The organism is Providencia sp. PROV114, from assembly GCF_032704305.1.
Classification (GTDB): Bacteria; Pseudomonadota; Gammaproteobacteria; order Enterobacterales; family Enterobacteriaceae; genus Providencia; species Providencia rettgeri.
The window spans coordinates 2,825,281-2,940,623 of record NZ_CP120528.1 but is presented as its reverse complement, the minus strand read 5'-3'; the positions used below and the strand labels follow the sequence as shown (position 1 = coordinate 2,940,623).

The window sequence follows — 115,343 nt, the reverse complement described above, 5'->3', positions numbered from 1 at the left end:
TAACCGTTTTGCTAGTGACATTGTTGAAGGTAATGCAATTTACCGCCTAACCCCTTTGGGGATTGGTATCAGCGATTATTATATTCGTCAGCGAGAGTTCTCAACATTAAGACTTTCCATGCAGCTTTCTATTGTTGCTGGAGAACTACAACGTGCCGCTGAGGCTGCTGAGGAAGGGGGCGATGAATTTTATTGGCATCGTTATGTGTTTGCTCCACTAAAATATTCAGTTGCTGAAATTTTTGACAGTATTGATTTATCGCAACGCATTATGGATGAACAACAAAATTCAGTAAAAGAAGATATTGCGGCATTATTAAATCAAGACTGGCAGGCAGCTATCGCTAACTGTGAGCAATTACTCTCAGAAACATCAGGTACATTGCGTGAGTTGCAAGACACATTGGAAGCTGCAGGGGATAAACTGCAAGCGAATTTATTACGTATTCAAGAAGCCAATATGAATGCGCCAGCGTTCTCGGATTTAGTGGATAGGCTGGTTTTTGACCTGCAAAATAAATTAGATCGTATCGTTAGCTGGGGTCAACAATCTATCGATTTATGGATTGGTTATGATCGTCATGTTCATAAGTTTATCCGTACGGCCATCGATATGGACAAAAATAGAATTTTTTCTCAGCGGTTACGTCAATCTGTTCAGCATTACCTTGATAGCCCTTGGGCACTCACTTACGCCAATGCGGATCGATTATTCGATATGCGTGATGAAGAGCTTGCGTTGCATGATGAAGAAGTCATGGGTGAATTACCCCCAGAGCTTGAATTTGAAGAGTTTAGTGAATTAAATGACAAGCTTGCAGAGCTAATGGAAATTGAGTTAGCCATTTATAAAACAGAGCAGCGGCCACTCGATGTGGGCCGTGTGTTGCATGACTACTTACTGCAATACCCACAAAAACGTCATTTTGATGTTGCTCGAATTATTATCGACCAAGCTGTTAAATTAGGTATCGCAGAGGCTGATTTGGCGGGATTACCGGCAGAATGGCAAGCTATTAATGATCACGGAGCCAAGGTACAGGCACATGTCATCGACAAATATTGAACAATTTATGCCAGTTAAGCTGGCTCAAGCATTAGCTAACCCGATTTTTCCAGAGCTAGACAGCCAATTGCGTTCAGGTCGCCATATTAGTGTTGATGACCTTGATAACCACGCATTTTTAATGGATTTTCAGGAAGCATTAGAACAATTTTATGCACGGTATAACGTAGAGCTAATTCGCGCCCCTGAAGGTTTCTTTTATTTACGTCCGCGCTCAACAACCTTAATACCTCGCTCCGTGTTATCTGAATTAGATATGATGGTTGGAAAAATTCTTTGTTATCTCTATCTCAGCCCTGAACGCTTGAGTAACCAAGGTATTTTTACCTCACAAGAGTTATTTGAAGAATTGTTATCATTAGCGGATGAAAGCAAATTACTTAAATTTGTTAATCAACGTTCGACAGGTTCTGACCTAGATAAACAAAAATTGCAGGAAAAATTAAGAACATCACTCAATCGCTTACGCCGTTTGGGAATGGTGCATTTTCTGCAAAATGATTCAAGTAAATTTATTATTAGTGAATCTGTATTTCGTTTTGGTGCCGATGTACGCAGTGGTGATAACCCACAAGATGCACAGTTAAGGATGATCCGTGATGGTGAAGCTATCTCTCTTGACGGTGAATTATCACTAAAAGATGGTGATGAAGAGGATGGCGAAGAGAGTCAAGAACCGGCAGAAAGTGATGAGGATGAAGAATAATGATTGAACGCGGAAAATTTCGCTCACTGACGCTGGTGAATTGGAACGGTTTTTTTGCCCGAACCTTTGACCTTGATGAATTAGTGACCACGTTATCGGGTGGTAATGGTGCGGGTAAATCAACCACAATGGCGGCGTTTATTACCGCAATGATCCCCGATTTAACCTTACTTCACTTCCGTAACACAACGGAAGCCGGTGCGACATCTGGTTCGCGGGATAAAGGCTTACACGGGAAATTACGCCCAGGTGTCTGCTACGCTATTTTGGATGTATTAAACTCGAAGCATCAGCGTGTCATGGTGGGTGTGCGTTTACAGCAAGTCGCTGGGCGCGATAAGAAAGTTGATATTAAGCCATTTATGGTACAAGGCATTCCATTGGCGACAGTTCCAACGGAAATATTGACGGAAGTTATCGATGGGCGACAAGCCAAAGTCATTCCACTCAATGAACTAAAAGAACGTCTTGAGGAACAGGAAGGCGTTTTATTTAAGCAGTTTAGCTCAATTACCGATTACCATTCGACCCTGTTTGAATTAGGGGTTTTACCTAAACGTTTACGCTCCGCGAGTGATCGAAGCAAATATTATCGACTGATTGAAGCGTCACTATATGGCGGTATTTCTAGCGCAATCACCCGCTCATTACGTGATTATTTATTGCCAGAAAACAGTGGGGTACGTAAAGCATTCCAAGATATGGAAGCGGCTTTGCGTGAAAACCGTTTAACATTAGAAGCCATTCGTGTCACTCAATCAGACCGCGACTTATTCAAACATTTAATTAGCCAGGCGACTGATTATGTTTCTGCGGATTATATGCGCCATTCCAATGAAAGACGCATTTACCTTGATGCAGCACTAGCTGCGCGCAATGAGCTATTAGCCAGCCGTAAACAATTGCGAATTGAACAAGTCCGCAGTGTCGAAATGGCGCGTGAGTTGAATGAGCAGAATGGGGCTTCTACAGAATTAGAAGCGGACTACCAAGCAGCCAGTGACCATTTAAATTTAGTGCAAGCCGCGCTGCGTCAACAAGAAAAAATCGATCGCTATCAAGCAGACATCGAAGAACTGACTTATCGTCTTGAAGAACAAAGTGAAGTTGTTGCTGAGGCGACTGAAACTCAAGAAGAATATGAAGCACGAGCTGAAGCCGCTGAAATTGAAGTTGACGAACTAAAAAATCAACTCGCCGATTACCAACAAGCTTTGGATGTACAACAAACACGCGCTATTCAGTACCAACAAGCGTTGCATGCTTTAACGCGTGCTCGTGAATTGTGTCAACTTCCTGAATTATCCATTGATAATGCAGATGAATGGTTAGATACCTTCGAAGCGCGTGAGCAACAAGCAACTCAAACGTTATTAGCGCTTGAGCAAAAAATAAGTGTAGCGGATGCTGCTCATAGCCAATTTGAACAAGCCTATCAATTAGTTAAAAATATGATAGGGGAAGTTAGCCGCAGTGATGCATACCAACAAGCGCGTACATTATTACGTGATTGGTCATCTCAACAGCATTTAGCGGAGCGAGTGCAACCGTTACGTATGCAACTCTCTGAATTACAACAGCGTTTGAATAGCCAGCAAAATGCAGAACGTATGTTGGCGGAATTTTGTAAACGTCATGGGCAAAGCTATGAGCCAGATGAGCTTGACGCATTAATGGCTGAACTGGAAGCACAACAAGAGGAACTTAGTGTTGGTGTGAATGAGAGTGGCGAAAGGCGGATGCAAATGCGCCAAGAATTGGAACAAATTCGCCTGCGTATTAGCCAACTTTCATCTAAAGCTCCCGCATGGATTATGGCTCAAGAAGCACTAACACAGCTTAATGAGCAATCTCATGAAACGTTTGAGTCAAGTACTGCAGTGACTGAATTTATGCAGCAACTCCTCGAACAAGAAAGGGAAATAACGGTTGAACGAGATGAAGTTGCTGCGCAACGTAAAGATCTCGAAAAGCAAATTGAGCGGCTAAGCCAGCCAAGCGGTGCGGAAGATGGCCGCATGTTAGCGTTGGCAGAGCGCTTTAATGGTGTTTTGTTATCTGAAATTTATGATGATATTACCATTGAAGATGCGGCTTATTTTTCTGCATTATATGGCCCTGCTCGTCATGGTATTGTGGTTCAAGACTTATCTGTGGTCCGTAGCCAGCTCGAAACATTACAAGATTGCCCTGATGATGTTTATTTTATCGAAGGGGATCCTCAATCGTTCGATGACAGCGTTTTTGATGCACAAGAATTTGAAAGTGCGGTATTAGTCCGTTCGTCTGAGCGTCAATGGCGTTACTCTCGTTATCCTGAATTGCCTTTGTTTGGTCGTGCTGCTCGTGAAAGTCATTTAGAGTCATTAACTGCTGAGCGTGATGAGCTGGCTGAGCGTTACGCGAACCTGTCATTTGACGTACAGAAAATTCAGCGTTCACACCAAGCATTCAGTCGGTTTATTGGTCAACATATTTCGGTGGCCTTTGAAGATGATCCTGAAGCTGAAATTCGTACGCTTAATCAGAAACGTTCGGAAATTGAACGTGCTTTGGTACAGTTTGAAGAGCAAACTCAGCAACAACATCAACAATTTGCACAAGGCAAAGAAAGCCTTGCGGCTCTTAATCGCTTATTACCTCAGATGGGGTTATTACTCGATGAAACATTGGTGGACAGAGTCGAAGAGATAAGCGAAGAGCTAACGGAAGCGGAAGAAGCCGCGCATTTTCTGAATAAGCATGGTCATGCGTTAGAAAAATTAGAACCGATTGTGACCGTGTTGCTCAGTGACCCTGAACAACATGAGCAATTACGTAAAGATTATGAGGCAGCAAAACACAGCCAACAAAATGCTAAACAACAAGCTTTTGCATTAGTCGAAGTCGTTCAGCGCCGTGCTCACTTTAGTTACAGTGATTCAACGGGGATGGTGAATGAAAATGCGGACTTGAATGAAAAACTACGCCAACGTTTAGAGCAGGCAGAAACTGAACGTACACGTGCTCGTGAACAATTGCGTCAGCACCAAGCACAAAGTGCACAGTTCCATCAAGTCCTTGCTTCGTTACGCAGTTCTTTCGATACCAAACAAGAGATGTTGAAAGAACTCGAAGTTGAAATGCAAGAGATTGGCGTAAAAGCAGATCCTGATGCTCAAGAACGTGCTCGCATTCGACGCGATGAATTGCACCAGCGGGTCATGGAAAATCGTAGTCGTATTAACCAGTTAGAAAAACAGCTGACATTATGTGAAGCTGAAATGGATAACTTACAGAAGCGTCTTCGTAAGTTAGAAAAAGACTACTATATGCTGCGTGAGCAGGTAGTGACGGCAAAAGCAGGTTGGTGTGCGGTCATGCGCTTGGTGAAAGACAATGGCGTTGAGCGTCGTCTACATCGCCGTGAGCTGGCCTATACTGACGGTGATAGCTTACGTTCGATGTCGGATAAAGCCTTGGGTGCGCTGCGTTTAGCGGTTGCGGATAACGAACATTTACGCGATGTATTGCGTTTATCTGAAGATCCAAAACACCCAGATCGGAAGATAAAATTCTTTATCGCGGTATACCAACACCTACGTGAACGTATTCGCCAAGATATTATTCGTACAGATGACCCGATTGATGCAATCGAGCAAATGGAGATTGAACTGGCGCGTTTAACAGAAGAGCTAACAGCGCGTGAGCAAAAATTGGCGATCAGTTCAAAAAGTGTGGCGAATATTATTCGCAAAACCATTCAGCGCGAGCAGAATCGTATTCGTATGCTAAACCAAGGGCTGCAAGCGGTGGCGTTTGGCCAGGTTAAAGGGGTTCGCCTCAATGTGAATATTCGTGAAAGCCATGCATTGTTACTTAGTGTGCTTTCTGAAGAAAGTGAAATGCATCAAGACTTGTTCACCAGCCAACGGTTAACATTCTCTGAAGCGATGGCGAAATTGTATCAACGCCTTAACCCACAAGTGGATGTTGGGCAGCGGTTGCCACAAACGATAGGTGAAGAACTACTTGATTACCGTAATTACTTAGAGTTAGACGTCGAGGTGAACAGAGGTTCAGATGGCTGGCTAAAAGCGGAAAGTGGTGCGTTATCAACGGGTGAAGCGATTGGTACTGGGATGTCGATCTTAGTGATGGTCGTACAGAGCTGGGAAGAAGAGTCTCGTCGTTTACGTGCGAAAGATATTATTCCTTGTCGTTTATTATTCTTAGATGAAGCTGCGCGATTAGATGCTAAATCTATTGCGACGTTATTTGAGCTGTGCGATAGGCTTGAAATGCAATTGATTATTGCCGCACCAGAAAATATTAGCCCAGAGAAAGGCACGACGTATAAATTAGTTCGTAAAGTGATTGGCACACATGAGCATGTGCATGTTGTTGGCCTAAAGGGATTCGGGCAAGAAAACCCGAATGTACAAGCACCCTCATTGCAATAATAGTCTTTGTGAATAAAATGAAAGCCGGTATTTAGGAATGAATATCGGTTTTTTTATATTTAACAAATAGCATAGAAGCAGTTTCACAGGATTATTAATTAATTTGAATAAAACCCGATTTTTAAAATATATTATCCCATGATAAAAACCACTTTTTTTATATGGAATTAAGTGGCAAAGAAAGCATTAGTTAAAGCTTTTAATTAAAATAAATCTCATCTATGTTTAAGGCACCAATAAATGTTTGAATTTATCTATGATGAAAATAATTCTTTTTCTCACTAATTGTTAACGTAACTGCATATAATCTGAAAAAAGGAAAATTAGTCTATTCCTATAACATTACTGCTAAAATCAAATACAATAAAATTGTAATTATAATAAAAATATTGTTATCCATGTAGTAAATTAAGGTGGATGTATGGCGAAGAGAAGAGTGCGAGCTCTGCAAGTCTCAGTAATATGCGGGTTGATGGCGTTACAATTTCCTGCATTTTCAAACGAAGAAAATACGCAGCAAAGTGTTTCTGAAGTTCAAACGATAGCTTCAGTTACACCAACAGAAAGTTTAGCCAAAATAACACAGTCGCTTCCTACGGATGTGAAACCCATTTTTTCTACGCAATTAGCAAAACTATATGCTGAAAGGCAAATGCAGCTATTGTGGCAAGATGAAACAGCAATTAGCCAATTTCAACAGCAATTGGCAGAATTATCTCTTGCTGGCGTTCAGCCGCAATTCGGGGAATGGTTGGCGATATTGGAAAATAACCAATTAAATGAGTTGGGCCGTGACGCTATTTTGTCTGATGCCATGCTTGGCTATTTACAGTATTTATCTTCGATAGAAGCGAGTGGGCAGTATTGGTTATACACGAATCGGCCATATAAAATTATTGCGCCCACGACGGCTCAAATGAAACCATGGCTAGATGCAGTTGAGTCTAATAACCTAAGTAGTTGGGTAAAATCACAGGCGCCAAATCATCCAATGTATTTGCCAATGCGCAAGGAAATGTTGAAATTATTGGCGATGCCTGAAGATAATTTGGAAATTGTGGGAACGAAAACATTAAAGCCAGGGCAGTCTAGCGATGATGTGGTTATGTTACGTCAAATCTTACAACGTGAAGGGTTACTTGAAGGTGGAAGTGTAACCGAAGAAATTGAACCTCCTGAGACAATGGCTCAAGTCGCAGAACAGGCGGTTGAACAAACAGTCGAACCATCAGAAACACCAGCGAGCGCTGTGTCGAAAGTCTATGACCAAGAACTCGTCGAGGCTGTAAAAAAATTTCAATTACAATATGGTTTAGAAGCAGATGGTGTGGTTGGAAAAGGTACGCGTGTTTGGCTAAATATGCAGCCTAAGCAGAAAGCGGGTTTAATGGCACTTAATATTCAGCGCTTGCGTATTATTCCTGCAAGTAGTGGTACCGGAATTTTAGTCAATATTCCTGGCTATTCTTTAGATTTCTATTTAAATGATGAAGTGATTTTAGATTCAAAAGTGATTGTTGGTCGTGCTGATCGCAAAACACCGATCATGAGTAGTGCACTAAATAACGTGGTTATTAATCCGCCTTGGAGCGTGCCAACCAGTATGGCTCGTAAAGATATCGCACCAAAAGGAAAGCAAGATCCAAGTTATTTTAGCCGTAAAGGGTATACAGTGTATTCAGGTTGGGGCTCCGATTCGTACGAAATTGATCCTTATGCGATAGATTGGGAAAATATCACCCCAGCGAATTTCCCATATCGCATTCGACAAGCCCCTGGCCCTACCAATTCATTAGGGCGCTACAAGTTTAATATGCCGAGTTCAGATGCGATTTATTTACACGATACACCAAACCATAGTTTATTTAATCGTAATGCACGTGCAATAAGCTCTGGATGTGTGCGAGTGAATAAAGCAAGCGAATTAGCCAGTATTTTGTTAGGTGATGCTGGTTGGGAACAAAAACGAATTGATGGTGCATTGAAAGAAGGCGCAACACGGTATGTGAATATACCCGATAGGATCCCAGTTTTTCTGTACTATCAAACTGCTTGGGTAGATAAAGACCAGCAACCACAATATCGAGCCGATATTTATCAGTATGATAATTCTATTAATAATGCAGATAAATATTTGCCAATTTTGAAAAAGATTTTACACTAATTGTTTATTTAAAAGGGGAGTTTTTCTCCCCTTAGATATTTAAATTAACTGTCTGAATATTCTTTGCTGTACATTTCCATTCAGCAAAATTCCACTAAAATCCGTTTTTATCCTGTTTATTCTATTGTTTTATGGCTATTCAGCCATTACCATTTTATTCACCTTTGAAAAAGGCAGCATAATTTGTGTTTTAAATTGCATGTTTCGAGCGGTTTGAGTGACAAAACTCTCTTTTTGACGAAAATTGCAATAAAATTTCTGTGAAGTATGCATATCTTTACATTATTATACATTAAAGCTAGGCATGATTTGCTAGACTCAATAGGTTGCCAAAATTTTATCGATTAATACTGAATTTATTAGAGTCTGAGCTATCACCTATGGATATAATTGATCAATCCCGCAGAAAATGGTTAGGTATTGGGGCCGCAACGATTGGCCTTAGTTTATTACCAAGCCATGTATTTGCTGCAATGACGACCCCTCGACCACGTATTTTACGTTTTCAAAATATTAATACAGGCGAATCGTTAAAAACTGAATTTTTTGATGGGCGCCGCTACAATAAGTCTGAACTAGCACGTTTAAATCATTTTTTCCGTGACTATCGTTGTGACAAAGTGAAAACCATCGACCCCAAACTGTTTGATCAAATCTATTTATTACAAATGATGATGGGAACAAATAAACCTGTGCAGCTTATTTCTGGTTATCGTTCTCTAGAGACTAATAATAAATTACGCAGTAAAAGCTCTGGTGTGGCGAAAAAAAGCTACCACACACGCGGGCAGGCAATGGATTTCCATATTGAAGGTTTACAGTTGAGCAATATCCGTAAAGCCGCATTGAAAATGAAAGCGGGTGGCGTTGGTTATTATCCTCGAAGCAATTTTATACATATCGATACAGGACCAGCAAGAACGTGGTAATCTGTGCATAGGTGACATAGATTACGGAGTAATTGCTCGATGAAATATACTATTATCCCAGTAACACCGTTTATGCAAAACTGCCAAGTTATTTGGGATGAAAATACGTTAGATGCAGTTGTTGTTGATCCCGGCGGAGAAGCGGAAAAATTAATTTCTGCTATTGAAAACCTTGGGTTGAAGTTAACTAAAATTCTGTTAACTCATGGTCATTCTGATCATATCGGTGCATCAGCTATCCTCTCTAAGCACTTTTCAGTGCCGATTTATGGCCCACAAAAAGAAGACGCTTTTTGGATTGAAAACCTCGCAGAGCAAAATGCGATGTTTTACATTGGCGAATGCCCTGATTTTACGCCAGATTACTGGTTAGAAGAAGGGGATAAAGTAACTTGTGGCAATATCACATTTGATGTGTTGCATTGTCCCGGTCATACCCCTGGTCATATTATTTTTGTGAATCACGCTGATAAATTAATTTCAATGGGTGATGTATTGTTTAAAGGGGGAGTCGGGCGAAGTGATTTTCCTCGCGGTAACCACCAAGACTTAATCTCCTCTATTAAAAATAAAGTATTACCTCTTGGTGATGATTTTCAATTTATACCAGGTCACGGGCCGATGTCTAATCTCGGTTTTGAACGAAAAACAAACCCTTTCTTGCAAGATGAACAACCAGTTTGGTAATTAAAAACTATTCATATTATCCATTGATGCCTCATTATTGAGGCATTTTTATTTTTATGAGTGTAGTTAAATTTACTCCTAATTTTATATTACTTATAGAATGAAAGTATTGGTTTTGCTATTTTTCTATTTTAAATAATAATTATGGATAATTACTAGATGAAAGAAAATGACCAAACTATTAATTTCATGCAATATAATTTATATAATTATATTAATGCTCCTAAAAACAAAACATTTTTTATCAATATGATGACTGAGTATGGTATCAATCATAGTCAATCACCAGGTTATTGTTATGGGTTGACAAATGAGTTTTTAATCTATGAAATAAACAATAAAGGTGCTGATTACATTCAGCAATTGAATTATTTATATGATATTATTAATTTTGATAGCGAGGGTTTATCTGCAATAGATAAAGTAAAGTATGATGCTTTGAAAATGCACGCCCAAGTTTTATTGAATGACTATATTTATGGTTTTATTAAAATTCAGGGAATTCATAATAACTCATTAAGGAATAAAACTTATTTTGATAGCCTAGCCTATGATGAAATTAATAATAGAGTTTTTCGTGATTATCTTAATGATATAATTGATAAAAATTTTAATAAAGCAGTAAATGAAAATAAAAAAGATAAAGTGTATTATCAGTATCTTTATGAATCTCAAAAAATAAAACTTAAAGAATATATCAATGCACTATATGTAGGAGAAGATTTCTTTAATACAAAGGAAGGAGAGATTATTAGTTCTGACCCTATATTTTTAAAATTAAAAGATAGATTTATTCGGGGTGGGGAGGTATTAGGAAATAAATACTCCGTCTCTGATGCAAATTTTTTTATTGATTCGATATCTGAAAGTGTTAATAGAGATAATTATTTAAAGTTAGAATTAATAAATAAAAAACGAGGTGTTCAAGGAAATAATATACATCAGAATTATTCATTCAATACATTAAAGGGAACGACAGTCAAGAGGTTTAAGGACGTCGTTATTGGCCATACAGCTAAAAATAAAACACCACTCTATTATCAATTGATTTTAGGTAACCACGTAGTTGTTGTTAGCGCAAAGTATAACAATAAAAATAAATCATGGGAATATAAATTCTTTGACCCTAATTATGGTGTTGCGATGATTAACAAACAGGTTGATTTTTTTTCTTATTTAGATAGTCATATTAAGAAAATTGCTAAAGAAAGCAAAACACCTATTTTTGAGAATGATTATAATATAGCTGTTAGTGAGTTTGTAAAAAATGGAAATAGTGGGATTGATTTTAAAAAAATAAATAATACCAGTTTAAAAATAACTGAAAATGTACTTTTAGCTGAGAGGGGAATCACTTATCAGAAGAAGGGGAGTAAGTGTAAAATAATATATAAAGAATTTAATCCGGAAAATTGTTTATTAAAAATTAAGGTTGTCACAGGGAGCACAGAGTTTATAGCATATACGGATATTTTAGATGGACAAGACCTTTATACACGGATAATTAATAATCCTGAAACTATAGCAAAAATTAAAAAAGATGTTTTTATCTCTCAAGATGGATATAAAATATATTCGATAAATAAAAATTTCGACATCAAGACCTTTGAAAATATCAATAAAAGCCATAATAACCAAAACATTGCAAGGGATTATATTCGTACCAACTTGCATTTAAAACCGTTATCCAGTAATGAACCTAAGGCTATTACAGGGATCCCAGAAAATCATCAACGAGCCATTACGCAAGTTGCTAATGACTATAATGTTATTATAGGTATGCGACCTATTGATTATAAATCGACAAGTTTAATCGCTTCTGGCTTATATGGCAGTAAAGGGCTCATGATTAAAGGTAAAAGTTCAGATTGGGGGCCTCATAGTGGCTTTATTCCTATTTTGCAGCAGTTTGCTAAAAAATCAGGCCGGGATGAGCAAGAAAAATATAATGGTTATATAACGCAGTCTATTGAGCAAGGGCATGCAAAGCCGGTAATACTTGAAGTAACTCATGAGCGTATGAATGAGCTACTTAAATATGGGGCTGTGACTTCATTGGAGGATATAGGCAGGGGGGACCATATAAGAAGAACAACTGCCAAAGTGGATAATGTACCACATAGTTTTATTCTGAATAATATAACACGAGGAGAAACTAAGTTATGGCAAGTCTTTTATCAGTCTGGTCATAAAACAGCTCCTTTCCTGGTAGTCGGTGACCCTAAAACAGGGAAAGCTATGACAGCAGATTATGATCTCTTTAGTGTTATCTATCCAGTTTCTGAGCTAGAGCATTACGTTAAAGTGTCAGAAATGCCTTCATGGCAAGAGTGGAAAGCGAGTGTTAACTATGATGAACTCACAAATGAACAGAAAAAGCTTTATCACAATGAAGCTGAATATAATAAAAGAGAGGGGAAAGATAATGGTATTACGAATGCAAAAATCAAGGAGATTAATCAAGAGTTAAATAAAAAATTAGAGCGCCCCATTGGATTAGAGTTAGTACATCATGGGGCTGATGATGCCAATCCTGGAAGTGTGATGAAAGATAACTTTCCGATTGCTTTTTTCTTACCGGATAAATTAAAAGGAAAAAATAAATTATCAGGAACACGTCAGTCGATAGGTACATATTTCCAAATGAATTCATCGGGTGCGGTTATTATTAATGATGTTGAAAGCCTTTCAAATTTTCAACAGTTATTAATCAATGAGGGATATCGTGCTCCTCTTAATGCTAACTGGCGTGAAGGGGAATATGCTGAATACTTTAATCCAAAAAGAAAAATATCGGATAGCTATATTAATGCAAGTAGAGAGATACAGCGTAAGAAAAGTATTCCTATCGCTGTGCGAAATTTTATTGAAGGTAAAGAAACTCAAAGTGGATACATTGATAATATTGAAAATAATTTCGGTAAACCGTTTGCCAAATTAGAGTGGCAGCCACACCACCAGCTAACTGTATTACTAGAAAAAATAGCGTTAAAAGAAATTTCTATTCAAGATATCAATAAGACAGATCACGCTTATTTATTGACGTATTTTTCAGATGGAAATGGAAATATAGATATTAAAAAATTAAAAATTGCAGTATCAGACCCGTTAGTTAACCGAAAACTAAATGAATATCTAAGTCAAAACGCTGAAACGAATATATTATCACTAGAGTTGCTCTTAGAATCCTCAATATCAAGTAGTTATCAACAACAAGCGAGTGATATTCAGACATTATTGATCGCGATAAAAAATGATTTATCAATATTAAATCACTTAAGTGAGCGTTCGCAGAATATATTAATGAAACTATTTCCTGCTGGGGATAGAATAGATAAAGGTAAAATTTTAGAGTTAGTGACTGATAATCATAAACTGATTTCATTTAACAATAGGTTAAATGAGTTTAGTGAACTATCTTCAGCTAATTTTATTGGGGAAAATGCACCATTCAAAAAATATTCTTTTACAGAAGCGTTTTATTTTTATGAACAGAGCCAAGCACAGCGATTGGCACAATTTAACCAACAATTAATGTATGGTAATAAGGTTGAGTTACTGAACCATGGGGTTATTCGTTCTGGCTCTCAAAACCGAGGTATGGATCAAACGTTGGGGGGGACATACGCGATTGAATTTTATTTAGCAGACGGTCATTTAGCACGAGACTTTATTGAACGTAAATCGCAAATAGAGCAAGCTATAGTGAAAAATACATCGACATCAGCAGAAAGATCACTGTTGAAAAAGATGGAACAGTATAGCCAATATATTAATATTGAAATTCACAAAAATGGAATATCAATAGCGGATCAACCGATAGGAAATCTGTTTTCAGCAGTTACAGATACGAATAACGTAATAATATTCTTAAAGGGGAAATCGGTAACTTACACCGTCACTCATGTGCAACGTAATGGAGGTTATGAAATCAGCTTATTTGATCCTCAAGGGATTCAGTTAAGTGTAAAAAACAGATCTTCTCAGCAAGCTCAGCAGCAATTCCAACGGAAAATTAAGCATTATTTTAGTGAAAACCTCCAACTTTCTAATGGTGAATTTAGAGCAGACTTCCAGTTTATTGACTTGGATTCGACAGGTTTTAAAACCGTATTGTCTTCTATGCGTAACCAACGACAAACAATTATTGACCAAGCTGAATTTACACTACCAAAAAACCGCTGGGTCACGCTCAATGGTGAAAAAATTGCTTTTACCAAATTACAACAACTTGGTGCAACTATTAAAGGAAAACCGATTTCTCTAGGCGACCTAAAATCCATTGATTTACATAATAAAATCCGTTTTTCTCCTGATAAACTAGCGATGTATTTCACACTGATGGAAGGTGGAAAAGAAGATCTCGCTTTCATTAAAGTGTTCCATGAGCAATTAAAATCAGCAGATATCCATCAGCTAGTCGAGCGCCAAGTTAATTTTGCTGAATCGGGGGTATTGAAAAGACAGTTTAAATATTTAGCGAATAATGTTGATGCTCAACAGGAGACTATAGCGCCTTCCACTTTAGCTAAGGTTCGTCAAGCAGGTCATAAGCTTCCTCAATTTCAGCGCATAGCCAATCGTGCTGGTCAACTAATGGGCGCAACCGGTGCTATCCAAAGCCTGATCAGCGCGTATGCAATTTTGGACAAATTAGATAACCCAGATCTTAGTGACGAAGAAATTAAAGAGCTAGAAAAACAGTTTTATTTACTTGCTGCGTCTGCTCTATTTAATTATGGCGATATGATAGTGCAACCAATGCTATTAAATATCGCATCAGGTAAGGGTGCGACTTCGTTAGTCCGCGCGAGGATCGCCACGGGGACGGTGGTGATTTTCAATTTGGTGGGGATGGGAATTGATATCTATCAAGCTTACGACAGCTTATCTAAACTGGACAGTGTAACAGACCCTAAACAGCGCCAAGACCTTATTGTGAATGCTTCTTTCTCTATTGCGAGTGCGGTGATCAATGGGGTCACCGTTATTGGTATCTTAGTGGGGTCTTCTACAATTCCAGTCGCTGGGCTAGTTATTGGTGGGATCTTACTGGTAGGAGGCTGGATTTATAGCGGCGTTCGTGCGGTTGAAAACATCAAACAAGTTATTGATATTGATTGGGATCGTGAATTAGAAGAAGGGATCCGCGGTGCTTTAGGCTTAGACCCAACCTTACGTAGCCAGCAAGAGATGAATATACAGCATTATATTAATGCGTTCAAAGAGCAAGATTGGCATATGGATCTAGCTTTATTTGAAAATAATATTCTACAGGCAGGATTTGCTCATCACCTCAGTATTATTGAAAAGCCGACTTATGAAAATGAGCCGAAATATTATTTAGTTGATAATTATGGTAATTATTTCTACGGTAAGCTGGGAAATCTATATATGGGGGCGGGGGATACTTCTGTGCGGTTTGTACGTAAAGGGGCTCCCACATTTACGGCTGATGAGATTGATTTTATTTTAAAAAATAAAATTGTCAGAACCACCGCGTGGTTTAAAAATTTAAAGGTTTTATATGAAAAAATGGGCTGGTCTATTCGCCATAATTTTCGCCTTCAATCAAAAGAGAAAGCGGTATTTGACCTTAAAAATATCGGAAGTATCGCCACTCACGAGCGTTACTCTTTAAATTCTGCTTATAAGAGCCCGTTATTTGAGGCATTTAAAGCACGACATCAAATTTTAGATAATGAATTATCATTACCCCTGCAATATCAGTTAATAAATTCTAACCCGGAACAAATTAGTTTTTATTCGAAAAAAACGGAGTTTGGCGTCTTAGGGCAACATATGCTCAGAGAAAACGAACGTGCTTTTAGTGAGTATATAGTGAATAACAGCCAGCGGACAGCGTTATATATTGAAAATACTAATAGCGAAGGAACCAGCTGGAATACAGCGAATGGTAATGATGTTGTCATTGGTAAAAAAGTACAAAAAAATGCCTTTCAGGTGTTATCAGGTGAGAAATACTTTGCGGGAGGAGATGAGAGCGATCTATTTTTTATCCGAGATAGCTGTTTAGCCTCGTTAACATCGCGAGAAGATAACAAGCCGACTAAGTACCTTGACGGTCAAGGAGGGCAGGATATCGTCATTATTGATAACCTACCCGATGGCTACCGAGTGTCTGTAGACTTAAACGAAAATAGGCTGCATTACCAAAGAGGAGGGGATCATCCTTTTATTCCCGTTGCGCATTTGCAAAATATGGAAAATGTGATGGTCAGGGGGAATAGCAATGATCATTTACAGGGGAATGACACTGCAAACATACTGGATGGTGGACTAGGTAAGGATATCTTAGAGGGTAAAGAAGGGGATGATAAACTCATTTTAACGCAAGGAATTGCAGCTGGTGGTGATGGAAATGACAACTATCATATTCGCCGCTATGAGTGGCTTGAACATGTTGATGACTTGTACCTTACAGAGCGTTATTTCGACAGAAAAGAGAAAGCAGTTAAAACGCGAAAGTCTCTTAACCCTAGCTATACAGAAGGTAGCCATCAGTTTCAGGCAAAGGTGGTTATTAAAGAATCTAATTATTTACAAAGCAGAGTCACTTTAGAATATTTTCTAGATGAAATAAAGCATGTTCAAATAGACGGCAACAACTTGGTTTTAACACTCAAACAGCCAAAAAGTAGTATAGATGGACATTTTTTTCAACATGTGGAAAGTGAAGTCACCATTGTCCTCGAAAATGTGCAAGATGCGGCGTTGAAGGCACCACATCATGGATATCAGCTACAAACTCTTGATGGTTGGGTGATGACAACAGTGAAAGATGAAAAACATCCTAACCAGTATTTCAGCTTAACTTATGTACAAGAAAGTGATCAACTCCCCTCTACAAACGGAAAATCCGTCAAAATAGATGAATCTGCGGGGGTTATAACGATAAACCAATCTCGTCATTATAAAAAGCCTACATGGGGATGGTTTATTCCAATAGGCTATGCTGAGCAGTTAACCTACCGTGGAAACAGCGAAAATAATGTATTACCCCTGATAAAATTAGGTAGCCATATTGAAGTTAGCCATGGAATAGATACCTATCAAATTGTGCAAGGCAAAGAAGAGTATGGTGAGGTTGAGTTTGATTTCTCTAAAGTAAATGACAGTTTTACAGATAAAGACAGCCTGTGCCTATTGTTACCTACAGAGAATGGTTATTCACTCTATAAGGATGATGGGCAGCTATACAGCGTAGATAAATTTGGGCAAAAAAAATTGGCTATTAAATTTAGCAACGTAGGTAATAAGATCTCTAATGCTGTTTTAATCCAAGATAAGCATAGCAACTTATTTAAAGTCAATTTACAGGCAAACCGCTTATCACCAGTAAACCCAGTTAAAGAAAGCAGTACGAGCGACGATGAAATTATATTACCGATAGGGTATCTATCTGAAAAGCATGTCATTGATGGGCAAAGTGGTGACGACACTATTATCAATAAAGGATTAGAAAGCAATGTTCTGCTGGGGGGGGATGGCAATGACAATATTAAAGTCATCGGTGGAAATAATCTCTTATATGGTGGTACGGGAGATAACTCTATTAGTGGTGGGTCTGGGGATGATTTGCTGCTATCAAGTCAGGGAAACGATACGCTAATGGGAGGCGTAGGGGATGACCACTATATCATCGATGGTAACCAGCCGGGTAAGGTATATATTAAAGACCAGATTGGGAATAACCATATTCATTTAATCAATTTTAAACATCAGCCAACTGAAAAGAGTGATACAGAATACCAGTTTTATGAATCATCAGCTGGCAAGCTTGTCAAAATTAAGGTTTCTATCGATGATGATGAGGGTAAATTCAATATTCACCACTATGAGCGGCTGGATGAAAAATTTAGCTCCTCCACGAGCCACGGGATGGCCCCGCTCGTTAATTATCTCTCTGAAAAACTCCATAAAGCCAAACAGTCAGGGGAGTTTACCACTTGGAAACCCATTGATGAGCTTACAAGCACATTAAATGGAGTGGTAACCAATGACGGAGCGAGACCTTTAAACCTAACATTGAAAGATGATGGGATTGTATTACAACAGGATTGCACGAGAAATAATTGGCTTATTGATACCTTAGCCGGCAATGATAATGTCATGGATATGTCTCAACAAGGGCGTATTATTAAGGGGGGTAGTGGTAACGATAAGCTGATTACCCTAGGCGGTGAAAATGTACTGTATGGCGGGCAAGGTAATGATGTTCTACTGGCACAAGGGATGCATCAAGATGTACTAATCTCTTTAGATGGAAAAGACCAATTAGCGGGAACTCAAGGTGATGACCTCTATATTGTCAGCGGTCATGGAAAAGGTGATGTGAAGATCACGGATGTTGAGGGACGCAATCAAGTGGTTCTAATTGATTTTAATACTGAAGAAGTTAGTTATAAACAATTGTCTGCTAAGGTTGCAGAAACAACATATCGCTCAAAGAGTGGAAGGCAAGTGACGCTATCTCATAACAACCATGTTGGGTCAATGCATAGTGTCATGCAGGTGCGTCATTTCAATAATTACAAGGAATTATCGAAACAACATATAGAGCAAACCATTGATCGCTTGGTTCAGTTACTCGTTGAAGAGCGCATTGATTATGAGCGAAATCTCGACCTTAGTATCACTAATGATAATTACCGGAAGAATTGGGGAGCGGTACAAATAACGGAGCGCTTCCTTAGCCATCTTAAATAGTTTTTTATAAAAAATGCCAGTCAGTAACGTAACTGACTGGCATGATATTAAAAACGCTGTTTTATCGTTTTCAATGCTTAATTTTTAATGCATCCGAATAATTACAGCACTTTCACGATAGCGTCACATAAAGGAACCATGTTTTCCAGTGTTAAGCCTGCCACGTTAATACGGCCAGAACTGACCGCATAGATACCAAATTCGCTACGTAGACGCTCTACCTGCTCTTTTGTTAGGCCACTGAAGGAGAACATACCATTTTGGTTGATAATGAAGCTAAAGTCTTGTTTAGCGCCTTTTTCTTCCAATGTTTTCACTAACAATTGGCGCATGCGTTTAATACGTTCACGCATTGCGGTTAACTCTTGGATCCACTCAGCTTTTAACACGTCATCAGAAAGGATGGTTGTTACCACTGCGGCGCCGTGTGCTGGTGGGTTTGAGTAGTTTGCACGAATAACGGCTTTCGCTTGGCTGAATGCGCGCTCTGCGTTGTCACTGTCTTTAGCGATGATGGTACAAGCGCCGACACGCTCATTGTATAAACCGAAGTTTTTAGAGAATGAGCTCGCCACAATCATTTCAGGGTTGTTTTTAGTGAAAATGCGCAGGCCTTCGGCATCTTCATCTAAGCCTTTTGCAAAACCTTGGTAAGCAAAGTCAAAAACCGGTAATAAGCCTTTTTCTGCACATAATGCGGCGAGTTTTGTCCATTGCTCAGCGGTTGGGTCAATACCTGTTGGGTTATGGCAGCAGCCGTGTAAAACAATCACATCACCCGCTACCGCAGATGATAAGCTGTTAAGCATGCCGTCAAAATCCATACCGTGGTTGGCTGCGTCATAGTAGTTGTAAGTTAAAACTTCTAAGCCAGCTGCCTCAAAAATATTTTTGTGATTAGGCCAAGTTGGGTTGCTGATCCAAACACGTTTTGCATTGGTTTGCTTGGCAATAAAATCAGCGGCGATACGCAGTGCGCCTGTACCACCAGGAGCTTGCGCTGTACGTGCACGTTTTGAGGTGACAATTTCATGTTGTGCACCGAATAACAGTTCTTGTGTTACACGGCCAAATTCTGGCATTCCGCTAATCGCAAGATAGTTTTTGGTGTTTTCGTTATCCAGCAGGTATTTTTCTGCTTTTTTAACGGTATCAAGCACAGGGGTTTTCCCTGATTCGTCTTTATAGACGCCAATACCTAAGTTGATTTTATTATCGCGGGGATCAGCACGGAAACTATCAGCAAGACCTAAGATTGGGTCAGCAGGGGCAGAAGTAATTTTTTCAAACATGTTGTCGATTCCAAAGCTCTGTAGTGGTACCCACACAGTTCCTAAGGTATGAAGGCATAAGTGAGAATGCGGTTGGCTATCCTTGCTTGTAATCTGCCCAGACCATACGAAACTCGCGGGTGTAGCTGAAAACGGGTTTAGTCGAACGAGTCGAGTTCTCAGGGTAACGTGATAAAGGCTTTTTGCCAACCGTTTTACCAAAAATTGGCGAGATCTTGTGAACTAGGTAGGAATTGCATGCAATCTGACCATAAATAACTATAAAGATGGTGAATCAGTCTGTCTTATTGATAATTCTGGTGTTTTTGTGGAGGAAGAATTTATGCTAGAGATGAAAAAGAGAAATAAAAAAGCAGCGCCGAAGCGCTGCTTACAAAAACATGTTACCGTTTTCTAATTTATCAGTTAACTGATAATTAGAATTGGTAAACTAAACCTAAACCAACTACGTTATCAGTGTTGATACCAGCAGCTTCAGTAAAGTCGTTGTCTTTTAACAGGTTGATTTTGTAATCAACAACAGCAGACATGTTTTTGTTGAAGTAGTAGTAAGAACCAACAGAGATATATTTAACTAAATCTTGGTTATCAAAACCATTACCTAAGTTTTTACCTTTAGATTGGTTATAACCGATAGATGGTTTTAAACCGAAATCGAACAGGTATTGTGCAACTAACTCAATGTTTTCAGTTTTGTTTGCAATCAGGTTATATTCACTGTAACGAGTCATGTTTTGAGTTTGACCGTACATAGCTGCTAAATAAACATTGTTAGCGTCGAATTTACCACCCACGTTCCATGCTTCAGCACGCTTACCAGTTGCACTATATGCAGGAGTGCTGCTAGAATCAACTACAACACGACCAGCTTTTTGGTTTGGTGTACGAGAAGATGATGAATAACCACCACCCAGAGTTACGCCCCAACCTAAGTCATAAGCAGTTGAGAAACCGAAACCGTCACCGTTGTCTTTAGACATACCAGCGCCAGACAGGTTATCGTCGCCGTTTTTACCTTGATATTGCAGAGCGAAGCTCAGGCCATCAACATAACCGAACATGTTGTTGTTACGGTAAGTTAACAGGTTACGGTTACGGCTAGTCATGAAGTTATCTGTTTGAGCCATAGTGTCCGCACCCCATAATGGGAATACGTCGGTCCATGCGTTCGTGTCATAAACCACACCGTAGTTACGGCCGTAGTCGATTGAACCGAAATCAGCAAATTTTAGACCAGCATACGCTAAACGGTTTTTGTTTTCGTTGCTAGTTTCAGATTTGTTAGTTTTAGTTTCCCACTCAAAACGACCGAAACCTGACAGTTGGTCAGTGATTTGAGTATCACCTTTAAAACCTAAACGAACACGTGAATCATCACCGTCTTGGCCGCTATCGCCTTTAGCGAAATAGTGACGAACGTCAACTTTACCGTAAACGTCTAATTTGTTGCCGTCTTTGTTGTATACTTCAGCTGCGTTTGCTGCACCAGCAGCTAACAGAGCTGGGATAACCATTGCAAGAATATTGCGTTTCATCATTATTATTACCCTCATTGGTGTTATTCGGACACCTGCCACTGCCAAAAATAATTCGCAAAAAATAATTGGAACTATTTGTGAGAGATTAGTGTCGTCTATGTCGGCGACCAGTGTTCCATTGCTAAATAAAATTATCTACCCTCAAAGTGCTACAAAATCAAAGATTCTGAAACAAATGGTAACTAGATGTTTCAAAATGTAAAAAACAGGGTAATAAATAACCACTCATCGTACCAGTTTAAAAAATATTACAAAAATTAGGGAACTTTTTCAAAAGACCAATTGAGTTTTTTTTGAGCAGTTTAGCGAGTGTAAAGCGGTTATTTATCACTAGTAAAAAGAGAATAGCGAGATTAAAAAGCAGATTATTCTTAGCACCAGCAGATTGCTGGCTGTTTACGGAGAATAATAAGGTGATAACGTAAAAATTGTGATCTGGTTATCATGTGGCTGCAATTCGATGTAACGAGATGAGATAGTTGTACAGCGAAAGTATATTAGGGCTGAAAAGTAACGGGCCAACATCAGCTGGCCCGTAAATTAGGGTGTTAATACAGAAAAGCCGTTATTAGAACGCTGCATTTCTTGGGGTACGTGGGAATGGAATTACTTCACGCACGTTACCGACACCAGTGACATAAGCCACTAAACGCTCAAAACCAAGGCCGAAACCTGAGTGAGGAACGGTGCCATAACGGCGCAGATCACGGTACCACCAGTAATCTTCTTTATTCATGCCCATTTCTTCAAGGCGGGCATCGAGCATATCAAGACGTTCTTCACGCTGTGATCCACCGATAATTTCACCAATACCCGGTGCTAATACGTCCATCGCAGCAACGGTTTTGCCATCTTCATTAAGGCGCATATAGAACGCTTTGATGTCTTTCGGGTAGTTTTTCACAACCACAGGGGCTTTAAAGTGTTGCTCAGCAAGGTAACGCTCATGCTCAGACGACATATCGACGCCCCAATAAACTGGGTTTTCGAATTTTTGACCACAAGTTTCTAGGATTTTAATGGCATCCGTGTAATCAACTTGTGCAAAGTCTGAGTTAACAAAGCTTTCTAAGCGGTTGATAACGTCTTTATCGACACGTTGTGCAAAGAATTCTAAGTCATCACGGCGTTCTTCAAGAGCGGCTTTGAAGGCGGATTTCAGCATTTTTTCTGCAAGGCCTGCGACATCGTCTAAAGAAGCAAAAGCAACTTCAGGTTCGACCATCCAGAATTCAGCTAAGTGACGGCTAGTATTTGAGTTTTCAGCACGGAAGGTTGGGCCGAAAGTGTAGACTTTGCTAATTGCTGTTGCGTAGGCTTCACCGTTCAGTTGGCCTGAAACAGTCAAGAAAGCTTCGCGGCCAAAGAAATCTTCGCTGAAGTCAACTTCACCTTTGTCATTACGTGGCAAGTTGTTGTAATCCAGCGTGGAAACGCGGAACATTTCACCTGCGCCTTCGGTGTCTGACGCAGTGATCACTGGAGTTGAAACCCAGAAGTAGCCTTGTTCATCAAAGAAACGGTGGATAGCTTGCGCTAAAGTGTGGCGCACGCGCGCAACGGCACCAATTAAGTTAGTGCGCGGGCGCAAGTGGGCTGCTTCACGTAAGAACTCAACGCTGTGGCGTTTTGCTGCCATTGGGTAGGTGTCAGGGTCTTCAACCCAACCAACAACTTTAACAGCGGTAGCTTCAAGTTCAAATGATTGACCTTGGCCTGGGGATTCTTTTACGGTACCCGTAACTTCAACCGAACAACCCGTTGTGAGATGCAGGACTTCGTCATTATAATTAGGTAAATTATTATTAATGATAGCCTGTAACGGATTAAAGCAAGAACCGTCATAAACGGCGAGGAAAGAAAAACCAGCATTTGAATCTCTCCTTGTACGTACCCAGCCTTGAACGGTGACTTCTGTGCCTACCGCCACTCGGCCTTGCAGTACGTCGACTACAGGCGCTACTATCATATAATTCACTCTCTTCTATATAATGGTTAATCTTATGCATCTGCAACCCGTCATACTTCGAGCTGTAGGTGTGTTGGCTTCACAAACTGACCCTAGTCACATACTTATGTATGCTCCTAGGGCTCAATTTGCTAGCCGCCTTCCTACAACTCGAATTATTTAGGGTGTATTCCAACTTTCGTAATAGGAATATTCAACACCGAGTTCAAAGGCACAACAACATTGTTATTATGCGAATGGCGGATGAAGCAGATTAATAAGGCTTCTTCAATATTAAACCCATTTTTCAGGGGCCAAAGCTCTATGTTACTTGCCATTTGTTAGGAAACAAGTAAAAAATCGCGATAAAACATTTCTGTTGAAGCGAAGCATGGTTATTGAGCTTAAAAGCTATAGTAATAGTAAGTGAATAAAAGAAAAAGGGGGTTTTGAAGCTCTGGGCAAGAAAAGTGCAAATTCTTACTCAGAGCTAGGGAAAAGCGACTTAATTAGCTGGCTTTTTCCATTTTAGGTAGGTCAAACGCTTTTCTGAGTTGGTTGACGAACTCATCATCTTCACAAATGGTTTTGCCTGGGCTATCTGAGAGCTTAGCGACAGGCTTACCATTGCACTCGACGAGCTTAATCACAATATTCAACGGGGTTACATGTGGAATATTGCAGGTTAGACGAGTACCGATACCAAAAACAAGGTTAATCCGCTGATGAAAATAACGATATAACTCAAGTGCTTTTTGTAAGTCTAAGCTGTCAGAGAACACTAACGTTTTGCTCATCGGGTCAATACCCAATTTTTGGTAATGAGCGATGGCTTTTTCACCCCATTCGATCGGGTCCCCCGAATCATGACGCAACCCTTGGTAGCGGTTCGCAAAGTTAGCATCAAAATCACGCAAAAAGGCATCCATGGTGATACAGTCAGTTAATGCCACACCTAGGTGATTAGGGTATTCATCAAGCCAGCTCTGCAATGCCTCACGTTGGCTATTTGCTAACTCAGGGCTGATTTGTTGATGGGCTTGGAACCACTCATGGGCTTGTGTGCCAACAGGGGATAAATCTAATTCGTGTGCAAGTTTGTAATTGCTCGTCCCAACAAGATAAGGAAACTCTTGTTTAAGCATTGAAACAATGGCGGATTGTACGTCGTAGGAGAAACGGCGGCGCGTGCCAAAGTCCATGAGCTTAAAGTTAGACAAATCAAGTTGGTGTTCATCGGCTTGTTGATAGAAAACATTTAGCAGCTTTTTGAGTTGCTGAACAGCATCATCAGGATGAATGTTTGGGTGCCTATCTTTTTGGATGATTTCACTGACCAATGCAAGGAGCGGTACCTCCCACATAATCACTTCACGCCAAGGCCCACTGATGCGGATCGCTAACTGACCTTCATTTGTGGTACTGACAACGACTTGTTCTGGGTTAAAGCGGAATGACTTTAACCACATAAGATAGTCTTCTTGGAAGAAAGGTAAGCGGCGGAGAAAATTCAGCTCATCATCAGAAAGTGACAATTTAGCCATTAACTGAATTTGTTGCCTAATTTCATCGGCGTAAGCACCTAAGATCTCACTGCTACGACAGCGGAACTCAGCGACAACCGGTACCTGGTGGTAACGGTGGAAAACGGCCTGCTGCATATGAAGCTTGTAAGCATCGGTATCAAGCAGTGATGTAATAATTGGTGTAGCGTCTAAATTCATGGCACGCAGACATCCTCGCGGAGCTTATCTTTACCACTAATGCTATTCATTTTTACTCTTGTTTTCCAAAAAGTCACAATGAGATAAAAGCAGCAATAGTCGTTAGCTAAATCGTTAAAGTTGCAAAAGTATACCCACTTTAGCAAAAGATAGAAGTGTTATTCTATCTCTTGTTTTCAAGGAGCACGGCAACCTAAATTTGCGTATTGCCTTTCTGTATTACTATGAAATCAAATAAATACGTTTTATGTATATTCTGCCCATAGAAACAGACAAAAGCATTAATCACGAAAAGATACTAACACGCCATAAAATATTTAATAGTGCTATAGCACCAACAAACAAACGAATTTTTAACAAAGTTAAGTAGGGTGAGACATACAAAGCTAACATAGCCATAAAAATAGATAACATTTTTTGATGAAAATGTTTCTCAAATCCATTCACATTATTGTGGCTTATAGTATTGTATAAGTATTAAAGCAGTACGATATTGAATATAACGAATTAAAAGGTTACTTATGACCCAGTTAAGACAAGCGAAATATCGTCAGGATTATCAAGCACCTGATTACACAATTACAGAAATTGACCTCGATTTTAATCTTGACCCAGTGAAGACAGTGGTTACCGCAGTAAGCAAGGTAAAACGCCTTAATCCGCAATCTTCAACGCTTGAACTCAATGGCGAAGATTTATCGTTAGTCAGCCTCGAAGTCGATGGCAAAGCATGGCAGGACTATAAAGAATCTGAAGGTAAATTGATTATTGAGTCATTACCTGAATCATTCACACTACGGATTGTGAATGAAATTAGTCCTGAAAAAAATACAGCGCTAGAAGGGCTATATGTTTCAGGTGAGGCGCTATGCACACAATGTGAAGCGGAAGGTTTTCGCCATATTACCTATTACCAAGACCGACCAGATGTGCTGGCTCGTTATACCACCACAATTACAGCAGATAAATCACGTTATCCTTATTTACTGTCAAATGGTAACCGTATCGCAGAAGGTGAGTTAGAAGATGGTCGCCATTGGGTTAAGTGGGAAGACCCATTCCCGAAACCAAGTTATTTATTTGCCTTAGTAGCAGGCGATTTTGACGTTTTAAAAGACAGCTTTGTGACTCGTAGTGGCCGTGAAGTTGCGTTAGAACTTTTTGTCGATAAAGGCAATTTAGACCGTGCTCCTTGGGCAATGCAGTCCCTGAAAAATGCCATGAAATGGGATGAAGAACGCTTTGGTTTAGAGTATGACCTTGATATCTATATGATTGTTGCCGTTGATTTCTTCAACATGGGAGCAATGGAAAATAAAGGGCTGAATGTCTTTAACTCTAAATATGTTTTAGCTAAAAGCGAAACCGCGACGGATAAAGATTATCTGAATATCGAATCTGTGATTGGCCATGAATATTTCCATAATTGGACAGGAAACCGCATTACTTGTCGTGACTGGTTTCAATTAAGCCTAAAAGAAGGGTTAACCGTTTTTCGCGATCAAGAATTTAGCTCTGATTTAGGCTCCCGCTCAGTTAACCGTATTAACAATGTCAAAGTGATGCGTTCAGCCCAGTTTGCTGAGGATGCAAGCCCAATGGCGCACCCGATCCGTCCTGACAAAGTCATTGAAATGAACAATTTCTATACCTTAACGGTGTATGAAAAAGGTTCTGAAGTTATTCGCATGATCCATACACTGCTCGGTGAGGAAATGTTCCAAGCGGGAATACAACTTTATGTTCATCGCCATGATGGCAGTGCGGCAACCTGTGACGATTTTGTGCAGGCGATGGAAGATGCATCAAATGTTGATTTATCACTATTTCGTCGTTGGTATAGCCAATCAGGGACACCAGTTTTAACTGTACGTGATGAATATTCACCAGAAAAACAGCAATATACCCTACATGTTAGCCAAATGACGCCACCTACAGCAGATCAAGCTGAAAAGAAACCATTGCATATCCCATTGGATATTGAGCTCTATGATGAGCAAGGTGGAATTATTACGCTAAAACGTGATGGCAGTGTTGTAAATTCAGTGCTAAACATTACGCAAGAAACTCAAACGTTTGTATTTGATGAGGTGACAAGACGTCCAGTTCCATCCTTATTACGTGAGTTTTCAGCCCCTGTAAAATTAGATTACAACTACACGGATGAGCAATTAGCTTTCTTGATGCAGCATGCAAGCAATGAATTTGCTCGTTGGGATGCCGCGCAGCAACTAATTAATAATTATGTAAAAATTAACGTGGCTCATTATCAAAACGGCGAGGCATTAGTTTTGCCTGAGTCGGTGGTTGATGCTTTCCGTGGGGTATTATTAAGTGATTCGATTGATCCTGCGTTAGTCGCATTGATCTTAACATTACCTTCCGAAAATGAGCTTGCCGAATTATTTACGGTTATCGACCCTGTCGCAATCCATGAAGTGGTGAACTTTATCCATCATCAATTAGCGGTAGAAATGCATGATGAACTTCTCTCTGTTTATCGTTCCATTAATATTGATGGCTATCGTGTTGATCACCAAGATATTGCTAAACGCTCATTGCGTAACATTTGCCTGCAATACTTAGCCGCGGGTGACGATAGCGAGCTGGCGAACAAATTAGTGCTGGAACAATACCAATCTGCCGATAACATGACGGATTCGCTGGCTGCATTGACCGCAGCAAACGAATCACAGTTAGCTTGTAAAGAGCAGTTAATGGCAGACTTTGATGAGCGTTGGCACCATGACGGGTTAGTTATGGATAAGTGGTTTACATTACAAGGCGCAAATCCAGCGAAAGAAGCCCTTACCAATGTACGTGAATTATTGAATCACCGTTCATTTAGTATGAGCAATCCTAACCGTGTTCGCTCACTTGTTGGTGCCTTCACTGCAGGGAATCCAGTTAATTTCCATGCAGAAGATAGCAGTGGTTATCAATTCTTGTATGAAATTTTAGTCGATCTGAATACGCGTAATCCACAGGTAGCATCAAGACTGATTGAGCCGTTGATCCGTTTAAAACGTTATGATGCAAAGCGCCAAGCACAGATGCGCAAAGTGCTTGAACAGTTAAAAGCGCTTGATAACCTTTCTGGTGATCTATTTGAAAAAATAACCAAAGCGTTAGAAAGCTAATTTATATAGCTAGCCAATTATTGGTTTTAATAAGCCGCTAAAATTTAATTTAGCGGCTTATTATTATTTATGACAAAAGTGGAATATTAAATGAGAGATAACTCTCATAAAATGGTTGTTTTTCCCTCGAAAACCCAGACAAATGCATTTTTATTGATTTTTTCGTGGTAAAAGGGCAATAAGATAGGGTAATCTGTAGCGCGTTTTATCCGACGAAAAAATCGCATGTATGAATGAAAGCTCGGCAAATTGTATTTTGCGGGGTTTTAGCGTGCGATATGATGTCTACTCTATTGAAACGTACTAGTAAAAATAGGTTATTGGATATGCTATATCACCTTGCCCGCAAGGCACTATTCCAGTTCGACCCCGAAAAAGCGCATGAATTGACTTTTCGCCAGCTTCAACGTTTAAATCATTCCCCTTTCCAATGTCTTATTCGCCAATCAGTTGCCACTAAGCCCGTTCAATGTATGGGGCTTTCCTTCAAAAACCCACTAGGGCTTGCTGCGGGTTTAGATAAAGATGGTGAATGTATTGATGCATTTGGCGCAATGGGTTTTGGGTTTATAGAAATTGGTACAGTAACTCCTCGTCCCCAATCTGGTAATGATAAACCGCGGTTATTTCGACTTGTAGAAGCTGAAGGTTTAATTAACCGGATGGGCTTTAATAATAAAGGTGTCGATAACCTTGTCGAGAACGTCAAGAAATCGAATTACGGTGGGGTCATTGGAATCAATATAGGTAAAAATAAAGATACGCCTGTTGAACAAGGTAAAGATGATTATTTAATTTGCATGGATAAGGTCTATGCTCATGCAGGTTATATTGCTATTAATATCTCCTCACCAAATACGCCAGGGTTACGTACATTACAATATGGCGAAGCGCTGGATGATTTATTAAGTAGCATAAAAGCAAAACAACTGGAATTACAATTACAGTACCAAAAATATGTGCCTGTTGCTGTAAAGGTTGCGCCTGATTTATCTGAAGAGGAAATTATCCAAGTTTCAGATAGCCTAGTCAGACATAATATCGATGGCGTTATTGCAACGAATACCACGTTAGATCGTTCTTTGGTTCAAGGGATAAATCATTGCAATGAAGCGGGTGGATTAAGCGGTCGTCCTGTACAATTAAAAAGCACACAAGTTATTAAGATTATTTCGCGTGAATTAAATGGCAAACTGCCAATAATTGGAGTGGGTGGAATTGATTCCCTTACTGCAGCACGTGAAAAAATGGAAGCGGGTGCCTCTTTAATTCAAATTTATTCTGGTTTTATTTACCATGGGCCAAAATTAATTAAAGATATTGTTAATCATATCTAGTAATAAATTGTAAATTTACCTATCAAGGGGGTTTATTTATTCCCCTTTTTAAACTATATTGCTAATAGTGGCTATTTTTGTATCAAATTGAACTCAATTTTTAGTAGATTTGCTATTTAGATAACAATATTATCCGGATATTTCTAACGTATCTTATTTAGTGGATCCAATTTTTAGCATATAAAAATAAGCCCTAGAGTAAATTTAGAAAGGATCACTATAGAGATCATTTCTGCTATATTTACCGGTAAATCGCTAAAGGGTCGTTTATGAATATTAAACCTGATGATCATTGGCGTTGGTATTTTGATCATGACCATAATAGGGTGATGTTAGATCTCGCCAACGGCATGATATTTCGTTCATGTTTTCCTGCTAAGATGCTAACGGTTTTTGCTCGTAATGAGATGCCATTTAGTATCGAAGATGCAGGTGAATATTATTTATTCGATGAGCAGGCTAAAAGATTAAATATTACTCAAGAAGAAAGAGCTGAATTAGTCTTAAATAGCTTAGTTGCTTTTCGTTTTTTAAAACCACAGATGCCAAAGAGTTGGTATTTTTCTTCATTTCACTATATTAATGAACCTAAGCAGGGGCAAATAATTCAAGTGTGTTTAGAAAATACAAACCAGTACTTCACATTTATTATTGCTGAAGCTGGCCCATCTGCGAGTTTATGTTTATTAGCAGAACCAATCTTAGAATTACCCGATCGAACTTTACGGTTTTGCGATCCAATTAAGATCATGAACGATCGCATGCTTGAATATTCATCTAAAGTTAAACGTCAATTATATGGTAATGCTATTTAAATGATCGGCAAAGATCTAGTGAAAAATAGTTAAATAAATAGGTTTCTTTGCTAATTTAATTAATCTAGTTTTGAGTGTTTAACACCATCTGAGAATTACTCCGCTGATGGTGTTAAAAAGCAAAACCAACATTTAGTTAAACGCTAATTTAACCGCTGTTTTTGGGATACAGCTGCAGGCGAGTATGTAACCGTTTTCTTTGATGGCACTTTGTTTTAATGGAGTGACTTCCCCAGAAATAAGCTTAATTTTACAGCGACCACAAATACCTGCTCGACACGAATAAGGGATAGTTAAACCATGGGATTCTAATTGTTCAAGGATCACATTTTGGTTATCACCTGTATATTCTGTTTCCTCAAAAACTAAACTGACATTATTGGCTTGAGTATTTAATTTATTAGCTGCTAGGTCATTTTCCCGCTCTTGAACTAAATATTGTTTTGCAGGTTTAGTTTCTAATACCGTCAGGGTATCACCAACACGAATAACACCTGTATTTTTGATAATCACATTTTGGCCAAAATCGACATCGCCGGTTTCATCTGAACGGAAGGTTTGTAGTGTTGCAAGTGGTTCACTGTGGGGGTGTTTAATCCCTTTTTCTGGGCTAACAGTCGTTAAAATGCATCGGCTACATGGCCTATCTAATGTAAAGACGACATCACCAATTTGAATAGTTTTCCATGTATCTTCTTCAAACGGCTTGGCGCCAGTAATAATTAAGTTGCCACGAAACTGTTCTAATTTAATACTGGCAGGGCATCGACGTTGCAGTTCTTGGACAGAAGCTTCGTTGATCAGTAAAAAGGGATAGCCGTCAGCAAAAGACATTGGCACATCTTGGTATTCTTTGACGCGGCGAGAAAGCTGAGGACTAAGCCAGCGTAGTTGTACAGGTTCGTCAAAAAAGCTAGTTAACCAACTATTTATCGCTTCAGGGGCAATAAGTGCGTGAAAATGATTGCCCCAAACTTCAGTAGGGCTCTGTTTCTCATCAAAGTCCTGATACAATACTGTTGCACTTTCGCCATTTGGTGCTCGCAAGTGAAGACCATTATTGAGCATTACCGGTGTAAAAAGTAACATTTGTGGATATTTTCTCGCCGTAATAAATTTACCTTCCAGCGTGGTTACCATAAAATTACGATCAAAAGTCAAACCGCTAATATCAGCGAAGGCGTGGGATAAACGAACTCCTCGCATAGATTTAACTGGGTGTGTATAAAGGCGCGAAAGCGTTATCATTTTTTAATCCTTATAATTGTGCGTAGCAACTTTATGACAACTGCATAAGATTAGCTATAATGCGCAACAATTTTTCATCCAAATTGGTAATAAATACTATGAATTCTCTGTTTGCCAGCACAGCTCGCGGCCTTGAAGAACTACTGAAAACGGAATTAGAATCGCTTGGCGCTAGCCAATGCAAAGTGGCCCAGGGGGGTGTCTATTTTCAGGCCGACGAACGTGTTATGTACCAAAGCCTACTGTGGAGTCGGCTGGCATCGCGTATTTTATTGCCACTGAATGATTTTGACGTCTACAGTGACTTAGATTTGTATCTTGGTGTGCAAGCTATCGACTGGAGTGAGATTTTCTCCGTCAATGATACCTTTGTTGTTCATTTTACAGGGACTAACGAAGAAATTCGCAACAGCCAATACGGTGCATTGAAAGTTAAAGATGCTATCGTAGACAGCTTCGTACGTAAGCTTGATCAGCGCCCTGATGTCGCTCGCCAGCAAGCAGATATTCGTATCAACGTCTACCTTAATAAAGAAAGAGCCAGTGTGGCACTCGATTTAAGTGGTGACTCGCTACATATACGTGGCTACCGTGATTTGGCAGGCCAAGCGCCCTTAAAAGAGACACTGGCAGCAGCAATTATTAACCGTTCTGGTTGGCAACAAGGAACACCATTGGTCGATCCGATGTGCGGTTCAGGAACACTGTTAATTGAAGCTGCAATGATGGCAACAGATAAAGCCCCGGGATTACACCGTACTCATTGGGGCTTTTATGCATGGTCGAAATTTAACGCGGAACTTTGGCGTGAATTAACCACAGAAGCGCAAGTTCGTTTCCGCCAAGGTTTGAAAGAGACGACATCACGTTTTTATGGTTTTGATATTGATAAGCGTGTACTTGAAATGGCTCGTGCGAACGCGCGTCGTGCAGGGTTACAAGACTTAATCACCTTTAAGCAAGGTGATGCCGCAGCATTGGAAAACCCAGTTAACACCGATACGATAGGAACAATTATCAGTAACCCGCCTTATGGTGAGCGTTTAGAAAGTGAGCCTGCTTTAATTGCGCTACATAGCCAATTAGGGCGTATCGTGAAGGCCCGCTTCCCTGGGTGGCGTTTATCGATTTTTAGTGCTTCTCCTGAGTTACTTAGCTGTTTGCAACTGCGTTCAGAGCGTGAATTTAAGGCCAAGAATGGTCCTTTAGATTGCGTTCAAAAGAATTATCAATTAGCGGCTACACCGTCAGAAACTATCGCGGAAATTTCACCTGATTTTGCAAATCGTTTACGTAAAAATATCAAAAAATTAAGTAAATGGGCAAAACAACAAAGTATTGATAGTTATCGTGTTTATGATGCGGATTTACCGGAATACAATGTTGCGGTTGATATTTATGGCGATAAAGTGGTGATTCAAGAATATGCACCACCAAAAACCGTTGATGAACGTAAAGCTCGTCAACGCTTATTTGATGTGATCACCGCAACAATGAATGTGCTAGAACTGACATCGAATCAGCTAGTGTTAAAAACACGCCAGCGCCAAAAAGGTAAGCAGCAATATGAGAAATTAGCCCAAAAAGACGATTTCTTTTTAGTACAAGAATACAATGCAAAAATGTTGGTGAATTTGACGGACTATCTAGATACGGGGTTATTCCTTGACCATCGTATTGCCCGTAAAATGTTAGGCCAAATGAGTAAAGATGCGGATTTCCTAAACTTGTTCTGTTATACCGGTACTGCCACTGTGCATGCAGGGCTTGGTGGCGCGAAAAGCACCACTTCCGTCGATATGTCACGTACTTATCTTGAGTGGGCTGAAAAAAACCTACAAGCGAATGGGCTAACAGGTCGTCAGCATCGTTTAATTCAAGCGGATTGCTTGAGTTGGCTGGCAAATAGCCGGGAGCAATTTGATTTGATCTTTATTGATCCGCCAACATTTTCAAATTCAAAACGCATGGATGGTACATTTGATGTACAACGGGATCATATCCAATTGATTACCCATCTAAAACGGTTATTGCGCCGTGGTGGAACCGTGATGTTTTCTAATAACAAACGCGGTTTCAAAATGGATCTTGAAGCAATTAAAGAATTAGGATTACAAGCACAAGAAATCACAGCTAAAACACTGTCAGAAGATTTTGCTCGTAACCGTCAAATACATAACTGCTGGTTAATTAGCCACGCAGAGTAAGGATAGAATCAATGGCTTTAATTAATTTGTCGGGTGCATACCTTTCGTTTAGTGATGCCCCATTACTGGATAATACCGAAATTCATATCGAAGATAACGAACGTGTGTGTTTGGTTGGTCGCAACGGTGCGGGTAAATCGACATTAATGCGAGTGTTAACGAAAGAGCAGCCGCTGGATGATGGCCAGTTAATTTACGAGCAAGACTTGATTGTTGCTCGCTTACAGCAAGATCCACCGCGTAATATTGAAGGCACTATTTTTGATTTTGTGGCTGAAGGCGTTGCAGAACAAGCTCAGTACCTCAAAGATTATCACCATGTTGCGAAAGAGGTCGAAACTGACCCGAGCGAGAAAAATTTAAATAAATTAGCTGAATTGCAAGAGGTGTTGGATAACCGTAATTTATGGTTATTAGACTCTCGTATCAGTGATGTCCTGAAAAAACTCGGTTTACCTGCGGATGCAGAACTGTCTTCATTATCAGGTGGTTGGTTACGTAAAGCGGCTTTGGGCCGTGCGTTAGTGAGTAACCCGAGAGTATTATTTTTAGATGAGCCAACCAACCACTTAGATATTGAAACAATTCTTTGGCTGGAAAATTTCTTAAAAGATTTCCAAGGTAGTATCGTATTTATTTCCCATGACCGTTCATTTATCCGCAATATGGCAACCCGTATTATTGATTTAGACCGTGGGCAATTGTCTTCTTGGCCGGGTAATTATGATGACTACTTGGTGAACAAAGAAGAAGCTTTGCGTGTTGAAGAGATGCAAAATGCAGAATTCGACCGTAAATTAGCCCAAGAAGAGACGTGGATCCGCCAAGGTATTAAAGCGCGTCGTACTCGTAATGAAGGGCGTGTTCGTGCACTGAAAGCGCTACGCGTAGAGCGTTCAGAGCGTCGTGAAGTGATGGGCACAGCGAAAATGCAAGTCGGTGAAGCAGCTCGTTCTGGCAAAATTGTATTTGAAATGGAAAATGTGAATTACCAGATTGATAATAAAGTACTGGTAAAAGATTTTTCAGCTCAAGTATTACGTGGTGATAAAATCGCTTTAGTTGGGCCAAATGGTTGTGGTAAAACAACATTGTTGCGCTTAATGCTAGGGGATTTACAAGCAGACAGCGGACGAGTGCATTGTGGTACTAAGTTGGAAGTTGCTTATTTCGACCAGCATCGTGCGGCATTAGACCCAGATAAAACCGTGATGGATAACTTGGCAGAAGGCAAACAAGAAGTCATGGTAAATGGTAAGCCACGCCATGTTCTAGGCTATTTGCAAGATTTTATGTTCCCACCAAAACGTGCGATGACACCTGTTCGAGCACTTTCAGGCGGTGAGCGTAACCGGTTACTGCTCGCGCGTTTATTCCTAAAACCAAGTAACTTATTGATCCTCGATGAACCGACTAACGACCTTGATGTCGAAACTTTAGAGTTACTTGAAGAATTAGTTGATGGTTACCAAGGAACGGTTTTACTGGTTAGCCATGACCGAGAATTTGTCGATAACAGCGTGACAGAGTGCTGGATTTTCGAAGGTAATGGGGTTATTAACCGTTTTGCTGGTGGGTATTACGATGCTCAACAGCAAAAAGCACAAACCGTGAGTTTGAAAGCAGAACAAACGGGTAAAGTGGCTAGCCAAGATAAGCAGACGAAATCGAAAGAAACGGTAAAACGTTCAAATAAGCTCAGTTACAATTTATTACGTGAATTGGAACAATTACCAGCAAAATTGGAACAACTTGAAAGTGAAATTGAAGCGCTGCAAGCTCAAGTTGGTGATGCTGATTTTTTCAACCAACCACATGATGTAACAGAAAAAACGCTGAGTCAGTTAGCGGCAAAAGAAGCTGAGTTAGAGCAAGCGTTTGACCGTTGGCAAGAGCTTGAATTGCTGAAAAACGGCTAATTACGTTTTAATTAAAGGAGCAAATACACTTTGTGCAACCATGAGTCTCATGAACATGTGCTTTGTCCTCAGTGTGACATGTTGGTTGCAGTCCCTGAATTGGAGCAAGGGAGCAAGGCAACGTGTCCACGCTGCGAGACCACATTGGTCTCAAAGTGGCGATATCCGTATAAGCAGCCAGCAGCATATGCCTTCAGTGCATTAATTATGTTGTTTGTTGCCTGCTTATTCCCCTTTGTTAAGATGGGGGCCGCAGGGATTGAAAATGAAATCTCGTTATTTCAAATAATTGAAATTATAGCAACCACACGTTATAGCGGTCTGGCACTCTTTTTTCTATTTTTTTCATTGATTATTCCTGCATTTTGCATGATCACAATTATTCTTTTAGGGTTACAAGTTCATATTCCTAAAAGTATCAAAGTGGTGATAACCCGCATTTTGTTCCAAATGAAAGCGTGGTGCATGGCTGAGATTTTTTTAGCGGGAGTCTTAGTCAGCTTTGTTAAATTGATAGCTTACGGTGATATTGGCATTGGGTTAAGCTTTTTACCTTATTGCGCGTATTGCATGCTACAAGTAAGGGCTTTTCAATGCTTAGATCGCCATTGGCTGTGGAACCGAATTGAAGCGGCTCCGAAGCTAGATAGGCGGTTAATCGTGGGCCAGACAGGTATTAAGCAAGATGTACGTTTATGCCTAGTGTGTACGGCGATTTTACCTGCCGAACAATCAAAATGTCCACGTTGTCACTCCCATGGTAGTGTACGTAAAAACCAAAGTTTACAATGGACTTTAGCGCTTTTAGTCACATCAATTATGTTGTATATCCCTGCTAATGTGCTGCCAATGATGACTACTAATACGTTGGGAACGGCATTAAATTCGACCATTATTGATGGTGTGATTTTGTTGTGGGAAGACGGGTCATACCCTGTTGCCATGGTGATTTTTGTGGCCAGTATCATGGTACCTACATTGAAGATGATAGGAATTGCATGGCTTTGCCTCGATTCTAAAGGGTACGGTAATCGCGACCCGCATCGTATGCACTTTATTTATGAGCTGGTGGAATATGTCGGCCGTTGGTCAATGATAGATGTGTTTGTTATCACTATTTTAGCCTCTTTGGTTCAAATGGGGCAATTGATGAATATTGTCCCTGCAATGGGGATTATTTTCTTTGGTGTGGTTGTTATTCTCACAATGTTTGCAGCGATGACCTTTGACCCTAGATTAACATGGGATCGCTGTGAAAGAAAAAATGAAGTAAATACTGTTGAACAAGAAGGAGTCATCGGGTGACTGATAAAGAAACACCACAGGCCAATGCCAAAATTAGCAAGCTAAAAAGTTGGTCGCCTGTATGGGTGATCCCAATAGTGACGCTCTTGCTTGGTGCTTGGGTCTTATTTTACCACTTTAGCAACCAAGGCCCAGAAGTGACATTAATCACTTACAATGCTGAAGGAATAGAAGCGGGTAAAACGAAAATTAAAAGTCGCAGCGTTGATATTGGCGTTGTGGAAAGCGTGACACTTGATGACAACTTTAGTCGAGTGATTATTAAAGCGCGCTTGAACAATGAAATGAAAGAATTGCTACGTACCGATTCCGCGTTTTGGATTGTAAAACCGACAATCGGTCGTGATGGTGTCACTGGGCTGGGCACATTACTTTCAGGTGCTTATATTGAGCTTCAACCGGGGTTAGCGGCAAAAGAGCATTTCGAGTTCACTCTGTTGGATACCCCTCCTCTTGCATCACCAGATGCTAAGGGCATTCGTGTGGTACTGGTGAGTGATAAAGCAGGGCAATTAAACCCAGGTGACCCTGTATTATTCCGTGGTTACCGAGTCGGTTCTGTTGAAACTAGCAACTTTGATATGGATAAGCGTGATATGCGCTACCAATTATTTATCAATGCGCCGTATGATAAATTAATTAGTTCAAATGTACGTTTCTGGAAAGACAGTGGTATTGCTTTTGATATGTCATCCCAAGGTGTTCACGTTGAAATGGGCTCAATTGCTACACTGCTTACTGGTGGTGTGAGTTTTGATGTTCCAACGGGATGGGTTCCAGGTGCAAATGTGAAGGAAAATACGGAATTTCAACTGTTTGACAACCAAAGCAGTATTCAAAACTCTTTGTATACACAGTATCAAGATTTTGTCTTATTTTTCTCCGACTCAGTGCGAGGCTTGCAACCAGGCGCGCCGGTCGAGTTCCGGGGTATTCGTTTAGGTACTGTTGCACAAGTGCCTTTTTATACGGAAGGTTTAGACCAATCTCTGGATAATGACTTTAGAATTCCTGTTTTGATTCATATTGAGCCAGAACGTTTCTCTAAAGATGTTGGCAAGAATTTTAATTTAAAAAATGAATTAAATTTAGCGTTGAAAGATGGCTTGAGAGCATCATTAAAATCAGGAAATTTGTTAACTGGCGCATTATTTGTTGATTTGGATTTTGTGCAAAATGCAGAGCCTTATAAAGGCCCGACTGTGGTTGCTGGTTATAAAATTATCCCAACAACCAGTGCAGGGTTAGCGCAAATTCAACAAAAAGTCATTGCAGTGTTAGATAAAATTAACAATATGCCAATTGAACCGATGCTTAATCAAACCACACAAACATTGGCAGAAGGGCAAAAAGTTGTTAAAGAAGCTAATGCTATGTTAGCTCAGCTCAACAAAGTGATGGCGAGTAAAGAGTTCCAGAATTTACCTCATGACTTGCAAAAAACACTGCAAGAAATGAACCGAGCAATGCAAGGTTTCCAACCTGGTTCACCAGCTTATAATAAAATGGTGGATAACATGCAGCGTTTAGACCAAGTATTGAGAGAAGTTCAGCCACTTTTACGTACCTTGAATAATAAGAGTAATGCACTAGTTTTTGAAGCTGAACCCACGAAGGATGTTGAGCCTAAAGGAGTGAAAAAATAATGAGATATTTATTATCGATATTTGTTTTGTTATTGGCGGCTTGTAGTAGTACCCCAGAGAAAAAGTACTACCAATTGCCAATGAAAACTCCTCAGATACAATCTGCCGAGGTGATGGATAAAGGCCAAGTATGGTTGCAGCGTATTATGTTATCGGATGTACTGACGTCAAATGGTATTACCTACCAAACGACAGATGTCAGTTATACCAATGCAAGTACCCACTTATGGGCTAGCCCATTAGAGCAACAACTTGGGCAGTCGATGGTGAGTGAATTATCTGCAGCATTACCTGAAAAATTGGTATCGTTGCAGCCATTACAGAACTCACCGGATACACTTGATATCACTTTAACGGCCTTTAATGGGCGGTATGACGGGAAAGTATTAGTGCAAGGTTTCTGGACTTACTCTCATGATAACAACGTGATCCGCCGTAATTTTGATGTACAGTTAGATCAAAATGAAGATGGCTATCCAGAGTTAGTCCGTACGTTATCGATGGGGTGGCAGCAAGTGGCTGAGAGCATTGCGAAAGAAATAGATAAATACTAGTTATTGGCAACTATTTAAGTAAATTATATTAAATGCACCTTGTATTTGACCCTATATTTCCAGACACTTTTTATCACTTATTTCATTATGGGTTCGACGCCGCAGGTACTCTCGCGGTGAACGATAACCCAGTGCACTGTGGGGATGCCATTCATTATAATGCTCGAAGGCTGCCGCAAGATTCTTCACTGCCGTTAATCCGTTCGGTTTTGACATGAGACTTATGTAGTCACGCTTCATGATTTTTACAAAGCTTTCTGCTATTCCATTACTTTGTGGACTCCGTACCGCCGTATGTCTCGGTGATAGGCCGACTTGTTTAGCGAACCTCCGTGTTTCATGGGCTCGATATGCTGAACCGTTGTCTGTCAACCACTCAACTGGCTTTGAGGGGAACTCGTTACCGAAGCGATGCTCCACAGCGCCTAACATGACATCTTGCACGGTTTCACTGTCGAAGCCTCCCGTGCTAGCTGCCCAATGCAGGGCTTCGCGATCACAACAGTCTAAAGCGAACGTGACGCGCAGTTTTTCACCATTATCACATCGGAACTCAAAACCATCTGAACACCAACGTTGATTGCTTTCATTCACCGATACTTTTCCTGTATGAGCACGCGTTGAGACTGGCATTGCAGGTTTACGTTCCAATAATAATCCGGATTGCTTCATGAGACGGTAAACGCGTTTGGCATTAATCATCGCGATACCTTCATTCTCAGATTGCCGACGAAGTATTGCCCAGACGCGGCGATAACCATACGTAGGCAGCTTATCAATGACATTATGTATACGAGCAAGCGCATCACTATCATCTTGACAGCATCTACCTCGCTTATCCTTCCAATCACTTTTTCGTTTCGCTAAAACGTATAACTGTGCTCGTGACACACGTAACGTCCGACTCACTAAACTTATTTTCCATCCTTGGGTAATAAGGGCGCGAGCGCTATCCACTTTTTTTCACGGCCATACTCGACAGCTTCTTTAAGAAGTTCATTTTCCATTGTTTTTTTGCCGAGTAAACGCTGTAGCTCTTTAATTTGCTTTATTGCTGAGGCTAGCTTAGAGGCAGGAACAACGTGTTCACCTGCTGTCACTGCAGTCAGGCTTCCTTCTTGATACTGTTTACGCCAAAGGAAAAGCTGGCTTGCTGCTATGCCATGTTGGCGGGCAACCATGGAAACACTCATACCCGACTCAAAGCTTTGCTGAACAATCGCCATTTTTTCTTGCGGAGAACGACGTTTTCTACGTTCAGGACCTAATATCTCGATCATGTTATCTCCAAGAACTAGTCTAAAAACTAGTATTAAGATTATCACTAATTTAAGTGATACCAACTGTCTGGAGATCTAAGGGGCCAGTCTACACCTTGAATATATGTAGTTTTATATATTTCAGGTGCATTATTATTTTTATCAAATATAGATATTCTTTTAATTTATATATTAGTGAACAATAACTTCTTTTATTCGCTAATATTATGATAAATAAAAGAATGTTTTTATTTTTAATTTAAATCAATGAGTTATGCTAATTGTCACATACAAGTCACACTTATGCTATTTATGACAAATATATGAAAATCTTTACTTGATTTTTTTATCAACGGGCGCTATTTCTATAGAGTACCTATTAAAAAATAGTAGGTGCTGTTTTCTTTTCCATTTAAATGATGAGGGAAGTAAGGCATGAAAAGACAGAAGCGAGACCGTTTAGAAAGAGCTTTATCAAGAGGTTATCAAGCAGGTTTAGCGGGGCGTTCTAAAGAGATGTGCCCATATCAAGCAGTAGATGCTCGGTCGCATTGGCTAGGTGGTTGGCGAAAGGCGATGGAGGACCGAACCGTAGCGGTAGTATAATCCCCATATTCTTTGATCCTTTAGGTTAAATAGCCTGTACTGATTTTCTTGCGTATTTTTGGGTTTTCAAGTTAAAGAGATCAATCAATTTAAGAACCTCCGCCATTGCGGAGGTTTGCATTTCAAAGCTTAGAATGCGCTCGTGTCTTTAAAAAGACCCACTTTTAAGTCTGTTGCAGTATAAATTAATTTACCATCAACTAATACTTCACCGTCTGCTAAACCCATAATCAGTTTACGGTTGATCACGCGTTTAAAGCTGATGCGATAAGTGACTTTTTTCGCGGTAGGGAGAACTTGGCCAGTAAATTTAACTTCGCCAACGCCTAACGCACGCCCTTTACCTTCACCACCGAGCCAGCCAAGGTAGAAGCCAACTAACTGCCACATTGCATCAAGGCCTAAACAGCCTGGCATGACAGGGTCGTTTGTAAAGTGGCAGCCAAAGAACCAAAGGTCCGGATTAATATCCAGTTCAGCTTCCACATAACCTTTGTTAAATGTACCGCCATCTTCAGTCATACTGACGATACGATCCATCATCAACATGTTTCCTGATGGCAATGGAGGACCATTTTCTCCAAATAACTCGCCTTTACCAGAAGCAATTAAATCATCTTTTGTGTAGGATCCGCGTTTCTCAACCATGTTCTTAAGATAGCCTTTATTATGTGTAGGGCTACAGGATAGCGTACACTTGTACGCTGAACAACTCCGATCTGCTATTTTTTACGCAATCTTTACTCAACTCATCCATTTTAAGAACCAAGGGAGTCTAGCTTTATCAGGTGAGTTTGCTTGGTTGATTCGTTCTTGAATTAAAGCTAACAGGTGTACATTTTCCTCTTCAGCTTGTTGTTCAAAGTAAGGCTGCTTAGTGAGTAAAGTAATGGCTTGGGCAACATGTTCAACAGGCCAAATATGGAATTGACCTTTTTGTACCGCTTCAACGACAGCCGACTTGGTGCATAAATGGCGCACATTTGCCATTGGGATGATGACACCTTGACTACCAGTTAATCCTCGTTTTTCACAGATATCGAAGAAGCCTTCAATTTTCTCATTTACCCCACCAATAGGTTGGACATAACCAAATTGGTCAACAGCACCGGTGATGGCAATTTGCTGATCAATAGGTTGTAGAGCTAATGCACTAATTAAAGCACACAGCTCTGCGAGCGATGCGCTATCACCATCAACTTCACCATAGGATTGCTCAAAGACGATAGAGGCGGAAAAAGGCTGAGGTTGTTCTAATTTAAGCTCGTAATTTAAATAGGCTTGCATGATCATCATACCTTTGGCATGAATATTACCGCCTAGTTCGGCTTTACGTTCTACATCTGTAAATTCACCATCACCTAAATGCGCAACACAGGTGATTCGCGAAGGTTCGCCAATGGCATCTGGGTGCCCCGGGTATTGCAAAACAGACAAACCATTAACTTGCCCGATGACTTCGCCTTCGGTTTTAACAAAGATTTGTTCTTGTAAAATATCATCTTGAGTACGTTCAGCAAGAAAACTGTGGCGCCATTGGCGATTTTCATTTGCTTGATTAAATGACTCTTGAGTAAGCAAATGGTTAACATGGTAATGGCTGGCATCGACAAGAGATCGAACTAACCAAAGAATATCAAGAGGAAGATTAAATTTATCTTCACAGTAACGTACAGCTTGTTGGATAAAGGGAAGCCAACCATCAGGCGAAATATTCGGTAATTTATTCGAATCAATAATGGATTTTATGTAACGCATCCATAAGGCCAATTGCTCTTCATCCTCGAAGAACATAACAGGCTCATATTCGCCATAAATAGCGCAGCTAAATAACTCCGGTGCTGTAAATTCAAATTCTTCTAAAGCGAGTCGGTCACCAACAATAATAATTTTAAGTTCTAAGGGCTGTGGCTCAATTTCAATTGGTAAAGGTTGATTTTCAGAATAAGGTAACCATTCAAGTTGTTGACGGTTAACCATATTTTTTAGGCGAGCCCACATTAAAGGCTGGCTAATTAATGCACTAGCTGCGATAACTAATATGCCGCCATTGATTTGATGAAGTAAGCCAGGCACTAAATTCAAGGACGGGGTGACATAGCCGAATAATTGTTCAGGTTCTATCCAATTACGGTAAGCGATTTTTTCACGAGAAGAAAAACGGCTTTTAACACCATTTTTCCACTGAAAAAGTCGGTTATCTTCAGATAACTGATAATCACCATCAATGGCGTTGATCTCTGCTAGCAGGGGGGCAATTGCATTAGCATAAAGGCTAAGATATGCCTCACTTTCATCAGACTTGATAAACATAAAGCGCGTTTGGGCAAATTCATCAACAAAATGTTGTATGCCATCAGACAGCCTAGGCTGAATGTCTGACAAAATTGCAGGGGTCAACGTTTCTGAAGATACAAATTTCGTCTGAAATGACGATAAGTTAGGAATTAGGCCTTGCCATGTTAGTTCTTGACTGATCACTATAATTATCTGCTATTAATAGGGTTATAAATAGAATGCCTGCCAATAAGCTGGGCGTATATGCCTGAACAAGGTTTATTTAATAAATTTGCTAAATAATATTGTTTGTTTTATAAACAAAATTCAGGCTAATTCATTACCCAACGGGCAAGCCTGTTATATTAGCCTTTGATAGGCAATCTTGCAGCAATAATTGTTGAATTATCGACTAGAATAACGAAAACATAAACACAATAGGTAGTGTCATTGGCCAAGTTAAGCCAATAAGTATGGCGCTCAATAAACGCATAAAACAGTTAGGGTCTTTTGTAACGAGTAAGGTAAATAGCATTGCGCATACTCCGCCAATCCCATAGATGACGAGTATGTATTCAAATGTGGACATGCAGTTTTATTAATTTGTTAACAGATAGGGGCAGATTGTACACTATTTTCACAAGGGTAGGTTGTCTTCTTTACTGAAAAAGTGAATATTCTACTAAATCGAATATCTGCTTGAGTATTTTGTTTATAATCTTGCTAATATAAAGATAGGTTCAATTTTCTTCAGGAAAAATTATGAAATATCAGCAGCTTGAAAATCTTGAATGTGGCTGGAAATGGGAATACCTCGTCAATAAAGCAAGAGGTGGTGAAGCTATTACCCGTTATATAGAAAGAAGCGCAGAAAAAGAAGCGATAGACTTGCTGCTAAAAATGGAAAATAGACCGATTGATGTACTAAAGTGGATCTCTTTGCATATGAATCCTGAGCTTGATAATCGAATGAAACAGAGTATTCGAGCGAGGCGTAAACGTCATTTTAATGCAGAACATCCCCATACACGTAAGAAATCAATAGATTTAAATTTTTCGGTGTGGCAGCGTTTGTCTAATCTTGCAGTGAAGCGTAATAAAACGTTGTCTGAAACTATTATTCAGTTGATTGAAGATGCAGAACATAAAGATAAATACGAAAGCCAGATGAGCTCATTAAAGCAAGATTTACAAGCGATCCTCGGGACGTCAAAGGAAAAGGATAATTAACAAAGGTTAGCGGCTCATTACTGTTGTATGTATTCAAGTAGTATGCTTTTATTACGAGATATTTATTTTAAAGTGAATTTTTATATCGTTCCTATTATTCTAATAGTAAAAAAAAAAACCCCAATATTAATTGGGGTTTTTTTGTTCAGTTCGAAATTCAAACTAGGGCTAAGAATTAAGCACCTGGTTGAGTTACAACTTCAGTTGTACCTTGGATTTCGATTTCAACGCGACGGTCTGGCGCTAAACACTCGATCAGAGCAGCACGGCCTTTAACATCGTCACATTTGTTACCAGTTACTGGATCTTCTTTACCACGGCCTTCTGCAGCGATTGCGCTAGCTGGAACACCTTTAGCAACTAAGTAGTCAACTACAGACTGAGCACGTTTTTGTGACAGTGGCAGGTTGTAGTTTTGTGAACCGATACGGTCAGTGAAACCAACTACCAGTACGCGACCTTGAGTTGGGTCGATGCTGCTCAGTTCGTTGTACAGCTCATTCAGAGCTTCTTGACCTTCTGGTTTCAGGCTTGCTTTGTTGAAGTTAAACAGAACGTCTGAACGCAGAGTAAAACGTTTGTTTTCAACAACTGGAGCAGGAGCTACAACTGGAGCTGGAGCAACAACTGGAGCTGGAGCAACAACTGGAGCATCAGCTTGACCGAAACGGTAAGCAACACCAACACTCAGCATGCCGTTGTCTGGACGAGTACCGATATTGTCTTTGTCACCTAAGTTGCTAACCCATTGGTAGTCTAAACGAGTCGCCCACTCTGGAGTGATTGCGTACTCAAGACCCAATGCGTATACAGGTGCAACGCCAGTGTCAGTTTCTTTGAAACGTTCGCCATTTTGGTGAGCTTTAGCTTCAGTACGGTAAACCATACCACCTAAACGAGTGTAAACGTCTAAGTCATCAATGATTGGATAGCTTAATTTGGTAGTTAATGAAACACCCATAGATTTCAGGTCACCGCTGTTACCAGCGCCTTTGTATTTCATTTTACCGAACCAATCGTAGCCTAGCTCAAAGCCTAAGTATTGGTTATATTGGTAACCAGCGTAGGCACCTGCACCGATTGTGTCACGGTCAGTGCTGTTACCAACAGTGCCCCAACCTGCATAGTCTGTACCAGTTTTTGCTGGGTTCAGGCTAGTGTCTTCATAGTGAGACCAACCTAATTTAGCACCGGTATACCAAGTGTTATCTTTTGGAGCTGCTTGTGCAACGGTTGCAAAAGCTGCTACTGCCACTGCTACTGCGATAGCTGTTTTTTTCATTTTTACGCCTCGTTATCATCCAATATTGGCTTGGCTTCGCTGAGCCTTATTATATGCCATTGGTTTAATTTACTTGCTAGGTTTCGCAGACATTATCTACAAAAAAATAATAAAAGTAAAAAAATAATGCCATAAGCCGAACAAGCTAAAGTCTACAACGAACTTAAAAAGATACAAGTAGAGTGAGCAATAATCGTTAAAAAAAGTATTTTTTTAGTGTATAAATCAGAGAGATATGTATATTTTTCGTAATGATTATTTTTTATCTATCTGATTGATCTACAATACTTTTAATTTAACTTTAGAGATAAATATTTCTAAAGGTTAAATTTAGTAAGAAAATTCTTAATCTTAGCTAGTGATAATGATTTGAGTGAATTTTTAAGTGGTTTGGCTGTCCTGCATGTGTGCTAACCATATTATATGTTTCTTGTGGGCGCATAATTAAACCGATAGAACGACCTTCTTGAGCTGCATATTGTAAGCGAACAAAATCTTGCTCGCTTATTTCCGGTAGCCACCCTAGAACTACACTATAATTACCACTTCTTAGTGCTTTTTCCATAGCATCAATCGTAGTGATATCTTCCATATGATTTAATTGCATAACTTTATGAGTAGGTATACCTGATTGTTCTAACCAGTGTTTACTTAGCCTTTTATTTGGAGTTAGCCAAAGTAACCAGCGTGATTGAACCCCAAACTGACGAAGCATTGGTAATAAAATATAATCCATAATAGGGTGTTTTTCATCGTAAACAAGTTCGCTCACCATACCTTGTTGTATAGAGCTATTGGTAAGCCCTGTAGCAGGGATTGATTGTGCGTAATTATTAAGAGAATGTTCTGTTGAGTTCTTCCAAGAATAGATGCTCATAATTTACCTCGTTACAATGCTGTATGAACATACAGTAACTGTATATCCATCCAATATCAAGACTATTTTTTCAAAGCGCTTCGCAACTTTGTTGTTTTTCTCCGCATTCTTCTTGGCATTTTTTATGGAAACTCTCAAAATTGGTTACGCGTAATTATCTGTAAAAAAAGAAATTATAAAATTAATTTTCTAAAGGATGAAAATTGAGCATACCCAAAAAGGAGTTTGGTAATGTTGTTAGAAGAAGAAAAATTTTTTTATTTATCCGGTTTGTTAAGTCAATTTGGCGAATTAAAACGTAAAAATCATTTTGGTGGATTTTGTCTATTAGTCGATGATGCAATTGTGGGGTTGGTACTCGACGGCTGCTTTTATTTGCGTGGTTGTTTAGTAGCGAGGAGCCACTTTGAAGCGTTAGGGTTTAATCGGTTAGTTTATAGTAAAAAAGGTATTCCATTGGAAATGCGGTACTATCAACTTTCGGAACAAGTTTGGCATGACGAAGTTTTGTTTCTCCAATATATTGAGTTGGCTTACCGTTCAGCTATCGAGGAATTAAAACAAAAGCAATCAATGACCATGCGTATAAAAGATTTACCCAATATGAATATGTCAGTTGAGCGTGCTCTAGGGAAAATTGGCGTATCTCATGTTGACGATTTGCGCATGATGGGCGCAAAGGCTTGTTTTATGAAGCTAAAAAAACATGGTAGGAATAACCCCAGTATCAAGCTACTGATTGGCTTAGCAGCTGCAATAGAAGGGTGTCATAGTGCTGTTTTGCCTAAGGATATCAAACAAGAGCTAATTGCTTGGTATAATAGTTTTGAGTTGACGTCAGCCTAAACTCACTGAAAACGACTTTTACTATTAATATAATCAATATTACATATACGCTATATGAAGATGAGTGGGTATTTAGAATTTTATACCCGCTCATCGGTATATTTATGTTGCACTGATAGTGCGAATGATTTGCCGTATCTCAGGTATTAGTTCAAGCAATAACTTAGTTTGCTCCATGATAAGCAACGTTTTTTCGTCATCACTGGTTGAAATATAATCTATGCGGTGTAATAGACTATGGCGAAGTTTATCTGATTTTTCATCGATAACTAGTGGGTCAATGGTTGTGATTTGCAAGGATGATTCAACATAGCAAATAGCATCGTTGAGTAATGAAAGATTACTTTCATTTTGCATTTTTTCACGATGTGCACCTAATGCTGAAATATAACTGAGTAAAGTATGGTTTAAGCAAAGAAGGCGAAAAGCTTGTTCTTGGGTGATTCGATAAGACTTAGGGTCAGAAGCCATATTGGAAACAATCGATGCAAACTCTGCATCATTATTGTGTGCGTCTCTACGTGCAACTCGGTACTCAAGGCGGTTGTCTTTACCTTGGTAGTACTGCTGCAAAATAGCATCTAAATAACGGCAGTTGCTATCCATGGTTTTTTGAATGACTTGGGGGAGTTGGCGGAATTTCCAATCTGGCCAAATAAAGCTAACGGCAAGTAATGCAATAAAACAACCAATTAATGTGTCAATGATCCGTGGAAGTGCAACATCAAATCCTTCGCCCAATAGGTTAAAACAAAACAAAACGAGAAGTGTGATGAATAATGTTGCTTGGGCATATTGGCTACTGCGAAACATAAAAAACAGTAAGCCAGAAATAACGATTAGCGTAAGTTGCCCTTCCATTGAGGGGATTAAATTCAGCAAAGGTAAACCAATGAGAATACCAACAATAGTTCCTATTATGCGAAGGGCTAAGCGGCGTTTAGTGGCGCTGTAGTTAGGTTGGCATACAAATAAGCTAGTGAGTAATATCCAATATCCTCTTTCCATATCAAATAGTTGGATAATAATATAGCCAGTACAAAGGAGAATTGACATTCTTACTGCATGGCGAAATAAAGATGATTTTGGCGTTAAATGGTGCTTAACCCGCGAAATAATATCACTAATACCGGATAACGATTCATCAGATAACTGCTCTACCTGTTTATTATTTTGCTGCCATGCACTTTGCTCAAGGCTCAGGCCTTTAAGTTGAACATCAATTCCTTTTAAGTTTTTAAGTAGGTTATACAGGGCTTTAATTTCATGAAGCTCAGGCGATTGCTGTTTTAGTAGCTGTAGCGATTTTTCAATGTAAGCGAAGGTACGTTCAAAACGAGGATTATGTTGGTATTGTTTACGCCATAAAACAGATTGAGCAACTTGTTGGCAGGCTCTCGCTTGCATGGTTAATAGGCGTTGGAAACGAAATAAAATATCACAGTGACGTAAAGTGCGGCTAAGCTGTTGATATTGTATGTGGGATGAACTTGCTCGTTCGTGAATGTCTTGAGCAACAAAATAATATTGTAGCGAATTTCGTGTACCTTTTTGTCCCCGATCCCCTTTTAATCGACTCAATAATGCAATTTTTGCTTGGTTCATGGTGCTAACCAAGTGGCTGTTTACTAATGCTAAATCATAAACAGAGCGTTGGTAGTCATCTTCTAAATCAGGATCAAATAAGTTAGCTTTTGCGTCTAAATAAGCTGAAAGTTGCTGATAACATTGGGTTATTGCATCTTGCAATGGCCTTACAGGAAATAAAATATGCCCAATCAAGGTTAAAATATTATACCAAATTGCCCCTGTCAGTAATAATGCGGGTTGTTGGTACCAAGTATCAAAAATGGGTACGCCGAGCATGGTATAAATGGCAATTAATAGTGCACCAAATGCGATGGTAGCGTATCGCTGTCCTAAAGCACCAAGAAGAATAAAGCCACACGTAGAAAATGCGAGGCCAAAAAAGAAAAATAAAGGATAGGGAAAAAGGAGTTCAATAGAAACGGATGCAATAAAAAAACAAAAAAGTGTAATAATTAAATTTTTTATTCTACCAGTTAGCCTATCATCTAAGTCAGTTAGTGCTGCAGCAACGACACCCAATGTGAGTGGGATGGTGATTTTAGGCTCTTGACCTAACAACCATGGCACTAAGGTTGCGCCTGTCAGGGCTATAAATATTCGGATATAATATAAAATATGGCTGTTATATAGCACACGACGATAACTGGTAAGCAGTGTTAACACAAAGTACCTCAAAGGTAAGACAAGCCTTAATCTATATAGGATAGCTTGTTTGCAAGGAATAAAAAACCGTTTGGAATCAAGCCAACCGTATTTTTGTCATTGATTTTCTCAGGTGCAGGACGTATGGAACTGAAATCAACACAGATTGGACAGCGTCTGGCTCAGCATCCCTACAATCGGGTTCGCTTACTCAACGCAGGTATTGAAGTCAGTGGTGAAAACCACCAATATCTTATCCCATTTAATGAACTCATTGATCTTCGTTGTAAGAGAGGGATTGTTTGGGGGGAGTTAGAATTTGAAATTGTGAATGAACAGGTTGTTCGTTTACATGGCACTGAATGGAAACAAACTCAGCGCTTTTACCATTATTTAAATGAAAAATGGCAGCAATGGAGCACTGAAATGAGTCAGGTCAGTGCTCATGTATTGACTGAGTTAGTTAATTCGATTGAACAATTGACGCAGCAAGATCATTGGTTGACATTACACCAACTGGCCGAAATAAAAGATAAAATATCACAAAAGTTCTCGTCATTGCCTATGCCTTTAGCACGTATTTCATTGTTTGAAAATTGTGCTGCACAGTATCAAGAATGCCAGAATTGGCTACGTAACAGTCAAGAATGTCGAAAACAAATTAATGATCACTGGTGTGAGTCTGTTTTAGTTCGTTATCACGATTTTTTCCAGCAAGTAGAAACGTCGCCACTAAATTATTCACAGTCCTTATCTGTGATCAATGGTGAGGATAATGTATTAGTGCTGGCGGGGGCTGGAAGTGGTAAAACATCAGTCCTAGTCGCTAGAGCGGGGTGGCTTATCTTGCGAGGTTTGGCAAAACCAAAACAAATTCTCTTGCTGGCTTTTGGTCGTAAAGCTGCGGATGAAATGAACGAGCGTATTCACTCACGCCTACAACAAGATATTGAAGCAAAAACTTTTCATGCTCTTGCTTTACACATTATTCGTGAAGGTAGCAAAAAATCGCCCGTGATTAGTGAGTTAGAAACAGATACTCAAAAACGGCAAACATTATTATTAAATGAATGGCGAGAACAATGTTCAGCAAAGAAAGCGCAAGCAAAAGGGTGGCGAGAATGGCTTTCTGAAGAGTTACAATGGGAAATTCCAGACGGTGAATTCTGGAAAGACGAAAAAATTAGCACTAAAGTCGCTACTCGGTTAGACCGTTGGCTAAGCTTAATGCGTATGCATGGTGGTAGCCAAAAGGACATGATTGAGAATACGGCGGAAGAAATAAGAGATCTTTTTCAAAAACGTATTCGTTTAATGGCGCCGTTATTGAAAGCGTGGAAAAGCGCATTGAAAGATGAAGGTGCAATTGATTTTTCAGGATTAATTCATCAGGCCATCAATATTCTAGAAAAAGGGCGTTTTATTAGCCCATGGAAACATATTTTAGTTGATGAGTTTCAAGATATTTCTCCTCTTCGCGCTAAGTTATTGCAAGTACTACGCAAGCAGAATAAGCAAACGACGTTATTTGCTGTTGGAGATGATTGGCAAGCTATCTACCGGTTTAGTGGCGCAGAATTAGACTTAACCACATCGTTTGAACATAACTTTGGTATTGGAGAACTTTGCGCTTTAGACACAACTTATCGTTTTAATGAGCGTATAGGTGAGGTTGCTAATCAGTTTATTTTACAAAACCCTATGCAGTTAGATAAGCCATTGAATAGCTTAACTAAAGGAAATAAAAAATCCGTTATTCTTCTGTATGAAGATGCACTGGAACGTTTATTGGATAAAATGAGTGGTTATGTTCTTGATGATGAAACGATATTAGTGCTCGCTCGCTATCATTATTTAAAACCTAATATATTAGGTAAAGCCAAGACCCGTTGGCCAAAATTAAATATTCAGTTTATGACTATTCATGCCTCAAAAGGGCAGCAAGCAGACCATGTGATAATTTGTGGTTTGAATAGTGGAAAGGATGGTTTCCCTGCTCCTGCCCGCGAATCAATTATTGAGCAAGTATTACTGCCTAAGCCAGAAGATTTTGACCATGCAGAAGAAAGACGTTTGCTATATGTCGCATTAACACGGGCTAAGCAGCAAGTTTGGTTGCTTTATCACCCAGAAAAGCCGTCAGAATTTGTTGATGAACTCAAGCAATTGGGCGTTCCAAAGCAAAAGAAACCGTAAGGTAAACTTATTTTATATTAAGCGCCAGAATGCTGTGGCGCTTAATATTGATAGATTAGTTAGTTCGTTTAGTTAAGTAGCTTTGGTAATCAGGAATAACAATGTCTATCGCATTATCAAAATAGGTGGAAGTAATTAAAAAATCAGCAGTTGCAGGGTTGGTTGCGACAGGAATATTCCATACTGTGGCTAAGCGCAGCAAAGCTTTAACATCTGGGTCATGAGGTACTGCATTAAGAGGGTCCCAGAAGAAAATCAATAGGTCGATTTTTTGTTCTGCAATCATTGAACCTATTTGTTGGTCTCCCCCCATTGGGCCACTTAACATACTGGTAACTGGCAATCCAGTGTGCTGGTTAATTAAATTACCGGTTGTTCCTGTTGCATATAAATTGTGAGTTTGAAGCCGTTCATTGTTTTTCTTAGTCCAAGATAATAATGAGGGTTTACAGTGGTCATGGGCAACCAAAGCAATATTTTTTGAGGCTGTAATTTTACGGGTAGTTGATTCCATGATATTCCCTTAAATAAGATGCGAGATAGACATCTTTAAAAATTGAATGAGCAAAGATATACAACATATATCATAATGCTAATGAATAGTTTATAGATTTTGGGAGATATTTTGATGAGAGATCAAGAAATTGCTGAAATTTTAAAGAGTGTTCGGACTATCGCTTTAGTTGGGGCGAGTGATAAAGCAAATAGGCCGAGTTATGAAGTTATGGAATATCTTTTGCATCAAGGCTATACCGTTATTCCAGTGAGCCCAAAATTGGCAGGGCAAACTTTATTAGGGCAACTTGTATACGAAAAGCTTAGTGATATACCAGAGCCTATTGATATGGTCGATGTATTTCGTAATGCAGAAGCTGCAATAGGAGTAGCCAGGGAAGCGGTAGAAGTAAAAGCTAAAGTTTTGTGGTTACAAAAAGGCGTGATTAGCGAAGAAGCGCAAAAAATCGCTTTGCAGGCAGGTTTACAGTTTGTTATGGATAAATGCCCAAAACAAGAAATCCCTGCATTAGGCCTTGAAAAATAAACTACATTTTAGCGTTAAAAAGTAAAGCAGCTAGTTAGCTGCTTTACGGTTGCGTTCATAAATAACAATATCGATATTTGCAGGTTAGTTGCGAAGGCGAGGTGCTTGCAACTGAGACCTTATTGATTCCGCTAGTTCATCCATTGATGGTTGTTCTGGATGGTCTTCTGCGGTTTCATAGGTAATTTGAGCTTCGGCCAAATAAGTATGAACAGCATCCCCATTGTCATCTTCCATAACAACATGATACCAAGGTAGATCGCGTAGTGTGCTGTTAGCGGCAATATCATCATCATGTGGTTGTTCGAGCGAATACTCAGCGTCTACATCTACAACAACGCCTAAGTAGCCGAGAAGTTTGTGTCTAACTTGTTGCCCGATTCCATATTTACTGGTGATCATCATAGCGACCTCCTAAAAGCCTTGCTTATACTTCAAACTATATATGGGCAGTGCTACGCGTTTTCAAGCTAAGATATGGACAATTATCAATAACGCAATACACTGTCTTTATACGTAACTATCAAAAGCAGTGCCTCATTTAGCAGATTATCTGTTCAATGAATAAAAAACAACTGTTAAAAGAAGGTATCAATACAATATGCTCTGACAATGGAGGCTCACATGACTGCATCAGGTCGTTATTTTTATATTTATGGTCGTGTTCAAGGGGTTGGGTTTCGTTACCAAACCTATCATTGGGCTAATCAGAATGGCATAAAAGGCTTTGTGTGTAACCGGGATGACGGCAGCGTTAAGTTAGCTGTTTATGGCTCAGAGCAAGATATTGAGTTTGTTGATGACTGGCTGAAAGCGGGTGGTCCTCCGGGAGCAAAGATAGACCATTTTTTCACCGAAAATTGGAAAGCTGAGCCAATAGCGGATTTTAGTGTCCGCTATTAGCAAGAAATTAAATACATTTCACCGGTTTTGGCAGGCCAGCAAGTTTAGTGGCTTGCTTAGCTGGGCCTTTTGGAAATAGCCGGTATAAATAGCGGCTATTGCCTTTTTCTTCCCCAAATTGTTGAGAAACTGCTTTAACCAACATACGGATAGCCGGTGAGGTATTAAATTCCAAGTAGAAATTCCTGACGAAACGGATAATTTCTAGGTGTTCATTAGTAATTTCAATATCTTCTTGCTGCGCGAGTAAAGGGATTAATTCTTCACTCCATTGTTGGCTATCAAGCAGGTAACCTTGCGCATCTGTTTCTATTTCTTGATTATTAAAAACCAACATACTCTTATTCAACTCAAATAAAATTAGAACGTAAATTTAGCAAAAATTGGGATATAACCCAAGTAAAGTCGTTAGAATGTCGATATTTTCATCTAACAGTATGAAAGACGTATATTTTTAAAGCGAATGATCAAATTAGGGGTTTACATCCAATGAGAGGATGTTTATAGTGCACGTCATTGCGGAGGGGTGGCCGAGCGGCTGAAGGCAGCGGTCTTGAAAACCGCCGATGGGAAACCATCCGAGAGTTCGAATCTCTCCTCCTCCGCCATTATTTGACTTCAGGTTATTGATTAGCTTGGAGTTTTTCATTTTAGGGTTTTCCTAGTACGCCATTCAGTATGCCATTATATTTTGGCTTCCTTCCTACGATATTGGTTTGTATTGGACGCTATTCTGTATTTTAGTGCTTTTTTCATCAGAATAATAAGATAGTCAAGTAACTGTAAATTAAGCTAATCTATTTACCACAATCAGAAAACTTGTCTTTTATAAATAAATCAATCAACTCACCAAAACTATCCTTAAAAAATCTCGGTTGTTGCAATGCATTAGCAACAATATTAGCCCCTTCTAGTGAATTGATTATTAGTAACGATATTTTCTCAACATCTATATGTTGAATAGTTTCTTGTTTTTGTTTCCCTTGATTAATTATTTTTATGACCCAATCAAGGTGAACTTTAAAATAATCAGCCATCAATAAAACCATACCATCTGGAAGATTATCTCGATCAGCTGACAATGAACAGCATAATGGTAAACGGCTACAATAAAAATCGTCCATAAAAAGGCATAAATAAGAATTTAACCTACTTCTTAAACTTTCATTATTAATCTCAATATCCTTTAACTTTAACTTTAAATTCGCTAGAGATCGTCGTATGACCTCCTCGCCTAAATCAGATTTTGATTGAAAATAATAATGAATACTTGGTTTAGTAATCCCTATTTTTTTTGCAAGATCAGCATAACTAAAAGAGGAATATCCTTTTTTGGTCATAAACTTGTATGCTTCTGAAATAATTTTATCTCTGCTCATTTGCCCTCGCATTTATCTACTAGTAGATAAAAATAAAATGTCAATTACCATTTCGAATTTCGCCATAAAAGTAATCTATTGAATTATATCATCTTTTAATAATAAAAAGAAATATATATTTATTTTTTGATATTAAACAAAGTTGTTTTTTAAAAAAAAACAGATGATATAAAGAATACAATGTTAACAATATTAACAATTAAATAACCAAAAAAAATGAATCTAAATTATAACGCTGGAGCAATGTATGTGTAGAGAGAAAAAAAAATCATCAATTCAGTTCTTACAAAATCAAATAAGTAGACGGGACTTTGTACAAAATAGTTCAATTGCTGGCTTAACGTTAGCTAGCGGTGCATTAAGTTTACCTTTTAGCAATGTCGCCAATGCTACTGAAGCGATGCCAACCCCTGAAGAAAAAATTGTCTGGAGTGCGTGTACCGTTAACTGCGGAAGCCGTTGTCCGCTGCGTATGCACGTGGTGGAGGGGGAAATCAAATACGTTGAAACCGATAATACAGGGGATGACGTGTATGGTGATAAGCACCAAGTTAAAGCTTGTCTGCGTGGTCGTTCCATGCGTCGCCGTGTGTATAACCCTGACCGATTGAAATACCCAATGCTGCGTGTTGGTGCGCGTGGTGAGGGAAAATTTAAGCAAATTAGTTGGGAAGAAGCATACGACCTCATTAGCGGCAATCTCAAACGTATTATTAAAGATTACGGCAATGAAGCCGTCTATTTAAACTACGGGACAGGTACCTTGGGCGGTACTGTTGCGCGTTCATGGCCGCCTGCTAACTCGCCAATTGCGCGTTTAATGAACTGCACCGGTGGTTATTTAAACCATTATGGTACATACAGCACAGCACAAATTAGCTGCGCAATGCCGTATACCTACGGCAGTGGCGCGGGTAACAGCGTTTCTGATATCGAAAATTCTAAATTGGTGGTGTTGTTCGGAAATAACCCAGCTGAAACACGGATGAGCGGCGGGGGGATCACTTACCAATTAGAGCAGGCACGCGAGCGTTCCAATGCACGAATGATTGTTATCGACCCTCGTTATACTGACACCGCCGCAGGGCGTGAAGATGAGTGGATCCCAATTCGTCCGGGGACTGATGCCGCATTAGTGGCGGGGCTTGCCCATGTATTGATCACGGAAGATTTGGTTGATCAACCATTCTTAGACAAATATTGCGTTGGATATGACGAAAAAACGCTCCCTGCGAATGCACCAAAAAATAGCCATTACAAAGCCTATATTTTAGGGCAAGGGGATGATGGCATTGAAAAAACGCCTCAATGGGCAGCAAAAATTACCGGTATCCCTGCCGATAAAATTATCAAACTCGCGCGAGAAATCGGTAGTGCGAAGCCTGCTTATATCAGCCAAGGCTGGGGGCCGCAGCGCCATTCAAACGGTGAGCAAACTGCTCGTGCGATTGCCATGTTACCGATTTTAACGGGGAACGTGGGGATTAGCGGAGGGAATACAGGGGCGCGTGAAGGTAATTACGATATCCCCTTTGAGCGGATGCCAACCCTTGAGAACCCTGTTAAAACCAGTATTTCGGTGTTTTTATGGACGGACGCCATTGAACGTGGCCCTGAAATGACGGCAACCCATGATGGTGTTCGTGGTAAAGATAAACTGGACGTGCCAATTAAATTTATTTGGAACTACGCCAGTAACAGCTTGATTAACCAGCATTCTGATATCAATAAGACCCATGACATTCTTCAGGATGATAAAAAATGCGAAATGATTGTGGTGATTGATAACCACATGACTGCATCGGCAAAATATGCGGATATTCTTCTGCCAGATTGCACCGCATCGGAACAAATGGACTTTTGTCTTGATGGTGCCGCCAGTAACATGGGCTACGTGATTTTTGCCAGCCAAGCCATTGAACCACGTTTTGAAAGCAAAACCGTGTATGAAATGTGTACAGAAATTGCCCGTCGCATGGGGGTTGAAGATAAGTTCACCGAAGGGCGTACACAAGAAGAATGGTTGCGCCATCTATATGAAATTTCAAGAGAAAAACTGCCTGAGTTACCAGATTTTGAAACTTTCCAGCAGCAAGGGATCTACAAAAAAATGAACCCGCAAGGGCATGTCGTGGCACACAAAGCGTTCCGCGAAGACCCAATAGCGAACCCATTAAATACCCCATCGGGTAAAATTGAGATTTACTCTGACCGCTTAGCGGATATCGCGAAAACGTGGACCCTTGAAGAAGGTGACTTAATTTCGGCTATCCCGATGTATTCCCCGGGCTTTGAAAGCCATGAGGACAAACTGACCGAGCAATACCCGCTGCAATTGAGCGGCTTCCATTATAAATCCCGAGTTCACTCTACGTATGGCAACGTCGACGTGATTAAAGCCGCGTGTTTACAAGAAATGTGGATCAACCCGATTGATGCTGCGCGTCGCAATATCAAAAATGGCGATATGGTGCGTATTTTCAATGATCGTGGTGAAGTGCACATCAATGCCAAAGTGACACCTCGGATCATCCCGGGTGTTGTCGCAATGGGGGAAGGGGCGTGGTATGCGCCAGATGAAAACAAGATAGACCATGGGGGAAGCCTTAACGTTCTGACCACGCAGCGCCCGTCGCCGCTGGCAAAAGGCAACCCGCAGCACAGTAATCTTGTTGAAGTAGCTCGGGTATAGGGAGGGGATAAATCATGACAACACAATATGGTTTTTATATTGATTCAGCCCGTTGTACGGGGTGTAAAACGTGCGAATTAGCGTGCAAAGACTACAAAAATTTATCTCCTGAAGTGAATTTTAGGCGCATTTACGAGTACACGGGCGGTGACTGGCAAGAAGATAACGGCGTCTGGCACCAAAATGTGTTTAGTTATTACTTGTCAATTTCGTGCAACCACTGTGAAGACCCTGCGTGCGTCAAAGTGTGCCCAAGTGGCGCAATGCATAAGCGCGAAGACGGCTTTGTAGTGGTGGATGAAAGTGTTTGTATCGGTTGCCGTTACTGCCACATGGCATGCCCATATGGTGCGCCACAGTTTAATGCCGAAAAAGGGCACATGACAAAATGTGATGGCTGTTATGAGCGTGTGGCTGAAGGGAAAAAACCGATTTGTGCCGAATCTTGCCCGCTGCGTGCGTTGGATTTTGGCCCTATCGAAGAGCTGCGTAAAACCTATGGCACATTGGCAGAAATCGCGCCATTGCCAGAAGCGCATTACACCAAACCGAATATTGTCATTAAGCCGAATGCCAATAGCCGCCCAGTGAACGATACCACGGGCCACTTAGCTAACCCAAGGGAGGTATAAGATGGGCAACGGATTACATGAATGGCCGCTGATCCTGTTTACGGTATTAGGACAAAGTATTGCGGGGGCAGTGATTGTGACTGGCCTTGCGTGGTTATCGACGGATGACAAACTACAAAAGCAACGTATTGTGAATGCGATGCTGGCTTTGTGGGTGCTGATGGGCTTAGGGTTCTTGGCTTCCATGATGCATATGGGCTCGCCGTTACGTGCGTTTAACTCAATGAACCGTGTTTTTTCATCGTCACTCAGTAATGAAGTACTGTTTGGCTCCCTCTTTTTTGCATTAGGGGGCTTATGGTGGCTGCTGGCGGCGCTGAAAAAAATGCCTGAAGGACTCGGCAAAATTTGGTTGCTGGTTACGATGGCGATGGGGCTGCTATTTGTCTGGGCAATGACTCGCGTTTATATGATAAGCACCGTCCCGACATGGAACACGCCACACACCACGATTGGCTTCTTTATGACGGCCTTTGTGGTGGGGCCGATACTCGGCACGCTGTTATTACGTATTACCAAGTTCCCGTGTCACAGTGGGCGACTCGCACTGATTAGCATCGTGGCGTATGTGGTTACGATTGCATCTGTGCTGGAACAAAGTGGTGAAATTGCGCTGATCGCAACGTCGGTGCAAAGTGCGAGTGCATTAGTGCCTGATTTTGGTACGCTGCAAATGGTTCGTTTAGTGGCAACAAGCCTTGGTTTGATGCTATGGATTTTACCGCTAATGAAGCAAAACCAGCCATCCGTTATCAGTTTGTTCATCGGCACATTATTGGTGTTGTTCGGTGAATTAATTGGACGCGGGCTGTTCTATGGTCTACATATGACAGTAGGAATGGCAGTCGCCTAATCGGTAAAATATCTCAACGTAGGGAGCCAGTTTCCCTACGTTGAAAACGCAGAGACAATCAATATGCATGATGCGCAATTTCTTGAACACGTTGCTGTAACGGGGCGGGTTTTGGGTTCTTTATTTTATTTTGCTCCAGACAGTGAAAATAACGCGGAGCTTATCGCGATTTTGCGAGAGCCAACATGGCATGAAGAGTGGCCATTTTCGTTGGCATCACTCAATGAAATTAACACATTATTTGCAGATTCAACAAAACAAAATGAGCCACTTGATGAAGCGTGGCAGCGGTTATTTATCGGCCCCTATGCCTTACCTGCACCACCTTGGGGTTCAGTGTGGTTAGATAAAGAAAATATTATTTTTGGGGATTCTACCGTTGAGCTGCGACAATGGATGCGGTCAAAAGGTATTGAACCTGCCACAACACAAAAAGAGCCAGAAGACCATATTGGTTTGATTTTGATGTTAGCCGCATGGCTGGCAGAGCAAGATAGGCGCAATGACTTTGAGGAATTGCTAGCATGGCACTTGCTACCTTGGTCGGCACATTTTCTTGATGTTTTCGCCACGCAAGCCAACAGCAATTTTTACCGTGGGCTTGCGATGCTAACGCAAGAAACGTTATCTGGAATTCAAAAACAATTATCTTTACCCGTTATGCAAAAAAATGTGTATTGTAAAGAGGAGATCTCTGAGTAAACGTTAATAAAATGTTTTAGCCGACTAAATAAGGGCTTTTTATGTAAAATTTTCTCATGTTTTACTAACAATAGGCCATTGTCAATGGCCTATAAAATATTATCCCGCATATATTGGGAGTCTAGTGACAAGATTTTTAGTAGTTAATCATTTTTTAAACTAGAAAAATCGTTGTGTTATTTCAGTAAATATTAACACGTCGTATATCGATTTTAATAGGTTATTCTCTAATATAAATTATGGTAGCAATTTTAACCCTTTGTTCTCCTTTAGGTTGATGTTCGTGGCTTTTTAAGGGGTATGTTTCTGCTTTAAGTTCTAACAAAGCCTTAATTTTTTGCTTGCTCACTCATTTATATTTAAGTGGTTACCAAATTGTAAAATATCTCCTTTAAAAGAGATGGCTTTAAATATAGCCACCTCTAAGGGGGCTATATTCTTTATTAATCTTCTAACAATTCCATTTTGTTGGTCGGGATTTTGAACAACTTTATCCTGATGCCTTACATGACGTCTAATGATGGCTTTATTAACCCCTCCGTATCAGCAAAATATTACTTAGCTCAAAAATGATTACCCCAAAGTTTTTTACGTATATGTGGAAATCGATTATAAAGTCTTATCGCACTAGGCCCTTTCAGAACTCCCATTGGTGTTGAAATTAATAGTTTAGATGAGGTCATTACAACTAAATGAACATGGTCTGGCTGAACATTTAACTCAATTACAAGCCACCTTTAAAGGTTATGAGGTTGCCCTGTCTCTTGAAAAAAGCTCGTAATAAAGAGGCTGCTCACATATAGGATGGTTACGTATTATTTAATATTATTATGTGTGAATTTTTTATTCAAAAAACTTTAAAAATGATAGTACTCAAAGTAAAAATCCAAAGAATGCAATATATAATAAAGTATATTTACACAGTGAATATACTTGTTCATATTTTACTCTTACTACTAATTAGTAGAGAATAGTTTTTTTATTCGATTTAAGCTTTCAACTAACACTGATTTTGGGCAGGCTAAATTCAATCTAATAAACCTAGAACCATTGCTAACAAACTAGATTCCTTTATCAAAGTGCCCGTATTTATTAAAGCACAACACTGAATGCCGCGCTGTATTCTCTCTTAAGTGTGTTGCGATACACATGATCTCATATTACAATATACCTACTAGTTGATATGGAGAGATAGTTATGTCTCTGATGACAAAAGACAGGTTATTGAATGAAGCTAACCTGCTGATTCGTAAGCAAGGCTATTCGGCTTTCAGCTATGCTGACCTGTCGAAAATAATTGGCATTACCAAAGCAAGTATTCATCATCACTTTCCGACAAAAGGTGTGATGGGGGAAGAGGTGGTGGTTCGCTCCCTGGAAGAGATGAATGTGCTTTTTTCGCAGATTGAAAGTCAGTCAACTTCAGTTCGCAAGCGCCTGATGGCATACATGGATATTTTTGCCGAAGGGTACCGTACATCCATGTTACCATTATGTTGCGCGCTTTCAGCCGATCTGGCTAATCTTCCAGATAATGTTAAGCAGCAGGCAACGACCTACTTTGAAACGCAAATCGCTTGGCTGACCCGTATTCTTTCTGAGGGGCAGACCACCGGTGAAGTTTCTCACGCTATCTCTCCGAAAAAAACGGCACTGATCATCCTGAATATCTGTGAGGGGGCAAGTGTTGTGGCGCGGGCGACCCATAAGGCTAACCTTTTTGAGGACAGCCTTGAGCAAATAATTTTATTACTGACTGCCAACGGAGTCAAAAATACTTGAATGGAATGAATATCGCGATGATCTGCTGAAACGTGAGGGTGATTTTGGCAAACTGACACCCGAAACGCTGCGGGGCGTAATGGCGTTGGGTAATGCTGGAAATTAAACTGGCCTATTCAGTGTCAAGGTTCGTGAACTCATTGCACTTGTCGATGCTGTAACGACTCGTTGTTATTATTACATTGCTGTTCATGTTAAGGCGGCTATCAAAGCCGGAACTCTTCACAGAAATTGTCTTCGTTATAATTTTTCATTTCAGCCATCTTCATACCTCTCACGTCTGAACTACTTTCGGGATCACTGATTTGCAAAACAACGTCCATGCATTACCATCTAGTTGGTATGTGACATTATCTTTTGATGTGGAGTACTGTGATGTCTATTAACAACTTGATTTTAAGGGTTATTGTTGCCATGATCGCGTTTGCGGCAAACTCAGTTTTGTGCCGACTGGCTCTTAAGAGAGGCCATATCGATCCCGCCAGGTTCAGCTACATTCGTCTTATCAGCGGCGCTGTCATTCTGCTCCCCTTTCTGCTGAAAAAAGGTACATTTACTAATTTTAACCATAATGTGATTAACAGTTTTTTACTGATGATTTATGCCGTCTTCTTTTCGGTCGCCTACATTCATCTGGATACGGGGACCGGTGCTCTTCTAATGTTTGGCGTGGTTCAGTTGGCCATGATCGTGTATGGCCTTCTGCGCGGTGAAACCTTTACGGTTCTCAGGGGAGCCAGACTGTTTCTCGCACTCTCAGGAATGTTGCTCCATCTGCTTCCCGGGTCTAACGCGCCGCCGCTTTCCAGCGTTGTTATGATGGCAGTATCTGGCCTAGCCTGGGCGGCCTATTCTATAAGGGGGCGCACCACAACCGCCCCGCACAGACCACGGCCATTAACTTCTTGCTGGCTGTCCCTTTCGACCTGCTGATGATCCACTTTATCGGTGAGGTACCGCAGGTTGATATGACTGGGGTGGTGCTTACCATCGCCTCTGGAGCTCTGGCATCAGCAGGCGCCTATGTGCTCTGGTATGCACTGCTGCCCCAGATGGAATCGGTTACGGCCAGTACTGTTCAGCTGAGCGTTCCCTGCCTGGCCATGCTGGGAGGCGTAATGTTCCTTGGTGAATCCCTCACGTGGAGGATGGTTACCTTGATGGCTGCCGTTCTGGTAGGTATCTGGCTAGTCATGCGCCGTCTGTGAAACAGGAAGAAAAATCATGAGACTTGACCTATCTACTAGATGGTTGATATTCTATTTTAAACATCAGCTCCTGTATGTTCGGGGCACTGTAAATAAGCGAAATAACCGTTAACCGGAGGTTGTTATGAGAGAGCTGCGTCCCGTAATTGAAATTGATGTGTGGTCAGATCTCGTCTGCCCGTGGTGCTGGATTGCCAAGAAACGCTTTGAGAAAGGTCTTGCGGCATTTGAACATAAGGGTAACGTTATCGTCCGGCATCACAGTTTCCGGATCGCGGATAACAAAACGGCTCTACCTTACAGAGAGGCGCTGAATCGAAAACTGGGCGGGCCACAGCGCGCTGAGATGATGATGTCACAGGTTGCGGCGGCTGGTAAGGAAGAAGGCCTGAACTACCTGTTTGACTCCATGCTGTTTGGCGATACCGAGGATGCGCTGACCCTTTCTGCAGCAGCACGCCGAGAAGGAATGGGAGATGAAATGACTGAGCGCCTCTTCCATGCAAGCGTTGAAGAGCGCCGTTCCATTTTTGACCGCGATGAGCTGATTAAGCTCGCCACGGAGGTAGGGATGCCAGCTGAAACCGCTGCGGCTGCGCTCGATGACGCAGAGCTGCGGGCGAGCATAACGGCTGATGAGAATGCCGCGCGTGCCATGGGGGCCAGCGGAGTACCGCTTTATGTTTTTAATCATAAATATGCTATCAGCGGAGCTCAGCCTATGGAACACTTCCTGAGCACTTTGCGCCATGTTTGGGCCGAAAAAGCGGAAGAGATGGAAGACGGCGGCGGCCCGGCATGCGACATGGATGGCTGCAAAATCTAACAATTAACCAGACTGCGGAGTCCGCTGTTTTTTTATTATTCAGCTCCGGTACGTTGTTATATAATCTCCGATCTCCCCAACAGATAAACAGGGGAGCATCATGAATAAACACTTCGATTATATTGCCATTGGCGGTACCAACGTGAATGTAGGTTGTGTACCCCAAAAAGTCATATGGCATGGCGCTCATATTACAGAGGCAATCAGCCAGTATGCTCCTGACTATGGATTAGACGTTAAGGTTGATGATTTCAGCTGGCAGAGGCTGACATCGAACCGAAGCGCCTATATTGACCGCCTGCATGAGGTGTATGAAAGAGGCCTTGCAGCAAACAAGATTGACTTTATAAAAGGATTTTCCCGCATTACCGGCCCGCACAGTATAGAGGTCAATGGTAAAATCCTGACGGCAGAACACATTGTGATTGCCAAGGGTGGCCATCAGTCCTCGATATTCCGGGGGGCAGAACTGAGCATTGACTCTGAAGGGTTTTTTGCTCTCTGGAGTATGCCGGCACGCGTCGCTGTTGTCGGGGCGGGCTACATTGCCATTGAAATTGTCGGCGTGATGGACGCACTTGGTGCTGATACACATCTTTTTGTCAGAAAATAGAGGCCGCTCAGGACGTTCGATCCTCTGATTCATTCCACTCTGACGACAGTTATGGAGACGGAAGGCTTGAAACTGCATACCCGTGCCGTGCCGCAGTCCGTCACCAGAAATGAAGATGGCTCTCTGTCCCTGAACTTTGAAAACAGGCAGACGCACCAGACTGACAGTGTCGTCTGGGCGATCGGGCGGACATTTGCGACAGACGGGGTCAATCTGGAAGCGGCCGGGGTTGCCACTGATTAAAGAGGATATATCGTTGTGAACAAGTACCAGAATGCCAATGTTCCGGGGATTTATGCCGTCGGGGATAATACAGGAAAGGCTGAACTGACGACTGTCGCAATTGCCGCAGGCCGAAGACTCATCTCGATTAAAGCAATATACCCACCGTGGTTTTCAGCCATCCACCGATCGGAACTGTGGGGCTGACGGAGCCTGAAGCACGGGTACGGTATGGCAATGACGTGAAAGTGTACCACTCCTCTTTCACCTCAATGTACACCTCCATCACCCGTCATCCACAAAAAAACAGTATGAAACTGGTCTGCGTGGGCCCGGAGGAAAAGATTGTTGGACGGCGTGGTATCGGTGCCGGCACGAATGAGATCCTCCAGGGATTTGCTGTTGCCATAAAGATGGGGGAAACTAAACAGGACTTTGGCAGTACTGTGGCTATCCATCCTACGTCTGCGGAAGAGTTTGTCACCATGAGATGACTCTGGTTCAGATGTAGGTTAACCGGGCTGTTAGTGAACTTATCTGAAGCCTACTGCCAGCACCGGTTAATAGTATTTGTGGAATACCGCCTGACCTGACCGTATCCCTGTTCCCGGGGCGGAGGCTTACAGGGGCGAGGATTCAGTGCTTTTTATTAACGGATAATTGAGGCTTCCATCCGGAACCATTCTTCCTTCAGCGAAACCAAACCAGAACTGCGCCCGTTCTGCTGACTTCACCGGCATGATTGTGCCTTCCTGAATGCCTGAATGTCAGGCAAAATGCGGGTGCACAGAAAAATACCGTGCACCCATTACCTTATGCGTTGCGACCAGCCATCACACCACCATCAATATCCCATACCGCACCTGTCACCCAGTCGGTCTTGTCTGAAAGCAGGAAAACAACGGTTTCAGCGATATCCTCAGGCGTTCCCACACGACCAGCCGGATGGAGAATGTCAAAACTTTGCATGACATCCTTTACCTGATCTTTCGCGATAAAGCCTTCGTAGATCGGCGTGTGAACCACTGCTGGTGATACCGCATTAATACGAATACCGTGGTTCCCGAGTTCAATAGCCAGATTGCACGTCAGAGCATGCAGGCCGGCTTTGGCCATGGAGTAAGCTGAGGATGGTGTGGCGCCGATGGCCTGCTGAGCTCACATGGAGCCTATATTGACAATCGATACTTTGATGCCGGCACTGACCACGTCACGGGTAATAAAGAAAGTGGCGCGGTTAAGACTCATGTACATGTCATAATCGGATGGTTCATGCTCAATGAACTGTTTAGGGAAAAACACGCCAGCAGCATTCACCAACAGGCTGATGTCTCTGTGGTGAGCATTAAGGGTATCAGTGACGTATTTCACCCCTTTATCCGTCATCAGGTCTGCCACTATCAGGTCAATCTGACCTTCTGAGGCTAAGGCCATGCGCGCCTGTTCGGCTTTCTCCTGACGGTTCCCGACCAGCACCACGCTGCCGCCATTCTTCAGTACCCGTTTCGCCGTTTCGAAACCCATTCCACTGGTTCCACCGCTCACCAACAGTTTTTTTCCACTAAAAGAAGTATTCATCGCAAGCCTCATTCTCTATGTATTCAGGGGATTTTAATGACGGTTCCACTCTGCCGCCTTTTGGCTGCTTATCAACCATGACCTCTGGAATGACAGACGGGCTGTTTACGTAGGGGCATATGAAAAGCCTGGAGCGGGGCATGATGAAAAAAGCCCGCAAAACGGGCAAAAATCCTGTCCATGTGACCGAAGGGCCCCGGGCCCACAAGTGGCAAGTGCTGCAGAGGGTTCAGTCGTTACGCCAGACGGGTGGTGATATTTACCGGATTCGCGAGAGTATCGTGGATAGGTGAATTTGCAGTCAGTTCACGAACCAGTTCTTCAAGCTGTTCGCGCGAGGCGCCTGGGCTTTCTAAATGAACATCAACACGGATCCCCTGAGCGCCTTTACGCACGTTTTTGTCCAGCCCCAGGAAACCGTTGAGATTGATGTCAAAGAACAGTTCCAGATCGATACTGCCCAGTTCAATACCTTTTGCAGCCGCCATGGAGGTGAGGGTTACCGTATAACATCCTGCCAGGCCCATCAGCAGATACTCGGCAGGACTGACACCGGTATCAGTACCGAGAAGCGCCACGGGCTCATCGCCGGTAAGGGAAAACTTGCCTGCACGGCTGTTATCAGCAACACCGTTCTGAACCAGCACCCCGGTTTCAACGCGAACCGCAATGCCACCGGCGGATTTACCTTTCATACTGAAGGTAATGTTACCCAGTTCAGGCTGTTTACTGACGGCTTCTTTGGTCTGCTTGACAGCGTCCAGATCGACATAAGGTTTGTTTAATGCACACATAAAATCTCCTTAATAGTAATGTTGTGTAAAAATTAATGGGTAAGAATGACTACCTACCAGATGGTAGGTTAAATTGTATTTATCCTGTTGTCTACCATTTAGATATTTAAAACTGGAAGAGGGTAATTCATGGGCAGTTCCGGCATGGTATAAAATGGTCCATTGCTTATTTCAAGCTTTCGTTCAGCATACTGATTATGTTGCGGTTTCAGAAGTGCCATCCGGGTAGATTTCAGGTCAGCAATAACTAGAATATGCTGTTAGGCAAGGTTTATGCGGAGAATACTATCTGGTTATCGACAAAAATGTTCCCTTTCAACCAGAACTCTGTCGAGATCTATCCATGCGCTGGCGGAGTCTGAATTGGAATGGTAGTGTATTGATTGTAAAGCAATAAAATCCAATTCAACTTTTAATTTGGGCCTATTGTTGGGCCTAAGGTTTATTTTGCTGTTTTTGTGATGTGAGCTAAAAAAAGTAGTTTGCTATTCTAACATGGCTGATTGGTAAAATTTGGAGGCCTGTTTTGTGCCAGAAGCGGACATGGCTGTTTCAGCCAAAGTCATGATTGAATTTCTTACAATCTCTCCCGAACTTTGACGATATTAGCCTTTACTTATGGCGTCTCTGAGATACCAGTTGGTTAGCTGTGTTATTCAAAAATGTAAAATGTTCTGCTAAATAAGAGCTAGTTAGCCCCATTAATGAATAAAAATATATTGATGGAGAGTATGATGAGAAAAATAGACGTTATTGCTTATAATTCGCAGTGGTCAACTCTGTTTACTGAGGACTCCGCTGCGAACTACACTTGAAAAGAAGATTTCGAGAATCTATCATATCGGGAGCACCTCGGTACATGGTATGCGGGCAAAATCCGTCATCAACATTTCACTGTAGGTTGTTGATAGTGAGGCTATAGATAACTTAGAGCGCACAATGGAAAACGCCGGTTATATGGACCGTGGGGAGTATGTAATTCCTAATCGCAGATATTTTTCTAAGGGGGCGAGCAACACAGTTACCAAGCTCATGCATTTGTGATAGGTGATAAACACATCATGAGGCTTTTTGCGTTCCGAAATTACCTTAAAAATGAAGAATTATCAGAGCGGTATGTAGAAATTAAACGTGCTAACGAACAAAAATAGTCATCCTGAAAATGTCGTATTCACACTATAAAGGGTATAATTATATTGTTTAAGTCCTAAATCGGCGCTGAAACCGTTTTGCATGACATAAAATACGACGTTATGGTAAATAACTGTTTTTTTACTTTCATGCCAACTGTCTGTAATTAATGTTTTTCGATTTAGATAAATATGGAGAAACCATGAAAGAATTGATTATTTCTAAGAAATTAATTAACGAGATATATAAAATTTTGAATTTGATTTTAGTTGAAAAAAATTTCGCATCTCCTTCTTTTATAAGTGTTATTAATTCATTTAGAATCAGTGATCTATCGAATATGAGTGATGTGAGGCCTAGCTTTACTAATTTAAATGATCTTAATCATTGGGCTAGGGAAAATGGATATCGTGTTGATAAGGATAATATTTATGGATATGTTTCTTTAGTAGGAGAAACTAATGGAACAGCTTCTTTTAATTTGATTTATTGCAAAAAAGAATTTAAAAATTATAGGGCATATAATATCAGGCCAGCCTTAAAAACCTTGATGCAGTCAAATCCAAAGAAAAAAAAATTAATTAATATTTTTGATGAAATAAAAACAATTCTCACTGATATTAAAAAGCACAATAAATTCAATAAAAAACTATCCAATGAATTAGATAGCCTTATTGATTATGTTGAGATTAAAATAAACTCATTCAGATGTGCCTTGGATGATGAGTCAGAAGTTGTTGATTTTGATTTAATACTTAAATTTTTGGATGTAGACCATGTAAAGTGTAAGAGTTCTGCAAATAACGATGAATGGATACTCATGTTTCCTATTGCTCCATGGGTAAATAGGGAAATTGGAAGAAAATTTGAAAGAAAAAAAAGTATAGATAAGTTAAAGTTAAGTAACATTGGTTTTTTGAATAGTATTCAAATCATTAAAATGTATGCTTGTGCAGTCCCACCTGATAACGACCTTGAGTGTGTTATTAAATTTGCAGAAATGTTGTCTTCTATGGTAAAAGACGACTCCTGCCTGATAAAAAACGACATTTATCGCATGTATAATATGAAAAAATTAAGTGATATTTAACAGCGAATAACCATCACATGAATAGATAATTTAGAGAGCAGGATAGCAAAATCTTTCCTATTGTAGGATAAAAGGAAAGATTGTGACCTGTAATTGCAGTAGGCTGACATTTAGAGTGTATAAACGCTTGGGTTCCATTTAATATCCTTTGCAGGGTGCCCCTCGATGCTTTGTTAGGTGCTAGCTTGAGCACAGAATGTAAATGTATGTGCCTGTAATATTTTTAATATGACCACAATTTAACTATCCTGGGTCTTGCGCGCACTACTGCTTAACAGGTCAATAGGGATGTTCGCTCTTTCGGGATAACAGTCATAATTAAATCTCTACATCATAGGAGATTTAATTATGTCTAAGTCACCGTGGAATAAAGGTCGTATCATTGGACAAAAACGACCACTTAAAATATCTCATATCTGGGGGATCCGTATTAGACTCGAGTTGGAAGGGAAAATTCGCGACTTAGCTTTGTTCAATTTAGCCTTGGATAGTAAGCTTCGGGGCTGTGATCTCGTTAAATTGAAGGTATCAGATGTTGCATATGGCAGTGCAGTCTCTAGCAGAGCAACTGTGTTGCAACAAAAGACTGGTAGTCCTGTCCAATTTGAGCTGACTAAGGGAACTCGAGATTCAGTTGCTGCATGGATAAGAATGGCTCACTTACATAGTGCGGACTATATTTTCCAATCCCGAGTTGGTTCTGCTCAACATATTTCTACCAGACAATACAATCGTATTTTTCATGGTTGGATTGAAAAGTTAGGCCTTGATAATTCGCTGTACAGCACGCATTCTATGCGCAGAACTAAGCCATACCTAATCTACCAGAAAACAAAGAATCTTCGTGTTATTCAGTTATTACTTGGACATAAAAAACTGGAAAGCACGGTTCGTTACCTTGGCATTGAAGTCGATGATGCATTGGAAATTTCTGAGTCAATTGAAGTATAAATCTATCAGGGCTGTTTATCAGCCCTGTGCCAAGAGCGGATTCTCAACATTTCTAAATAGCAGCGCGGAATAGAAATACACTTTTTGCTTTTCCTTGCAGGGCAAGTGTTTTGAGTTCCCCCCTTGAATATCGGGATTAAATATAAGTAAAAATCAAATGATGGATTTTTTAGAAACCTCTCACTCAGATTATTCGCAACATAGAAAAATCAGTATAACTTCTTATATATTTCTATGAAATTACACCTTACCAAATTGATTGAATTATCGTTTTTATGTTTGGATCTTTCAGCGAAATAATAGCAATTACGATCTGCAGTACAGCCAGCAGGACGACAAGACGTGTCATTTTCCTCTGATAAACAAGGTTATTAGCCGAAACTTTCTCTATGCAAATTTCTTTCTTAGCGATAACATCATTATAAAGCGCATTGAATTTATCTAATTGCATAGAAATAATTTCCTGCATCCTGCTAGTCGATGCATCCCTAATTTTATGCATATATAAAGTTTTGTCACTCCTTAATACATTAGCTTGATTAATGATCTCCATTAATCCAAGGCTGGCGTCATATAAATCATAATAGTATTTGGCTGGACTGCGATAGCTCAGAATTATTATTCTCCTGTACGATTTAACTATCGCATCGAACTTCTTGTTTAAAAGTAATGGCAACTGAAAAATATTAATTGAATCTTCAATCGAGGAATATTCCTTGTCACGAGGGATATTAACTTTGTTTTTCATTTTATGTGATTTGGGAACTGAGTAAATGGCTAGGTAAGGAATATTTGAGCGCTTTAACAAATCTGATGAAATTAAAAACTCTTTACCTGTCTTATCTCCCATAATAATTGAGGCGCTCGACATCGAGGTGTGGATAGCATGATGGTCTATACAGGAATCCCCCCTGAATTTGTCAGAATGCTTACTGTCAAAATAAGAGCAGTCGTCATCGTTATATACGTTCAAAGTATAAATGCCTTCTTGCAACACACTAATCCCAAGACGATTTTGAACTATACGACCTAATCGTTTTATTTCTTTGTGTATTTTGTCTATGTTAGCAATCAAACGATCGTCGCTTTTATTTAATCGCCCAGGTAAAGTAGCAGCCGAAAAATTATGTTTAAATGGATTGCAAGTTTCGTAATTAATTGAGCTTAGAGGTATATCATCAACAGGCACATATTGCAGAAGCTGGGTTACAGCATCAGTAAAATACCAACTTGTCGACAAAAAGTAATGCCCACCTTTAAGTTCTAATACCGATAAATAGCAATGGGTAACAAATTGAGTATTGGTCCGAATTAGAAGGTGCTCAGGAACTCTTGCATTTTCAAAAATATCGATAAAAAACAACCTATCTAGCCATGACTCACGTGAAATTGTCGGGTTTATATCCGCACTCTTTCGCCTCCATGTACTATTTCTTTCATGCCAGCGCTTAGCTTTTATTGCATCCTGCAATGATAATGGCTGTAAATGTTGAACACCAGTAACAGTCCAATTATATCCTGGGAACAACAAGCTATGACTGGAAATTTTCTCATGGTCTTGTGTAAACTTATTATTCTTGATTTCATTGCGGTTATAAAAATAGGCAGCGCTTGCTTGCTTCATTCTTTCAGAAAAACAACATGGAGCTTTTTTTATTATATGGCAAATGACACCCATCATAAAGTTAGTATAACTACTCATGGTCCCCTCCTAATTTTTTGTTGGGAATCATATAACAAATATAGGATTTTTTAACTATTTTTCTAGCGACTTCGATACATAGGCCGCTCTTCTGTGATGACTAGCTTCAGCATTAAAGGTAAATCAAGCCAATGTGCGGTAGATTGTGTCTCAGAAGAAACCTCCTGCATAATCGCGGTTAGCCATGGGTCTACAATAATCTCACTATTCTGGCTAGGCTATAAGCTATGTCAGTAGGACTAAGATGCCATGATAAAAGTCAGTGGGTAACCTCCGCTCCTCGCTCAAAGTTGACTGTCAGAATTGATTATGATCTACCAGATAAATATCTAATTGCGCCAAATTCTATTCGCCAATCCATTCAAGAACCTTTCATTATGATTTAAATGATATGAAAATCGATAACTAGAATACACTTATCATATAATTATACCTGATTGCCACAGGTAAGCTTGAACAAAAAATAGGCTTAACGCACAATAATTTTTGATATCCAAACTAACCCCTTAAAGGACTACATTAAATAACGCTATTATTCGTATAAAATAACATTATCATTACTATGGAATTATAATTTTTTACAATTATAATTAGTACCCATCATTTTATGTAGTAGTTCATTACATTGAGTTCGAACATGATGCTCAGGTCTGTCTTGAATGATTGAAAAATGAAATTAATTCACCGCGGATAGGTTGTTTTAACGACCTAGCCTTGGGCTTTCTTATCAATTAACAAGGAGACGCTGATGCAAGTCAGTCGACGGTCTTTTTTCAAGATCTGTGCCGGTGGTATGGCAGGAACTTCCGCTGCACTACTTGGTTTTGCCCCAAATGTATCTTTCGCAGGTTCTCGCCAATATAAGCTCTTACGCTCTGTCGAAACACGTAATAACTGTACCTATTGTTCCGTCGGTTGCGGTATTTTGATGTACAGCTTAGGCGATGGCGCAAAAAACGCAGAAAAAAATATCTATCACATCGAAGGCGACCCTGATCACCCTGTTAGCCGAGGCTCGTTATGCCCAAAAGGGGCGGGCCTTATCGACTATATTCACAGTGAAAACCGCCTAAAATACCCTGAATACCGCAAACCTGGTTCTGACAAATGGGAACGTATTTCATGGGATGAAGCGATAGACAAAATTGCGCATTTAATGAAAAAAGACCGCGATGAAAATTTTGTTACGCACAATGAAAAAGGCCAAGAAGTTAACCGCTGGCTGACAACAGGCATGTTGTGTTCATCTGCGGCGAGCAATGAAACAGGGATTCTCGATAATAAATTCTCCCGCTCATTAGGCATGCTCGCTATCGACTGCCAAGCCCGACTCTGCCATGCCCCGACCGTTTCCGCACTTGCCCCAACATTTGGTCGTGGCGCAATGACCAACAACTGGGTTGATATTAAAAATGCCAACGTCATTTTAATTATGGGTGGAAACCCGGCGGAAGCACATCCTGTTGGTTTCAAATGGGTTATCGAAGCCAAGATCAAAAATAATGCCAAAGTCATTGTTGTTGACCCACGCTTTAACCGCAGCGCGTCCGTCGCAGACATGTATTCGCCAATTCGTGCGGGTTCAGATACGGCATTTTTACTCGGTGTTATCCGCTACCTTATTGAAAATGATAAAATTCAACACGAGTATGTCAAAGCCTATACTAATGCGCCATTAATCGTTCGTGAAGATTATCATTTTGATGATGGGCTTTTTAGCGGCTTTGATGATAAAAAACAACAATATGACCGCAGCTCTTGGCATTATGAAACCGATGCAAATGGCCATGCGCTCAAGGATGAAACACTTCAACATCCTCGTTGTGTTTGGAACCTATTAAAGCAACACGTTTCCCGCTATACACCTGAAGTCGTCACGACCTTATGTGGTACACCACTTGAAGATTTTATCTATATTTGTGAACAACTTGCCTCGACTTCAGGCAAAGACAGAACGTCGACCATTTTGTATGCTTTAGGGTGGACGCACCACACAGGTGGGGCACAAACGATTCGTACTGCAGGTATGATCCAGCTATTGCTGGGTAACGTTGGTATGCCGGGTGGTGGTGTCAATGCGCTGCGTGGCCACTCCAACATTCAAGGTTATAGCGATTTAGGGTTACTCTCTTTGAATCTACCGGGTTATATGCCGTTACCCAACGAGAAACAGGATTCACTACAAACCTATCTGTCGCAAATCACACCAAGCTCAATCGTGCCTGACCAAGTGAACTACTGGAAAAGAACGCCCGATTTTTTCATTAGCTTAATGAAAAGCTTTTGGGGTGACAATGCCACCGCAGCCAATGAATGGGGTTATCACTGGCTACCTAAATGGGATAAGAGCTATGACATCATGGCGCAAACCCAAATGATGGTTGATGGCAAAATGAACGGCTATATCGTTCAAGGTTTTAACCCATTAGCTGCATTCCCTGATAAAAACAAATGTAGCGTAGCACTCTCGAAGCTCAAATATCTGGTCATTATCGATCCTCTGGTCACTGAATCATCAAACTTCTGGCAAAACCATGGTGAGATGAACGACGTCAATACCGCAGATATTCAAACCGAAGTCTTCCGTCTTCCATCCTCGTGTTTTGCTGAAGAAAATGGCTCAATCGCAAACTCTGGCCGCTGGTTACAATGGCATTGGGCGGGCGCACGACCACCCGCTCAAGCATGGCATGATGGTAAAATTCTGGGGCATTTATTGATGCGCCTACGCCAACTATACCAAGAAGAAGGCGGTGTTTGCCCTGAACCATTAATGAATCTCTCTTGGAACTATGTAGACCCATATGACCCACAACCTGAAGAAGTGGCGAGGGAAGCGAATGGCCAAGCGATGCAGGATATTTATGATGATGCGGGCAAGCTATTATTCAAGAAAGGACAACAACTTGATGGCTTCCACCAATTGAAATCCGATGGCTCAACAGCCAGTTTTTGCTGGGTCTATTCTGGTTGCTGGACAGAAAAAGGCAATCAGATGGCAAACCGCGATAATGCAGATCCATCCGGTTTAGGTTGTACCCCAGGCTGGGCGTTCGCATGGCCGCAAAACCGCCGTGTTCTCTATAACCGTGCGTCAGTCGACCCAAGTGGAAAACCATGGGATGAAAAACGCCAACTCATTAAGTGGGATGGTACCCAATGGGGGGGCTTTGATGTTCCTGATTTTGGTAATGCCCCGCCAAACAGCGGTGTAGGGCCATTTATTATGCAACCTGAGGGTGTCGGTCGCTTATTCTCCGTGGATAAAATGGCTGACGGCCCATTCCCTGAATTCTACGAACCGTTTGAATCTCCTGTAGAACATAATATTTTGCATCCAAAAGTGTCACGTAACCCAGTAGCCCGCTTATATAGCTATGATAAAGAGCATTTAGGAAATGCAAAAGATTTTCCATATGTAGCAACCACTTACTCCATCACTGAGCTATTCCGTCATTGGACGAAACATTCATTATTAAATGCCATTGCACAGCCTGACCAATTTATCGAAATTGGTGAACAATTAGCCTCACAAAAAGGCATTAAACAAGGTGATGAAGTCAAAGTCAGTGCCAAACGAGGCTTTATTAAAGCCAAGGCCGTGGTCACCAAACGCATTCGCCCATTAACCATCAATGGTAATGTGGTCGAAACCATTGGGATCCCTTGCCATTGGGGCTTTGAGGGAGCAACACAAAAAGGTTTCCTTGCCAACACATTGACGCCATCAGTTGGTGATGCAAATGCATTTACGCCTGAATATAAAGCGTTTTTAGTCAATGTTGAAAAGGCGTAAGGAGAAATTATGTCACTGCAATCTCAAAATATTATTCGCCGTTCGGCAACCAATAGCCTTACGCCAGCACCACAAGTGCGCAACCATCAAGAAGAAGTTGCGAAACTGATTGACGTTACGGTCTGTATTGGCTGCAAAGCCTGCCAAGTGGCCTGTTCTGAATGGAACGATATTCGTGACCAAGTGGGCACCAATATTGGTGTTTATGATAACCCAATCGACTTAACGGCAAAATCTTGGACGGTTATGCGCTTTTCTGAAGTTGAAGAAAATGGCAAATTGGAATGGCTAATCCGTAAAGATGGTTGTATGCACTGCGCCGACCCAGGTTGCTTAAAAGCCTGCCCCGCAGAAGGCGCTATTGTTCAATATGCTAACGGTATTGTCGATTTCCAATCTGAGCACTGTATCGGCTGTGGTTACTGTATTGCAGGTTGTCCATTTGATGTTCCTCGTATCAATAAAGAAGATAACCGTGCTTATAAATGCACATTGTGTGTCGATCGTGTTGAAGTGGGTCAAGAACCTGCATGTGTAAAAACCTGTCCAACCGGTGCAATTCATTTTGGCAGTAAAGAAGATATGAAACATCTTGCTCAAGAGCGTGTTGCTGAGCTGAATACCCGTGGCTATCAAAATGCTGGGCTTTATGACCCACAAGGTGTTGGCGGAACTCACGTTATGTATGTTCTTCATCATGCCGATAAACCCAATCTTTATCATGGGCTCCCTGACAATCCCGAAATCAGTGAAACGGTAAAATTCTGGAAAGGAATTTGGAAACCGCTTGCAGCAGTTGGCTTTGCGGCAACCTTTGCTGGCGCAATGTTCCACTATTTTGGTATCGGGCCTAACCACACCACAGAAGACGATGAGGAAGAAGCGCGAAAAGATAAAGAAGCGGCTTCTCAAACTGCACAATCAGAGCACAACGAGGAGCAACACTGATGAAAAAAAATAGCGACACAATTTTACGCCATAATGCATCTGAGCGTATTAATCACTGGTTAGTCGCCATTGCCTTTGTCTTTACGGCATTCAGTGGGTTAGGTTACTTTTTTCCCTCATTAAACTGGTTTATGAGTATTTTAGGGACGCCTCAGTTATCTCGAATACTGCATCCCTTCGTTGGTAGCCTCATGGCATTTTTATTTATCTTTATGTTTTTTAGATACTTAAAATATAACTTTGTGGATAAACAAGACCTCATTTGGGCTAAAAACATCCACAAGGTATTACGCAATGAGGAAGCTGGCGATATCGGTCATTATAACCTTGGCCAAAAAGGGATTTATTGGGTTCTCAGCCTATGCCTTATCGTCCTCACTGTCAGTGGGGTTATTATTTGGCGTCCTTATTTCGCGGATTATTTCTCGATTTCAATCATCCGCGCGGCATTACTGGCGCACTCACTGTCTGCTATAGTTCTGATTATCACGGTTGTTGTTCATGCTTATGCAGCCTTTTGGGTAAAAGGCTCTATTCGTAGCATGGTTGAAGGCTGGGTGACCCGTGGATGGGCAAGAAAACACCATCCTCGTTGGTATCGCGAAGTGTTAGAAGAAGAAAAAGAGAAGAAAGAATAATCGTAAATTAAAGCCACCAAACAGCATCATTTATGGTGCTGTTTGGTAAAGCTCTATTCCTAAATACTATTTTTAGGCCGCTATGCGTAATGCTAACTTAAATTGGGCTTGTTGCAAAAATTACCTAAGTGGGAAGTACGGGGTTGTTGCAAATAATCAATTAGCGCGATTCTTGCTCGACACTAATGATGTATTCAGGCTAAAACCGTCTCTACATTAAACAATCGATTCATAAAGGCAGATTACTCCTCCACCCGATTTTCAGGTTCATATCGACGTAGTCATTCATTAAATTGGTCTTTATTCAGTTTACGCAAAGTTTCAAAGCCGCAGTGGGAGACACCCTCTGCGGCTGAGCTTCTGATGGACTAATATATCCAACATTTCAATTCTATGCCCCCTCGTTGACCTTGCTAAAACAATTAAATTCCAATTTGTCGATGGAGGATCTGGTGAGATGAAGGTAATCAATATGCTCAATCATGTGCTATTTCACGGGACATATCATCGTGGGGCTGTAGGTTGGCCACTTTCAGAAAGTGGTGTCCCCCCTCCTAAGGACGTACTGACCGTTTTATTAAGAGATCATAACCACGAGTAAAGAAGTGACAGAACCATATAAATTTTAGTAAACAAATGAATAGCAAGGAAAGTCCGCTGTTCGCTCAAAGCCGACAAAACAAAAATGGCAGATCATTCAATCTGCCACACGTTTCTTTGGTGGATAGCTAAAAAATTATTTTTTACCTTCCACACTAATCTTAGCCAACGCTGGATTATTCGCCTCAAAGATCGATAGCGGTAACTCAACCTTACGTCCATTCTGATCTTCCACCGCTTTAACGACCTCAAACTCAGCAACATCTTCACAAGGTATTTCTAATCCTGCAAAGGTGGCACGAGTGGCGCTAGAATCGCCAAAAGGTTCCACCTCCAATACCGTATCCCCTAATACTTTTCCTTGCCCATCTTTCATTCGCAGCGTTAGTTCTAGTGCGCCAAATTCAGCGTGGTCTAAAACCATATGGTTACCGCCATTATCGAGGGTAAATGAATAACCACAGTAACCTTGGTTAATAAAATTTGAGCTCGTATGTGTGATGTTCGCATAACGCTGTTGTTCTTCAGCCAAGCTAAATGCACTAACTGCTAATAGTCCTATCGCGAATACACTTTTTATCTTATTCATTACGTTACCTTTTGTTATCTTTTATCGTCCTCGCTACGGCAGGTGACGGTAGCGAGAATGTTATTTATTGTTGATTGGTTTGCAATCCACCTTTAGTACGGTCTTTTTCTTTCCAGCGCGGTCGATTCTTGCCTGAGAACTCTTTTTGCATACTCCAATACCCAATGGGGTAACGAGCTACAATCGTCCCACCAACACCAATATCGACCGAAGAGTACTGGCCATTATTAATGGTTCCTTTTTGGACATAAGCGTTAGGGCTACAAGTGCCCGTATCGCGTTGTTGCCAGTTTCCGTCAGTTCTTGCCACGATGTAGAAATCACCAAATGCGCAACCTGACGCAGATTTATGATTCAGTACAGCAACATAATGCTTGGTTGAGCCCACAATCCTACAGGTACTGTTTTGGCTTCCACACACTTGCCATAAGGTTTTACCGCCATCCCCTTTATATTCCCAAATGGTATTTTTAGGGGGCTGGCTGGTGGCAGAGGCTGATGATGTCATCAACCACAGTGAGGCCAATACAGTTACAACTACATATCTTTTCATTATAAATTCCTATCAACATAAATAGAAACGTCAGATTGACGCTTGATGAACACCGTCTAATGGGTGCTTGTTTTTCCCTGATATGGCGTATTCGGTGGTTATCTGGTGAATAAGGCACTCACAACAAAAATGGCTGATCATGGTTAATGTGATGACTGACGGTTTAGTTGCATTGAAACCCAGTGACGAATTCGTCGATGAAGAAAAAAGGCAGTGCCAGTGGCGATAAGCAAATCAACCAGTAATATCGTGGTGGCGATACCTTCAGTAAAACCGTATAGCCAACCGGATGACATGATAATCAGTAGGCTAGAGAGGGCTAATCCGATAATGATGGACGAGATAATGGCAATTAATTTGGGGTTGAAATGGATTTTATAATCAATCCCTTTAAAGGCACTCAAAACCCATAAGCCCAATTGCGCCAAGAGTTGTGGGATAACCAAAGCCAAAAGATATAAAACGAAGTACATCAATGTGATCCCATACGGGTTCATGATGAGGGCGATAAGCTGGAAATATGTTAACAATGCGCCAGTGATCCAAAGGCATAACAAAATACTGATAACAATAGCGATGCGTTCTAAACCCAGTTGTAAGTGTGAAACGGTGTTCATATTTTTAAGCTTCCTTATGTGATGATGAATTCACAGTGTGAGGGTGATTTTGAATAGGCATGATCCATTCGTGACCGCAATCGCGGCACATCCAGCCAGAGCCCCATGCAATGATGTCTTGCTCAGAAGAACAGTGAGGGCAATGTGTGGGATGCGATGTTAGTGGGGTTAATAACGTCATGGTCGGTTCCTTTCTTTGTGGGATGTAAGAGAGGTAAGTACTTGTGATATCAATCTAAAATGCGGTAGTGCCGCGATAAAACTGTTTTGTTGTGACAGTTGCATCACTGCGTATTTCGGTGTGAAGGGGGTATTGAGTGGTTGAACTTGCTGGATATCATCTAACAACAAGACATGCACTTGCTGGTGATATTCAGCCAGTAAATACCACTGGCCTTCACGGTAAATCAGTTGATAAGGTTGTAGTGGATTAAAACGACGCTCAGGCGTAAGTAAGCTAATAGATTGCTTACTGGTAATGGCATACACCAATTGATAGAAATGGTCGGCATGCAAAGCCGAAATCTTATGGGCGTGGTGCCAAATTAAACAAGGTGCATGGGGTTGTTGGGTTAACAGTAATCCCAGTAAGCGGCTGTCTAGCCCCGGAAACAGTCGAGTCATCCCAATCTGTTTCACAAAGGTAAGAACATCTTTGTCTCGATAAGCTTTTAGCGTATTCATGGGCAAGCGATAACAACCTTGCCGACCTTCTACACCCAGATAAGCCAAGCGTTCACGTAAATCCCGTTGTAACGTGCGCTCAGAAACATTGAACTCTTGGGCTAAATGCGAGAGCACAAGGCTTTCTCCTGCCATTAAGCGGGCAATCAGCGCAGAGAGTCGCACAGCCATGCGGTCATATTTTCGGTTGGTCTGAAACATAACGTATTGCTCTCAATAACAGACAGTTAGAAATTACAGAAGTGAGGGAGTTTAACTTAGGGGATTGACAGGTTATGTCTGTTGGGAAAAATTCTCATTAGGCCTTTTAATGAAAAATCACTATAAGCAACTATTTGGTAAATAACGTTATGCTTTTTATTTGAACGATAAGAAAGTAAGGCGTAACGACACAACCTGTCAGGGCGGGAAAATTAGTTGGGTTGGCGAGGGGCGAGTTGGTTAAATAAGGTATCCGCCATCACCCACAGGGCTTTATTGAGTTTGATATCGCCATCAATCCCATTCACCGAACGAGTTCGGGCACGTTTACCTTTTGCGGTTCTGCCTGATAATCCCCCTTTAATCAGGTTTTCTTGTAGACGTTGGTACACCGTCCAGAGGTCTTCTTTTTTATCTTCAGAGCGTCGAGGCTGTAGAATTTGCTCTCGTGTGACGGGCTGGAACTCTTCACCAAAGCGGTAGGTCAAAGCCGCTCCAGCAAAGGCTTGCTGGGCTGGTGGGGGTAACAATAACGACTGCATACTTTCGCGTTTTTCAGCCACTTGCTCAAACGTATCGAGTACCTCATACGCCCCTTCAATCACTTTATCCACCACATCCCCTTTATGGGGGACACGCACTTCTCCTAATACATCACCGCACACCAAACCGTTAGAGCACACGGCTCTAAAGAGTCCCGGCAGCATCTGGTAGCTACTCGAACCGTCATGGCTATTGAGCAAAATAATTTCAGGGACTTGTACACCCGTGATTTGGTCATGACGACGCAGGCGTAACATATGCTTGGTGTGCTCTCGACGGCTGATATCACGCACCCGAGTTTGGCAGGCAAAGAACGGATAGAAGCCTTCTTTTTGCAGGCTATCTAACAAGGTAATGGTCGGGATGTAGGTATAGCGTTCACTGCGGGAATCGTGCTTCTCTTCAGAAAATACACTCGGTACAGTACGGAATAACTCTTCGATGGTGAGTGGACGGTCACGGCGAATACTGTTAGCAGAGCCAAAACGCGAAGCTAATAAACTCATGATAAAACTCCGGATTAATCAATTAAGTGGAAAATGGCAGAGGATTCGGGATGTTGTGAAGCGTAGTCACGCAACTGATAAAAGCGGTCGCACATCACTTCGCTTTCAGTTTGGAATGACCAGATGCTGTACAGGATAAGGCATACGGCAATGCCTGCCGCCTCTTGGCTCACGGTGGCTTCATTGCCGTTGTGTATGTTGAATAAGGTTAAGGTGTCTGCGTTGAGGTCGGGGTAGATAAAGGCACCGCCATTGCTGAGCGTGCCATACTCCCAGTAACCGCCATGATACTCATTGCAGAATTGGCCCATCGTGGTAAAGATCACCACTTCAAAGGTGGCCCAACCTTTGACTGCACCAAAATGGTTGAACCAAAAATCAAGGCGTTGTTCATCGGGAACGAGCGTCATTGCAATGGCGGATTTAGTTGAATGATCCATAAGTTGATACTCCAATAAAAAGAAATAAAAAAGCGCCAATCCCGTTAAGGGCTGGCGCTGAGAGTGATAAATAATGAGTTAACAAAAGAAGTTAAAAGAACAGGCTCCACAGGGATTTAGCGACGGAGACGATGCTGTTTTTGACTGTACCAATCGTGCTTTTTATCAAGACAGGCAGGGGAAGGATGTCTATCAGCGTATCGACGATATCACTGACACATTGTCCAAAATCGTTACGTGCAGAATTTTCCACAGATTGCGTTCGGTAAGGGCGATGCAATTGCCTAGCTACCCCGCTGCTGGCTTGTGCCGGTAACACCTGTATTAATTGCTCCGCTAATTCAGTGAGTTGATAGTTTTCAACTGCAGACACGATCATCACAGGGTGATGCGGCTTAAAAGCGGTTATTACAGCTTCTCGTTTGAATACTAAGTTAGTCGCTTGCTCTGGGGAGGGCTGATGCTGTTGTTCATCCCATTGGCGACAGGGCTCTATTTTATCGGCTTGGTTCAACACAAATAGAAAGCGGTTTGGTTGATAATCACATTGCTCAGTGAGAAAGCGATAACACTGTTCATCGGAAGACCATGCCCTATCATCGGCCTTAAGTACCCAGATGATTAAATCCAGCTCTTGCAGTAAGTTACGATAGAGCTGGTGATACTCTTTATCTCGCTCAAGGCTTTCCCCCACACCGGGTAAATCTATAAAGGTAAGCGTGTGATTGTTCATCGTCATACTGAAACGTTGGGCTTGGCGCGTGCAACCTGAAACATTACTCACAGAAGATAGTTGGGACTGGAACAGCGCATTGATAAGACTGGATTTTCCAACCCCTGTTTTACCCATCAGGCCGATGGTAGGGGAGTAGTTGATTAGGTGGTTTAGTTGATTGAAGAAAGAGGTTTGGAATGAATAAGGTAATGCTGATAGGAGCTGTTTGAAGTGAGTGTGCTGAGACATATTACTCCTTGAAATAAAGTAAAATTATAGTTATTCAAGGAGATAATATATATCTGAGATTTTTTGAGATAATACCTAGAAGTAAGGGACAGTAGATTGCAACTTTGGTTCTTCTATCATTAAGAGTGTATTCTATGGTTAAGGAATGGTTAATCTTAGAATGTTTGAAACTTTTAAGGGAAGTATTTCTTATGGCAGTATTTTGGATCATATTGACTTAAACTCCATATATAGAATACAAAAAAATAGCTAAAACTAATGTCTTAGCTTATTGATTAAGTATGAGTTTGAGAATCTTAATAATAGTAATACTCTTGGAAACTAATGCATTAATCAGTATTCAAAACTGACTTAATTAGACATTGATGATCTTTACTTTCTAAATATATCCTCGGTACCATTGCTTGGTTATCAAAGTCATAGACAATTACTTTAGGGTGATGTACGTCATAGGCTTGCCCAATAAAAATAGATGCTGCATTTGATACGCAGGGAAATAAATGAATGATTTTTGCATCATACTTTGATTTGAGCTCATGAAATAATGATTGAAGGTAGGCAGAAAAAGCTCTTCCATCTTCAGGATGTGGTATTGAACCATTTCCCATAAAATTATCTTTTGCACGGATGATGATTCTGTGTGCATTGTTTTCTTGACTGACTATTTTAGAGGTCTCAGTTAAAATTTCAGGCTCTGCAGTAAAGGCTATATTTATTACAAAATGATTGTTTTTTTGTAGGTTGTTGTAGCCTTCTATCTCATAGAAATCACCTATAGGATTGATGCTGGGCCAAGACCAACTTCCAGTTTCCCTAAGTCGGAGCATTGGAGTAATGGCATTTTTATTCCCTAATTTAGCTCCTAAGCCTATAAGCGCTGAGGTTGGGCCAAAACCAAATAGTGCTGCATTATATCCAAATTGCTTAGTTTGTTGGATTATTTTTTCAGCAGCATTTTTGATAATATTGGGCATTAGGCTCCATAAAATATTTGGCGATTCAATTAATAACTCTTCATTGTTACTTAATACATTTATCTGCTCATGAATTCGTCTCTTGATTCTAGAAAGGCTATTTGCTATTTGTAAATCCGACGGAGGTGAAATAGTTTGTGAATTTACAGGCCATAAAACAGCATACACAGGTATAGGTTGATACTTTAGCCCATCTAATAAACTATTTGCGACGATCGTGAACTCTTCTCTCATCGCAGATAATTCTGGTGCTGTGTAGTCACTTGCAGCGACTTTGTCGATGAGACGATGATGTTTATCACACAATAAAAGAATGTTGTTGGGGTCATTCGAGAGCTTTTTCGATAATTCAATGATGCCTCTGGAACTCTGTTCTGATGATGCAACATTATGAGCCAAGTATGCAAAATTTCCTGAGTTGCCCGATAATTCATCACAATCAAGCTTTTCACCGCATCCTGTAAACATGCATCGACCGAAGCTTTCCCTCCAAACTGTTTCCTTTGTTTCTTTTGTAAAGTTGGGGCCCCGGCCTTTTTCTTTTCGATTGTTTTCAAAGCGGATGAATAATGGTTCTAATTGTTCACTTGTCAGTTCAGTACTTTGGAATTTTGCTTTGTTCCATATAGTATTAATTGCTTCTAAGCTGAGAATGTCATTACCAGAAATTAAATAACCCTGAATACACCGATAACAAATAGTATCGTCATCTTTTATTAAGCTTTTTAAACAACGGATAACAATCTTTGGCTCAAGGGAGAGGCGCATAGCCCCCACTAACTTAGTACTTGAAATAAATAATATGATTGTATTTTGAATATTCTCATCAGTTAAAATACCTAACTGCTCCCAACGGGTTATATTTTTAAGTTTGTTGATATATTCATCAAAGTTTTCGCTGGAGTCAATAGGTGGGCTAGTAGCTTGATTGCAAAACTGTTCTATTTCATTATTCATTAATCTTCCTAGTTATTATCTCTAGTTTATGATTTCTTTTTACATAAATATTGATTTGCTTGTTGCCGATAATGACAAACACAAGTTGCCTATCTGGATTACGTAACGAGCATTGTTTCCAATCAGCGAGATCTATAGTAGAAGCTATAGGATTATCTTGCGGATGGGTATGCCATGTTCCGATATAGCCTAATTCACCACCAGAAGACTCAAAAGCGTAGTTGATCATTTTTTGGTGGTTGGGGTCTTTCATTATAAAACGAGCACGTTGACTCGTATCTGTATTTTGCGGGCTAGTACATGTATCTATCCAAATTTTACTTTCATCGTCAGCCCGTGAGCCAATGAGAACCCCAAACTGTTCGGTATCATTGTATTTCATCTGACGGTGTTTTAACCAACAAGCATAAACCTGAGTGTTCACACTCAACTGAATGTTGGGGGAGATAAACATTATTTCATTATTTGCCACAGACATCGCAATCCTCATGCACTAATGGCTTAATTAGTAATGAATCAGTAAATTGATAGAACCTGTTTGTTAGCGTTATTCCATGTTTTAGCGCATCGTGATCATCGCCTTTCCAACTGACTTTTGAGCTTGATTGGAGTTTTCCTTCAAGATATTTAATAGCGAGATTGCTAGCTATTAAGGCCGTTTGTGCTGAACAGATTGCACCATAAGAGATAAATTGCTCACCACAGCCAGACATATTGATAGTAATATTTTGATTCGGCTCAATAAAATTTAAATTTGAACTTAAGCCTCTGGTGAATGTATCTGGACAAACATATGCGCAAAGAAAGCATCCTTCGCTTGTGGGGATATCAATTATTGCATGACCACCAACACCGAAGCCTTCAAGCCAAGTATTAATGGTTGGAGTATTAATTCGATTTTTTAAAAGGTATTCTTTGAAAATCCGTTCATGTGTTGGGCTACCAATAGCGATGATAATCAAATCATAAGAACTTAGCTGCTTCCAGTCTCTAAGATCTAACAGCTTTTGTTGTGACCATTTAGATTGAGACCATAAGAATTGGCGTTGAATCATAAAACTTAACCCAAATGACTTTCCATAGTTCAGAAATTCTTCTGGTAATATATGCCGATACAAATTCTCGATGTTGTAGACATCTGGGTCATAGATAGTTAAGTCTTGAACCCCTGCAGCTGAAAGTTTATGAGCTATTTCACTGCCAACAGAGCCTGCTCCAATTAGAGCAACTTTCTTTGATGCTAAGTCTAAATTTGCTCCCCCTCTAGGTAGTACAGCTTCTTTATTGAAAAGGCTTATGGGTACTGCCTTAACGTTCCAATTATCTAATTGTTGCTTTGTTAATGGTAAAGAGTGTTTCTTGTTTTTTGCATTCTTAAAAGATAAACAAAACCAAACAGTTCCAGATGGCACTTGAGCATTGAAAAAAATCCAATACTCATTTGCTTTCCAGCGCCCATAACTCTCTGTCAGTTTTTTTAGTATTTCAGGCTTTTGCTTTGAAAGAATATCTAGATACCAATTAGTTAATTGATTCTTATTTAATGGTGCTGGTTCTATTTCTGTTAATGGTAACACTATAGCCTTGCCTGCAATACTTCTCCTAGAGTTTTTTTGCCAGTGTATTTTAGCTATATTACCGATATGGGTGTTTGCTGATTGTGCAAGATAGAAAGAAGCAACACCATATTTAGCCCCTTGGAGGGGGCGGAATACATCAATTTCTTCTAATAGAGCACTATCGTTAGTTAAAAGGATTGGTCTATTATCAAAATCACAAATTCGTAACCAGCAAGATTGAAACTCTCTCAATAGTTCGTTTCTATTCCATATTGGGTCTGAAATTGCTTTGTTTAATATATCAATATGGCGATTTAGGGACTCTTCAATTGCTAATAGTGGCATGTTAAAGTTGACAGAAACAGAGTCTCTATCGTTGACACAGATCGTTCCATATTCAAAATTATTTTTTTCATAGTAAAAAACATGAGCTAGGTGTCCTATATCAGCCGGCTTTAAAAGCAAAAATATAGGCATTTCCGTAATTTCAGCTAAAGGAAAGTGTATCAACTCTATATGATTACCTGAAAGATTCACACTAACGCTAATAGCATTGACACCTTCGATTTCTAGTTCTTGGCAAGTAAACTGTTTACTTTTTAAGTATTCTACGATTTTTTGGTTGTCTACCATTAAGCCCCCTGAGATGTACCTGAAAATCCAGCGGTTGAGTATGTAGTTTTCTTAATAGCTGAAGAAGTGCTTGGTATTTCAAAATCATCACCAAATACTTCATTGAGTATTTTACATTGTTTAACTAAATCCGTTTCGACGATAGCTTTATCCAATTTATTTCTTAGTGAAATAAGCTTGTTATAAAGTTGGGTACCAGTATTTAAGCTGCTACCGTAGAAAATATCTCTCCATGGAGATACGGGTAGAGCAACGGTAACTTTATATTGTTCATCGTTATAGCTTATAAAATAGCTAGAGTTTAATACAGCGTTCACTGTATCTCGAAGTGCAATCAAATCATTAGCTTTATCACTATCATCTAAATTTGGTTGAAATTGGTTTTTCGCCATAACGGTTAAGCCAATAGAGAATATTTTTTTTGAAACAGAAGAAGAAAAATTGTTGTCTCGCCATCTTTTAAAATATTTCACAATACGTTTGTATTGGTTCAATTTCTTATTTGCAGAGCCCCAATATGAGGATGTATCATTTATCCAATCTTTGAGACCTTTGGGATCAGAGGCTGACCATTCTTTATTATTTTCATCAGAATCTTTTTTACCGACAGCAAGTTCATAATTTCCATTTCGTTCTCGATAGATTGGGATATCAATATGGAGATTTTTGCTTGCATAATCAGCTGTGACGCAGGGCTTTTTAATTTTAGCGTTTTTGAACCCTCTGTCTTCCAATACTTTTAAAACAATTTTTTTGACTTTAACTGGATCTTCAGGTGAATCATCAAAAGCAATGATGACAGCTCTATCGATATCAAAATCGGTATTTGGATTTTTAACTCCCGTAGATACTGACATGGAACCTTGTAGGAAATTATCGATGACAGGATAACCTTCATCTTTTAACGACGCTTTAATGTCTTTTAAGATACTATCATCTTTTTCACGGGCATCTTTATATTCACTATCTTCACGACTTAATTTAATTTTATCGTGAAAATTGATAAATTTTGCTTGAATACTCATAAGGTTCCTTAAATAAATATTAAACTCACTAAACTTTATTTTTTGTTCATGATTCATTAATGGATGGCATATATAGTATCCAGATGATGAATTAATACAATATATGGTATTTTATGGGGGGTTTCAAGCAATGGACTTTTATCTGTTCAATTGCTAGGACAGGTTTATTGTGTTTAAGTAAAAATACAAGGCTTTTAACAAGAAATATCTAATTTTTCTTGGTATTTCCTGTTGACTCATGAAAATAACATTTTTGACCTTAGATGCCCAAACCTACCTGATTTTATGCGATAATCTTATCTATACCTATTTTGTATACATTATCTGCAGTTAGCGCCAGCCGTGAAATTGCCTATGCTTTTTATCAGAGCCTGAAATTACAACGCCCTGAGTGGTTTGATGCGAAACAGACAATCGACGGCGTCGAATTCACCGAACAAGAGAAAAGAGAATTGATGCGTTTGCCAATGGTCAACATGGTGATGACCCGTGGGAAAGATGACCATGAGGCGATGTACAACTTACTGGGAACGAAAGACTACCGCAGAGAGTTAGATAAACAGTTTAAGAACCCGAAATCCAACTTCAAAATCGCCATCGTGGTGGATATGTGGCTGACGGGCTCTGATGTGCCTGAGCTGGATACCATCTATATCGACAAGCCGCTGCAAAAGCATAACCTTATTCAAACTATTTCCCGAGTGAATCGTCGTTTTGAAGGGAAAGAAAAAGGGCTAGTTGTTGACTACATTGGTATTAAGAGCCGCATGAACATGGCGCTAGCCATGTATTCAAAAGCCGATAAGTCTAACTTTGAAGATGTTCAGCAATCCATCGTTGAGCTGCGTAATCACCTTAATTTGCTTTCTCAAGTATTCCAGCAATTTGATAGCCGTGATTACTTTTCAGGTTCGCCAACACGGCAATTAGACTACCTCAATAGAGCGGCTGAGTTTATCCTGCAAACTAAGAAAGTTGAACTGCGTTTTATGGGCTTAGTGAAACGCTTGAAAGCGGCTTATGATGTGTGTGTGGGCAGCGAAGATATCACCCAAGATGAACGTGAGCACATTCATTTTTATCTCGCGGTGCGCTCTATTGTTTATAAATTAACGAAAGGTGATGCCCCCGATACAGCGCAGATGAATCAAAAAGTGCGTGAGATGATAGCCGAAGCCCTTAAATCCGAAGGGGTAGAAGAGATCTTTACTCTGGGCGATGATAAAGCTGAGACCATCGATATTTTTGATGATGAATACATGGCGCGCATCAACAAAATCAAGTTGCCTAATACCAAAATGCAACTGCTGCAAAAGATGCTGCAAAAAGCCATTAGTGATTTTCAAAAGGTCAATCAACTCCAAGGGATCAACTTATCCAAGCGCTTCCAAGCCTTAGTTGAGCAGTACAATCAACGAAAAGAGAAAGATGTACCCAATGGCGAAGAGTTCGATGATTTCACCGAGCAAATGGCAACGATGATTTTTGACATTAAAGCCGAAATGATGTCGTTTCAGGATATTGGTATCGATATGGAAGAGAAAGCCTTCCTCGATATTTTGCAGCATATGTGCCAGAAATACGATTTCACCTACGATGATGATAAAATGTTGGCGCTTGCTAAAGACATGAAGCTAATTGTTGATGACAGTACACAATACCCTGACTGGAGCAACCGGGAAGATATTAAAGCGAAGCTAAAAGTCGACCTGATTTTATTATTACATCGTTATGGTTTCCCTCCAGTGGCGAATGATGAAGTATATAAAAGTGTGCTGGAACAAGCCGAGAACTTTAAGAAATATCAGTTGGTGTGATTTCTATAATAGGGTTTTGCAAGATATAAAATTTTAACCATATTATTTTTTTAAAGTGATGTGGGAGGTGTTTATTAATTGATGATGCTAATATTTATCAATGTTATTTTCTGTTTTTTCATTCTAAAAATCTGGTAAATGTTCTAGTTTGGTTAATTTGAATTATACTATTCAATCATAATTTTTATATATATAACCTAGATATGTGAATAAAAATAAGAATAACTCTGTAGATTGTAAAAATAAGATTTGTAGTTTAATTTTTTATATGAAAGTAATGACAAAATAGTCATGGTTTTGAACTGATTTTTAACTATATTTTTGTTTTTTACAATAAAAAAACGAAAATTTGAAGTGGTGCTACTAGCAACAACTGCTACATGTAGCAGTTGTTGCTGATAATTCAAAACTAAAAATAATTTAACAAGCTCACGAGTTTAAGCAAAGTATCTCATTAGCTATAAATAAAGAATCCATGATCAATTTTTTTTCTTGATTTCGCTTATCGGATTGATCGACATAGTAAAGAATATTTATTAATTTTGGTTCTTCTCCAAAGCATCTTAGATAGTGAAATATTGCTGGTAGACAATTAATGCAATTAGAAAGGGTGCAATTACTTAGTATGCCAATAAGATTTTGAGATATCTCTCTTTCAGTTAAAATTTTATCATTAATTATGATGTTAGCAAAATCATTTTCTGTTGGAAGTGTGTTTGTTTTATCAATAGCTATTCTTATTTTTCCTAGAGCAATTTCAATCTCATCTAATAAACCTATAATTGCTTTTGGGTAAACGTCATTATTTTTAGTAACTAGGTGGTTAATCTTTAAAATCATTGTATTATATAGTTTAATAGACCTCATGAGAGTAATATTATTAGCATCTTTAAGAATGCTGTAATTAGATGGTTCAACTGGCGCTGGGAGGTATTCTGTAAATACACCTTGGCTTGATAATATAGGGTTAATTAATGGGATGAAAGTGCCATTTTTTATGGATTTCTTTTTTAGTTGTATTGCTAGTGATAAATTAATAATTGAGATAGCTGATGTTAGATAACCAAGAGGTAATGTATTTAGAGATATTTTTTGAATGTGCTGATAAGCATCCTCATATTTTTCATGACGTAATAAATAGAGAACCATAAAAAAATTAGAGTATGGAGCTAAAAAGGGGGTGTCTTTATTCTGATTAAGGAATATGGTTATTTTAGTAAAGTCATCTTCTGAATAATATGTTGTTTTCTCGTGATCAAAAACAATATCTTTTATTTTTTTAATTATAAAAAGATGAGCTTTAAGTGAAATGATTTTTTTTGATCTAACATGAGAGTTATATATAATTGCTGCTGTACATTCATGTAACAATTGCTCACTATATTCGAAGGTGTACAAGTACATTTTCAGTAACGGTAATACACTAGATGAGTACATGTCATTGTTAATTATTTTATAATACTCCATAGAAACTGAATTTGTCCAATTTGTTTTTCTATGAAATGTTAATAAATAATTCAAAGATGTATATGTTGTTTCTAATTTATCAAAAAGCTCATCACACTGTATTCCATTATTTTTTGATTCGGATATACAAATTTTAATTGATTGTCTAATTGTCGATGTTTTTTGATTTTTTTCTGCTGTTATCTTTCTGATATATGAGCGAATATGACTTGGTTCAGCCTTTTCATTGAACTGAAGTGTTTCTATATATTCCCTAAGATAATCTTTAACAGCTTGAAAGATATTTGAAGAATTATCGTTATTATTGAGATAGTGCTTACTTCGGAAAAAATTACGTATAGGTCTATAAAAATGAATTATATCTTTTCTGTTTGAATAATTTAACGTCATATGCATATCTAAAGCAATAATTGCTGGTATAGCTAATTGGGCATATCGACGAACAACTTCACTCGGAGTCATATCTGTCAGAGCTTCGGTGCTAATGAGTTTGTTATATAATTGTTCATACCGAAAAAAAATATCCTTCCTCTTTTCGATAGTTAATGCTCGGCCTAGATCAATAGTATTTATGATTGATTCATAACCATCAGTAAAAAAATATTGATGGGATAAAAAATTTGTATGTTCACGAATATCTCTTCTATTTATTCCTTTTGGAAAAAGTTCAAGAATTTCATAAGCTTTTAACATTAGATTTGAAAACATATGTGGCTGCATTTCGTTTCCTATCGCTCTCCATTTTTGTAGACAACATTGTGTCATAACTTATGGCAAAGTCGAAGTATGTAAACAAAGCTGATAAGAGAGAACGAAATGCTGAATCTAAAAGAAAATGTAAATCAATCAAACTCACCTATACGTATCCTGCGAATGACAGAGTTAACGGTCATGCTTGGTATATCCAGATCAAGTATTTATGAAAAGCTTAATCCTCGATCGAAATACTACGACCAAGACTTTCCTAAGCCTATCAAGCTTGGTGCCGCATCGGTGGGATGGCAGTACGCATCTATTGAAAAATGGTTAGTTTCACGAATTGCTTAGTTGAATTAATAAAGGGGTATGAAATGTCTAAACAAAAAAAAGAACTGTGCTTCAAGCTGGATGTATTACCAAAATATTTTCAAGATTTGATTGTTGAGATCCATGCTAAAACAGGCGCAGCAGCTGAGGTTATTTTTCCTACAATGTTGGGCGTTATGGCTCAGTCCTGTCAGGACATGTTCGATGTCAAATATAAAGGTGGAATACAGCATCCAGTATCTATCTTTAGCATCGTACTTGCTAGGTCTGGAATGAGAAAAACAACAGTATATCGCTTGTTGACGGAAAAGTTAGGGCAAATAGATGCAAAATTAGAGGAAGAATTTGATGCTGAAAAAGCCATCTATGAACGTGAGAATATGATCTGGGAAAGTGCTCTTAGTGTATACCAGAAAAAATACCAAACAGCCTTGAAGTTAGGGGATGATGCTAATACAGCTAAAAATGAATTGGATGAACACATCTTAAAAAGACCAGTAAAGCCAGTTAGAAAACGATTAATAATTAACGATACAACGAGTGAAGGGCTTGCAAAGGAATTAGGCTCTGGATACCCAGTAGTGATGCTTATGTCAGATGAGGCAGGGGAATTATTTGATGGAAGTTTATTTCGAAAAACACCCCTGTTGAATGCACTTTGGTGTGGAGAGACAAAAAACGTCACTAGGGCATCTAGCGACGGTTTCACAATTAAAGATGCTCGTTTTGGAATAGTGCTAATGCTACAACCAATGTTATTTGATAAGTATTTAGATGCTAAAGGGCAAAAGACTCGGGCATCAGGTTTTTTACCTCGCTGCATATTAGTTGATTTAGATAACATTCCATATTTAGCAGATGTCAGTGTTCTAGCTCAGCCTGATGAATTAGTATTCAATAACTTTTCATCCATTTTAGTTAAACATTTAAAAGCAGGAATTGAGCGTAGAGAACGAAAGGAAGAGCGTATCTGTATTACTTTTGAACCAGAAGCTCAAGAAATATGGGATGAAAATCAAAAAAAGATACTAAAAGCGATGGAAAAAGGAGGGGAATTATACTCATATGATGATTATGCCGCGCGGTTTATGGAGCATGCATCAAGAATAGCCGCAGTGATGCAAATATTTATAACACCGAATTCAACAATAGTGACTAAGGAAGTATTACTATCCGCTTTACATATTACTGAGTGGTATCTTAATCACTTTATTGAAAAAGTAGATTATTTTAGGGAACTTAGCGATACAGAAAAATTAGTGTTATGGCTAGAAGAACATTTAGTGAGCAATAAATCTTATGATTTTAGGCGAAATGATATTATCAAAAAAGGACCATTTTGTCTTAGACGTTCGGATCGTTTAATACCCGCTTTAAACAAGCTTGAAGATAAAGATATGATTCAACAATTTGAGCGTGATGGGAAAAATTATATCAAATTTATAGGGTCGAAAATGGAAGCAATGGAGCTTGCAAAAAGAATTAATTTACCTATAGACCAATATCCAGGCTTTGGATTGAGTAAGTTAAAAGATTGATATAACTTCAGAGTAATTTTAGACATTTTCATTTAGTAATATTTTATTGGAGCCTAGGCGTATAGCGACTTTAAGCAATATTGCTATGTAAGTTTATTATTTATTCACACTGGTATATGTAATATACATATATACATTACATATATAAATTATAATAAGATCAATTGATTATAACTCTTAATAGAGCTGTAAGTTATACGCATGAGTAATTTTTGAATTACCTGTTATTGGGTTATGCGAGATTGATATTGGTAGAGATATTATGATGCCACTATATGAATTAACTAAAACTGAATTAAATAATCTGATTTTAGAAGCTAGTAATAAATATGGCTCTGAGATTGATGGTGCTATCTTATGTAAATCGTTAGCAGTGATATATGAAAGTTTAAAAAAACATAACCGAATATTCGCTATTCGTACAGATCTAAGGTTTGCACAAGACCATGTTCAAGATGAGCCTGATTTACCTTTATGTTTCCAGCGGGTAGATGAAAAAGCGATTACTCGGTTTATAGAGTCATTGAAAAGTCAGCTTCGCGCAGACCATAAACGTTCAGGCAGAGCTGGCGAGCCGACACTACCAGCCTACATTTGGGCAAAGGAACGCAAGGAAAGTGAACATTATCACTATCACGTAGTTTTGTTATTTAATTGTGATGTATACGGCCATATAGGTGACTATTCACAATACGATGCAGATAATATGGCGGTCAGAATACAACGCGCGTGGTGTAGTGCCATTGGCTTAGATTACCCAGACTATGCATCACGAGTTAACTTTCCTGATAAACCTATATTTCGATTTGATAGACGAGATGCTCTGAGTCGTAATTCCAATTACCTTTATTTCTTATTACGAATAACGTACTTGGCTAAAGTGTATACCAAGGAATTCAATACTGGCTATCGAAATTTTGGAACAAGTCAGATTTGATTGAGTGGTATTAGCTCAGACTTGAGCTGTCAGGCTTTGTTGGTAGAACATAACAAAGCCTGACAGTCTGGTCTGAGCGAAAAGCGGACGCCCGCATAGCGGAACAGGCGTCCGATATTTTGAAGTGGGTAGATTACTTAACCCGCTTCCCCGTCTCGTCAATGACCTTCTCGCCATCCTCTTTGGTAAACGCTCCTTTCTGACCTTCCGGTAGAATATCCAACACTATTTCTGAAGGGCGGCAAAGACGAGTGCCAAGCGGCGTAACGACTACTGGCCGATTAATCAGGATCGGATGTTGAAGCATAAAATCAATCAACTGCTCATCACTAAATTTCTCTTCATCAAGACCCAGATGTTCATAAGGGTCAATATTCTTACGCAGTAATTCACGCACCGTAATTCCCATATCTGAAATAAGTTTAATCAGCTCATCACGGGTCGGTGGCGTATCGAGATAATAAATTATCGTTGGTTCGTTGCCGCTGTTACGGATCATCTCTAGCGTGTTGCGAGAAGTACCGCAGGCAGGGTTGTGATAGATGGTAATGTTGCTCATATCTGTATCTCATTACAAAGTGATGGAGAGCCGCAACGCCAGCGCGGCCAAAGTGACCAACAGCACCGGAAGAGTCATGATAATGCCGGTGCGGAAGTAATATCCCCAGGTAATCGTTATATTTTTCTGGGCAAGCACATGCAGCCAAAGCAGGGTTGCCAAACTGCCAATCGGGGTGATTTTCGGGCCTAAGTCGCAGCCGATCACGTTGGCATAAATCATCGCCTCTTTGACGACGCCAGTCGCCGTACTACCATCAATCGACAGCGCGCCAATCAGCACTGTCGGCATATTGTTCATCATCGACGACAGGAGCGCGGTCAGGAAACCGGTGCCAAACGTTGCTGCCCATAATCCCTTTTCTGCCAGCAGGTTTAATACACCAGACAGATACTCCGTTAACCCTGCATTGCGGAGCCCATAAACCACCAGATACATGCCCAGCGAAAAAATAACGATCTGCCATGGCGCACCGCGCAGGACTTTTCCGGTGTTGATGGCATGACCTCTTTTCGCCACTATAAACAGTACTACTGCGCCAGTAGTCGCTATCGCGCTGACCGGGATCCCCATAGGCTCCAAAACAAAGAAACCTACAAGCAGCAATAACAGGACAATCCAGCCCACCCTGAACGTTGCCGGATCTTTTATCACACTGGCAGGAGTCTTCAGTAGCGAAACGTCATACGTCGCCGGAATGTCCCTGCGGAAAAAGAGATGCAGCATGACCAGCGTGGCCGCAATCGCTGCCACATCTACGGGGATCATAACGGAGGCATACTGAGTAAAGCCCAGATCGAAAAAGTCCGCCGAGACGATATTCACCAAGTTAGAAACAATGAGCGGTAGGCTGGCCGTATCTGCTATAAATCCTGCGGCCATCACAAAGGCTAGTGTTGTACTCTTGCTGAATCCCATTGCAAGCAACATTGCAATCACAATTGGTGTCAGGATCAGCGCGGCGCCGTCATTGGCGAACAAAGCAGCGACAGCGGCACCGAGCAACACTATCCAGGTAAACAGCAGGCGACCACGCCCGTTACCCAAGCGGGAGACGTGCAGTGCGGTCCACTCAAAGAAGCCGGCCTCATCGAGCAGCAGGCTGATGATAATGACCGCAATAAATGCCGCTGTCGCGTTCCAGACGATATTCCAGACAACGGGAATATCAGTGATATGAATGACACCAGTTACCAGCGCCAGCATAGCCCCGATACTCGCACTCCAGCCAATGCTCAAGCCTCTGGGTTGCCAGATCACTAGTATCAGCGTCAGTAAAAATATACTCCCTGCCAAAAGCATCTCAGACTCCTTTATATATAATTATGTACATGTGTTTTCTTTTCTTAACAGGAGGTGCAGGCTGATTTATCCAGCCATTCACGCACATCCTCTCGCATACACTGCCAGGACGTTGTGATTGTCTCAGCTGCCCATGCCGGTATGTGGGGTGACAGACGATAGTGGATCCATTTGCCTTCACGACGATCTAGAACCAACCCAGCCTCGCGAAGAATAGCCATATGTCGCGAGACTTTGGGCTGCGATTCGGAAATGGTTGCGCAGATATCACAGACGCATAGTTCTCCCGACTCCTGGAGAATCATGACGATGGCGAGCCGGGTTTCATCCGACAGGATTTTGAAAAGCTGAACAGGTTGTAGCATTTTTCACTCCGTTTCCTTTAGAATATACATATGGTAAATCATATGTGTTAAATTTGAAATCATCTGATATCTCCGGAGTAGAAAAATGGAACATTTTCCAGCTCTAAATAGTGAATACTTTGATCAACACATCGCCGAGCGCCTGCACATGCACGAGCCGCCGCGGATTCTGATCCTATATGGCTCAGTTAGAGAGCGCTCCTACAGCCGCTTTGCTGCGGAAGAAGCTGGTCGTCTGCTGACAGCGATGGGCGCAAAGGTAAAACTCTTTAACCCCTCAGGTTTACCCCTGCCGGATGATGCGCCAGATACGCATCCTAAAGTCACCGAGCTACGCGGTCTGGTCAGATGGTGTGACGGGATGGTGTGGAGTTCTCCGGAACGGCACGGTGCTATGAGCGCAGTTATGAAGGCGCAGATTGACTGGATACCCTTAAGTGAAGGCGCGGTTCGTCCTTCGCAGGGCAAAACACTTGCGGTAATGCAAGTCTGCGGCGGTTCACAGTCCTTCAATGCTGTGAACCAGATGCGTATTCTGGGTCGCTGGATGCGGATGTTTACGATCCCCAACCAGTCCTCTGTAGCCAAGGCATGGCAAGAGTTCGACGATAACGGACGAATGAAACCTTCTTCATGGTATGACCGCATCGCCGATGTAGCCGAGGAGCTGTTTAAAGTCACGCTGCTGCTTAAGGGACAAACCGATTATCTTGCAGATCGTTACAGCGAGCGAAAGGAGAGCCATCAGGAGCTTTCATCCCGTGTAAATCAGGACAAAATATAACTTATGTTTTTCGTGAATCCATACTGACTGAGCTTAATAACGTCCGCTATTGGCACACAACGGCTAGGTTGAGTAGTTGTTAGATCTGCTCTGAGCGATGAGTGGATATAAAAAAGTATTTAGGCTGCTACGCATATTTTAACAGAAGCTTGACCCGATATGTGCGAAACTTGGCCCTTATGAAACAGTCTAATTGCCCGATAATCGCTACAATTAGTTATCGGGTCATGTTTGACATGGCTCCTACTAGTTTAAATAAAGCTTGGAGACATATAATGAAAGTAACTCAGATCCGTAACGCTACCCAGATCGTCGAATATGCGGGTAAAAAGTTCCTCATTGACCCTATGTTTTCTGAAAAAGATGCATACGATGGTTTTGTGGGGACAGTCCGCTCAGAAATTCGTAACCCTATGGTCGAATTGCCTATGGATATAAGCTCACTGCTTGATGTGGATGCTATAATTGTCACTCACACTCATCCAGACCACTGGGATCAGGCCGCAGCAAATATTGTACCAAAAGATAAGCTGATTTATGTCCAAAATGAGAATGATGAGACACTGCTTAAGACCCAGGGGTTCATTAATCTGATTGTTCTCACCGAAACCAGCAGTTTTGAAGATATTGAACTAATTAAGACAACATGCCAGCACGGTTCAGATGAAGCTTATGCAAACCCAGAGCTGGCAGAAATGCTTGGCGATGCAAGTGGTGTTGTGTTCCGTCATTCATCTGAAAAAACCTTATATCTTGTCGGGGACTCTATCTGGACTAAAACCGTTGAAGACAATATGCGAAAATATATACCAGATGTCTTGATTATGAACACTGGTTGGGCTCATGTATTGGACTATGGCGCAATCATATTCGGTAAAGAGGATATTTTGAAAGTACACTTTGTATTACCAGATGCTCAGATTGTTACCACCCACATGGAAGCACTTAACCATTGTCTGGTTACACGACATGAACTCTTAGAATATGCACAGATTAACCATATTCAAGATTATGTTTCAGCTCCTGCTGACGGTGAGTCTGTTACGCTCTGACGAAAACCAATATCTAAGGGCTCCCGATGTCTGTAATTTCAGTTGCTATACTTGTTACTCAAGGATTCAGTACTTATCACGTATCAATTCCACTGATCCTTTTTGGTGAGACCCTCACAGACCAACAGCTATTTACCCGACTGATATGTGCTGAAAAGCCTGGGCTCATCTGGTCTGATGAAGGAACAGCTATACAGGCAGATCATGGTTTAGACATGCTGGCTCAGGTTGATATCGTCATCGTACCTTTTTGGGACGATGTACATAAACGGCCATCTGAGCCTTTGCTTAATGCTCTGGTTAAAGCACGTGAAGCGGGAGCTCAGATAGTGGGGCTATGCTTAGGCTCTTTCGTACTCGCTTATGCAGGCTTGTTGGATGAGCACATGGCTGCAACACACTGGGAGTATGAAGAAGATTTCCGGAAATTATTCCCGTCCGTTCATTTGAATCTTAACGCACTCTATGTAGAGGATGATGGGTTAACTACATCAGCAGGAACGGCAGCAGCGATGGATTGCTGCCTATATATCATTCGTCAACATTTTGGCATCCAAACGGTTAATCACATTGCTCGTAGGATGGTTACACCTCCCCACCGAGCTGGTGGCCAAGCACAGTATATTGATCATCCAGTCACTCAAAAGACTACTGACTGTAGAATTAATAGGGTGCTTGATTATCTGCTACTAAACCTTCAAGAGCCGCACGATATTGATTCTCTGGCTGAATACGCCTCAATGAGTCGCAGGACACTTACACGACATTTCACAAAAGCGACAGGTATGTCTGTCGTTGAGTGGATCACGGCTGCAAGGCTTAACCGAAGTCAGGAATTACTGGAAAACATGGATATTCCTTTAGAACAGGTAGCTGAACAAGCGGGATTTCCGTCAGCACCAACTTTTAGGCTACAGTTTCGGGAAAAATTCGGAGTCAGCCCCAGAGAGTGGCGAAAAACCTTCCGTAATGCATAACCGATTAAACTAAAGGCAGATGATCCAGCTCGGTGAACATCCGCTTTTGGCTGTGAGTTCAATCGGTTGATGCAACACACTGCTTAAATCGTTCTGCTGGTGATTCATAACCTAGCGTTTTTCTTGACCTCTCGTTGAGTTGTCTAGCTATGCTATTTAATCTTTGTTGGATATGAACGGATAAATTAGTACCTTTGGGAAAATATTGTCTGAGCAATCTATTCATATTTTCGTTCGAACCACGTTACCACGGAGACTGAGGATCGCAGAAGTAGACTTGAATATCAGTCGCTACAGTAAATACTGCATGATTGGTCATTTCGACACCTCTGTCCCAAGTTAATGTTTTACATAGTTCTGTTGGTAATTGTTGAGCCTGTTTAATGAGAGCGGCTATCACTGTTGTTGTTTTATTATCACTGATTTTAGCTAGCATAACATAGCGTGAATGGCGTTCTACTAAAGTGACAATATAAGAATTTTTAGAGCCTTGAATTAGATCTCCTTCCCAATGACTAGGAATTGCTCTATCTGCAACAGTCGATGGTCTTTCGCTTATGGGAACCGCATTAAAGATTGAACCTAATCCTTTTCCTTTAAGTGATGTGGTTCTAGATTTTCGTACCGTTCTTCTGCTTCTAATATATTGCTGTAATTCTTTTTTAAAGCTCCCCGAGTTTGTATAAAAAGTGTTGTATAAATCGTTTCGTGAGACACTTTCATCTTCTGAGCATCTGGATTATTACGTTTCAGCCAGCCAGCAATTTGCTCAGGCGACCAGCCTTGATGCATTTTTTCTGCGATTATTTTACACAATGTAGGGTTTTGACTTAATTTACAAGCTTTAGGCCTCAAGGCATTATCCCATGCTTTTTTATCCGCTTTTGTTGCACGGTAGTTGGTTAATCCACCATGTCTGCGGATTTCACGACTAACAGTTGAAGGGGCTCTTGATATTTTTTTAGCTATCTCCCTGATACTGCACTTTTCTGCTAATCCTCTCGATATTTCTTCTCTTTCATCAAGCGAAAGTGACAATCTGTGGTGTTTACGGACGGGAGGGCGGAAGCCACCTGTTTGATAAATAGTGGGCATAATAGAAGAATGGTATTTATCAAACATTCTTGCGATCTTATGTAAAGAATCACCTTGCTTATATCTGCCCCAAATAATCGCTTTTTGTTCAGGTGTATAGTAAATACGTTTTCTTGGCTTCATAACAATGCCCTCCTTATTTAAGGATAGCGTTGCATCGATTAATTGAGCTCACAGCGAAATGCGGACATTGTTAACAGCGTTCTATGTAAACCCACGGAGCACGGTTAGGCACCTTACTGTATTAAAATAATTTAATATAAATTTAAAAATATTATTGTTGATGTTTTTTAATTAAATTTTCTTGTGATGATAAAATAGGCTAAATGATTTTTTCAATATTAACTTTATTGGGTATATAAAGTTAATACATGCCTTGTTATTTGTGTGGCTTTTATCTATTAAAATATTAAGATGTATTTTACTGAATCAAAATAAAACTCCATAGAAATACAATTAATAAAATTTAGAATAGATGAAATTCAAAATATTCTAGTAATAATTATCTTCTATTTAAAAATATAAATTTTCACATTAAATTAACTGAATATTAACACCGATGAATAGAACAGAGTAAATTGAAAACTAAACTTTTAAAAATATCATTTGTTCATAACTAGTCAATCCTATTGTTTTTATAGCTTGTGATGTACTCTAAAATAATAAAAATATCGAATATTATTAAATAAAAAAACACATAAGGTTAATTAAATTTTCTGTGATATTGGAGTTAACATCATTAAAGATAGATAATTTCTTACTGATATTGATAGTATGAAAAAGCTAGGTTTCAATAAAAGATAAAAATCAAATTTAATAAAAGAGGTTGTTATGAAATATAATTTTGATGAGATTATTGATAGGAAAGATACAGATTCTCTAAATTATGATGGCTGGAGGCAGTACATATTTAAAGACGATAAAAACGCGAAATATAATTTTGATGATGATGAATTTATTCGTATGTGGGTTGCTGATATGGATTTTTCAACTCCTCCAGAAATATTGAATTCATTAAAAGAAAGATTAGATCGAAAAATACTAGGGTACACTAAGATCTATAATGATGAATATTATCAAATATTTGAAAGTTGGTGTAAAAGAAAATATCAATGGGAGATAGATAGAAATGAAATAGTTATATCACCTGGGATTATCCCTGCATTAAATAGAATAATTCCTTTAATCATAGATAGTAATGAGAAAATTTTAATACATACCCCATCATATGCACCATTTAAAAATGCTGGTGACTATAATTCAAGAGAGGTAATTTATTCTAACCTTAAACACGTAAATGGAAAATATGAAATTGATTTTGTGGATTTTGAAAAAAAAATAACAAATGCTGATCTAAATATAAGGTTATTCATTCTGTCAAATCCACAAAATCCTACAGGGCATATTTGGACTGAAGAGGAGTTAATCAGTATAGGAAAAATATGTTTTGATAATAATGTATGGATTATTTCTGATGAAATACATTGTGATTTACTAAGAAAAGGGAAAAAGCATATTCCTTTAGCTAAATTATTCCCTAATGAGGATAAAATAATAACTTGTATGGCGCCAAGTAAAACTTTTAATTTAGCTGGAAATCTAATGTCTAACTTATTGATCAAAAGTGAAAAAGTAAGACATGAGTGGTTAAAACTATATGATGATTTTATATCCCCACTGAGTATTATAGCAACAAAGTCAGCATATAAAGATTGTGATGATTGGCTAGAGCAATTAAAAGAATACTTAGATGATAATTTTAAATTAACTCATGAATTTTTTACGGAAAATTTCCCAAAATGTAATTTTATAATTCCAGACTCAACTTATTTAGCTTGGATAGATATAAATGAATACTTACCAAGCTATTTCAATAAAGATAAATTATCGTTATTTTTCGCTAATAAATCTGGTGTTTTACTGGAAGGTGGTAATATGTTTGTGGGGAATGGAGATGGATTTATAAGATTAAACTTAGCATGTCCTAGGGAAATATTAATTGAGGGGTTAAATAGAATTAAAACCTCATTGTTATCACTATATTAAAGTGAGTAAAAATTATGAAAGGTAATCATAAATCTAAAATACCATTTACTTCATACGACCTTGGTTGGGTTATTCTATGTATTGGAATGGCAATTGGTTCTGGTATAGTTCTAATGCCAATACAGATTGGCCTTAAAGGAGTATGGGTATTTTTATTTTCTATATTACTCTCGTATCCTGCAATATATCTCTTACAAAACCTTTATCTAAGGACATTATCAGAAACAAAGGAGTGTGATAATTATACTGGAATCATAACTCAATATTTAGGAAGAAATTGGGGGGTTGCTTTAGGTATTATATATTTTCTAATGTTATTAACAGGAATACTCGGTTATTCATTAGCAATAACGTATGATGGAGCATCGTATTTAAAAACATTTGGATTAACTAACAAAACATTATCAGATTCATTTTGGTTCCCATTAATAATATTATCATTATTAGTGTTTATTGCCTCTCAAGGAGAAAAAATATTATTTAAAATCTCAGGGCCAATGGTTATTATGAAATTTGGAATAATTTTAATTCTGGGTTTTTTCATGATACCACATTGGAATTTTGATAATATAAAAGCCATGCCTGATTTATTATCATTTACACGAGATATTTTTTTAACTTTACCTTTCACACTATATTCAATTTTATTTGTCCAAATTTTAAATCCAATGAATATAGCTTATAGGAAAGTAGAAAATAATAAAGAAATCGCAATTTACCGTGCGATAAGAACTAATAGAATTGCATATTTTGTGCTAGCGATTGGTGTTCTTTTTTATGCATTTTCATTCACATTTTCAATAAGCTATGAACAGGCAGTATCTGCATTTGAGCAAAATATTTCGGCACTAGCAATAGCAGCACAAGTAATACCAGGAGCTACAGTCAAAGTAATGGCTACATTACTAAATATTTTTTCATTAATTACTGCATTTTTAGGTATATATTTAGGTATACACGAATCAATAAAAGGAATCATTGTAAATATAATATCTCGATTTATACCAAATAATAAAATAAGCAATAAATTATTAGATATTCTCATTGGTATTTTTGTTATCTTATCATTGTCAATATGGGTATCTACAAAATTCCCAGTTCTATTGGTATTCCAACTTGCGGGTCCACTGTATGGGATTGTAGCATGTTTAATACCAGTTTATTTAGTCTATAAAGTCGATTCATTACAGAAGTATAAAAAATACTCTTCAATATACATTGCTTTTTTTGGCTTACTTCTTTGTATATCTCCATTTTTGAAATTTTTTGAATGAAATAAGGATTTTTAAATTTCAGTAATAAAATAAAAATTGCAGACAACCTATTATCATTAGGTTGTCTGCAAAGTGGAGAAATTATATTGGTAAACCTTTAAATGATTTAATTTCTCTGATACCAAAGCTTGTGTTCATTTCTTTTATATTTCCAATGGAACGAATCTTCTCCATTGATATATGATGAAAATCATCCATATCTTTGACTACTAATTGTAATAGGTAGTCATATCTACCAGAAATATTATGGCAAATAATAACATTATCTACTTTTAAAATTTCTTTTTCAAAACGTTTCATTGACTCTTCTGAATGTAAATCTAATGTAATATTCATAAATGCATAAAAGTTATATCCAATACTTTTAGGTTCAATTACTGCTTGGTAATGTTTAATAGCACTTTGCTCTAAAGTTTTTAATCTTTTCCAACATGCGGGAGGAGATAAAAAAACTCGCTTAGCGATTTCTGCATTATTCAAACGGCCATCTTCTTGTAAAAGTTTAAGAATTTGTATATCAATTTTGTCAAGTTTCATCATGCTACCAACCTATAAATTTAGCTAAAATAGACTAATTAAAAATTACAATTGAATTGTTTCATGCACGAAAAATAATTTTAAAATATCAATTATTATCTAAAATACTAATACATAATTTTAAATAATAAAATTCTTTTTTTGATTTTTTATTTATGAACTTTGTTCTAGATATTATGATAATCAATATAGAATTATGATTAAATTATACCACAGTGTTGTAATTTATTTATGCCTTGAAACCTGTATCATTTCCTCTAGTATGAAGATTCCTATCAAAAATAGTGTTGTGATTTTTATTATATTTTAATTTAGAACAAAAATATGGTCTACCACTCCGAAACATAGATATATAATACAACAAGTTACGGAGGGGGATTAGACTGGCCCCTTAGATCTCCAGGCAGTTGGTATCACTTAAATTAGTGATAATCTTAATACTAGTTTTTAGACTAGTTCTTGGGGTTAACATGACCAAGATATTAGGTCATGAACGCAGAAAACGATGTTCCCCACAAGAAAAAATGGCCATTGTTCAGCAAAGCTTTGAGTCAGGCATGGGTGTTTCCATGGTTGCTCGATAACATGGTGTCGCGGCAAGCCAGCTTTTCCTTTGGCGTAAACAGTATCAAGAAGGAAGCCAGACCGCGGTAACAGCAGGTAAACAAGTTGTTCCTGCCTCTGAGCTAATCTCAGCAAAAAAAAATGGAAAATGAACTTCTTAAAGAAGCAGCCGAGTATGGATGAGAAAACAATGGATAGCGCACACGGCCTTATTACCCAAGGATGGAAAATAAGCTTAGTGAGCCGAACCTTATGTGTGTCACGAGCACAGTTGTACATTCTAGCAAAACGAAAAAGTGATTGGAAAGATAAACGAGGACGACGCCCTCAAGATGATAGCGATGCGCTTGCTTGTATACACAACGTGATTGATAAGCTGCCTACGTATGGCTATCGCCGCATCTTGGCGATGTTACGTCGGCAATCTGAGAATGAAAATATCGCGATTATTAATGCCAAACGTGTTTACTGTATCACGAAGCAATCAGCATTATTGTTGGAATGTAAACTCGAAATCCCAGTTTCAAAACGAGCTTATACAGGAAAAGTGGTGGTGAATGAAAGCAACCAACGTTGGTGTTCAGATGGTTTTGAGCTCCGATGTGATAAAGATGTAAAACTGCGCGTCACGTTCGCTTTAGACTGCTGTGATCGAGAAGCCCTTCATTGGGCAGCTAGCATGGGAGGCTTTAACATCGAAACCGTGTAAGATGTAATGTTAGGCGTTGTGGAGTATCGATTCGGTAACGGGTTACCAACAAAATCAATAGAGTGGTTGACCGATAATGGTTCAGCATATCGAGCCCATGAAACTCTGTGGTTCGCTAAACAAGTTAGTTTATCCCCTAGATATAAGGCGGTACGTAGCCTCTAAAGTAACGGTATTGCAGAAAGCTTTGTAAAAATCATGACGCGTGGCTGCATAAGCCTCATGTCAAAACCTAACGGATTAACGGCAATAAAGAATCTTGATGTAGCCTTCGAGCATTATAATGAATGGCATCCTCACAGTGCACTGGATTATCGTTCTCCGTGAGAGTATCTGCGGCATCGAACTCATAATGAAATAAGTGATAAAAAGTGTCTGAAATATAGGGTCAAATATAAAATTACTTAATTAAGACGAAACAATAAGCTGAACATACTATTTTATATAGCAGTACTACCTAAGATCGCACAATACTCACACCGCTATATTCTTTTTATAATAGGAGGGACCACGGGAGAGTTATTGGTGATATAATCTACACTAAATTTAAGTTTTGATGGTATAACTGTTATTTCTGATATTATGTAACAGGTCTGTTTATTTCAATGTGATCTAGGTGACTTCCTCATTATCTCTTTCTAGCAAAGAAAAAATATCAACTGCATCTAGCGCACATATTACCATCTTTATTTGACTCCAATTAATTTATAGGATATTGGCAACCATAAAATCAGTAATGACCTGGCCAAACAAAATAGAATAAATGACAGCCATAAACCATTATTGCCATAATGAGGAATAAGAATACTAGAGGATAACAACCATATAATAACACTAATTATCATTGAGTTACGAATCGATGAGACGTAATTAATACCACAAAATAAGCCGTATATCATCAATCCCATGGCAATCGATATTGGAAAAAATGCGAGCCAGTTGCTGTATGTTAACGCTAAGGTTAAAATGCTATCCTGATTCGTAAAGACTCGTAAAATATATGAATCAAAGCCTAACCAAATTAGTGTTAAAACGAGAGATACACCAATACCAGAAATGACAGCGTACCCTGCGACTTTATTATATAACTTGCTATTTTTTAGTCCTTTAGACTGACCACTTAATATGCTAATAGCATTAGCGAAGCCATCATACACATAAGCCATTAAATATTGAACTTGGAAAAGAATACTATTTGCGGCTAAAACTTCGACACCCAAGTCACTGCTGTAGGAAATAAAGAGGTTGGTGACAATCAATAAACAGATTGTTCGTATAAGTAAGTCACCATTAATCAAAATTATTTCACGTAAAGATGATGGCGATAAATAGGATTTCAGTTCATCTAAGGTTAATTTTATCACCCTCATTCTATTAATCAGTATGAGTCCAATAACCGTCGTCCCGATTTGTGCGAGTAACGTTGCAATTGCAACACCTTTGACATTTAAATGAAAATACCAAACTAAGATGACCGATAAACAAATATTCGCTAAGTTAATGAAAAGTTGTAAATACAATACCAATTTCACATGAGATTTACCCATCAAAAAACCGATAATAACATAGTTTATCAAGGTAAATGGTGCGCCAAAAATGAGAATTTCATAGTACTGTTTGGCGTAGAGATAGACTTCAGGGGAAGGGGATGATATTTGAATAAATGATTCAAATATCATCGAGCGAAATAAAATAAATAGCCCCCCCAATATGAGCGCAATAAAGAGTGGTCGCACAAAGGCGCTGCTTAGCTGAGCTTGATTGTCTAAGGCTTGGGCAGCAAAGCTGGTTGTACTAATCCGTAAAAAACCAAGTAACCAGTACAATGTATTAAAAATAACTGTACTAATCGTAACGCCAGCAATAAAGCTCGGGTTTGGCAAATGCCCCACTAAAGCTGTATCGACAGCACCCAGTAAGGGGACTGTGATTGTTGATAGCGTCAATGGCACGACTAGCAACAAGTAACGCTTGAAGGTAACTTCTTGCTTTTGTACTGATTTTATTGTCATAATTTACGGTTGAATAGCAATATTATAGTTTGTTATTGTGAATGATGTCTTTGAGTCGTTTATCTGATTTACCTGGGGCTTTATATGTTCTGAAATTATCCGGAAGGTTTGCTTCACCGACTTTAACCACCATGACCATTCCCATTGAAAAATGGGGTGTACATTGGATACCATAAAAACCAGGGATATCAAATGGCACTTCAAGCTCTTCATTGATTTTTCCTTTAAATAATGCGCTGCCTTCTGGCCTTAATTCAGGAATAGATGCGGCATTATGGCTTTTATGTGTCGCAATAAACTTAATGGAGTCACCCGGTTTGATTTCAATGTAGTCTGGTTCAAAAACCATCGGCCCACTTTGTCCGCGATTAAGCATTTTAACCTCATGGACTTCGGCATAAGACGAAGCAACTAACACGAAAAAGCTTAAAATAGCTATTAATGACTGACGCATAGTATTACCTTATAAAGTTAACATGATTGAATAAAACGAATAAATGGCAATCCTGCTGGATCTTGATAGCATTCAACTTCGACTTTAAATATCTGTTTGATCGATTCTTTTGTTAAGACTTCGTTTGGAATACCTTCTTTAACGATACATCCCCGATCAATCACCAGTAAGCGGTCACAGTACATGGCGGCATGATTTAAATCATGCAAAACAGCCACAGTCGTCAGTTGCAGTTTTTTAACAAGACTGAGTAAATTCAGTTGATGATGCACATCTAAATTATTGGTCGGTTCATCCAGAATGATTAATTGAGGCTTTTGGACTAGCCCTCTCGCGATGTGTAATCGCTGCCGCTCACCGCCTGATAATGTTGGCCACAACTGATTTCCCTTTGCTTGCATATCAACAATGTCTAAAGCATGATTGACGATCTCATCATCTTTTTTTGACCAAGGAGATAGAAGACTCAAATAGGGGGTTCTCCCAAGTTCAACAGATTGCTTAGCGGTGATGTGATCTTCAGTATCAATATGTTGGCGTACAAAAGCAACCTGTTGAGCGATCATTCTCGGTTTCAATGTACTTAAGGCATGACCAAATAAAGTGACTTGCCCTCGAGTTGGTTTTCTAATCCCAGAAAGTAAGGAGACTAAAGAGCTTTTCCCTGAACCATTCGGTCCCACTATCCCCACAAATTCATTTGGCTTAATATGTAATGAAATACCATTGATAATCTCTTTATTACCACTTTTCCAATATAGATCTTCCGCTAAGATAGCCATGATCTAACGTGCTCTCCGACTTAATATTAATGCAAATATGGGTGCGCCAACTAACGCCGTAATCACACCAATAGGTAACACTTGCCCAATAATGATTGTTCGCGAAACAATATCAGCCGCCACTAAAAAAATGGCTCCCGTGATTGCCACTGCAGGCAAGAGACGATGGTGTTTTAAGCCTACAATAGAACGGGTTGCATGAGGGATGACTAGCCCAACAAAACCAATTGCACCCACGATACTGACCATTGTTGCCGTAATCAACGTGGCACAAATAATTAAAATAGCATACGTTCGTTTTACGGGTATCCCAAGGGATGCCGCGGATTCACCACCAAATGTAAATGCATCAAGTGACCTGGCATACCAAAGAAAAACAAGCAGCCCAATCAGCGTAATTGGAAAAGCGAGCGACACATCAGGCCATCTAACGCCTGACAAACTGCCTAATAGCCAGAACATAATCCCACGGGTTTGTTCAGCGCTGGCCGAGTGTGTAATGATAAAAGAGGTCAATGCGTTAAAAAGCTGCGAGCCTGCTATCCCAGCAAGAATAACGCCCCCATTTCCCTTTCCCGCTCGAAATGCCAGTAAAGAGACAAGCACGAAGGCGACAATAGCACCGACAAAGGCACCAAATGAAACAGAAAGGGTACCCGCCCCCACACCTAATACCACAATGGCAACAGCCCCTGTAGATGCCCCCGCAGATATGCCTAATAGATAAGGGTCAGCCAGTAAATTACGCAAAAGTGCTTGCAGGATTGTGCCTGATAAGGCTAGTCCCATCCCACATAACGCAGCAATAACCGTTCGGCTTAACCGATAATTCCAAACAATGCCCTCTTCGATCCTATCGAGTGGATAACCCGCACTCCACATTTTGTTGGCAATCACTTTTAGCACAACGTCAAAAGGAATAAAAATTTCCCCAATCGCTGTCCCAGCTAATATAGTAAGACAAAGAACCAGCGCTGCAAGCAGCACCAGTCCTATGCGGTTTAAGATATTTAATGCCATTTTTTATTGAAGATTCATTTTAGACAATGCATCTGCCACTTTTTCTAATCCTTCCATTGTTCTCAATGTCGGATTCATAGATTGTGCACCAATCACAATAATTCGTTGGTTTTCAACTGCAGGCATTAATTTTAAAACAGGATCATTTTTTAAGTATGCTAACTTAACGTTGACATCATCGAGAGGAAAACGACGTCGATTCATATCACCAACAACGATAACGGTTGGGTTTTCACGGACAATATTTTCCCAGCTAACCGTTGGCCATTCTTCTTCAGTGGTGACAATGTTCTTAACTCCAAGACTTGACATGATAAATCCTGGTGCACCTTTTGCCCCCGCAACATATGGGTCAGACTCGGCATCTGCACTTGAGAACCAGAATAGTGCGGAGGTATTTGCGGGTAAGTTTTGAACTTTTTTCTTCGCCGCTAATTCTCTATTTTTCAAATCTGTAATTAATTTTTCACCACGATCTTGTACATCAAAAATGTTAGCCAGATCTGAAATCTCTTTGTATATCAATTCCATGTTAAATGCATCTTTTCGAACACCATCACCGCCTTCACTGTTGTCTTTACCCACACAGTCAGCAGGCGAAGTATACACGGGAATATTTAGCTCTGAAAATTGTTCAACCGTTGCAACTACCCCCACATCGCCAATTTGCCATTGGAATTGGTTAGTAATTAAATCCGGTTTTTTGGCAATGATACTTTCAAAGCTGACGTCGTTGTCCGCTAAAACATCAATTTTGTCATTAACCTCTTTGAATTCAGCTAGAACCGGTTCAACCCATAGGGATGTCCCCACCACTTTGTCCGCTAATCCCAAAGAATAAAGAATTTCTATTGTCCCTTGTCCTATACCCACAACTCGCTCTGGTGCTTTATCGAAAGTTAAAGCGTGTCCACAGCTGTCAATGGTTAAGGGATAATGGCTTTTTTCTGCTAACGCGGCCGATGCAAATAACTGTGCGCCAGCAATGATAGGAAGGGCGAATCGGAGTACCTTTTTCATGTAAATACCTATTAAGAAAAAATCAGCATTGATAGTAAAAATACATCCCGGAATATACAGAGATATTTTTTTTATGTTTTATTCGGGTGTATTTAATATCATAAAAACTGAACAATTCAAATGATAATAATTTCCATTTGTGATAGCATACTTTATTGAATTAATACTTTTTAAAAAATAATAATTTAATATCAATGAGTTATAATTAAATAAAAACATTATAAAAAATCAAATAAAAATTAAATACATAAAATCGTTATCATTATGTTAATTAATATTTACTATTGGTGTTTTTATTCTAACGGAAGGATCATGATTTAAATTTAATAATAAATAATATTTTACTCTGCCTTTTTACTTTTTTATTTATAGCTTGTTCTTATGTATTTTAATTGTTTCAGATTGTTAAAATATTATTACAGGGCCCCAAGAATGAATGAAAACAAAACACAAGTAGATCAACTCACTCGTCGGAAAAGTATACTGCGACTCACACAGATTATAGGTACCGCAGGGATTGCTATTGCGGCGTGGCCATTAATCATGACATTTGGCCCAGATAAACGGAATTTAGTCAGCAGTGGACCGATGGACATTAATCTCGAAAATATGCAACCAGGGCAAGTTTTAAAAAAAATCTGGCGAGATAAGCTTGTTATCGTTCGATATCGTACAGAAGATGAAATCATCGCAGCCCAAGCAGACAACACGGCAAAGCTGTTAGATCCTGAACCTGATTCACAGCGAGTGAAGGTAGGCCATGAACGTTGGCTTGTTGTCTTTGGAAATTGCCCCCATGCAGGCTGTATTCCAAGAGAAGTTAAACACCCTGATATAGGCTGGGTTTGCCCTTGTCATGGCTCTGAGTTCGACAATTCTGGTCGCGTGGTTAAAGGTCCGTCGACAACCAATTTAATGGTGCCAGATTACATCTTTTTGAATGATGGTTTAACATTACGTATTGGTGTAAAGGACGCTTAAATGTCGCGACAAAACCATTCAAAAATAGCGGAAAAAAAAGCTAAAAATTCTATTTTTACGATTTTTAAAGCAATACCATTGCCTAAAACCACTCGAGGCCTCTGGTTTTTTGGTATCGGAACTATTTTACTTTTAATGTTGCTGGTACAAATTATTTCAGGCGTCATTTTAGCCATGTTTTATGTTCCTACAGCAGAACTTGCTTTTGACTCTATTATTCATATTGTCAGGAATGTGAACCAAGGTGAATTAGTTCGAAATATGCACACAATAGGCGCATCACTGTTTTTTGCAGCCTGCTATATCCATATGTTTCGAGGCATGTACTACAGTGTTTATCGCCGCCCCTATATAAAAATGTGGATGGTGAGCGTAACACTGTATGTTTTATTGATGGTGACGGCATTTCTTGGTTATAGCCTGATTTGGGGGCAAAAGAGTTATTGGGCCGCAACCGTTATGACGGAATTTAGCAAAGCTATCCCGTTTGTTGGTGGCACAATACACGAGTATGTCGTTGGTGGGTTTTCTGCTGGAACACCAATGATAGGGCGATTTTTTGTCCTACATTTCATCATCCCCTTTATTATTGTTATATTTACGATTATTCATATCCGTACAGTAAAACAAGCCTTTGCTAAGGCAATTAAACAGCCTTTTACAGAAAAACAGCAGCAAAAATTATTATTTAATTTTCAAATAACCAATGATGACATGATAAAGACGACCCTCTTTTGCATGGTTTTTGTCTGGTTTTTATTTTTTGCGCCTCAGTATTTAATGCATGCCGATAATTTTATCAAAGCGGATCCAACAGTGACACCTGAAATTGTCGCACCAGAATGGTATTTTCTGATGTTTTTTTCCATTCTCCGTTGCTTCCCTAATGAGCTTGTTGGTCTCGTTGCGATGTTCGCAGCCATGCTCGTTTTTTATTTCCTACCTTGGTTAGATAATTCGAAATCACGTTTTCGTCATTACCACCCCATTATCAAAACCGCATTTTGGCTTTGGGTTGCTAATGCGATGCTGCTAACTTGGTTGGGGTCTAAAGCATTAACAGGACCCGATTTAATTAATGTATTTAGCGAAAATAATCAGGAAAGTGGCTGGGTTAGGCCATTATCTCAAGCTTCTACACTTATTTATTTTGCTTATTTCTTTATTGTTCTTCCTTCTCGTCGATATATCGAGGTTCAAGATTAATCATGATGAAAAAATATCACCAAATAGTCATCGTGTTTTTCTATTCATTATTAATACTTTGTAAACCCGTTTATGCGGATGAGCCGTTGCCGCCAACTGAAACCCCACAACAGCAAAATTGGGCATATTCAGGGTTATTTGGCCAATATGACAAAGAGCAACTTCGGCGTGGATTGCAGGTTTATCAAGAAAAATGCCAAGCCTGCCATAGCCTGAATTATCTTGGATTTCATCAGTTAACTGATGTGGGCGGGCCTGAGCTTTCTATTGATAAAGCGAGATCTATTGCTGCGGAGAATGTCTTTCCCGCCATCAACGACATGGGGGAGATTATTGAGCGGCCAGGCACTCTTGCGGATCATTTTCCGTCACCTTTTGCCAATACGCAAGAAGCCATTTATCTCAATAATGGAAAGGAACCGGTTGACTTAACCTATATTACACGTGCTCGCGGTTATGATCGTGGTTTTCCGCAATCTTTATTTGATATGTTTACGCCTTACACCGATCAAGGCTCAGATTATGTCTTTGCGCTTTTAACGGGGTATTCTGACGCGATCCCTGAAACCGAGACGACGGTGTTTAACCGTTATTTTCCGGGTGGCATGATCTTAATGCCGAAGCAGTTAAATGATGGAGACATTGAATACCCTATTGATGCCACAGGCAAAAAAGCACCGGAAACCGCGGAGCAATATGCTCGAGATGTCACGGCTTTCTTGGCATGGACAGCGGACCCTTATCTGGAAAGCAGAAAAAATACGGGGTGGATTGTGCTCGGGTATTTTACTGTTTTTCTGGTGTTGTTGCTCGCGTTAAATGCGCAGAGGAAAAAAATCCAGCGTGCGAAGGAGTACCAATAATTTTTTCGATTTCTGTTTACTAACTGAGCTCTGTTTGCCAACTGCAATTATCGTATCTTGGCGGATTTTATGGGGCTAAAAAAGTCAGTAAAGCGCCAGTGGTGCGCGCTTTACTTGCTAATAAATGAGGTTATTTGATTTGGTCAATCAGTGATTTTGATACAAACCAGCGTGAGCCATTATAGACATTGACGCCATCTGAGGTAACTTCGTTATCATTTAACCAAGCAACGCTTTTGTTACGAGGGATCCGTAGAGTTTGGGCGCCTTTTGTGACCACTAAAACAGGGTTTTCTGCATCAGATAAGTCCTCACTGACGGTCGCACCTTTAGCACTAAACTCCGCATTTGCGTCAAGGAACAATTGCTCAGTTGCCTGCTGCAAGTTGACATCAAGTGCGGATGCCATGAAATGAGCGACCTCAGT

At 39.9% G+C, this 115,343-nt stretch carries 88 protein-coding genes, 1 tRNA gene and 8 pseudogenes (2 of these 97 only partly in view); 52 read left to right on the top strand and 45 right to left on the bottom strand.

Annotated elements, in window-relative coordinates; all coding sequences use genetic code 11:
- The 7 genes from mukF to P3L37_RS13105 form a co-directional block, all read left to right on the top strand.
- A protein-coding gene (gene mukF, locus P3L37_RS13135; RefSeq protein WP_109911049.1) for a chromosome partition protein MukF crosses the window boundary here: on the top strand, positions 1-1,066 show its 3' portion. 260 nt of this gene lie to the left of the window's left edge; the window shows 1,066 of its 1,326 coding nt (coding positions 261-1,326); its start codon lies off the left edge, out of view; it ends in the stop codon at positions 1,064-1,066.
- On the top strand, positions 1,047-1,772 hold the full coding sequence (mukE, locus tag P3L37_RS13130) for a chromosome partition protein MukE (protein ID WP_004909591.1): 726 nt from the start codon (positions 1,047-1,049) through the stop codon (positions 1,770-1,772). The genes mukF and mukE overlap by 20 nt, the downstream gene beginning before the upstream one ends.
- Entirely contained in the window at positions 1,772-6,214 is a 4,443-nt protein-coding gene (gene mukB / locus P3L37_RS13125) for a chromosome partition protein MukB (RefSeq protein ID WP_110731827.1), read from the top strand. The genes mukE and mukB overlap by 1 nt, the downstream gene beginning before the upstream one ends.
- Before the next feature lie 421 nt (positions 6,215-6,635).
- On the top strand, positions 6,636-8,378 hold the full coding sequence (gene ldtD, locus P3L37_RS13120; RefSeq protein WP_109911051.1) for a L,D-transpeptidase: 1,743 nt from the start codon (positions 6,636-6,638) through the stop codon (positions 8,376-8,378).
- A 380-nt stretch (positions 8,379-8,758) separates the two neighbouring features.
- The gene (locus P3L37_RS13115; RefSeq protein ID WP_004256173.1) at positions 8,759-9,307 is read left to right on the top strand and encodes a YcbK family protein; all 549 of its coding nucleotides are present in this window, start codon (positions 8,759-8,761) and stop codon (positions 9,305-9,307) included.
- Between the two features lie 39 nt (positions 9,308-9,346).
- A complete protein-coding gene (locus tag P3L37_RS13110) occupies positions 9,347-9,994 on the top strand; it encodes an MBL fold metallo-hydrolase (protein WP_109911052.1) in 648 nt (215 codons plus the stop codon).
- Positions 9,995-10,153: 159 nt separating this feature from the next.
- On the top strand, positions 10,154-18,724 hold the full coding sequence (locus P3L37_RS13105; protein WP_272667322.1) for an anthrax toxin-like adenylyl cyclase domain-containing protein: 8,571 nt from the start codon (positions 10,154-10,156) through the stop codon (positions 18,722-18,724).
- 101 nt (positions 18,725-18,825) lie between these two features.
- On the opposite strand, the gene P3L37_RS13100 is transcribed toward P3L37_RS13105, so the two are convergent.
- The 4 genes from P3L37_RS13100 to pncB all read right to left on the bottom strand — a co-directional run bounded on the left by P3L37_RS13100 (position 18,826) and on the right by pncB (position 25,226).
- Positions 18,826-20,016 carry an amino acid aminotransferase gene (locus P3L37_RS13100; protein WP_109911054.1) on the bottom strand — a complete coding sequence of 397 codons (1,191 nt, stop codon included), beginning with the start codon at positions 20,014-20,016 and terminating at the stop codon, positions 18,826-18,828.
- A gap of 416 nt (positions 20,017-20,432) precedes the next feature.
- A complete protein-coding gene (locus tag P3L37_RS13095) occupies positions 20,433-21,551 on the bottom strand; it encodes a porin (RefSeq protein ID WP_272667333.1) in 1,119 nt (372 codons plus the stop codon).
- A 571-nt stretch (positions 21,552-22,122) separates the two neighbouring features.
- A complete protein-coding gene (gene asnS / locus P3L37_RS13090; RefSeq protein ID WP_272667321.1) occupies positions 22,123-23,523 on the bottom strand; it encodes an asparagine--tRNA ligase in 1,401 nt (466 codons plus the stop codon).
- A 488-nt stretch (positions 23,524-24,011) separates the two neighbouring features.
- Positions 24,012-25,226 (bottom strand): nicotinate phosphoribosyltransferase, encoded by a 1,215-nt coding sequence (gene pncB / locus P3L37_RS13085; protein WP_004909615.1) that lies wholly within the window; start codon positions 25,224-25,226, stop codon positions 24,012-24,014.
- A 521-nt stretch (positions 25,227-25,747) separates the two neighbouring features.
- Between pncB and pepN the strand changes: the two genes are divergently transcribed.
- The 3 genes from pepN (at position 25,748) to P3L37_RS13070 (ending at position 30,518) form a co-directional block, all read left to right on the top strand.
- Complete coding sequence (pepN, locus tag P3L37_RS13080) at positions 25,748-28,366, top strand: aminopeptidase N (protein WP_110731831.1); 2,619 nt, start codon at positions 25,748-25,750, stop codon at positions 28,364-28,366.
- Positions 28,367-28,692: 326 nt separating this feature from the next.
- Positions 28,693-29,703: a quinone-dependent dihydroorotate dehydrogenase gene (gene pyrD / locus P3L37_RS13075; RefSeq protein ID WP_109911326.1), complete on the top strand. Its 1,011-nt coding sequence runs from the start codon at positions 28,693-28,695 to the stop codon at positions 29,701-29,703.
- 269 nt (positions 29,704-29,972) lie between these two features.
- Positions 29,973-30,518, top strand: a complete 546-nt coding sequence (locus tag P3L37_RS13070; protein WP_004909622.1) for a cell division protein ZapC — start codon at positions 29,973-29,975, stop codon at positions 30,516-30,518.
- Between the two features lie 132 nt (positions 30,519-30,650).
- On the opposite strand, the gene P3L37_RS13065 is transcribed toward P3L37_RS13070, so the two are convergent.
- Positions 30,651-31,766: a YcbX family protein gene (locus P3L37_RS13065; RefSeq protein ID WP_004909625.1), complete on the bottom strand. Its 1,116-nt coding sequence runs from the start codon at positions 31,764-31,766 to the stop codon at positions 30,651-30,653.
- A 98-nt stretch (positions 31,767-31,864) separates the two neighbouring features.
- Between P3L37_RS13065 and rlmKL the strand changes: the two genes are divergently transcribed.
- From rlmKL to pqiC, 5 genes are read left to right on the top strand one after another with little or no spacing between them, the layout of a single operon-like run.
- Positions 31,865-33,973, top strand: coding sequence for a bifunctional 23S rRNA (guanine(2069)-N(7))-methyltransferase RlmK/23S rRNA (guanine(2445)-N(2))-methyltransferase RlmL (gene rlmKL / locus P3L37_RS13060; protein ID WP_209101262.1), 2,109 nt, complete (start codon positions 31,865-31,867; stop codon positions 33,971-33,973).
- An 11-nt stretch (positions 33,974-33,984) separates the two neighbouring features.
- Positions 33,985-35,892: an ABC transporter ATP-binding protein gene (locus P3L37_RS13055; RefSeq protein WP_109911058.1), complete on the top strand. Its 1,908-nt coding sequence runs from the start codon at positions 33,985-33,987 to the stop codon at positions 35,890-35,892.
- Positions 35,893-35,922: 30 nt separating this feature from the next.
- Entirely contained in the window at positions 35,923-37,197 is a 1,275-nt protein-coding gene (gene pqiA, locus P3L37_RS13050) for a membrane integrity-associated transporter subunit PqiA (protein WP_109911059.1), read from the top strand.
- Complete coding sequence (gene pqiB, locus P3L37_RS13045) at positions 37,194-38,843, top strand: intermembrane transport protein PqiB (protein WP_110731833.1); 1,650 nt, start codon at positions 37,194-37,196, stop codon at positions 38,841-38,843. The genes pqiA and pqiB overlap by 4 nt, the downstream gene beginning before the upstream one ends.
- Positions 38,843-39,397 (top strand): membrane integrity-associated transporter subunit PqiC, encoded by a 555-nt coding sequence (gene pqiC, locus P3L37_RS13040; RefSeq protein ID WP_109911061.1) that lies wholly within the window; start codon positions 38,843-38,845, stop codon positions 39,395-39,397. Before pqiB ends, pqiC begins: the two co-directional genes overlap by 1 nt.
- A 51-nt stretch (positions 39,398-39,448) precedes the next feature.
- Here the strand turns inward: pqiC and P3L37_RS13035 are convergent.
- A protein-coding gene (locus P3L37_RS13035) for an IS3 family transposase (protein WP_272667319.1) occupies positions 39,449-40,677 on the bottom strand; the annotation gives its coding sequence in 2 pieces (ribosomal slippage) (positions 39,449-40,362 and positions 40,362-40,677; 1,230 coding nt in all).
- Between the two features lie 414 nt (positions 40,678-41,091).
- Here P3L37_RS13035 and rmf point away from each other — a divergent pair.
- Entirely contained in the window at positions 41,092-41,262 is a 171-nt protein-coding gene (gene rmf / locus P3L37_RS13030) for a ribosome modulation factor (protein ID WP_109911062.1), read from the top strand.
- Positions 41,263-41,391: 129 nt separating this feature from the next.
- Here rmf and fabA read toward each other — a convergent pair whose 3' ends face one another.
- From fabA to P3L37_RS13015, 3 genes are all read right to left on the bottom strand, one after another.
- The gene (gene fabA, locus P3L37_RS13025; RefSeq protein WP_004909641.1) at positions 41,392-41,910 is read right to left on the bottom strand and encodes a bifunctional 3-hydroxydecanoyl-ACP dehydratase/trans-2-decenoyl-ACP isomerase; all 519 of its coding nucleotides are present in this window, start codon (positions 41,908-41,910) and stop codon (positions 41,392-41,394) included.
- Between the two features lie 96 nt (positions 41,911-42,006).
- Positions 42,007-43,743, bottom strand: coding sequence for a Lon protease family protein (locus tag P3L37_RS13020; RefSeq protein ID WP_109911063.1), 1,737 nt, complete (start codon positions 43,741-43,743; stop codon positions 42,007-42,009).
- Between the two features lie 208 nt (positions 43,744-43,951).
- Entirely contained in the window at positions 43,952-44,128 is a 177-nt protein-coding gene (locus P3L37_RS13015; RefSeq protein ID WP_004909646.1) for a GhoT/OrtT family toxin, read from the bottom strand.
- 173 nt (positions 44,129-44,301) lie between these two features.
- Between P3L37_RS13015 and matP the strand changes: the two genes are divergently transcribed.
- A complete protein-coding gene (gene matP / locus P3L37_RS13010; protein ID WP_109911064.1) occupies positions 44,302-44,769 on the top strand; it encodes a macrodomain Ter protein MatP in 468 nt (155 codons plus the stop codon).
- 175 nt (positions 44,770-44,944) lie between these two features.
- On the opposite strand, the gene ompA is transcribed toward matP, so the two are convergent.
- Both ompA and sulA read right to left on the bottom strand, forming a co-directional pair.
- Entirely contained in the window at positions 44,945-46,051 is a 1,107-nt protein-coding gene (gene ompA / locus P3L37_RS13005) for a porin OmpA (protein WP_272667318.1), read from the bottom strand.
- A gap of 355 nt (positions 46,052-46,406) precedes the next feature.
- Positions 46,407-46,928, bottom strand: coding sequence for an SOS-induced cell division inhibitor SulA (gene sulA, locus P3L37_RS13000; RefSeq protein WP_109911066.1), 522 nt, complete (start codon positions 46,926-46,928; stop codon positions 46,407-46,409).
- A gap of 231 nt (positions 46,929-47,159) precedes the next feature.
- Here sulA and P3L37_RS12995 point away from each other — a divergent pair, with 231 nt between their 5' ends.
- Positions 47,160-47,774, top strand: coding sequence for a TfoX/Sxy family DNA transformation protein (locus P3L37_RS12995; protein ID WP_109911067.1), 615 nt, complete (start codon positions 47,160-47,162; stop codon positions 47,772-47,774).
- Between the two features lie 102 nt (positions 47,775-47,876).
- Here P3L37_RS12995 and yccS read toward each other — a convergent pair whose 3' ends face one another.
- Positions 47,877-50,027, bottom strand: a complete 2,151-nt coding sequence (gene yccS, locus P3L37_RS12990; protein WP_004909659.1) for a YccS family putative transporter — start codon at positions 50,025-50,027, stop codon at positions 47,877-47,879.
- 123 nt (positions 50,028-50,150) lie between these two features.
- On the opposite strand from yccS, the gene helD reads away from it, so the two are divergent.
- Positions 50,151-52,202, top strand: coding sequence for a DNA helicase IV (gene helD, locus P3L37_RS12985; protein ID WP_109911068.1), 2,052 nt, complete (start codon positions 50,151-50,153; stop codon positions 52,200-52,202).
- Positions 52,203-52,257: 55 nt separating this feature from the next.
- On the opposite strand, the gene P3L37_RS12980 is transcribed toward helD, so the two are convergent.
- Positions 52,258-52,716, bottom strand: coding sequence for a methylglyoxal synthase (locus tag P3L37_RS12980; RefSeq protein WP_109911069.1), 459 nt, complete (start codon positions 52,714-52,716; stop codon positions 52,258-52,260).
- 114 nt (positions 52,717-52,830) lie between these two features.
- Here P3L37_RS12980 and P3L37_RS12975 point away from each other — a divergent pair, with 114 nt between their 5' ends.
- Positions 52,831-53,244, top strand: a complete 414-nt coding sequence (locus tag P3L37_RS12975) for a CoA-binding protein (RefSeq protein ID WP_109911070.1) — start codon at positions 52,831-52,833, stop codon at positions 53,242-53,244.
- Between the two features lie 84 nt (positions 53,245-53,328).
- On the opposite strand, the gene hspQ is transcribed toward P3L37_RS12975, so the two are convergent.
- A complete protein-coding gene (hspQ, locus tag P3L37_RS12970) occupies positions 53,329-53,649 on the bottom strand; it encodes a heat shock protein HspQ (RefSeq protein ID WP_181937016.1) in 321 nt (106 codons plus the stop codon).
- A 219-nt stretch (positions 53,650-53,868) separates the two neighbouring features.
- Between hspQ and P3L37_RS12965 the strand changes: the two genes are divergently transcribed.
- Positions 53,869-54,147 carry an acylphosphatase gene (locus P3L37_RS12965; RefSeq protein WP_184957450.1) on the top strand — a complete coding sequence of 93 codons (279 nt, stop codon included), beginning with the start codon at positions 53,869-53,871 and terminating at the stop codon, positions 54,145-54,147.
- 7 nt (positions 54,148-54,154) lie between these two features.
- On the opposite strand, the gene P3L37_RS12960 is transcribed toward P3L37_RS12965, so the two are convergent.
- Positions 54,155-54,484, bottom strand: a complete 330-nt coding sequence (locus P3L37_RS12960) for a TusE/DsrC/DsvC family sulfur relay protein (protein WP_004256090.1) — start codon at positions 54,482-54,484, stop codon at positions 54,155-54,157.
- 183 nt (positions 54,485-54,667) lie between these two features.
- Between P3L37_RS12960 and P3L37_RS12955 the strand changes: the two genes are divergently transcribed.
- Positions 54,668-54,755, top strand: a tRNA-Ser gene (locus P3L37_RS12955).
- A 189-nt stretch (positions 54,756-54,944) separates the two neighbouring features.
- Here the strand turns inward: P3L37_RS12955 and P3L37_RS12950 are convergent.
- Entirely contained in the window at positions 54,945-55,526 is a 582-nt protein-coding gene (locus P3L37_RS12950; RefSeq protein WP_272573499.1) for a TetR/AcrR family transcriptional regulator, read from the bottom strand.
- Between the two features lie 247 nt (positions 55,527-55,773).
- On the opposite strand from P3L37_RS12950, the gene P3L37_RS12945 reads away from it, so the two are divergent.
- The 4 genes from P3L37_RS12945 to dmsD all read left to right on the top strand — a co-directional run bounded on the left by P3L37_RS12945 (position 55,774) and on the right by dmsD (position 60,405).
- Positions 55,774-58,218: a DMSO/selenate family reductase complex A subunit gene (locus P3L37_RS12945; protein ID WP_272667317.1), complete on the top strand. Its 2,445-nt coding sequence runs from the start codon at positions 55,774-55,776 to the stop codon at positions 58,216-58,218.
- 14 nt (positions 58,219-58,232) lie between these two features.
- Positions 58,233-58,850: a DMSO/selenate family reductase complex B subunit gene (locus P3L37_RS12940; RefSeq protein ID WP_206083314.1), complete on the top strand. Its 618-nt coding sequence runs from the start codon at positions 58,233-58,235 to the stop codon at positions 58,848-58,850.
- Position 58,851: 1 nt separating this feature from the next.
- Positions 58,852-59,703: a DmsC/YnfH family molybdoenzyme membrane anchor subunit gene (locus tag P3L37_RS12935; RefSeq protein WP_272573500.1), complete on the top strand. Its 852-nt coding sequence runs from the start codon at positions 58,852-58,854 to the stop codon at positions 59,701-59,703.
- 63 nt (positions 59,704-59,766) lie between these two features.
- Positions 59,767-60,405, top strand: coding sequence for a Tat proofreading chaperone DmsD (dmsD, locus tag P3L37_RS12930; protein ID WP_272667316.1), 639 nt, complete (start codon positions 59,767-59,769; stop codon positions 60,403-60,405).
- A gap of 465 nt (positions 60,406-60,870) precedes the next feature.
- Here dmsD and tnpA read toward each other — a convergent pair.
- Positions 60,871-61,133 (bottom strand): annotated as a pseudogene (gene tnpA, locus P3L37_RS12925) (IS200/IS605 family transposase); the annotation flags it as partial.
- A 469-nt stretch (positions 61,134-61,602) separates the two neighbouring features.
- Here tnpA and P3L37_RS12920 point away from each other — a divergent pair.
- The 6 genes and pseudogenes from P3L37_RS12920 (at position 61,603) to gorA (ending at position 65,550) form a co-directional block, all read left to right on the top strand.
- The gene (locus P3L37_RS12920; protein ID WP_272573797.1) at positions 61,603-62,187 is read left to right on the top strand and encodes a TetR/AcrR family transcriptional regulator; all 585 of its coding nucleotides are present in this window, start codon (positions 61,603-61,605) and stop codon (positions 62,185-62,187) included.
- Between the two features lie 127 nt (positions 62,188-62,314).
- Positions 62,315-62,491, top strand: a pseudogene (locus tag P3L37_RS12915) (hypothetical protein); the annotation flags it as partial.
- Positions 62,492-62,562: 71 nt separating this feature from the next.
- Positions 62,563-63,120, top strand: coding sequence for a hypothetical protein (locus P3L37_RS12910; protein WP_316927663.1), 558 nt, complete (start codon positions 62,563-62,565; stop codon positions 63,118-63,120).
- Positions 63,093-63,395: an EamA family transporter gene (locus tag P3L37_RS12905; RefSeq protein ID WP_316927662.1), complete on the top strand. Its 303-nt coding sequence runs from the start codon at positions 63,093-63,095 to the stop codon at positions 63,393-63,395. The genes P3L37_RS12910 and P3L37_RS12905 overlap by 28 nt, the downstream gene beginning before the upstream one ends.
- Positions 63,396-63,519: 124 nt before the next feature.
- Positions 63,520-64,221 (top strand): DsbA family oxidoreductase, encoded by a 702-nt coding sequence (locus P3L37_RS12900; protein ID WP_272573796.1) that lies wholly within the window; start codon positions 63,520-63,522, stop codon positions 64,219-64,221.
- A 100-nt stretch (positions 64,222-64,321) separates the two neighbouring features.
- A pseudogene (gene gorA / locus P3L37_RS12895) lies at positions 64,322-65,550 on the top strand (glutathione-disulfide reductase).
- A 319-nt stretch (positions 65,551-65,869) separates the two neighbouring features.
- Here gorA and P3L37_RS12890 read toward each other — a convergent pair.
- Positions 65,870-66,634: pseudogene (locus P3L37_RS12890) on the bottom strand (SDR family NAD(P)-dependent oxidoreductase).
- Between the two features lie 236 nt (positions 66,635-66,870).
- Positions 66,871-67,428 carry an OsmC family protein gene (locus P3L37_RS12885; protein WP_272573794.1) on the bottom strand — a complete coding sequence of 186 codons (558 nt, stop codon included), beginning with the start codon at positions 67,426-67,428 and terminating at the stop codon, positions 66,871-66,873.
- A gap of 753 nt (positions 67,429-68,181) precedes the next feature.
- On the opposite strand from P3L37_RS12885, the gene P3L37_RS21415 reads away from it, so the two are divergent.
- The 3 genes from P3L37_RS21415 to P3L37_RS12875 all read left to right on the top strand — a co-directional run bounded on the left by P3L37_RS21415 (position 68,182) and on the right by P3L37_RS12875 (position 70,600).
- Positions 68,182-68,328: a GrpB family protein gene (locus P3L37_RS21415; RefSeq protein WP_404460869.1), complete on the top strand. Its 147-nt coding sequence runs from the start codon at positions 68,182-68,184 to the stop codon at positions 68,326-68,328.
- A gap of 433 nt (positions 68,329-68,761) precedes the next feature.
- Entirely contained in the window at positions 68,762-69,649 is an 888-nt protein-coding gene (locus P3L37_RS12880; protein WP_272667315.1) for a hypothetical protein, read from the top strand.
- Between the two features lie 348 nt (positions 69,650-69,997).
- Complete coding sequence (locus tag P3L37_RS12875) at positions 69,998-70,600, top strand: tyrosine-type recombinase/integrase (protein ID WP_272573792.1); 603 nt, start codon at positions 69,998-70,000, stop codon at positions 70,598-70,600.
- Between the two features lie 247 nt (positions 70,601-70,847).
- Here the strand turns inward: P3L37_RS12875 and P3L37_RS12870 are convergent, their stop codons facing one another.
- Positions 70,848-72,302: a hypothetical protein gene (locus P3L37_RS12870; protein WP_272573791.1), complete on the bottom strand. Its 1,455-nt coding sequence runs from the start codon at positions 72,300-72,302 to the stop codon at positions 70,848-70,850.
- Positions 72,303-73,050: 748 nt separating this feature from the next.
- Here P3L37_RS12870 and fdnG point away from each other — a divergent pair.
- From fdnG to P3L37_RS12850, 4 genes and pseudogenes are all read left to right on the top strand, one after another.
- A complete protein-coding gene (fdnG, locus tag P3L37_RS12865; RefSeq protein WP_272573788.1) occupies positions 73,051-76,098 on the top strand; it encodes a formate dehydrogenase-N subunit alpha in 3,048 nt (1,015 codons plus the stop codon).
- Positions 76,099-76,107: 9 nt separating this feature from the next.
- The gene (gene fdxH, locus P3L37_RS12860; protein ID WP_272573787.1) at positions 76,108-77,046 is read left to right on the top strand and encodes a formate dehydrogenase subunit beta; all 939 of its coding nucleotides are present in this window, start codon (positions 76,108-76,110) and stop codon (positions 77,044-77,046) included.
- The gene (fdoI, locus tag P3L37_RS12855) at positions 77,043-77,684 is read left to right on the top strand and encodes a formate dehydrogenase cytochrome b556 subunit (protein ID WP_272573804.1); all 642 of its coding nucleotides are present in this window, start codon (positions 77,043-77,045) and stop codon (positions 77,682-77,684) included. Before fdxH ends, fdoI begins: the two co-directional genes overlap by 4 nt.
- Before the next feature lie 336 nt (positions 77,685-78,020).
- Positions 78,021-78,285: pseudogene (locus tag P3L37_RS12850) on the top strand (DinB family protein); the annotation flags it as partial.
- Between the two features lie 135 nt (positions 78,286-78,420).
- Here P3L37_RS12850 and P3L37_RS12845 read toward each other — a convergent pair.
- From P3L37_RS12845 to P3L37_RS12790, 12 genes are all read right to left on the bottom strand, one after another.
- On the bottom strand, positions 78,421-78,873 hold the full coding sequence (locus P3L37_RS12845; RefSeq protein WP_272573786.1) for an IrmA family protein: 453 nt from the start codon (positions 78,871-78,873) through the stop codon (positions 78,421-78,423).
- Positions 78,874-78,937: 64 nt separating this feature from the next.
- The gene (locus P3L37_RS12840; protein ID WP_272573785.1) at positions 78,938-79,426 is read right to left on the bottom strand and encodes a hypothetical protein; all 489 of its coding nucleotides are present in this window, start codon (positions 79,424-79,426) and stop codon (positions 78,938-78,940) included.
- Between the two features lie 143 nt (positions 79,427-79,569).
- A complete protein-coding gene (locus P3L37_RS12835) occupies positions 79,570-80,043 on the bottom strand; it encodes a hypothetical protein (RefSeq protein WP_272573784.1) in 474 nt (157 codons plus the stop codon).
- A 4-nt stretch (positions 80,044-80,047) separates the two neighbouring features.
- Positions 80,048-80,224, bottom strand: coding sequence for a hypothetical protein (locus tag P3L37_RS12830; RefSeq protein ID WP_272573783.1), 177 nt, complete (start codon positions 80,222-80,224; stop codon positions 80,048-80,050).
- A complete protein-coding gene (locus P3L37_RS12825) occupies positions 80,221-80,928 on the bottom strand; it encodes a helix-turn-helix transcriptional regulator (RefSeq protein WP_272573782.1) in 708 nt (235 codons plus the stop codon). The genes P3L37_RS12830 and P3L37_RS12825 overlap by 4 nt, the downstream gene beginning before the upstream one ends.
- Positions 80,929-81,140: 212 nt before the next feature.
- Positions 81,141-81,977, bottom strand: a complete 837-nt coding sequence (locus P3L37_RS12820) for a DUF932 domain-containing protein (protein WP_272573781.1) — start codon at positions 81,975-81,977, stop codon at positions 81,141-81,143.
- Positions 81,978-81,991: 14 nt separating this feature from the next.
- Positions 81,992-82,417, bottom strand: coding sequence for an antirestriction protein (locus tag P3L37_RS12815; RefSeq protein ID WP_272573780.1), 426 nt, complete (start codon positions 82,415-82,417; stop codon positions 81,992-81,994).
- A 91-nt stretch (positions 82,418-82,508) separates the two neighbouring features.
- Positions 82,509-83,381 carry a GTPase family protein gene (locus tag P3L37_RS12810; RefSeq protein ID WP_272573779.1) on the bottom strand — a complete coding sequence of 291 codons (873 nt, stop codon included), beginning with the start codon at positions 83,379-83,381 and terminating at the stop codon, positions 82,509-82,511.
- A 329-nt stretch (positions 83,382-83,710) separates the two neighbouring features.
- A complete protein-coding gene (locus P3L37_RS12805) occupies positions 83,711-85,312 on the bottom strand; it encodes an SAVED domain-containing protein (RefSeq protein ID WP_272573778.1) in 1,602 nt (533 codons plus the stop codon).
- Entirely contained in the window at positions 85,305-85,790 is a 486-nt protein-coding gene (locus tag P3L37_RS12800; RefSeq protein WP_272573777.1) for a Mov34/MPN/PAD-1 family protein, read from the bottom strand. The genes P3L37_RS12805 and P3L37_RS12800 overlap by 8 nt, the downstream gene beginning before the upstream one ends.
- Positions 85,774-87,504 carry a ThiF family adenylyltransferase gene (locus P3L37_RS12795; protein ID WP_272573776.1) on the bottom strand — a complete coding sequence of 577 codons (1,731 nt, stop codon included), beginning with the start codon at positions 87,502-87,504 and terminating at the stop codon, positions 85,774-85,776. Before P3L37_RS12795 ends, P3L37_RS12800 begins: the two co-directional genes overlap by 17 nt.
- Positions 87,504-88,529 (bottom strand): nucleotidyltransferase, encoded by a 1,026-nt coding sequence (locus P3L37_RS12790; RefSeq protein WP_272573775.1) that lies wholly within the window; start codon positions 88,527-88,529, stop codon positions 87,504-87,506. The genes P3L37_RS12795 and P3L37_RS12790 overlap by 1 nt, the downstream gene beginning before the upstream one ends.
- 329 nt (positions 88,530-88,858) lie before the next feature.
- Here P3L37_RS12790 and P3L37_RS12785 point away from each other — a divergent pair.
- A pseudogene (locus tag P3L37_RS12785) lies at positions 88,859-90,346 on the top strand (type I restriction enzyme endonuclease domain-containing protein); the annotation flags it as partial.
- A 429-nt stretch (positions 90,347-90,775) separates the two neighbouring features.
- Here the strand turns inward: P3L37_RS12785 and P3L37_RS12780 are convergent.
- Complete coding sequence (locus tag P3L37_RS12780) at positions 90,776-92,533, bottom strand: hypothetical protein (protein WP_272667314.1); 1,758 nt, start codon at positions 92,531-92,533, stop codon at positions 90,776-90,778.
- 96 nt (positions 92,534-92,629) lie between these two features.
- On the opposite strand from P3L37_RS12780, the gene P3L37_RS12775 reads away from it, so the two are divergent.
- The 3 genes from P3L37_RS12775 to P3L37_RS12765 all read left to right on the top strand — a co-directional run bounded on the left by P3L37_RS12775 (position 92,630) and on the right by P3L37_RS12765 (position 95,314).
- Positions 92,630-92,860 (top strand): helix-turn-helix transcriptional regulator, encoded by a 231-nt coding sequence (locus P3L37_RS12775; RefSeq protein ID WP_210787310.1) that lies wholly within the window; start codon positions 92,630-92,632, stop codon positions 92,858-92,860.
- 23 nt (positions 92,861-92,883) lie between these two features.
- Positions 92,884-94,377: a YfjI family protein gene (locus P3L37_RS12770; RefSeq protein WP_272573773.1), complete on the top strand. Its 1,494-nt coding sequence runs from the start codon at positions 92,884-92,886 to the stop codon at positions 94,375-94,377.
- 262 nt (positions 94,378-94,639) lie between these two features.
- Positions 94,640-95,314 (top strand): inovirus Gp2 family protein, encoded by a 675-nt coding sequence (locus P3L37_RS12765; RefSeq protein WP_272573771.1) that lies wholly within the window; start codon positions 94,640-94,642, stop codon positions 95,312-95,314.
- 133 nt (positions 95,315-95,447) lie between these two features.
- Here P3L37_RS12765 and arsC read toward each other — a convergent pair whose 3' ends face one another.
- From arsC to P3L37_RS12750, 3 genes are read right to left on the bottom strand one after another with little or no spacing between them, the layout of a single operon-like run.
- Positions 95,448-95,873, bottom strand: coding sequence for a glutaredoxin-dependent arsenate reductase (gene arsC, locus P3L37_RS12760; RefSeq protein ID WP_004911718.1), 426 nt, complete (start codon positions 95,871-95,873; stop codon positions 95,448-95,450).
- A gap of 12 nt (positions 95,874-95,885) precedes the next feature.
- Positions 95,886-97,175 carry an arsenic transporter gene (locus P3L37_RS12755; RefSeq protein WP_272667313.1) on the bottom strand — a complete coding sequence of 430 codons (1,290 nt, stop codon included), beginning with the start codon at positions 97,173-97,175 and terminating at the stop codon, positions 95,886-95,888.
- A gap of 44 nt (positions 97,176-97,219) precedes the next feature.
- Positions 97,220-97,540: a transcriptional regulator gene (locus tag P3L37_RS12750; protein ID WP_004911727.1), complete on the bottom strand. Its 321-nt coding sequence runs from the start codon at positions 97,538-97,540 to the stop codon at positions 97,220-97,222.
- A gap of 85 nt (positions 97,541-97,625) precedes the next feature.
- Between P3L37_RS12750 and arsH the strand changes: the two genes are divergently transcribed.
- From arsH to P3L37_RS12735, 3 genes are all read left to right on the top strand, one after another.
- Positions 97,626-98,324 (top strand): arsenical resistance protein ArsH, encoded by a 699-nt coding sequence (arsH, locus tag P3L37_RS12745; RefSeq protein ID WP_272515206.1) that lies wholly within the window; start codon positions 97,626-97,628, stop codon positions 98,322-98,324.
- Between the two features lie 275 nt (positions 98,325-98,599).
- Positions 98,600-99,376, top strand: coding sequence for an MBL fold metallo-hydrolase (locus tag P3L37_RS12740; protein WP_272573770.1), 777 nt, complete (start codon positions 98,600-98,602; stop codon positions 99,374-99,376).
- Between the two features lie 26 nt (positions 99,377-99,402).
- Entirely contained in the window at positions 99,403-100,353 is a 951-nt protein-coding gene (locus P3L37_RS12735; protein ID WP_272573769.1) for a GlxA family transcriptional regulator, read from the top strand.
- A gap of 244 nt (positions 100,354-100,597) precedes the next feature.
- On the opposite strand, the pseudogene P3L37_RS12730 reads toward P3L37_RS12735, so the two are convergent.
- A pseudogene (locus tag P3L37_RS12730) lies at positions 100,598-101,020 on the bottom strand (IS30 family transposase); the annotation flags it as partial.
- Positions 100,936-101,448, bottom strand: coding sequence for a helix-turn-helix domain-containing protein (locus P3L37_RS12725; protein WP_272573802.1), 513 nt, complete (start codon positions 101,446-101,448; stop codon positions 100,936-100,938). The gene P3L37_RS12725 and the pseudogene P3L37_RS12730, both read right to left, overlap by 85 nt.
- A gap of 831 nt (positions 101,449-102,279) precedes the next feature.
- Here P3L37_RS12725 and P3L37_RS12720 point away from each other — a divergent pair.
- Positions 102,280-103,494, top strand: a complete 1,215-nt coding sequence (locus P3L37_RS12720) for a MalY/PatB family protein (RefSeq protein ID WP_272573768.1) — start codon at positions 102,280-102,282, stop codon at positions 103,492-103,494.
- A 14-nt stretch (positions 103,495-103,508) separates the two neighbouring features.
- Complete coding sequence (locus P3L37_RS12715; protein ID WP_272573767.1) at positions 103,509-104,768, top strand: amino acid permease; 1,260 nt, start codon at positions 103,509-103,511, stop codon at positions 104,766-104,768.
- A gap of 81 nt (positions 104,769-104,849) precedes the next feature.
- Here the strand turns inward: P3L37_RS12715 and P3L37_RS12710 are convergent, their stop codons facing one another.
- On the bottom strand, positions 104,850-105,308 hold the full coding sequence (locus P3L37_RS12710; RefSeq protein ID WP_272573766.1) for an Lrp/AsnC family transcriptional regulator: 459 nt from the start codon (positions 105,306-105,308) through the stop codon (positions 104,850-104,852).
- Between the two features lie 467 nt (positions 105,309-105,775).
- Between P3L37_RS12710 and P3L37_RS12705 the strand changes: the two are divergent.
- Positions 105,776-106,905, top strand: a pseudogene (locus P3L37_RS12705) (IS3 family transposase).
- A 359-nt stretch (positions 106,906-107,264) separates the two neighbouring features.
- Here P3L37_RS12705 and P3L37_RS12700 read toward each other — a convergent pair.
- From P3L37_RS12700 to P3L37_RS12680, 5 genes are read right to left on the bottom strand one after another with little or no spacing between them, the layout of a single operon-like run.
- Positions 107,265-108,590: an MATE family efflux transporter gene (locus P3L37_RS12700; RefSeq protein WP_272573765.1), complete on the bottom strand. Its 1,326-nt coding sequence runs from the start codon at positions 108,588-108,590 to the stop codon at positions 107,265-107,267.
- Between the two features lie 22 nt (positions 108,591-108,612).
- Positions 108,613-109,044, bottom strand: a complete 432-nt coding sequence (locus tag P3L37_RS12695; RefSeq protein WP_272573764.1) for a pseudoazurin — start codon at positions 109,042-109,044, stop codon at positions 108,613-108,615.
- Between the two features lie 17 nt (positions 109,045-109,061).
- Positions 109,062-109,826, bottom strand: coding sequence for an ABC transporter ATP-binding protein (locus P3L37_RS12690; RefSeq protein WP_272573763.1), 765 nt, complete (start codon positions 109,824-109,826; stop codon positions 109,062-109,064).
- A 3-nt stretch (positions 109,827-109,829) separates the two neighbouring features.
- Positions 109,830-110,846, bottom strand: a complete 1,017-nt coding sequence (locus P3L37_RS12685) for a FecCD family ABC transporter permease (RefSeq protein WP_272573762.1) — start codon at positions 110,844-110,846, stop codon at positions 109,830-109,832.
- A gap of 3 nt (positions 110,847-110,849) precedes the next feature.
- Positions 110,850-111,866, bottom strand: a complete 1,017-nt coding sequence (locus tag P3L37_RS12680) for an ABC transporter substrate-binding protein (protein ID WP_272573761.1) — start codon at positions 111,864-111,866, stop codon at positions 110,850-110,852.
- Between the two features lie 432 nt (positions 111,867-112,298).
- Between P3L37_RS12680 and petA the strand changes: the two genes are divergently transcribed.
- The 3 genes from petA to P3L37_RS12665 are packed head-to-tail and all read left to right on the top strand — an operon-like array spanning position 112,299 to position 114,916.
- Positions 112,299-112,847 carry a ubiquinol-cytochrome c reductase iron-sulfur subunit gene (petA, locus tag P3L37_RS12675; RefSeq protein ID WP_272573760.1) on the top strand — a complete coding sequence of 183 codons (549 nt, stop codon included), beginning with the start codon at positions 112,299-112,301 and terminating at the stop codon, positions 112,845-112,847.
- Complete coding sequence (locus P3L37_RS12670) at positions 112,848-114,053, top strand: cytochrome b (RefSeq protein ID WP_272573759.1); 1,206 nt, start codon at positions 112,848-112,850, stop codon at positions 114,051-114,053. It begins immediately after the preceding gene.
- Between the two features lie 2 nt (positions 114,054-114,055).
- Positions 114,056-114,916 (top strand): cytochrome c1, encoded by an 861-nt coding sequence (locus tag P3L37_RS12665; protein WP_272573757.1) that lies wholly within the window; start codon positions 114,056-114,058, stop codon positions 114,914-114,916.
- Between the two features lie 130 nt (positions 114,917-115,046).
- On the opposite strand, the gene P3L37_RS12660 is transcribed toward P3L37_RS12665, so the two are convergent.
- Positions 115,047-115,343: the end of an alkaline phosphatase gene (locus P3L37_RS12660; RefSeq protein ID WP_272573756.1), read on the bottom strand. 1,350 nt of this gene lie beyond the right edge of the window; the window shows 297 of its 1,647 coding nt (coding positions 1,351-1,647); its start codon lies off the right edge, out of view — the gene reads right to left on this strand; it ends in the stop codon at positions 115,047-115,049.

Bases quoted from the DNA above. Each gene is read 5' to 3' on its own strand.
- mukE (WP_004909591.1), top strand. From the start codon at position 1,047: ATGTCATCGACAAATATTGAACAATTTATGCCAGTTAAGCTGGCTCAA.
- mukB (WP_110731827.1), top strand. From the start codon at position 1,772: ATGATTGAACGCGGAAAATTTCGCTCACTGACGCTGGTGAATTGGAAC.
- ldtD (WP_109911051.1), top strand. From the start codon at position 6,636: ATGGCGAAGAGAAGAGTGCGAGCTCTGCAAGTCTCAGTAATATGCGGG.
- P3L37_RS13115 (WP_004256173.1), top strand. From the start codon at position 8,759: ATGGATATAATTGATCAATCCCGCAGAAAATGGTTAGGTATTGGGGCC.
- P3L37_RS13110 (WP_109911052.1), top strand. From the start codon at position 9,347: ATGAAATATACTATTATCCCAGTAACACCGTTTATGCAAAACTGCCAA.
- P3L37_RS13105 (WP_272667322.1), top strand. From the start codon at position 10,154: ATGAAAGAAAATGACCAAACTATTAATTTCATGCAATATAATTTATAT.
- P3L37_RS13100 (WP_109911054.1), bottom strand. From the start codon at position 20,016: ATGTTTGAAAAAATTACTTCTGCCCCTGCTGACCCAATCTTAGGTCTT.
- P3L37_RS13095 (WP_272667333.1), bottom strand. From the start codon at position 21,551: ATGAAACGCAATATTCTTGCAATGGTTATCCCAGCTCTGTTAGCTGCT.
- asnS (WP_272667321.1), bottom strand. From the start codon at position 23,523: ATGATAGTAGCGCCTGTAGTCGACGTACTGCAAGGCCGAGTGGCGGTA.
- pncB (WP_004909615.1), bottom strand. From the start codon at position 25,226: ATGAATTTAGACGCTACACCAATTATTACATCACTGCTTGATACCGAT.
- pepN (WP_110731831.1), top strand. From the start codon at position 25,748: ATGACCCAGTTAAGACAAGCGAAATATCGTCAGGATTATCAAGCACCT.
- pyrD (WP_109911326.1), top strand. From the start codon at position 28,693: ATGCTATATCACCTTGCCCGCAAGGCACTATTCCAGTTCGACCCCGAA.
- P3L37_RS13070 (WP_004909622.1), top strand. From the start codon at position 29,973: ATGAATATTAAACCTGATGATCATTGGCGTTGGTATTTTGATCATGAC.
- P3L37_RS13065 (WP_004909625.1), bottom strand. From the start codon at position 31,766: ATGATAACGCTTTCGCGCCTTTATACACACCCAGTTAAATCTATGCGA.
- rlmKL (WP_209101262.1), top strand. From the start codon at position 31,865: ATGAATTCTCTGTTTGCCAGCACAGCTCGCGGCCTTGAAGAACTACTG.
- P3L37_RS13055 (WP_109911058.1), top strand. From the start codon at position 33,985: ATGGCTTTAATTAATTTGTCGGGTGCATACCTTTCGTTTAGTGATGCC.
- pqiC (WP_109911061.1), top strand. From the start codon at position 38,843: ATGAGATATTTATTATCGATATTTGTTTTGTTATTGGCGGCTTGTAGT.
- rmf (WP_109911062.1), top strand. From the start codon at position 41,092: ATGAAAAGACAGAAGCGAGACCGTTTAGAAAGAGCTTTATCAAGAGGT.
- fabA (WP_004909641.1), bottom strand. From the start codon at position 41,910: ATGGTTGAGAAACGCGGATCCTACACAAAAGATGATTTAATTGCTTCT.
- P3L37_RS13015 (WP_004909646.1), bottom strand. From the start codon at position 44,128: ATGTCCACATTTGAATACATACTCGTCATCTATGGGATTGGCGGAGTA.
- matP (WP_109911064.1), top strand. From the start codon at position 44,302: ATGAAATATCAGCAGCTTGAAAATCTTGAATGTGGCTGGAAATGGGAA.
- ompA (WP_272667318.1), bottom strand. From the start codon at position 46,051: ATGAAAAAAACAGCTATCGCAGTAGCAGTGGCAGTAGCAGCTTTTGCA.
- sulA (WP_109911066.1), bottom strand. From the start codon at position 46,928: ATGAGCATCTATTCTTGGAAGAACTCAACAGAACATTCTCTTAATAAT.
- P3L37_RS12995 (WP_109911067.1), top strand. From the start codon at position 47,160: ATGTTGTTAGAAGAAGAAAAATTTTTTTATTTATCCGGTTTGTTAAGT.
- helD (WP_109911068.1), top strand. From the start codon at position 50,151: ATGGAACTGAAATCAACACAGATTGGACAGCGTCTGGCTCAGCATCCC.
- P3L37_RS12980 (WP_109911069.1), bottom strand. From the start codon at position 52,716: ATGGAATCAACTACCCGTAAAATTACAGCCTCAAAAAATATTGCTTTG.
- P3L37_RS12975 (WP_109911070.1), top strand. From the start codon at position 52,831: ATGAGAGATCAAGAAATTGCTGAAATTTTAAAGAGTGTTCGGACTATC.
- hspQ (WP_181937016.1), bottom strand. From the start codon at position 53,649: ATGATGATCACCAGTAAATATGGAATCGGGCAACAAGTTAGACACAAA.
- P3L37_RS12965 (WP_184957450.1), top strand. From the start codon at position 53,869: ATGACTGCATCAGGTCGTTATTTTTATATTTATGGTCGTGTTCAAGGG.
- P3L37_RS12960 (WP_004256090.1), bottom strand. From the start codon at position 54,484: ATGTTGGTTTTTAATAATCAAGAAATAGAAACAGATGCGCAAGGTTAC.
- P3L37_RS12950 (WP_272573499.1), bottom strand. From the start codon at position 55,526: ATGAGCAGAGATAAAATTATTTCAGAAGCATACAAGTTTATGACCAAA.
- P3L37_RS12945 (WP_272667317.1), top strand. From the start codon at position 55,774: ATGTGTAGAGAGAAAAAAAAATCATCAATTCAGTTCTTACAAAATCAA.
- P3L37_RS12940 (WP_206083314.1), top strand. From the start codon at position 58,233: ATGACAACACAATATGGTTTTTATATTGATTCAGCCCGTTGTACGGGG.
- P3L37_RS12935 (WP_272573500.1), top strand. From the start codon at position 58,852: ATGGGCAACGGATTACATGAATGGCCGCTGATCCTGTTTACGGTATTA.
- dmsD (WP_272667316.1), top strand. From the start codon at position 59,767: ATGCATGATGCGCAATTTCTTGAACACGTTGCTGTAACGGGGCGGGTT.
- P3L37_RS12920 (WP_272573797.1), top strand. From the start codon at position 61,603: ATGTCTCTGATGACAAAAGACAGGTTATTGAATGAAGCTAACCTGCTG.
- P3L37_RS12910 (WP_316927663.1), top strand. From the start codon at position 62,563: ATGTCTATTAACAACTTGATTTTAAGGGTTATTGTTGCCATGATCGCG.
- P3L37_RS12900 (WP_272573796.1), top strand. From the start codon at position 63,520: ATGAGAGAGCTGCGTCCCGTAATTGAAATTGATGTGTGGTCAGATCTC.
- P3L37_RS12885 (WP_272573794.1), bottom strand. From the start codon at position 67,428: ATGTGTGCATTAAACAAACCTTATGTCGATCTGGACGCTGTCAAGCAG.
- P3L37_RS12880 (WP_272667315.1), top strand. From the start codon at position 68,762: ATGAAAGAATTGATTATTTCTAAGAAATTAATTAACGAGATATATAAA.
- P3L37_RS12875 (WP_272573792.1), top strand. From the start codon at position 69,998: ATGTCTAAGTCACCGTGGAATAAAGGTCGTATCATTGGACAAAAACGA.
- P3L37_RS12870 (WP_272573791.1), bottom strand. From the start codon at position 72,302: ATGAGTAGTTATACTAACTTTATGATGGGTGTCATTTGCCATATAATA.
- fdnG (WP_272573788.1), top strand. From the start codon at position 73,051: ATGCAAGTCAGTCGACGGTCTTTTTTCAAGATCTGTGCCGGTGGTATG.
- fdxH (WP_272573787.1), top strand. From the start codon at position 76,108: ATGTCACTGCAATCTCAAAATATTATTCGCCGTTCGGCAACCAATAGC.
- P3L37_RS12845 (WP_272573786.1), bottom strand. From the start codon at position 78,873: ATGAATAAGATAAAAAGTGTATTCGCGATAGGACTATTAGCAGTTAGT.
- P3L37_RS12840 (WP_272573785.1), bottom strand. From the start codon at position 79,426: ATGAAAAGATATGTAGTTGTAACTGTATTGGCCTCACTGTGGTTGATG.
- P3L37_RS12835 (WP_272573784.1), bottom strand. From the start codon at position 80,043: ATGAACACCGTTTCACACTTACAACTGGGTTTAGAACGCATCGCTATT.
- P3L37_RS12830 (WP_272573783.1), bottom strand. From the start codon at position 80,224: ATGACGTTATTAACCCCACTAACATCGCATCCCACACATTGCCCTCAC.
- P3L37_RS12825 (WP_272573782.1), bottom strand. From the start codon at position 80,928: ATGTTTCAGACCAACCGAAAATATGACCGCATGGCTGTGCGACTCTCT.
- P3L37_RS12820 (WP_272573781.1), bottom strand. From the start codon at position 81,977: ATGAGTTTATTAGCTTCGCGTTTTGGCTCTGCTAACAGTATTCGCCGT.
- P3L37_RS12815 (WP_272573780.1), bottom strand. From the start codon at position 82,417: ATGGATCATTCAACTAAATCCGCCATTGCAATGACGCTCGTTCCCGAT.
- P3L37_RS12810 (WP_272573779.1), bottom strand. From the start codon at position 83,381: ATGTCTCAGCACACTCACTTCAAACAGCTCCTATCAGCATTACCTTAT.
- P3L37_RS12805 (WP_272573778.1), bottom strand. From the start codon at position 85,312: ATGAATAATGAAATAGAACAGTTTTGCAATCAAGCTACTAGCCCACCT.
- P3L37_RS12800 (WP_272573777.1), bottom strand. From the start codon at position 85,790: ATGTCTGTGGCAAATAATGAAATAATGTTTATCTCCCCCAACATTCAG.
- P3L37_RS12795 (WP_272573776.1), bottom strand. From the start codon at position 87,504: ATGGTAGACAACCAAAAAATCGTAGAATACTTAAAAAGTAAACAGTTT.
- P3L37_RS12790 (WP_272573775.1), bottom strand. From the start codon at position 88,529: ATGAGTATTCAAGCAAAATTTATCAATTTTCACGATAAAATTAAATTA.
- P3L37_RS12780 (WP_272667314.1), bottom strand. From the start codon at position 92,533: ATGCAGCCACATATGTTTTCAAATCTAATGTTAAAAGCTTATGAAATT.
- P3L37_RS12775 (WP_210787310.1), top strand. From the start codon at position 92,630: ATGCTGAATCTAAAAGAAAATGTAAATCAATCAAACTCACCTATACGT.
- P3L37_RS12770 (WP_272573773.1), top strand. From the start codon at position 92,884: ATGTCTAAACAAAAAAAAGAACTGTGCTTCAAGCTGGATGTATTACCA.
- P3L37_RS12765 (WP_272573771.1), top strand. From the start codon at position 94,640: ATGATGCCACTATATGAATTAACTAAAACTGAATTAAATAATCTGATT.
- arsC (WP_004911718.1), bottom strand. From the start codon at position 95,873: ATGAGCAACATTACCATCTATCACAACCCTGCCTGCGGTACTTCTCGC.
- P3L37_RS12755 (WP_272667313.1), bottom strand. From the start codon at position 97,175: ATGCTTTTGGCAGGGAGTATATTTTTACTGACGCTGATACTAGTGATC.
- P3L37_RS12750 (WP_004911727.1), bottom strand. From the start codon at position 97,540: ATGCTACAACCTGTTCAGCTTTTCAAAATCCTGTCGGATGAAACCCGG.
- arsH (WP_272515206.1), top strand. From the start codon at position 97,626: ATGGAACATTTTCCAGCTCTAAATAGTGAATACTTTGATCAACACATC.
- P3L37_RS12740 (WP_272573770.1), top strand. From the start codon at position 98,600: ATGAAAGTAACTCAGATCCGTAACGCTACCCAGATCGTCGAATATGCG.
- P3L37_RS12735 (WP_272573769.1), top strand. From the start codon at position 99,403: ATGTCTGTAATTTCAGTTGCTATACTTGTTACTCAAGGATTCAGTACT.
- P3L37_RS12725 (WP_272573802.1), bottom strand. From the start codon at position 101,448: ATGCCCACTATTTATCAAACAGGTGGCTTCCGCCCTCCCGTCCGTAAA.
- P3L37_RS12720 (WP_272573768.1), top strand. From the start codon at position 102,280: ATGAAATATAATTTTGATGAGATTATTGATAGGAAAGATACAGATTCT.
- P3L37_RS12715 (WP_272573767.1), top strand. From the start codon at position 103,509: ATGAAAGGTAATCATAAATCTAAAATACCATTTACTTCATACGACCTT.
- P3L37_RS12710 (WP_272573766.1), bottom strand. From the start codon at position 105,308: ATGATGAAACTTGACAAAATTGATATACAAATTCTTAAACTTTTACAA.
- P3L37_RS12700 (WP_272573765.1), bottom strand. From the start codon at position 108,590: ATGACAATAAAATCAGTACAAAAGCAAGAAGTTACCTTCAAGCGTTAC.
- P3L37_RS12695 (WP_272573764.1), bottom strand. From the start codon at position 109,044: ATGCGTCAGTCATTAATAGCTATTTTAAGCTTTTTCGTGTTAGTTGCT.
- P3L37_RS12690 (WP_272573763.1), bottom strand. From the start codon at position 109,826: ATGGCTATCTTAGCGGAAGATCTATATTGGAAAAGTGGTAATAAAGAG.
- P3L37_RS12685 (WP_272573762.1), bottom strand. From the start codon at position 110,846: ATGGCATTAAATATCTTAAACCGCATAGGACTGGTGCTGCTTGCAGCG.
- P3L37_RS12680 (WP_272573761.1), bottom strand. From the start codon at position 111,866: ATGAAAAAGGTACTCCGATTCGCCCTTCCTATCATTGCTGGCGCACAG.
- petA (WP_272573760.1), top strand. From the start codon at position 112,299: ATGAATGAAAACAAAACACAAGTAGATCAACTCACTCGTCGGAAAAGT.
- P3L37_RS12670 (WP_272573759.1), top strand. From the start codon at position 112,848: ATGTCGCGACAAAACCATTCAAAAATAGCGGAAAAAAAAGCTAAAAAT.
- P3L37_RS12665 (WP_272573757.1), top strand. From the start codon at position 114,056: ATGATGAAAAAATATCACCAAATAGTCATCGTGTTTTTCTATTCATTA.